The 115,343-nt window shown below is 33.3% G+C and carries 111 protein-coding genes and 1 tRNA gene (1 of these 112 running past the window's edge); 49 read left to right on the top strand and 63 right to left on the bottom strand.

What is annotated here, in order from left to right; genetic code table 11:
- Positions 1-349: the start of a S41 family peptidase gene (locus TD18_RS13480; RefSeq protein WP_040253557.1), read on the bottom strand. Its footprint begins 1,094 nt before the window's first position; 349 of the gene's 1,443 nt are visible here — the first part of the coding sequence; it begins with the start codon at positions 347-349; its stop codon lies off the left edge, out of view.
- Positions 350-661: 312 nt separating this feature from the next.
- Between TD18_RS13480 and TD18_RS13485 the strand changes: the two genes are divergently transcribed.
- Genes TD18_RS13485 through TD18_RS13500 form a run of 4 tightly spaced genes read left to right on the top strand, consistent with a single transcriptional unit; the run spans position 662 to position 2,859 of the window.
- Positions 662-1,171, top strand: coding sequence for an RNA polymerase sigma factor (locus tag TD18_RS13485; protein ID WP_040253559.1), 510 nt, complete (start codon positions 662-664; stop codon positions 1,169-1,171).
- Positions 1,158-1,712, top strand: a complete 555-nt coding sequence (locus tag TD18_RS13490; RefSeq protein ID WP_052461186.1) for a hypothetical protein — start codon at positions 1,158-1,160, stop codon at positions 1,710-1,712. The genes TD18_RS13485 and TD18_RS13490 overlap by 14 nt, the downstream gene beginning before the upstream one ends.
- 21 nt (positions 1,713-1,733) lie before the next feature.
- Positions 1,734-2,300: a DUF4252 domain-containing protein gene (locus TD18_RS13495; RefSeq protein WP_040253562.1), complete on the top strand. Its 567-nt coding sequence runs from the start codon at positions 1,734-1,736 to the stop codon at positions 2,298-2,300.
- Between the two features lie 13 nt (positions 2,301-2,313).
- Positions 2,314-2,859, top strand: a complete 546-nt coding sequence (locus TD18_RS13500; RefSeq protein WP_040253564.1) for a DUF4252 domain-containing protein — start codon at positions 2,314-2,316, stop codon at positions 2,857-2,859.
- A 60-nt stretch (positions 2,860-2,919) separates the two neighbouring features.
- On the opposite strand, the gene TD18_RS13505 is transcribed toward TD18_RS13500, so the two are convergent.
- Positions 2,920-3,108 carry a hypothetical protein gene (locus tag TD18_RS13505; RefSeq protein ID WP_040253566.1) on the bottom strand — a complete coding sequence of 63 codons (189 nt, stop codon included), beginning with the start codon at positions 3,106-3,108 and terminating at the stop codon, positions 2,920-2,922.
- Positions 3,109-3,110: 2 nt separating this feature from the next.
- Positions 3,111-4,454, bottom strand: a complete 1,344-nt coding sequence (purB, locus tag TD18_RS13510; protein ID WP_040253568.1) for an adenylosuccinate lyase — start codon at positions 4,452-4,454, stop codon at positions 3,111-3,113.
- A gap of 182 nt (positions 4,455-4,636) precedes the next feature.
- Here purB and TD18_RS13515 point away from each other — a divergent pair, with 182 nt between their 5' ends.
- Both TD18_RS13515 and TD18_RS13520 read left to right on the top strand, forming a co-directional pair.
- Positions 4,637-5,557 carry a YihY/virulence factor BrkB family protein gene (locus TD18_RS13515; protein WP_040253570.1) on the top strand — a complete coding sequence of 307 codons (921 nt, stop codon included), beginning with the start codon at positions 4,637-4,639 and terminating at the stop codon, positions 5,555-5,557.
- Position 5,558: 1 nt separating this feature from the next.
- Positions 5,559-5,984 carry a DUF2147 domain-containing protein gene (locus tag TD18_RS13520; RefSeq protein WP_052461187.1) on the top strand — a complete coding sequence of 142 codons (426 nt, stop codon included), beginning with the start codon at positions 5,559-5,561 and terminating at the stop codon, positions 5,982-5,984.
- Here TD18_RS13520 and TD18_RS13525 read toward each other — a convergent pair whose 3' ends face one another.
- Both TD18_RS13525 and TD18_RS13530 read right to left on the bottom strand, forming a co-directional pair.
- The gene (locus TD18_RS13525) at positions 5,985-6,722 is read right to left on the bottom strand and encodes a LytR/AlgR family response regulator transcription factor (protein WP_040253571.1); all 738 of its coding nucleotides are present in this window, start codon (positions 6,720-6,722) and stop codon (positions 5,985-5,987) included.
- A 1-nt stretch (position 6,723) separates the two neighbouring features.
- Positions 6,724-8,514, bottom strand: a complete 1,791-nt coding sequence (locus TD18_RS13530) for a tetratricopeptide repeat protein (RefSeq protein WP_040253573.1) — start codon at positions 8,512-8,514, stop codon at positions 6,724-6,726.
- Positions 8,515-8,689: 175 nt separating this feature from the next.
- Here TD18_RS13530 and TD18_RS13535 point away from each other — a divergent pair, with 175 nt between their 5' ends.
- From TD18_RS13535 to priA, 6 genes are all read left to right on the top strand, one after another.
- Positions 8,690-9,232 (top strand): hypothetical protein, encoded by a 543-nt coding sequence (locus TD18_RS13535; protein ID WP_040253575.1) that lies wholly within the window; start codon positions 8,690-8,692, stop codon positions 9,230-9,232.
- Between the two features lie 127 nt (positions 9,233-9,359).
- Complete coding sequence (locus TD18_RS13540) at positions 9,360-10,676, top strand: T9SS type A sorting domain-containing protein (protein WP_040253576.1); 1,317 nt, start codon at positions 9,360-9,362, stop codon at positions 10,674-10,676.
- Between the two features lie 12 nt (positions 10,677-10,688).
- Positions 10,689-11,228, top strand: a complete 540-nt coding sequence (locus TD18_RS13545) for a hypothetical protein (protein ID WP_152611383.1) — start codon at positions 10,689-10,691, stop codon at positions 11,226-11,228.
- Between the two features lie 88 nt (positions 11,229-11,316).
- On the top strand, positions 11,317-12,942 hold the full coding sequence (locus TD18_RS13550) for a hypothetical protein (RefSeq protein WP_152611384.1): 1,626 nt from the start codon (positions 11,317-11,319) through the stop codon (positions 12,940-12,942).
- Positions 12,943-12,986: 44 nt separating this feature from the next.
- Positions 12,987-13,532: a hypothetical protein gene (locus tag TD18_RS13555; RefSeq protein ID WP_040253584.1), complete on the top strand. Its 546-nt coding sequence runs from the start codon at positions 12,987-12,989 to the stop codon at positions 13,530-13,532.
- A gap of 75 nt (positions 13,533-13,607) precedes the next feature.
- Complete coding sequence (gene priA, locus TD18_RS13560; protein ID WP_040253586.1) at positions 13,608-16,061, top strand: replication restart helicase PriA; 2,454 nt, start codon at positions 13,608-13,610, stop codon at positions 16,059-16,061.
- Between the two features lie 46 nt (positions 16,062-16,107).
- Here priA and TD18_RS13565 read toward each other — a convergent pair whose 3' ends face one another.
- Positions 16,108-16,803 (bottom strand): LytR/AlgR family response regulator transcription factor, encoded by a 696-nt coding sequence (locus TD18_RS13565; protein ID WP_040254020.1) that lies wholly within the window; start codon positions 16,801-16,803, stop codon positions 16,108-16,110.
- Positions 16,804-17,000: 197 nt separating this feature from the next.
- Here TD18_RS13565 and rpsF point away from each other — a divergent pair, with 197 nt between their 5' ends.
- The 4 genes from rpsF (at position 17,001) to TD18_RS13585 (ending at position 18,720) form a co-directional block, all read left to right on the top strand.
- Positions 17,001-17,339, top strand: coding sequence for a 30S ribosomal protein S6 (gene rpsF, locus TD18_RS13570; protein ID WP_040253588.1), 339 nt, complete (start codon positions 17,001-17,003; stop codon positions 17,337-17,339).
- A gap of 2 nt (positions 17,340-17,341) precedes the next feature.
- Complete coding sequence (gene rpsR / locus TD18_RS13575) at positions 17,342-17,638, top strand: 30S ribosomal protein S18 (protein ID WP_033961670.1); 297 nt, start codon at positions 17,342-17,344, stop codon at positions 17,636-17,638.
- 13 nt (positions 17,639-17,651) lie between these two features.
- A complete protein-coding gene (rplI, locus tag TD18_RS13580; protein WP_040253591.1) occupies positions 17,652-18,113 on the top strand; it encodes a 50S ribosomal protein L9 in 462 nt (153 codons plus the stop codon).
- 133 nt (positions 18,114-18,246) lie between these two features.
- Positions 18,247-18,720 (top strand): DUF6495 family protein, encoded by a 474-nt coding sequence (locus tag TD18_RS13585; protein WP_040253594.1) that lies wholly within the window; start codon positions 18,247-18,249, stop codon positions 18,718-18,720.
- 125 nt (positions 18,721-18,845) lie between these two features.
- Here the strand turns inward: TD18_RS13585 and TD18_RS13590 are convergent, their stop codons facing one another.
- Positions 18,846-20,084 (bottom strand): ABC transporter permease, encoded by a 1,239-nt coding sequence (locus TD18_RS13590; RefSeq protein ID WP_040253596.1) that lies wholly within the window; start codon positions 20,082-20,084, stop codon positions 18,846-18,848.
- 238 nt (positions 20,085-20,322) lie between these two features.
- Between TD18_RS13590 and hisS the strand changes: the two genes are divergently transcribed.
- Positions 20,323-21,693, top strand: a complete 1,371-nt coding sequence (hisS, locus tag TD18_RS13595; RefSeq protein WP_040253598.1) for a histidine--tRNA ligase — start codon at positions 20,323-20,325, stop codon at positions 21,691-21,693.
- Positions 21,694-21,788: 95 nt separating this feature from the next.
- On the opposite strand, the gene TD18_RS16800 is transcribed toward hisS, so the two are convergent.
- From TD18_RS16800 to TD18_RS13610, 3 genes are all read right to left on the bottom strand, one after another.
- On the bottom strand, positions 21,789-28,817 hold the full coding sequence (locus TD18_RS16800) for a choice-of-anchor D domain-containing protein (protein WP_084205923.1): 7,029 nt from the start codon (positions 28,815-28,817) through the stop codon (positions 21,789-21,791).
- 175 nt (positions 28,818-28,992) lie between these two features.
- On the bottom strand, positions 28,993-31,389 hold the full coding sequence (locus TD18_RS16805; protein ID WP_084205924.1) for a M14 family zinc carboxypeptidase: 2,397 nt from the start codon (positions 31,387-31,389) through the stop codon (positions 28,993-28,995).
- Positions 31,390-31,760: 371 nt separating this feature from the next.
- Positions 31,761-31,834: transfer RNA gene (locus TD18_RS13610), tRNA-Met, on the bottom strand.
- 130 nt (positions 31,835-31,964) lie between these two features.
- Between TD18_RS13610 and TD18_RS13615 the strand changes: the two genes are divergently transcribed.
- Entirely contained in the window at positions 31,965-32,357 is a 393-nt protein-coding gene (locus TD18_RS13615; RefSeq protein WP_040253601.1) for an START-like domain-containing protein, read from the top strand.
- Between the two features lie 56 nt (positions 32,358-32,413).
- Positions 32,414-33,259 (top strand): aminotransferase class IV, encoded by an 846-nt coding sequence (locus TD18_RS13620; protein ID WP_040253603.1) that lies wholly within the window; start codon positions 32,414-32,416, stop codon positions 33,257-33,259.
- Here TD18_RS13620 and TD18_RS13625 read toward each other — a convergent pair.
- The 5 genes from TD18_RS13625 to TD18_RS13645 form a co-directional block, all read right to left on the bottom strand.
- Positions 33,256-33,816 carry a YqgE/AlgH family protein gene (locus TD18_RS13625; RefSeq protein ID WP_040253605.1) on the bottom strand — a complete coding sequence of 187 codons (561 nt, stop codon included), beginning with the start codon at positions 33,814-33,816 and terminating at the stop codon, positions 33,256-33,258. The genes TD18_RS13620 and TD18_RS13625 overlap by 4 nt on opposite strands.
- Positions 33,817-33,985: 169 nt before the next feature.
- The gene (locus tag TD18_RS13630) at positions 33,986-34,258 is read right to left on the bottom strand and encodes an HU family DNA-binding protein (protein WP_040253608.1); all 273 of its coding nucleotides are present in this window, start codon (positions 34,256-34,258) and stop codon (positions 33,986-33,988) included.
- Positions 34,259-34,453: 195 nt separating this feature from the next.
- A complete protein-coding gene (gene fmt / locus TD18_RS13635; protein WP_040253610.1) occupies positions 34,454-35,407 on the bottom strand; it encodes a methionyl-tRNA formyltransferase in 954 nt (317 codons plus the stop codon).
- Positions 35,404-37,308 carry a RecQ family ATP-dependent DNA helicase gene (locus tag TD18_RS13640; RefSeq protein WP_040253612.1) on the bottom strand — a complete coding sequence of 635 codons (1,905 nt, stop codon included), beginning with the start codon at positions 37,306-37,308 and terminating at the stop codon, positions 35,404-35,406. The genes fmt and TD18_RS13640 overlap by 4 nt, the downstream gene beginning before the upstream one ends.
- Before the next feature lie 2 nt (positions 37,309-37,310).
- Positions 37,311-37,850, bottom strand: a complete 540-nt coding sequence (locus tag TD18_RS13645; RefSeq protein WP_040253614.1) for an AAA family ATPase — start codon at positions 37,848-37,850, stop codon at positions 37,311-37,313.
- 90 nt (positions 37,851-37,940) lie between these two features.
- On the opposite strand from TD18_RS13645, the gene TD18_RS13650 reads away from it, so the two are divergent.
- From TD18_RS13650 to murA, 3 genes are all read left to right on the top strand, one after another.
- Complete coding sequence (locus tag TD18_RS13650) at positions 37,941-38,234, top strand: YbeD family protein (protein WP_040254026.1); 294 nt, start codon at positions 37,941-37,943, stop codon at positions 38,232-38,234.
- An 88-nt stretch (positions 38,235-38,322) separates the two neighbouring features.
- Complete coding sequence (locus tag TD18_RS13655; RefSeq protein ID WP_040253616.1) at positions 38,323-38,973, top strand: DUF4290 domain-containing protein; 651 nt, start codon at positions 38,323-38,325, stop codon at positions 38,971-38,973.
- Between the two features lie 10 nt (positions 38,974-38,983).
- Complete coding sequence (gene murA / locus TD18_RS13660; RefSeq protein WP_040253626.1) at positions 38,984-40,300, top strand: UDP-N-acetylglucosamine 1-carboxyvinyltransferase; 1,317 nt, start codon at positions 38,984-38,986, stop codon at positions 40,298-40,300.
- A 65-nt stretch (positions 40,301-40,365) separates the two neighbouring features.
- On the opposite strand, the gene TD18_RS13665 is transcribed toward murA, so the two are convergent.
- The 19 genes from TD18_RS13665 to TD18_RS13750 all read right to left on the bottom strand — a co-directional run bounded on the left by TD18_RS13665 (position 40,366) and on the right by TD18_RS13750 (position 54,855).
- On the bottom strand, positions 40,366-40,728 hold the full coding sequence (locus tag TD18_RS13665) for a SnoaL-like domain-containing protein (protein WP_040253628.1): 363 nt from the start codon (positions 40,726-40,728) through the stop codon (positions 40,366-40,368).
- Positions 40,729-40,805: 77 nt separating this feature from the next.
- On the bottom strand, positions 40,806-42,110 hold the full coding sequence (locus tag TD18_RS13670) for a cryptochrome/photolyase family protein (protein ID WP_040253630.1): 1,305 nt from the start codon (positions 42,108-42,110) through the stop codon (positions 40,806-40,808).
- Between the two features lie 15 nt (positions 42,111-42,125).
- Positions 42,126-42,593 carry an SRPBCC family protein gene (locus tag TD18_RS13675; RefSeq protein ID WP_040253633.1) on the bottom strand — a complete coding sequence of 156 codons (468 nt, stop codon included), beginning with the start codon at positions 42,591-42,593 and terminating at the stop codon, positions 42,126-42,128.
- Between the two features lie 59 nt (positions 42,594-42,652).
- On the bottom strand, positions 42,653-43,114 hold the full coding sequence (locus tag TD18_RS13680; RefSeq protein ID WP_040253635.1) for a TspO/MBR family protein: 462 nt from the start codon (positions 43,112-43,114) through the stop codon (positions 42,653-42,655).
- Positions 43,115-43,119: 5 nt separating this feature from the next.
- The gene (locus TD18_RS17130) at positions 43,120-43,287 is read right to left on the bottom strand and encodes a Lacal_2735 family protein (protein ID WP_040253636.1); all 168 of its coding nucleotides are present in this window, start codon (positions 43,285-43,287) and stop codon (positions 43,120-43,122) included.
- Positions 43,288-43,293: 6 nt separating this feature from the next.
- Positions 43,294-43,827 (bottom strand): glutathione peroxidase, encoded by a 534-nt coding sequence (locus tag TD18_RS13690; protein WP_084205925.1) that lies wholly within the window; start codon positions 43,825-43,827, stop codon positions 43,294-43,296.
- Between the two features lies 1 nt (position 43,828).
- Positions 43,829-44,512: an SDR family NAD(P)-dependent oxidoreductase gene (locus TD18_RS13695; protein ID WP_040253639.1), complete on the bottom strand. Its 684-nt coding sequence runs from the start codon at positions 44,510-44,512 to the stop codon at positions 43,829-43,831.
- A gap of 82 nt (positions 44,513-44,594) precedes the next feature.
- The gene (locus tag TD18_RS13700) at positions 44,595-44,819 is read right to left on the bottom strand and encodes a hypothetical protein (RefSeq protein ID WP_040253641.1); all 225 of its coding nucleotides are present in this window, start codon (positions 44,817-44,819) and stop codon (positions 44,595-44,597) included.
- Between the two features lie 4 nt (positions 44,820-44,823).
- The gene (folE, locus tag TD18_RS13705) at positions 44,824-45,519 is read right to left on the bottom strand and encodes a GTP cyclohydrolase I FolE (protein ID WP_040253645.1); all 696 of its coding nucleotides are present in this window, start codon (positions 45,517-45,519) and stop codon (positions 44,824-44,826) included.
- 55 nt (positions 45,520-45,574) lie between these two features.
- Positions 45,575-45,874 (bottom strand): TIGR03643 family protein, encoded by a 300-nt coding sequence (locus tag TD18_RS13710; protein ID WP_241480680.1) that lies wholly within the window; start codon positions 45,872-45,874, stop codon positions 45,575-45,577.
- Positions 45,849-46,274 carry a hypothetical protein gene (locus TD18_RS13715; RefSeq protein WP_040253647.1) on the bottom strand — a complete coding sequence of 142 codons (426 nt, stop codon included), beginning with the start codon at positions 46,272-46,274 and terminating at the stop codon, positions 45,849-45,851. The genes TD18_RS13710 and TD18_RS13715 overlap by 26 nt, the downstream gene beginning before the upstream one ends.
- A gap of 126 nt (positions 46,275-46,400) precedes the next feature.
- Positions 46,401-47,885, bottom strand: coding sequence for a cryptochrome/deoxyribodipyrimidine photo-lyase family protein (locus tag TD18_RS13720; RefSeq protein WP_040253649.1), 1,485 nt, complete (start codon positions 47,883-47,885; stop codon positions 46,401-46,403).
- The gene (locus TD18_RS13725; RefSeq protein ID WP_040253651.1) at positions 47,875-49,407 is read right to left on the bottom strand and encodes a cryptochrome/photolyase family protein; all 1,533 of its coding nucleotides are present in this window, start codon (positions 49,405-49,407) and stop codon (positions 47,875-47,877) included. Before TD18_RS13725 ends, TD18_RS13720 begins: the two co-directional genes overlap by 11 nt.
- On the bottom strand, positions 49,408-50,718 hold the full coding sequence (locus TD18_RS13730) for a DASH family cryptochrome (RefSeq protein WP_040253654.1): 1,311 nt from the start codon (positions 50,716-50,718) through the stop codon (positions 49,408-49,410).
- Positions 50,694-50,837 (bottom strand): DUF2256 domain-containing protein, encoded by a 144-nt coding sequence (locus TD18_RS17055; protein WP_084205926.1) that lies wholly within the window; start codon positions 50,835-50,837, stop codon positions 50,694-50,696. Before TD18_RS17055 ends, TD18_RS13730 begins: the two co-directional genes overlap by 25 nt.
- Positions 50,830-52,254, bottom strand: a complete 1,425-nt coding sequence (locus TD18_RS13735; protein ID WP_040253657.1) for an SDR family oxidoreductase — start codon at positions 52,252-52,254, stop codon at positions 50,830-50,832. Before TD18_RS13735 ends, TD18_RS17055 begins: the two co-directional genes overlap by 8 nt.
- A gap of 9 nt (positions 52,255-52,263) precedes the next feature.
- Positions 52,264-52,878 (bottom strand): flavin reductase family protein, encoded by a 615-nt coding sequence (locus tag TD18_RS13740; RefSeq protein WP_040253659.1) that lies wholly within the window; start codon positions 52,876-52,878, stop codon positions 52,264-52,266.
- On the bottom strand, positions 52,878-54,188 hold the full coding sequence (locus TD18_RS13745; protein ID WP_040253661.1) for an ABC1 kinase family protein: 1,311 nt from the start codon (positions 54,186-54,188) through the stop codon (positions 52,878-52,880). Before TD18_RS13745 ends, TD18_RS13740 begins: the two co-directional genes overlap by 1 nt.
- Positions 54,189-54,198: 10 nt before the next feature.
- The gene (locus TD18_RS13750) at positions 54,199-54,855 is read right to left on the bottom strand and encodes a TetR family transcriptional regulator C-terminal domain-containing protein (RefSeq protein ID WP_040253664.1); all 657 of its coding nucleotides are present in this window, start codon (positions 54,853-54,855) and stop codon (positions 54,199-54,201) included.
- Positions 54,856-55,125: 270 nt separating this feature from the next.
- Between TD18_RS13750 and TD18_RS13755 the strand changes: the two genes are divergently transcribed.
- Positions 55,126-55,974, top strand: coding sequence for a DUF2911 domain-containing protein (locus TD18_RS13755; protein ID WP_040253665.1), 849 nt, complete (start codon positions 55,126-55,128; stop codon positions 55,972-55,974).
- A 93-nt stretch (positions 55,975-56,067) separates the two neighbouring features.
- Here TD18_RS13755 and TD18_RS13760 read toward each other — a convergent pair whose 3' ends face one another.
- From TD18_RS13760 to dnaA, 6 genes are all read right to left on the bottom strand, one after another.
- Positions 56,068-57,771, bottom strand: coding sequence for a sodium:solute symporter (locus tag TD18_RS13760; protein ID WP_040253667.1), 1,704 nt, complete (start codon positions 57,769-57,771; stop codon positions 56,068-56,070).
- A gap of 111 nt (positions 57,772-57,882) precedes the next feature.
- Positions 57,883-60,387: a PIG-L family deacetylase gene (locus TD18_RS13765; protein WP_040253669.1), complete on the bottom strand. Its 2,505-nt coding sequence runs from the start codon at positions 60,385-60,387 to the stop codon at positions 57,883-57,885.
- 84 nt (positions 60,388-60,471) lie between these two features.
- Positions 60,472-61,188 carry an SAM-dependent methyltransferase gene (locus TD18_RS13770; protein WP_040253671.1) on the bottom strand — a complete coding sequence of 239 codons (717 nt, stop codon included), beginning with the start codon at positions 61,186-61,188 and terminating at the stop codon, positions 60,472-60,474.
- 6 nt (positions 61,189-61,194) lie between these two features.
- A complete protein-coding gene (locus TD18_RS13775) occupies positions 61,195-62,565 on the bottom strand; it encodes a PQQ-dependent sugar dehydrogenase (protein ID WP_040253673.1) in 1,371 nt (456 codons plus the stop codon).
- Positions 62,566-62,635: 70 nt separating this feature from the next.
- Positions 62,636-63,100, bottom strand: coding sequence for a low molecular weight protein-tyrosine-phosphatase (locus tag TD18_RS13780; protein ID WP_040253676.1), 465 nt, complete (start codon positions 63,098-63,100; stop codon positions 62,636-62,638).
- Between the two features lie 9 nt (positions 63,101-63,109).
- Positions 63,110-64,537, bottom strand: a complete 1,428-nt coding sequence (gene dnaA, locus TD18_RS13785; protein ID WP_040253678.1) for a chromosomal replication initiator protein DnaA — start codon at positions 64,535-64,537, stop codon at positions 63,110-63,112.
- Between the two features lie 191 nt (positions 64,538-64,728).
- On the opposite strand from dnaA, the gene TD18_RS13790 reads away from it, so the two are divergent.
- Entirely contained in the window at positions 64,729-65,139 is a 411-nt protein-coding gene (locus tag TD18_RS13790; RefSeq protein ID WP_052461190.1) for an acyl-CoA thioesterase, read from the top strand.
- On the opposite strand, the gene TD18_RS13795 is transcribed toward TD18_RS13790, so the two are convergent.
- The 5 genes from TD18_RS13795 to TD18_RS13815 form a co-directional block, all read right to left on the bottom strand.
- Positions 65,136-65,756 (bottom strand): IMPACT family protein, encoded by a 621-nt coding sequence (locus TD18_RS13795; RefSeq protein WP_040253680.1) that lies wholly within the window; start codon positions 65,754-65,756, stop codon positions 65,136-65,138. The two genes, TD18_RS13790 and TD18_RS13795, sit on opposite strands and share 4 nt — an antisense overlap.
- Complete coding sequence (locus tag TD18_RS13800; RefSeq protein WP_040253683.1) at positions 65,757-66,620, bottom strand: DMT family transporter; 864 nt, start codon at positions 66,618-66,620, stop codon at positions 65,757-65,759. It abuts the gene before it with no gap.
- On the bottom strand, positions 66,617-67,231 hold the full coding sequence (locus TD18_RS13805; protein ID WP_040253685.1) for an HAD family hydrolase: 615 nt from the start codon (positions 67,229-67,231) through the stop codon (positions 66,617-66,619). The genes TD18_RS13800 and TD18_RS13805 overlap by 4 nt, the downstream gene beginning before the upstream one ends.
- An 83-nt stretch (positions 67,232-67,314) precedes the next feature.
- Entirely contained in the window at positions 67,315-68,286 is a 972-nt protein-coding gene (gene ribD, locus TD18_RS13810; RefSeq protein WP_040253687.1) for a bifunctional diaminohydroxyphosphoribosylaminopyrimidine deaminase/5-amino-6-(5-phosphoribosylamino)uracil reductase RibD, read from the bottom strand.
- Positions 68,287-68,319: 33 nt separating this feature from the next.
- Positions 68,320-68,775 (bottom strand): NDR1/HIN1-like protein, encoded by a 456-nt coding sequence (locus tag TD18_RS13815; protein WP_052461191.1) that lies wholly within the window; start codon positions 68,773-68,775, stop codon positions 68,320-68,322.
- Positions 68,776-68,828: 53 nt separating this feature from the next.
- Between TD18_RS13815 and TD18_RS13820 the strand changes: the two genes are divergently transcribed.
- From TD18_RS13820 to TD18_RS13835, 4 genes are all read left to right on the top strand, one after another.
- A complete protein-coding gene (locus tag TD18_RS13820; protein WP_040253689.1) occupies positions 68,829-69,320 on the top strand; it encodes a GNAT family N-acetyltransferase in 492 nt (163 codons plus the stop codon).
- Between the two features lie 11 nt (positions 69,321-69,331).
- Positions 69,332-70,195 carry a peptide chain release factor N(5)-glutamine methyltransferase gene (gene prmC, locus TD18_RS13825; RefSeq protein ID WP_241480681.1) on the top strand — a complete coding sequence of 288 codons (864 nt, stop codon included), beginning with the start codon at positions 69,332-69,334 and terminating at the stop codon, positions 70,193-70,195.
- Between the two features lie 102 nt (positions 70,196-70,297).
- Positions 70,298-72,292, top strand: coding sequence for an NAD-dependent DNA ligase LigA (gene ligA / locus TD18_RS13830; RefSeq protein ID WP_040253694.1), 1,995 nt, complete (start codon positions 70,298-70,300; stop codon positions 72,290-72,292).
- Positions 72,293-72,390: 98 nt separating this feature from the next.
- Positions 72,391-73,140, top strand: coding sequence for a hypothetical protein (locus tag TD18_RS13835; RefSeq protein WP_040253696.1), 750 nt, complete (start codon positions 72,391-72,393; stop codon positions 73,138-73,140).
- Here the strand turns inward: TD18_RS13835 and TD18_RS13840 are convergent.
- Entirely contained in the window at positions 73,137-73,520 is a 384-nt protein-coding gene (locus tag TD18_RS13840; RefSeq protein WP_040253698.1) for a DoxX family membrane protein, read from the bottom strand. The genes TD18_RS13835 and TD18_RS13840 overlap by 4 nt on opposite strands.
- 151 nt (positions 73,521-73,671) lie before the next feature.
- On the opposite strand from TD18_RS13840, the gene TD18_RS13845 reads away from it, so the two are divergent.
- On the top strand, positions 73,672-74,457 hold the full coding sequence (locus tag TD18_RS13845) for a hypothetical protein (RefSeq protein ID WP_040253700.1): 786 nt from the start codon (positions 73,672-73,674) through the stop codon (positions 74,455-74,457).
- Positions 74,458-74,462: 5 nt separating this feature from the next.
- On the opposite strand, the gene TD18_RS13850 is transcribed toward TD18_RS13845, so the two are convergent.
- Together TD18_RS13850 and TD18_RS13855 are read right to left on the bottom strand one after the other, a co-directional pair.
- Positions 74,463-75,374: a bifunctional metallophosphatase/5'-nucleotidase gene (locus TD18_RS13850; protein ID WP_040253701.1), complete on the bottom strand. Its 912-nt coding sequence runs from the start codon at positions 75,372-75,374 to the stop codon at positions 74,463-74,465.
- Positions 75,375-75,378: 4 nt separating this feature from the next.
- The gene (locus tag TD18_RS13855) at positions 75,379-76,134 is read right to left on the bottom strand and encodes a 5'-nucleotidase C-terminal domain-containing protein (protein WP_040253704.1); all 756 of its coding nucleotides are present in this window, start codon (positions 76,132-76,134) and stop codon (positions 75,379-75,381) included.
- Between the two features lie 72 nt (positions 76,135-76,206).
- Between TD18_RS13855 and TD18_RS13860 the strand changes: the two genes are divergently transcribed.
- The 17 genes from TD18_RS13860 to TD18_RS13940 all read left to right on the top strand — a co-directional run bounded on the left by TD18_RS13860 (position 76,207) and on the right by TD18_RS13940 (position 97,224).
- Positions 76,207-76,725: a DUF6913 domain-containing protein gene (locus TD18_RS13860; protein ID WP_040253705.1), complete on the top strand. Its 519-nt coding sequence runs from the start codon at positions 76,207-76,209 to the stop codon at positions 76,723-76,725.
- On the top strand, positions 76,726-77,604 hold the full coding sequence (gene dapA / locus TD18_RS13865) for a 4-hydroxy-tetrahydrodipicolinate synthase (RefSeq protein ID WP_040253707.1): 879 nt from the start codon (positions 76,726-76,728) through the stop codon (positions 77,602-77,604).
- A 123-nt stretch (positions 77,605-77,727) separates the two neighbouring features.
- Complete coding sequence (locus TD18_RS13870; protein WP_040253709.1) at positions 77,728-78,543, top strand: outer membrane protein assembly factor BamD; 816 nt, start codon at positions 77,728-77,730, stop codon at positions 78,541-78,543.
- Between the two features lie 11 nt (positions 78,544-78,554).
- Positions 78,555-78,887, top strand: a complete 333-nt coding sequence (locus tag TD18_RS13875) for a DNA-directed RNA polymerase subunit omega (protein WP_040253711.1) — start codon at positions 78,555-78,557, stop codon at positions 78,885-78,887.
- A 5-nt stretch (positions 78,888-78,892) separates the two neighbouring features.
- On the top strand, positions 78,893-80,104 hold the full coding sequence (coaBC, locus tag TD18_RS13880; RefSeq protein WP_040253712.1) for a bifunctional phosphopantothenoylcysteine decarboxylase/phosphopantothenate--cysteine ligase CoaBC: 1,212 nt from the start codon (positions 78,893-78,895) through the stop codon (positions 80,102-80,104).
- Complete coding sequence (gene porD / locus TD18_RS13885) at positions 80,097-80,984, top strand: type IX secretion system protein PorD (protein WP_040253714.1); 888 nt, start codon at positions 80,097-80,099, stop codon at positions 80,982-80,984. Before coaBC ends, porD begins: the two co-directional genes overlap by 8 nt.
- A 93-nt stretch (positions 80,985-81,077) precedes the next feature.
- Positions 81,078-82,730 (top strand): DNA repair protein RecN, encoded by a 1,653-nt coding sequence (recN, locus tag TD18_RS13890; RefSeq protein ID WP_040253717.1) that lies wholly within the window; start codon positions 81,078-81,080, stop codon positions 82,728-82,730.
- 155 nt (positions 82,731-82,885) lie between these two features.
- On the top strand, positions 82,886-83,698 hold the full coding sequence (locus TD18_RS13895; RefSeq protein WP_040253720.1) for an enoyl-ACP reductase FabI: 813 nt from the start codon (positions 82,886-82,888) through the stop codon (positions 83,696-83,698).
- Between the two features lie 200 nt (positions 83,699-83,898).
- On the top strand, positions 83,899-86,565 hold the full coding sequence (locus TD18_RS13900; RefSeq protein ID WP_084205928.1) for a T9SS type A sorting domain-containing protein: 2,667 nt from the start codon (positions 83,899-83,901) through the stop codon (positions 86,563-86,565).
- A gap of 114 nt (positions 86,566-86,679) precedes the next feature.
- The gene (locus tag TD18_RS13905; RefSeq protein WP_084205929.1) at positions 86,680-88,401 is read left to right on the top strand and encodes an FG-GAP-like repeat-containing protein; all 1,722 of its coding nucleotides are present in this window, start codon (positions 86,680-86,682) and stop codon (positions 88,399-88,401) included.
- A 44-nt stretch (positions 88,402-88,445) separates the two neighbouring features.
- Complete coding sequence (locus TD18_RS13910; protein WP_084205930.1) at positions 88,446-90,191, top strand: FG-GAP-like repeat-containing protein; 1,746 nt, start codon at positions 88,446-88,448, stop codon at positions 90,189-90,191.
- Between the two features lie 154 nt (positions 90,192-90,345).
- Complete coding sequence (locus TD18_RS13915; RefSeq protein ID WP_040253729.1) at positions 90,346-92,235, top strand: T9SS-dependent choice-of-anchor J family protein; 1,890 nt, start codon at positions 90,346-90,348, stop codon at positions 92,233-92,235.
- Positions 92,236-92,307: 72 nt separating this feature from the next.
- On the top strand, positions 92,308-93,321 hold the full coding sequence (locus tag TD18_RS13920) for a glycosyltransferase (RefSeq protein WP_040253732.1): 1,014 nt from the start codon (positions 92,308-92,310) through the stop codon (positions 93,319-93,321).
- Entirely contained in the window at positions 93,311-94,279 is a 969-nt protein-coding gene (locus TD18_RS13925; protein ID WP_052461192.1) for a CdaR family protein, read from the top strand. The genes TD18_RS13920 and TD18_RS13925 overlap by 11 nt, the downstream gene beginning before the upstream one ends.
- Positions 94,276-94,875 (top strand): dephospho-CoA kinase, encoded by a 600-nt coding sequence (gene coaE, locus TD18_RS13930; RefSeq protein WP_040253733.1) that lies wholly within the window; start codon positions 94,276-94,278, stop codon positions 94,873-94,875. Before TD18_RS13925 ends, coaE begins: the two co-directional genes overlap by 4 nt.
- A gap of 63 nt (positions 94,876-94,938) precedes the next feature.
- Positions 94,939-96,510: a sensor histidine kinase gene (locus TD18_RS13935; RefSeq protein WP_040253736.1), complete on the top strand. Its 1,572-nt coding sequence runs from the start codon at positions 94,939-94,941 to the stop codon at positions 96,508-96,510.
- Positions 96,511-96,513: 3 nt separating this feature from the next.
- Positions 96,514-97,224, top strand: coding sequence for a response regulator transcription factor (locus TD18_RS13940; protein ID WP_040253739.1), 711 nt, complete (start codon positions 96,514-96,516; stop codon positions 97,222-97,224).
- Positions 97,225-97,330: 106 nt separating this feature from the next.
- Here the strand turns inward: TD18_RS13940 and TD18_RS13945 are convergent, their stop codons facing one another.
- The 9 genes from TD18_RS13945 to TD18_RS13985 form a co-directional block, all read right to left on the bottom strand.
- The gene (locus TD18_RS13945; RefSeq protein WP_040253741.1) at positions 97,331-97,522 is read right to left on the bottom strand and encodes a cold-shock protein; all 192 of its coding nucleotides are present in this window, start codon (positions 97,520-97,522) and stop codon (positions 97,331-97,333) included.
- A gap of 83 nt (positions 97,523-97,605) precedes the next feature.
- Positions 97,606-98,523, bottom strand: a complete 918-nt coding sequence (miaA, locus tag TD18_RS13950; protein WP_040253742.1) for a tRNA (adenosine(37)-N6)-dimethylallyltransferase MiaA — start codon at positions 98,521-98,523, stop codon at positions 97,606-97,608.
- Positions 98,516-99,391: an ion transporter gene (locus tag TD18_RS13955; RefSeq protein WP_040253745.1), complete on the bottom strand. Its 876-nt coding sequence runs from the start codon at positions 99,389-99,391 to the stop codon at positions 98,516-98,518. Before TD18_RS13955 ends, miaA begins: the two co-directional genes overlap by 8 nt.
- 22 nt (positions 99,392-99,413) lie before the next feature.
- Entirely contained in the window at positions 99,414-101,375 is a 1,962-nt protein-coding gene (locus TD18_RS13960) for a DUF3857 domain-containing protein (RefSeq protein ID WP_040253747.1), read from the bottom strand.
- Positions 101,372-102,745 (bottom strand): exonuclease domain-containing protein, encoded by a 1,374-nt coding sequence (locus tag TD18_RS13965; RefSeq protein ID WP_040253749.1) that lies wholly within the window; start codon positions 102,743-102,745, stop codon positions 101,372-101,374. The genes TD18_RS13960 and TD18_RS13965 overlap by 4 nt, the downstream gene beginning before the upstream one ends.
- An 11-nt stretch (positions 102,746-102,756) precedes the next feature.
- Positions 102,757-103,428: a YggS family pyridoxal phosphate-dependent enzyme gene (locus TD18_RS13970; RefSeq protein WP_040253751.1), complete on the bottom strand. Its 672-nt coding sequence runs from the start codon at positions 103,426-103,428 to the stop codon at positions 102,757-102,759.
- A gap of 94 nt (positions 103,429-103,522) precedes the next feature.
- Positions 103,523-104,761, bottom strand: a complete 1,239-nt coding sequence (locus tag TD18_RS13975; protein WP_040253754.1) for a DUF1015 domain-containing protein — start codon at positions 104,759-104,761, stop codon at positions 103,523-103,525.
- Between the two features lie 59 nt (positions 104,762-104,820).
- Entirely contained in the window at positions 104,821-105,711 is an 891-nt protein-coding gene (locus TD18_RS13980) for a 3-hydroxyacyl-CoA dehydrogenase family protein (RefSeq protein WP_040253755.1), read from the bottom strand.
- Positions 105,712-105,767: 56 nt separating this feature from the next.
- A complete protein-coding gene (locus TD18_RS13985; RefSeq protein WP_040253757.1) occupies positions 105,768-106,727 on the bottom strand; it encodes a Gfo/Idh/MocA family protein in 960 nt (319 codons plus the stop codon).
- A gap of 156 nt (positions 106,728-106,883) precedes the next feature.
- Here TD18_RS13985 and TD18_RS13990 point away from each other — a divergent pair, with 156 nt between their 5' ends.
- Together TD18_RS13990 and TD18_RS13995 are read left to right on the top strand one after the other, a co-directional pair.
- On the top strand, positions 106,884-107,525 hold the full coding sequence (locus TD18_RS13990; RefSeq protein ID WP_040253760.1) for a protein-L-isoaspartate(D-aspartate) O-methyltransferase: 642 nt from the start codon (positions 106,884-106,886) through the stop codon (positions 107,523-107,525).
- Positions 107,526-107,528: 3 nt separating this feature from the next.
- Positions 107,529-108,824 (top strand): T9SS type A sorting domain-containing protein, encoded by a 1,296-nt coding sequence (locus TD18_RS13995; protein WP_040253764.1) that lies wholly within the window; start codon positions 107,529-107,531, stop codon positions 108,822-108,824.
- Between the two features lie 5 nt (positions 108,825-108,829).
- Here TD18_RS13995 and TD18_RS14000 read toward each other — a convergent pair whose 3' ends face one another.
- From TD18_RS14000 to smpB, 3 genes are all read right to left on the bottom strand, one after another.
- Complete coding sequence (locus TD18_RS14000) at positions 108,830-109,273, bottom strand: cytochrome c oxidase assembly factor Coa1 family protein (protein WP_040253766.1); 444 nt, start codon at positions 109,271-109,273, stop codon at positions 108,830-108,832.
- Between the two features lie 11 nt (positions 109,274-109,284).
- The gene (locus tag TD18_RS14005; RefSeq protein ID WP_040253768.1) at positions 109,285-111,753 is read right to left on the bottom strand and encodes a DUF5686 and carboxypeptidase regulatory-like domain-containing protein; all 2,469 of its coding nucleotides are present in this window, start codon (positions 111,751-111,753) and stop codon (positions 109,285-109,287) included.
- Between the two features lie 167 nt (positions 111,754-111,920).
- Positions 111,921-112,379 carry an SsrA-binding protein SmpB gene (gene smpB, locus TD18_RS14010; protein WP_040253771.1) on the bottom strand — a complete coding sequence of 153 codons (459 nt, stop codon included), beginning with the start codon at positions 112,377-112,379 and terminating at the stop codon, positions 111,921-111,923.
- 116 nt (positions 112,380-112,495) lie between these two features.
- Between smpB and TD18_RS14015 the strand changes: the two genes are divergently transcribed.
- Positions 112,496-113,242 carry a DUF6503 family protein gene (locus TD18_RS14015; RefSeq protein WP_040253773.1) on the top strand — a complete coding sequence of 249 codons (747 nt, stop codon included), beginning with the start codon at positions 112,496-112,498 and terminating at the stop codon, positions 113,240-113,242.
- On the opposite strand, the gene TD18_RS14020 is transcribed toward TD18_RS14015, so the two are convergent.
- The 3 genes from TD18_RS14020 to deoC all read right to left on the bottom strand — a co-directional run bounded on the left by TD18_RS14020 (position 113,235) and on the right by deoC (position 115,204).
- Positions 113,235-113,741, bottom strand: coding sequence for a phosphoglycerate mutase family protein (locus TD18_RS14020; protein ID WP_040253776.1), 507 nt, complete (start codon positions 113,739-113,741; stop codon positions 113,235-113,237). The two genes, TD18_RS14015 and TD18_RS14020, sit on opposite strands and share 8 nt — an antisense overlap.
- A 73-nt stretch (positions 113,742-113,814) precedes the next feature.
- Positions 113,815-114,513 (bottom strand): purine-nucleoside phosphorylase, encoded by a 699-nt coding sequence (deoD, locus tag TD18_RS14025; RefSeq protein ID WP_040253780.1) that lies wholly within the window; start codon positions 114,511-114,513, stop codon positions 113,815-113,817.
- Between the two features lie 34 nt (positions 114,514-114,547).
- The gene (gene deoC, locus TD18_RS14030; RefSeq protein WP_040253782.1) at positions 114,548-115,204 is read right to left on the bottom strand and encodes a deoxyribose-phosphate aldolase; all 657 of its coding nucleotides are present in this window, start codon (positions 115,202-115,204) and stop codon (positions 114,548-114,550) included.
- Between the last annotated feature and the right edge of the window lie 139 nt (positions 115,205-115,343).

Raw genomic sequence — 115,343 nt, forward strand, 5'->3', positions numbered from 1 at the left:
ACTCTAGCCCATTTGATAATGTAGTTCCTTGCTGACTTTGAAGAAAGTCGATATAGTTGGGTATGATAAAACTAAAACGATCCACAACATCTCTGTCATAAATGAGGCTTTCAAAAATACTTTCAGGTGAAGAAAAGTTGTTGAGATATGCACTGTATTCTTCATCAGAATTAAAACGATTATTAGCTAAATCTGGAATTTCAGCTTTATACAGATATGATGCATTCATAGCTTTCCAAATAAAATCATTGATTTCACTGGCAGCTATGGCATTGTCATCTCTGTCTTCAAAACAACTGGTAAATGTAAGCGCTACCACAAACAGTAGGCATAGTTTTAAAAGTCTCATATATTTTTCTTTTTCAATGTGTATAGCAAACTCACTATACTATAGTCTAGTAAACTATAAATTTACTTACATTATTGTAAATTAAAAAATTTAAAGCTAACCTTATTTTTGATTGTTTGAGCACAGTTTAGTGCGATTTATAACATGACACATGCTTGGAGTAATTGCATTCAATGAAAAAAGTTTTCATTTTAATAGTACATGTTGTGAGAATAGAAATTATTTTTTTATTTGATTGTAACAAAACTTATACCTATTCGTCGTAATAATAAGAAGCAGAATAATCACCTGTTTTGAACTAACAACCAAACCATGACACAGACTGATTTTGTAAAATTAGTAATGCCTTTTAAGGATAAAGTCTTTCGCTTAGCAAAACGGCTTCTGGTTTCTAATGAAGAAGCAGAAGATGCAACGCAAGAGATTTTAATGAAACTGTGGCGAAACAAACAGAAAATTAGTAACTACAAAAACGTAGAAGCCTTTTCGATGACAATGACAAAGAATTTTTGCTTAGATCGATTAAAATCGAAACAAGCTCAGAATTTAAAAATAGTTCATAGTAATTACCAAGATAATAACACGTCTTTACAAAAAGAAGTAGAAAACAGAGATAGTGTTGATTGGGTTTCAAAAATAATTGAAGAATTACCAGAACAACAAAAAATAATATTACAGCTTAGAGATATTGAAGAATATGATTTTGATGAAATTGCGAAAGTCGTTGATATGAATCCAACAGCAATTAGAGTCGCCTTATCAAGAGCAAGAAAAACAATAAGAGAAAAATTAACTAATACACACAGTTATGGTGTTAAATAGCATAGAGAAACTATTAGAAAAGTATGATAATGGCGAGACATCGCTAAAGGAAGAGCAGCAGTTGAAAGCCTATTTTGCTCAAGATAATGTAGCGCCTCATTTGGAATCGTACAGAATAATGTTTCAACATTTTAAAACAACAAAACAAGAACTATATACCAAAGACGTTCCATTAAAACCTAAGAAAAACTTCGTATATCAATGGATTTCTGTCGCAGCAGTAGCAGTTCTAATGTTAGGAATTTTTATTCCGAAAATTGGTGAGGAAAATAGAATAACCTCTTTAGATGATTTATCTCCTGAAGAACGTAAAGTCTATTTTCAAACCAAAGAAGCGCTGGCGATGCTATCTTCAAATTTTGACAAAGGAACATCAGGTTTAAGTATGTTATCTGATAATTTTAGTCAAGGCACATCAAGCTTTAATGCCTTAAGTCTGGCATCAGAAAGTTTTAATGTTGGTGCCGAAAAAGTGAGTCATGTTAATATGCTCGGAAATACAACAAACAAATATTTAAAGAACACAAAAGAAAACAAGTAAACAATTTAAAAACAAGTAAACATGAAAAATTTAATCCTAATAGTAACACTAATGTTATCGTCAATCGTGGTAACTGCACAAAGCGTATTTGACAAGTTTGAAGATCAAGAAGATGTCACCTCTGTCATCGTTAACCAGAAAATGTTTAAAATGTTAGCGACGATGGGTATCGATGCTGATGATCCAGAAATGCAAGGCTATATTGATATGGCAGCAAGTATCACAAGTTTTAAAGTATTTACAACTGGAGATGAAAAAATTGCTGCAGATATGAATGCGACAGTAGCTAAATACCTTAAAAACTCTAAAATGGAAGAGTTAATGCGTGTAAAAGATGGTGATCAAACAGTAAACTTCTACGTTAGAGAAGGTAAAGATGAAAACCATGTTAAAGAACTTTTAATGTTCGTGAATGGTATTAAAGAAATGACTCAAGGCCAAGATATCACAATCAATGGTAAGAAAAGAGAAATTGAAACTGTATTGTTGACGTTAACTGGAGATATCGATTTAAGACAAATCTCTAAATTAACAAGTCAAATGAATATGCCAGGAGGTGAACAGCTGAAAAAAGCTGGAAAAAATTAAAAATAATCACACTATGAATTCATCAATCAAAACCATAATCATGATGTTGTTCTTGGTTGTAACCTTACAAAGTTGCAACCAGGATCCAACATTGCAAAGTTTCTACGTAGATAGTGAACTTGCGCCAGGATTTACATCTTTAGATGTGCCAATTAGCTTGCTAAAAATAGATGAAACCCAATTAGATGAAGAGCAGAAAGCTGCCTACGAGTCTGTTGATAAATTAAGTATGGTTGCTTTTGTTGCAGAAGATGGCAATAAAGAACAAATGGATATTGAATTTGCTAAAGTGAAAACCATATTGGCAAATCCGAAATACGAAGAATTGATGCGAGGTGGAAATTCTACTGACGGTAAATTCGTAGTTAAGTATGTTGGTGATGGCGAAAATGTGGATGAATTTATACTCTTAGGAAATTCTAGTGAGGCTGGTTTTGCCGTTGTTAGAATCATCGGTGACGATATGAATTTCTCAAAAATTATGAAACTGGCTTCTGTTTTAGATGAAGGCAATATTGAGGAGACTCAATTAAAAGAAATCACTAAATTTTTTCAATAACTGACTTTTATTGAGAATGTTAATGTTAATCACCTTGAGTTTTTACTTAAGGTGATTTTTTTATTTAGAACCTGTTTGATGGTCTTTAATCGCTATCCAAATTAAAATAAAGGCTAACAACGCAAATCCTGTAAACAAAAGCAGCTTTACAATAATATAATCTAGGATATCCAGAATTCCAGATATAAAAAACCCGAAGACCAAAATGCCTGTATAGATAAGTGCTAGCGTGTTTTTGCTAAAGGTCATATTCAAATTCCTGTGTAATTACTCGGACTAATAGCTTTTAATTCTGTTTTTATGGCATCAGAAACCTCTAAAGTATCAATAAAATTAGAAATGGATTGTTCATTAATCGTTTCATTGGTTCTGGTTAAGCCTTTTAAAGCTTCATACGGATTTGGATACGCTTCTCTACGTAAGATGGTTTGTATCGCCTCTGCAACCACTGCCCAATTGTTTTCAAGGTCTTCAGCAAACTTGCTTTCGTTTAATAACAATTTATTCAATCCTTTTAGAGTCGATTTAAAGCCAATAAGTGTATGACCGAAAGGAACTCCTACATTTCTCAGAACAGTACTGTCGGTTAAATCCCGTTGTAATCTTGAAATAGGAAGCTTCGCTGAGAGATGTTCGAAAATGGCATTAGCAATACCTAAATTCCCTTCAGAGTTTTCAAAATCTATCGGATTCACTTTGTGTGGCATAGCACTACTTCCAACTTCACCTTTTTTAATCTTTTGCTTAAAATAGTCCATTGAAACATAGGTCCAAACATCACGATCTAAATCTATAAGAATTGTATTGATGCGTTTTAAAGTATCAAATAAAGCAGCCATATGATCGTAATGCTCAATTTGCGTCGTGGGAAACGAATGCTGTAAACTTAATTTCTCTTGAATAAATTTAGTTCCGAAGGCTTTCCAGTCAATATCTGGATAGGCAACTTTATGCGCATTAAAGTTTCCTGTGGCACCTCCAAATTTTGCTGCACTCGGCACATCATTTAATAAGTTGAATTGTTCTTCTAAACGTACAACAAACACTTCTATTTCTTTTCCTAATCGTGTTGGAGAAGCAGGTTGACCATGAGTTCTGGCTAGCATAGGAATGTCTTTCCATTCAGAAGCAAGCGCCTTCAGTTTTTTTAAAATCTCAAAATATTCAGGCACATAAACGTCATTCATCGCATCCTTTATGCTCAAGGGAATGGCTGTGTTATTAATGTCTTGTGAGGTTAATCCGAAATGAATAAACTCTTTATATTTTCCAAGGCTTAACTTGTCAAATTGTTCCTTAATGAAATATTCAACTGCTTTTACATCGTGATTGGTAACGGCTTCAATATCTTTTATCGCTTGCGCATCTTCTGAAGTAAAACCTGTGTATATCAATCTTAAATCCTCAAAAACCGAAGAATCAACATCTGAAAGTTGTGGTAATTTCAATTCACAAAGGGCAATAAAGTACTCAATCTCTACTAAAACACGATATTTTATAAGTGCTTCTTCAGAAAAATAAGGTGCAAGTTTCTCAACTTTGTTTCTGTAACGACCATCGATTGGAGAAATGGCATTTAATGATGATATTGACATTGGTTGTATTGTTTTTTGGACTAAAACTGTAAGTTGGCAAAGATAATTGTTTTGATTGGAAGCCAAGCATAACTCCTTGTAAGTTTTTTTCCTTTTCTTAAATTTGTAGTTATAAGTTTTCTACTTTTACGAGCATTCTAATTACAACGGTACTATTTTAAAAATAATTATCTAAAACGTTTATGTCTAAATCTATTGAAGATAAATTAGAGAAAATACCAGTCATCAATCTGCTGGTAAAATTCTTCAAGAGTATCAAACTAAAAGTTTTAGAAGGTTTGTCGCTTTACGATTTACTTGAATTATATGCCACAGGCATCATCAAAGGCGCTTTGAGTACGCGAGCAAGTGCGATTGCCTACAGTTTTTTTATGGCACTATTTCCGTTTTTATTGTTTGTAATTATAGTGATTCCTTACGTGCCAATTGATGGCTTTGAAACCGAATTTTTAAATTTTCTGCAATCCTTTTTGCCACCAACAACGACCGATTTTTTCTATGAGAGTATTTTTGAAAATATAAAAGGAGGAGGACTTATTTCTTCGGTGTTTTTAGTTTCTATTTTATTGATGGCAAATGGTGTAAATGCTGTGTTTTCGGGTTTTGAAAGTTCATATCATGAGCAACTCACCCGAAATATTTTTAAACAATATATGTATGCCTTGGGTGTGGCTCTGATTTTGGCGTTTTTATTGATTCTAACCGTCGCTGTGCTTGGGTTTTTTAATATTTATGTGGTTGAAAATATTGTAGAATTTGCTCATGTTGAAAATGAAAACAGCAGTTTGTTATTAGTGCTTTCGCAATCACTTTTTTTTATCATTATGGTGTATTTGGCTACTGCAACACTGTATTATTTCGGAACTAAAGAAGGCAAGCAATTCAAGTTTTTCTCAATAGGAGCCTTGTTTACAACTCTGTTAATTATACTTACATCGTATCTATTTGGAATTTATATTGAAAATTTTGCGCAATACAATAAACTATATGGCTCAATAGGAGCGTTGTTAATACTCATGTTCTATTTTTGGCTTAATGCCAATATTTTATTATTAGGATTTGAATTAAATGTATCATTAACGAGATTAAGAAAACACAGATAATATGCGCCATTTCTTTTGGTTTATTTTTTGCTTCGGAATAACTTTTTCTGGTGTTTCACAAAGTGTTTTAGGACAGTGGAAAACGATTGATGATGTAACTGGAGTTGAAAAATCAATTGTTGAAATTTATAAAGAAGACGGAAAGATTTTCGGAAAAATCATTGAAATTTTTGATAAGTCTAAACGCGATTTACCTTGCAAATTTTGTGAAGGTGAAGATTATAATAAACCAGTTTTGGGATTGGTCATCATTAAAGATATGGAAGATAAAGGTGACGTTTATAAAAACGGAACCATTACCAATCCTGAAGATGGAAAAGTATATACTTGCAGACTAAAACTTGATGATGATAACCCAAACCAGCTTCAGGTTAGAGGATATGTAGCTTTTTTTTATAAAACTCAGTATTGGGTGAGGATCAGATAGCTATTTAAAAAGTTTTAAAAATTCTTCTTTTTTCCTTGTAGAAACATCAATTGTTGAATTATTAGACATAGTAACGTAGCCACCTTTCCCCTTTGTGTATTTTTTCACATGATTTATGTTTACTAGATGAGAGTTGTGAATTCTGAAGAAATGGGCATCCTTTAAAAGATCTTCATAAAATTTTAATCTTTTTGATACCATATGTTTTTTTTGAGTCGTAAAAATATGTGTGTAACTAGTTTCGGCTTGACAATGAATAATATCACCTATTTCAACAATTTCAAATCCATCTAAAGTTGGGATTCTAATTGTCTTTTTATGATCTTCTTTTTTCAGATTATTTAAAAGCAATTTAATTTGAGATTCAGTATCAGTGGCAGAAATTCGTTTGTTTAGCCTTTTAATAGCACCAATAAAATCATCACTATCTATCGGTTTAAGGAGGTAGTCCATAGCGCTGTATTTGAATGCTTTTATAGCATAATTGTTAAATGCTGTGGTAAAAATGAGGTTAAAATCAAATTCGCCTAATTGCTCCAAATAATCGAATCCAGTTTTATCATGTATTTCAATATCTAAAAATACAAGGTCAGGATTGAGTGCAATGGTTTTTTTTAAAGCGTCATCAACAGTTGAGGAAGTACCAACAATTTGAAGATTATCTGTATGGTTGTTAATTAGTTTTTTTACTCTATCAATGCAGTGTTGTTCGTCATCTATAATAAGGGTTTTAATCATCTTAATAAGCTAATGTTAAAGGTAGTTTTATTTCAATTTTAGTGCCATCTGTTTTATCTATAATATTTACAGATCCATTTGTGTTTCTTTTTTTATTAAGTATGTCTATACGATTTTTAGTAATTGTCATACCTAACGATTGTTTGTTATGATTTGCTTTTAATTCTGAAGATTTTTTTCTACCAATACCATTGTCTTCAACTGAGCAAATCATCATGTTTTCATTCTTTTTATAGGATATTGTTATATGACCATTTTTTTTAAAACTTCCTAAACCGTGTATGATGCTATTCTCAACAAACGGTTGAAGAATCATTGGAGGAATTAGTGTGTTTTCTGGGTTGATAGCATCATCAATAATAATGGAGTAAGTAAAGTTATTATTTGTACGTTTATTTTCAATATCCATATAGGTTTTCAGTATTTGAATATCTTCTTCTAATAAAATTTCGCTCTCTGTTGATTTTTCAAGAGTCTCTCTCATGAGTTTAGAAAACTTAGTGAGATAATTTGTGGCGCTTTCAATATCATTTTTTGAAACATATTCATTAATTGAGTTTAATGAATTGAAAATAAAGTGTGGATTCATTTGCGCTCTTAATGCTTTGAGTTCTGTGTCTGCTACCTTAGTATTAAACTGAGCTTCTTTTTTTTGTGAAATCGCATCGCGTTTTCGTCTGTATAATATAAAACTAATAATTGATGCTAATGCCAATCCGCTTCCACCAAGAAGTGAAGCATTTCTAATGAGTTTTTGACGTGATATTTCAGCATTTGCAAGCGTTTCTTGTTGTTCTATTTTAAACTGCATTTCTTTTCGAGTAAGCTCTGCAATTTTTTCTTCTGATATAACACTATCTCTTAATTTAATATGATTTTTATATGCGATTAAAGCTTCGATGTGATCATTATCATATTCATAAACTTTATTAAGTGTTTCCCAGGCATCAGCTTGCCATTCAATAGCTTCAATTTCTTGAGCCACTTTTAATCCTTTTGTACTAAATGTTTTAGCCGATTCATAATCTTCAAGAAGAATACTGATTTTTCCTAAGCTATTGAGAGCAGTTGCTTGAGTATATTTGCTTTTAATTTGATCTGAGAGTTCTAAGGCTCTTTTATAATGATTTGTTGATTTCGAATAGTCTTTTTTTGCTTTGTAAGCCATCCCAAGATTGTTTAAAATCGCTGCGATATAAAAGTCATTATTTTCTTCTGTAGCTAAAACTAATGCATTATCTAAATTCATAATGCCTTCATCAACAAGGTTTTTCTCTATTTGTACTGTGCCAATATTTACTAACGCTCTTATTTGATCTTCTTTTCTATTAGATTGTTTAGCTATAGATAAGAGTTTATTGTAATTAGTTAATGCCTTTTCAAAAAGCTTTAAATCAGCATATATGTTGCCTAAATTGTTGTACAAACTAGCGTCAAATAACTTATTATTTGGCATTGTAGAACTTGTTTTTAAAGCCTCTTGAAATGCTTCCATTGCATTAAAGTTATCCGACAAACTATAATATACGACTCCCATTTGTCGTAAACCAAAGGCTTTTCCTTTGGTCCAGTTTATTTCAGATGATATTTTTAGAGCTTCTTCAACAAGACTAAATGCATGATTTGGGTCGTTATAGGTAACGTAATTTGCAGCATTAATTAAATGTCGAACTCGTGTAGAGTCTTTAGTAACATGAGTTTCTAAGTTTTTAAAGATAGAATCCTTTACACTTTCTTGAGCATAAGTATAGCACGAAAAACTTATGGCTAAACATAGTAAGAGATGACGCATTGAATTTTAAAAACGATTAATTAATAGCTTGTTAAATTTAATTTAAATTTTAATAAACCCAATGGCATTTACGCGAAAATAAACTCAAAGCGTGCAGTTATGAATTCTTGATAGTATATATGATGTGTCTATTGTTATTTTACACTAGTTATTAATTAACGGAATCCATTAAGATATGAAACCATCAAGCAGTGTATTAAAAATCGTAATATTTACCTTACTTATAGTGAGTTGTTCTGGAAGTGACGATAGTTCTGACTCAGCAGATGATAATACTGTTATTGGTACGATTCAATTATCAGGTGATGACACTACTGAAGTTGGTAGCTCATTAACCGTTGCAAATATAGATCCTAACGGACTTAGTACCACTGGAACTTCAAGTGCAGTGGTATTGTTAGATGAAAATACAACCGTTGAAAATGGAGAATTAGTACCAACTAATTTTATGAATGCTTTCGTTATTGTTGCAGCAGAATTTGATGCAGAAGATAATGCTGCAGTCGATAAATCAATTTCAATGACTATCGTTAAAAATGGAGAAGAGTTTCGCTATGTATGCTCAACTCCTCCAACAAGTGCTGCAGATGATACCGATTGTGGTTCAGGATTTAGTGTTGATAAAGTTATTAAACAAGTTGTGTTTGATGACACTACAGTTATCAATGTTGATTCAGGTTCAATTTTAACAATGAACGGAACCATTAATTATAATTAATTTTTATACCAACTTGATTAGTAAGTTTTTAAGCTAATTTATTAGTCGTTTGTCGAATAATACAGGAATTTGCTTTTTGGGTTGTATAGTTTTATAGAATCTTCTATAAATTAAATTCTAATTAACCATGAAAACAAAATTACTTTTAATTATTACTTTTTTTTATTTTTCATCTCAAGCTCAAATTACATTAATTCCAGATTCTAATTTTGAACAGGCTTTAATTGATCAAGGTATAGATGTAGATGGAACGCTTAATGGAGAAGCGTTTATACCAGCTATTGAGTTTGTTCAGTTTTTAGATGTTTCTGATTCGAATATTTCTGACCTTTCGGGTATTGAAGATTTCGTTGGACTAATTGTACTTCAATGTAGAAATAATCAAATATCATCTCTGGATGTAAGTAACAATACACAGCTTGAATCTCTGTCATGTGACAATAATCAACTTGTTGCATTAGATTTGAGCGGAAACTTACAATTAAATAATTTAATCTGCTGGAATAATCAATTGACTACTTTAAATCTAAGCCAGAATAATTTATTAGAGACTTTGGCTTGTTCAGGCAATATGTTAACCGGTCTCAATTTAAATCCAAATGCTCCTCTAGAATTTTTGCAATGTTTTGATAATCAACTGTCATCATTAGATATAAGTAGTTACAGTACAATCACAGATTTGCAATGTGGAAATAATAATATAGTTTCTATTAATGGATTGACTAATAATATTCAATTAACTAGATTAGAAGTGAATGATAACTTACTCACAAACTTAGATGTTTCTTCTAACTTGATTTTAGAAGTTTTGAGGTGTTCTAATAATGATTTTAACACATTAAATGTATCGAACAATACTTTACTAGAAAGGATTCAATGCTCTAATAATAATAGTTTGACTAATGTTATTGGATTGAATGCTTTAAATGAATTAACTTTTTTTACTGCAAATAACACATCGCTAACTAGTCTAGATTTTTCAGATAATGAGTTATTGGAAGTGTTTCAGTGTTTTAATAGTTCTCTATCAGAACTTAATCTCAAAAATCAGAATAATTTACTAATTAATAGTGCTGCATTTGATATTTCTAGTAACCCAAACCTTTTCTGTGTTGATGTAGATGATTCAGCATATTCAACAGCTAACTGGCTAAATAAAGATGCGCAAACTGTTTATTCAGAAGATTGTGCAACCTTAAGTAATACAGAAAATGTATTAACTACTTTTAAAGTTTACCCAAATCCAACCCGAGATTACTTATCTGTTGAATTAATGGATGATTTTAATTATACTATCACTGATTTGAAAGGTAATCTTTTAATTAAAGGAGAGTTATTTAAAAGTTCTAATACTATTCAAGTTTCTGAGCTAGCACAAGGGGTTTACTTCATTAACTTGCAAAACAACAAAGCTAAATTAACAAAAAAAATTATAATTAATTAAATTTGACCAACTATGAAAAATCTAATGTATTTGTTTTGTCTTTCTCTTTTCTTTTTCAGCTGTGGTAGTGATGACGATTCAGTGATAGAAGATCCTTTGCAGAATAATTCGCCTTACTATATGACGTTTACAGAATCTGGAAATAATTATGATTCGAGAGCATCGATAGGCGTTGGAGTGGATGGAGCTATTATTGAAGATCCTAATTTTTTAGCATTAGCGTTAGGTACTGATTTTGTCACTAATAATGGTGATTTTTTGGCTGTTATTATCACTTTGGAGGGTAATTCTTCAGATGGTTTTGGTAGTGGCTTTGAGGTTAATGGCACAAACGATGATTTTGTTTTAGAGTTTATTTATAGCAAATCAAATTTATCTGGAACTGTAGATTTTAGTGGATCTGCACATGATGACTCTGTTTATTTAAAAATTTTATCCATAGATAGAGATAATAAAATCATTTCAGGTAACTTTAGCTTTACGGCAGTTTCAGATACAAGTTCACAAACTAGAACCGTTACTAATGGTTTTTTTAATATTAATTATCAATAATTTTTTTCAATCTTAAATATCTATGATGCTTAAAAATTTCAATTGCAATAAAACGATACTCCTAACTTTTATTTTTTTAAGTCCAGTTTTGTTAACATCGCAAAACTTTAAGGAAAGCATCAACGAAATAGCTGCAAATCTTGAATCTGTTGAAGCATCCAAAGTGCAATACAGTCAGGAACTAAAAGACATATCGTCTGGATATGCTGTGGCTACAATTACTGAAATAGACGACAAAGGTGATACCGAAGTAGTTAATTATGAGTTTAGTTTTTCTGATGTAGATGTCAATACCGTAAGGACCATAACAAAAAAAGACCTTATCCAAGTACAACTTTTAATCAATGGGAAACAAAAACTGATAAAGAAGAGCGAGGATGGAGGTGATAAGGTGAGTTATGTTGATGAATTGTATTTATATGCTAAAGATATTGATAATGGTCGTGCTATTGTTGATGCTGTAAAAAAAATAATTCCAATCAATATAGCTATTGAAAAAAATAAATTGTCACTTACAACCTATGAGGATCACTTACAGTGGCTTATGGAAAATGTTGCTGAAGTTGATTATTTAAAAAAACAATATGCTCAAAAGTTATCAAATGATGATAAACTAAATGGTTATGCTAAATTAGAATCTACTGAAAGTGCTAAAAGCAAGTCTGAATCTATGGCTTACGAATTTAATTTTGCAGTTCTCAATCCTAATAGCATCAATTTTAAAATTAGGAGTGACGAATTTTATATTGAAGTTGAAAACAGAAGGAGCATTAAAAGTATAAAAACCTTCGAAAATAACATTCAAGGAAATTTCACAAATAGCTTAGAGTTTTATGCTTCAAGTGTTGAAAACGGAAAGGATATTTATAAAGTTCTTAAAGCGATTATTCCATTAGCTGAAGAAGCCTTTTTAAAGAATAAACCAGATACTTCAACTAAATCAAGTGCAATAGATTATTTAAATAAAGTGATGACCAGTATTTCAACAGAAGACAAAGCAATATCACAGGTTTTTAAAAATGATTGTGTTACAGGATTTACTCAAAAAATTAAAACAAGTAAAGCTGAAGATGAAAACCTTTACACATTTAATTTTATAGACATAAATAAGGATAATATTGAATACGATTCTCAGCAAGATTTACTTTTTGTTGAATTATATACAAACCAAAAATGTAAGTACATTAAACATGTTGAAAATGGCGAATTACAAAATTATAAAGATGGTGTTAAACTATATGTAAATTCTATAGAAGAAGCCATGATTGCCAGAGAAGCAATACAAACTGTTATAGAGAGCTGTAAGTCTTCAGTAAAAGATTATTCTGGTCTTTCTGAAACACAATGTTTAAATCAACTTTCTGAGGCTATTGGGATTGTAAAAATAAATGAAGATAACTACGATCAGTCTATTGAGGTTATTGATGACTCAGCCAAAACGATAAAATTTACCAAGATTTTTTCGAATACTAAGAAGAGTGAAGAACAGATTTTCGAATTCGGAATTAAAGACATTAACTCGAAAAGTGTTGAAATGACAACATCAGGTAAAAATGTAATTGTAGAAATGAGTACCAAATATTTTGAAAAGATTGTGAAAACTTATGAAGATGGCGAAATAAAAAGTTATGGTAATAAAATCAGTATAGAAGCTTCAACTATTGAAAATGCAAGAGAAATAGTTAGTCTATTACAAATCATTACTCAAGATTAAAATTTCAAATAAGCTATTAATTTTTTTTTTAAAATAAACAACCAATGAAAAAAATCACTTATCTCTTTATTCTTTCAGTTTTATTAATAAACTGTAGTGGCAATGATGATTCTAATAACAATAACAATCAAGATCCATCTGATACTTTTGTTAGAGCCACTATTGATGGTGTTAGTTTTAATGCAACTGGAGTAAGTCTGTTTAATACAATTAATGCTCAACTCATTGAAAATGAAACTATATTTGGATTAATAATTGTTGGTCAAGTCGCTGATGAATCTCTTAATTTCAGAAGTATTAGTATTGGGATAGGTGGCACTGATTTTAATGAAGTTATTTCTGGTTTAGAGGTTCAGAGTCCTAATAATCAATTTACAGTAGAAGGAGGTTATTTTTTTGGTGACGCAAGTAGCAGTCGTAGTTCGGTATCTGATGAAGATGAATTTATTAAAATAACATTTATTGATAAAGCTAATCAAATAATTTCTGGAGAATTTAGATTCTTGGCAATAGATGACGATGATGATAGTCTCATGTATAATGTAACTGAAGGTGAATTTAGTAATGTAAGTTATACAGTAATTGACTAATCTAGTGTATAAAATTTAATGAAAACCATCTCAAATGTAGATGGTTTTTTTATGCAAACCCATTACCTTTGATGTGTGAATCATTTCATCAACGTCATATTACCAATTCCTTTAGAAAAGAGCTTTACTTATGCTATAACGCAAGCAGAAGCTGAATTTCTGAAACCAGGAATGCGTGTGTCTGTACCTTTCGGAAAGAGCAAAATTTACACTGGACTTGTTGAACGTATTCACCAGGAAGCGCCTCAGATTTACGAAGCTAAGGAAATCCATCAGATTCTTGATGAAACTCCTTTGGTAACATCTATTCAACTAAAGCATTGGCAATGGATCTCCAGTTATTATATGTGTACTGTTGGTGAAGTCATGAGAGCAGCGTTACCAAATGCTTTTATTCTGGAAAGCGAAACAGTTGTCTATAGAAATACTGAAGTTCAGATCAATGATGAAGATTTAAAAGATGATGAATTTATAGTCTATGAAGCCTTACATCATCAGTCATCGCTTAAAATTCAGGATTTGATGGCTATTCTAGATAAAAAAAATGTGCTTCCAACCATTAAGCGACTTTTAGAAAAAGATGTCATTAACGTTCAGGAGGAGATTTATGAAAAATATAAACCAAAGCTGGTTAGATATGTCAAATTAGCAACTGCTCATACGTCTGAAAAAGCACTTCAGGAATTGATGGATACCTTAAGTCGAGCGCCAAAGCAACGAGATGTGGTTATGACCTTGTTTTCGGTTTCTGCGCAAACTAAAAAGCCTGTAAAAGTTTCCGATTTAATTGATGAAAGTGATGCGTCTTCTGCAATTATAAAAACCTTAATTGATAAAGGTGTTTTAGAAGAATATCACATTCAAGCTGATAGAGTGCACTATGAAGGTGATGACAATGAGGCGTCAAAACAATTAAATGAATATCAGGAAATAGCTTTAAGTGAAGTTATTCAATCATTTAAAGATCAAAATATTACGCTTCTTTACGGAGTTACATCTTCTGGAAAAACAGAACTTTACGTTAAGCTTATTGAAACACAGTTAGCAAAGGGGAATCAAGTCTTGTATTTGCTTCCAGAAATTGCTTTAACAACACAACTGGTGGAACGGCTTCAGAATTACTTCGGAGAAAAAGTAGCTGTATTTCACAGTAAATATTCATCTCACGAACGTGTTGAAGTTTGGAATAATGTCCTGAATAACTCTCCGAAAGCACAGATTATTTTAGGAGCACGTTCTTCGGTGTTATTGCCTTTTCAAAACTTAGGATTAATCATTGTTGATGAAGAGCACGAATCGTCTTATAAACAATTTGATCCAGCACCACGATATCACGCCAGAGATACAGCTATTGTATTAGCAAGTTTGTTTGAAGCTAAAACTTTGTTAGGTTCTGCGACGCCAAGTCTTGAAAGTTATTTTAATGCGCAACAAGGTAAATATGGTTTAGTAGAACTCAAGCACAGATATAACAATGTGTTAATGCCGGACATTGAACTTATTGATATTAAAGACAAGCACAAGCGCAAACGTATGACAGGTCATTTTAGTGACCGACTTATTTTAGAGATGCAAGAGACCTTAAATGAAGGTCATCAAATTATCTTGTTTCAAAACAGACGTGGTTTCTCACCAATTGTTGAATGTAACACCTGTGGACATTCACCACAATGTCCTAATTGCGATGTGAGTTTAACATTTCATCAATATAAAAATCAGTTGCGCTGTCATTACTGTGGTTATCATTCCGTTATGCATAAAACCTGTGAAGCTTGTCATAGTGTTGAACTGGATTCTAAAGGCTTTGGAACAGAGCAGGTAGAGCAGGAGGCCAAATTGTTGTTTCCAAATCATAATATAGCGCGAATGGATTTAGATACGACGCGTGGTAAATATGGTTATGAAAAAATAATAACAGCTTTAGAGCAGCAGGAAATTGATATTCTGGTTGGAACCCAAATGCTTACTAAAGGTTTAGATTTTCGTAATGTTAAGTTAGTAGGTATTATGAATGCTGATAATATGCTGAATTTTCCAGATTTTAGAGCTCATGAGCGCAGTTATCAACTGATGGCTCAGGTGTCGGGTAGAGCAGGTCGAACCAAAGAACGAGGTAAAGTCCTGATTCAAACCTATAATCCGTTTCATCGCATTTTACAGCAAGTGTCTACAAATGAATATGAACAAATGTTTACTGAGCAAATGGATGATAGACATACCTATAAATATCCTCCAGTGTACAGAATGATAAAAATTACCCTAAAGCACAAGGATTATCAAAAAGTAAATGTAGGAGCAGAGTGGTATGCAAAATCATTACGAACGGTCTTTGATAAACATGTTTTAGGACCAGAATTTCCACCAGTAGCAAGAATTCGCAATCAGTATTTAAAACATATTCTGGTTAAAATCCCACAGAAACAATCACTATCAAAAACGAAAGAAGCTATTATTAAAATAAATAACAGCTTCTTAAGTGTAAAAGATTTTAGGGCAGTAAGAGTAATCTTAAATGTCGATAATTATTAAGTTAGGTTAACGTTATATCTTCAAACGAAATAATCTTAAATGCCTTTTAAATATTATTTAAAGCGTCAACAAGTTGGGTTTTCTTATTTCTACTAAGCGGAATCTCATAGGCGCCAACTTCAACGTTTTTGCTATTAAATCGATCAACTTTGTCAAGGTTAACGATATAGGATTTATGGATTCTTAAAAATTTACCTTCCGGTAACTCGTGTTCAAATGCTTTCATTGTAGATAAAACGACTAAGCTATTTTCTTCAGTAACTAATTTTACATAATCACCAAGAGCTTCAATCCATTTAATATCTTTAATGTACACTTTTCGTTTTTTCAGGTTACTTTTTACGAAGATGTGTTCTCCGTCAGTTTCATTGAAATCAAGCTTTAGTTTATGTTGTTCAAGCGCTTTTTCTACAGAAGTATTAAATCGTTCCCTAGTGATAGGTTTTTGTAGATAATCGGTTGCATCATAATTAAAAGCTTTAAATGCGTATTCAGTTTTACCTGTAACGAAAATAATTTGGGGTTTGTTGTTGAGTACGTCAAGCAGTTCGAAACCGTTAAGAACAGGCATTTCAATATCTAGGAAGATTAAATCTACCTTGTGAGTATTGAGTCCGTTTTTGGTCTCTAATGCACTACTGTATTCTGCAATAAGGTTAAGTGAGGAATGATTCTCAATTAACTTTACAATCGATAATCGTTGAATCGCAGAATCATCAACTACTACACAGTTTAAAGTCATAACATTATTATATTTTAGGTTAAGATATCGACAATAGTACAAAAAATTCGGATAAAAACCAAAAAACATCGGTCAAATGCGTTTTTTAACAAAATTTTAAGAAAATAATCTGACTTGAATTTAAGATACAAAAATGTTGTCAAATATAGAATAAATAGTTATTTTTGCACCCATTTTTAATTGTAAAATACATTTATATGAATCATTATGAAACTGTTTTCATCTTAAATCCCGTTTTATCTGATGACCAGATAAAGGAAACAGTACAGAAATATGAAGATTTTCTTGTTTCTAGAGGAGCGAAGATGATAGCCAAAGAAGATTGGGGCTTAAAAAAATTAGCGTACCCAATTCAAAACAAAAAAAGTGGATTCTACCACTTATTTGAGTACACTGTTGATGGAGAAGTAATAAATCCATTAGAAGTAGAGTTTAGACGTGATGAGCGTTTTATGCGTTACTTAACAGTAAAATTAGACAAGCATGCGATTGCTTGGGCAGAAAAGAGAAGAAACAGAGATAAACAAAAAGCGTAATTATGTCTTCAATTGAACAACAAGCAAAAGGAAAAAAAGATGGAGAGATCAGATATCTTACTCCATTAAATATTGATACGAGTAAAACTAAAAAGTATTGCCGTTTCAAAAAATCTGGAATCAAGTATGTTGATTACAAAGATGCAGACTGGTTACTAGGTTTTGTAAATGAGCAAGGTAAATTGTTACCAAGACGTTTAACAGGAACTTCTTTAAAATACCAAAGAAAAGTATCTGTTGCTGTAAAAAGAGCTCGTCACTTGGCATTAATGCCTTACGTAGCAGATTTATTAAAATAAAATACCAATAACTATGGAACTTATATTAAAACAAGACGTTGAAAATTTAGGATTTAAAGACGATATTGTAACAGTAAAGAACGGTTATGGTAGAAATTTTCTAATTCCTCAAGGTCAAGCTGTAATGGCAACGCCTTCTGCTAAAAAAGTATTGGCAGAAACTTTAAAGCAAAGAGCTTATAAAGAGAAAACAATTATTGCAGAAGCTGAAAAAACTGCTGAGGCAATTAAATTATTAGATATTAAATTAACTTCTAAAGCTGGAACAGGCGCAACTGCAGGAGATAAATTATTTGGTTCTATTACCAATATGGATTTAGCGAATGCACTTAAAAATGAAGGTCACGATGTAGAAAAGAAATACATTTCTATCGTTGGTGGTAACATTAAGCGTTTAGGTCAGTACGAAGCTGCAATCAGACTACATAGAGATGTGCAGGTAGATTTAACTTTTGAAGTTATAGCAGAAGCTTAATACTTAATAGTAATATATTAAAAGCCTCAACATCACGTTGAGGCTTTTTCAATTTTAAACTTTAAAAGGATTCTGTACTTAAGCTAAGAATCCGTTTGCGGAAACCATTTGTCCGCCAGAATACTTGTATCAAATGAAATATTCAAGACTTACAAAAGAGCAATTTGAAGAATTGCATCAAGAATTCATCAATTTTTTAGCAACACAATCTATTACTGCTGAAGAATGGTCAGAAATCAAAACTAACAAACCAGAAGTTGCTGAGCAGGAACTTGATGTGTTTAGCGATTTAATCTGGGAAGGTGTCTTGTCTAAAGTAGATTATTTAGAACATATTTCTCCGCAGCACATGCATTTATTCCATTGCACGCCTAAAGAAATGAGACTTATTGCACTTAAAATAAAAGCTTCAGATATAGACATTACTACGGAAGAAGGATACGATTGGTTTAGAAATAATTTATTGTCTGATGATGTTGAATTTTTCACAGCGAAAAAAGACTATTCAGAACATAAAAATCAGGATAAGTTTAAACTCATTCAGGAAGGAGCGAATATCACCAAAGGTGAATTATATCAGTATTTTGAGAATTTAGTGAGTAAATAAGCTAAGTTGTTAAGTCGTTTGTTGTTGATATGATAAGCAGTTAGAATATCATGTAATTCAAAATCAGTCTAAAATCAGTCTAAAATCTGTTATCTAAAAGCGAAGCGGTCTATTGTCTTGTTTACTTACTCATAACGCAAGGACTCAATAGGATCAAGTCTTGCAGCTTTGTTTGCTGGATATGAACCAGAAATAACAGCAACAACAAATGTAATTATAGTAGCTGCAATCATGGCTGTCCATGGAATCACAAATGTGAATTCTACAATGGCAGCAAATATAAAACCAAGGAGAATACCAAGAATTATTCCTAAAATGCCTCCTAACTGACCAATAATAATGGTTTCAATAAAAAACTGAAACGCAATGGTGCTTCGCTTCGCACCTAATGCTTTTCTTACACCAATTTCACGAGTTCGTTCAGTTACTGAAACAAGCATCATATTAAGCAAGGCAATCGTTGATCCAAAAATAGTAATGATGCTAATAATCCATGCAATGGTTTCTAAAACTCCCGTTATGGTTGCAATGCGATTGATCAAGTCATCACTTCGTTCTAATCCGAAATTGTTTTCTTCAACAGGATTTAATTTTCTAATATTTCTAAACAATAAAATGGCTTCATCCTGTGCACCAGCAAGCATATCTTTTTTATCCGTTTTAACACTCAAGCTGTAATTTATGTTAGGATTAGTAAAAATCGTACGAGCTTTTTGAAGCGGTAAAAGCACTCTGAGATCCTGGTTATTTCCAAATGTTGCACCTTTTTCTTTTAGAACGCCAACCACCTTAAATTTTGCACCTCTAATACTAATGGTTTTATTGATCGGATTGACGTTAGAAAGAAGCGCTTTTCTAAGATCACTACCAATTACACATACATTATTACTGTTCTGAACATCAAAATAATTTAAGTCTCTACCCAAATCGATTTCTAAGCCAGAATTGGTAATATAATTTTCATTAATTCCTAAAACCTGAACTTCAGGATCTGTTTTTACATTATCATATTTGATTTCTGCTAAAGTTGTACCTACAAAGGATATCGACGTTTTGGTAAATGGAAATGAATAGTTTTCCTCAAATTCTTTAACATCCCGATAACTTATAACCGGATTTACTTTTTGCTTTTCACCATTTTGGCGCTGCGTGTTAAATTCGTATTGCTGAATATTAAACGTATTTGCTCCCATAGATGAAAAATCACTTGAAATCGTATATTCTAGTGCGGAAACAGCACTCAAAATGCCAACCAAGGCTGTAATACCAATGGCTATAATTAAGACGGTAAGAATCGTACGTAGTAATTGGCTTCTGATAGAATCAAAAGCAATTCGGATATTTTCTCTAACTAATGAAAACATATTGTGTATTATATGTGGTTGCGTTTTAATGTAAGACTACAAAACACTTATAAAGTTACTATAAAATTGAAATAACTTAGGATTCCCTCTAAAAATTATAATATTTTTGTGAAGATTTGAATTGATACCCATAGGCTTGTCATTTCAAGCGCAGTCGATAAATCTTTAACTCAATATTAAAGATTGACTAATAATTATTGTTTTACTAAAAAAGATTTCCACTTTCGTGGGAAATATTATGGCACAAAAACCAAGCATACCAAAAGGTACCAGAGATTTTAATCCTGAAGAAGTCGCAAAACGCAATTATATTTTTAATACAATCAAGGCGCAATTTGAAATCTTTGGTTTTCAGCCTATCGAAACACCAAGTTTTGAAAATTCAGACACCTTGATGGGAAAATATGGTGAGGAAGGTGATCGCTTGATTTTTAAGATATTGAATAGTGGTGATTATTTGAGCAAGGTAGATGCTAACTTATATAGTTCTAAAGATTCCACAAAAATAACCTCAAGTATTTCTGAAAAAGCCCTTCGTTATGACCTTACCGTTCCGTTTGCGAGATACGTGGTGCAACACCAGAATGAAATTGACTTTCCTTTTAAGCGCTATCAAATTCAACCTGTCTGGAGAGCAGATCGACCTCAAAAAGGACGATTTAGAGAGTTTTATCAATGTGATGCCGATGTTGTTGGTAGTAATTCGCTTTGGCAGGAAGTTGAATTTGTTCAATTGTATGATGCTGTATTTTCTGCTTTAGGTTTGAATGGTGTTACTATAAAAATCAATAACCGTAAAATTCTATCAGGAATTGCTGAAGTTATTGGAGCTCAGGATAAGCTTATCGATTTTACGGTAGCTTTAGATAAACTTGATAAAATAGGAGAGGAGAAGGTGAAGGCTGAAATGTTAGAGAAAGGTATTCCAGAGGCTGGTATTGATAAATTACAACCGTTGTTTAGCTTACGAGGCGATTTTAGTTCTCAAATTAAGGAGTTGAAATCCATTCTTAATAGTTCTGAAGAAGGACAAAAGGGCATTGAAGAATTAGAGTTTATAAATCAAGGAATTGAAACGCTTGGTTTAAAAACAGCAAAACTTCAGTTAGACGTTACCTTAGCTAGAGGCTTAAATTATTATACTGGAGCCATTTTTGAAGTATCAGCTCCTGAAGGTGTAAGCATGGGATCGATTGGAGGAGGAGGCCGTTACGATGATTTAACAGGAATTTTTGGATTAAAAGATGTGAGTGGCGTAGGCATAAGTTTCGGTCTAGATCGAATTGCTTTGGTGCTTGAAGATTTGAATTTATTTCCTGAAACCATCAGTACAACTGTAAAAGTATTGTTTATCAATTTTGGAGATGCTGAAGCTATGGCAAGTATGAAAGCTATAAAGCGATTACGTGAACATGGCCTAAGTGCAGAATTATTTCCTGATCATAAAAAGACCATCAAGCAATTCAATTATGCTAATAAGCGTAACATACCTTATGTTGTACTTTTAGGTGAATCTGAAATGAAAGCCAATACCTTCACTTTAAAAAATATGAAAACAGGCGATCAGGAGTCACTGTCTTTTGATGCGATGTTGAAGTACCTGCAATAGGTTATCTCAGTTTTTAAAATATCATAAAAAAGTAAAAGCCTCAAATTTCTTTGAGGCTTTTTACATAAGTTAAGTTTAAGGTAGATTTGGGTCTATTATTTTACTAAAACTTTCTTGGATACTGAACCGCTTACAGTATTTATTTTTACAATATAAGTTCCAGAACTTAAATCCTTAACTTCATATTCAGAATAGTCCAGTTCTGAAATATCTTTTATAGTGTGAATCGATTGTCCAACAATATTGAATAATTCGATAGACTTCACTTCATTATAATTAGGGTTTAGTAACACTAAACTTTCGGTTTCGTTTGAATAGTACACTGTTATACTGCTTAATTCATTATCATCAATACTTAAGGTATCATCTGCTTCTCTGAAGGTCATTTCAAATCGGTTTAAATGCTCACCAGCAGGAAGATAAATTTCATAATCACTTTCTCTTAAATTGTGATAAATGTTATTTTCGATATCGTGAATGAAAATATCCATACTATCAGGTACATTCTCCAGAGCATTGATGCTAATAGTGTTTAATCCATCAGAATCCGTTGTAATACCTAAAGGATACGTTGTATCAATTTCAACATCATTACTACCTTGAATGATGTATTTTTCACCATCAATCATCCAATACATGTCATCCATTTGGGTTTCATTCATAATCCCATCATAACCAAGATCAACAGCTGTAGTGGCATTTGGATCGATAGTTAATAATAATTGACGTTGTATAGTATTTACAGAATAAATACCAATTCTAAATTTCATTCTTGGATCCCCTTCAGTAGATTCAGTTTGATAATCGTTAGAAGCAGCTTCACTATTTCTAATAAAGACAGAACTTCCACTTAATGAACCATCTTCTTTACGAAATATACGTTGATCATTTTCAAAAAGAATTGGACCACCAGCATCTGCCACTACGAAGAAACCTTGACTTACAGGAATAAATCTTCCAGGTGTTTTTCTTGCGCTACCAGTGTTGCTAATATAAGCCACTGGAACACCTAATGTTACTGAAGGCGTTCCTCCAGATAAATTCATTAAGGCATAACCACCTTGGTAATCTGCCAAGATATGATTTCCTCCGCCCCAATGTTCCCAGAAATATAGTGTTCCTGTTGTAGTGCCAAGGTTGTCATTAATAAATTCTACAGCATCAATAGCTGAAGCATAAGGGTTTCCAACCAGGTAGTTGTTACCTGGATTCAAGTTTAGTTCAATATCACCATTATTTGGTTTACCTCTAAAGATGTAGTTTTGATCATCAGTTAATGAACCAGAACCTGGACCCTTCATTGTAAATCCTTCACCAGCTAAAATATTACCAGTACTTCTTGTGTGTTGCCATGCTGAATAATCACCATCGGCAAGATTTGCAAACTTCCATACCCAGTAATCTGCGATACGTAAAGGAGATGCTGAACCATCATATCCACTTGTCAGGAATCCAACATTTGTTAATACATCGGTTAGATTATATCTAAACTCATTGGTTTCTAGATCGTCTATTCGTCCTACAGGAGAAGACCAGTAATTGTATGTAAAAGTATCAGCCGTACCTTGTTGATCACGCTCTAATCGTCCTGTTCCAGCAACAACCAAGTCGCTGTTTTCAGTTTGAATTAATTGTGATTCACCTTCAAGATCAATGGTTCCAGTGAGTGCTAAATAATGAGATACTGTAAGTCCGTAACCTGTATTTGTTGATGTATTCGTGATGCCACTAACCTCTAACTCATTGCTTTCCACCATTAACCCAAGAACGGTTCTGTTTCCATTATTACCAGCAGGTAAATCTGAATCATCGTCAATCGTTACATTGTGATTTGTTCTAATTATATTCCAATCAACAGTTTGATTCACATCAACTATAGATGTTGTACCTGGAATAGTTTGAATATTTCCATTTTGCCAAGTGCTTCGTGTGTCCCAGTTTCCATTTTGAGTTGAAACGTAAGGTAAAGGAGCAGTTTGTCTATCGACAGTATTTAAATTTCTTAAAGCACCTTGATTACCTTTACCTGAGGCATCCTCTGTGTTGGTATAAGTATAAACCGACATTGGATAATAACCTGCCAATTCAGACCAAGGAATGGTTTCAACATCATTTTTAGATATGTTAGTAGGTAGTACGCTACCAGTAACAAAGGTATCGTCACTTTCAATTTCCTGATTCATGATGAATCGTAATTGTTCAGGAGTTAAGGCTCTATTCCAAACTCTTACTTCATCAATATTACCTTCAAAATGGTTTACAGGTGTGCTTTTTCCAGCAGCAGCAATATAGAAAGATTCGTTAGTATCTACAGGAGGTGTTCTACTTTCAGAATTATCACCAATGCCATCAATAAATAATTTTATAAAGGTTCCATCGTAGATAGCAGCTACATGATGCCATTCATTTTCTGGTATTTCAATGGTACTAACAACAGTCTGTGTTGAACCATTTTTCCAAGACAACTCTAATCGCCTGTCACTTCTTATTTTAAAATCATATCCTTGCGTATATGCAGCATCTCGTTTTGAAATGATCGAACAATTTGTATTGTCTCTTTTAATCCAAGCTGAAATGGTAAAACCAGCAGGATCTAAATCTAAAGCGTCTTCCATGTCGACGTAGTCAACAGCTCCATCAAAATAAATTGAACGTTCAACAATAACCTGTGGTGCATATCCAAACGTGATATACGTTGTATTATCAAAATCGTAATCCGTTTCAAGGTTACCATTGCCATCAGATTTCATTACTCTATAATCAGCAGTTGGGTCAAAGACACCAGTACTTGATATGAACATGTAATAACTACCTGGAGGGTTAATATTTCTTATAGCATTTTGAGGAATTCTTACTCTAACAGAAGGAATATCTCCTCCGTTTTCAACGACTTTCCAAACACGTTGCATAGCAGTGAAACTTACATCTGTATTTAAAGCAGGCGTAATGCCAGCACTCATATTGACAGAAATTGTAGAAGAAGCAAGATTTAAATCAGCTCCATTATTTCCCCACATTAAGAACTCTTTGTCGTTAAAAGACGTTGGGTTTGATGATTGATTTAACTTGTTAGTATCGTAGATTTCTGTAAGACCAAAAGTTAAAACTCCTTCAGTTCTACCACCTCCATCAGAAGCATTATTTACACTTCTTGATTGTTTTTGATTAAGTTCTGAAGCATCATCTCTACCAATTCCGGCAATATCATAATTATATCCTGAGTTGGCTGATTGATCCCAGATAACTGTACCATCACTATCAACATAATCTTGAGAAGTGCCATTAACGCCTAATGTTATTCCATATTTAACTCCTAAATACGATTGGATTCTATTGCGTTCTTGAGTTAAATTCACGTCATCTTTTCTTGATGAGTAGGTAATAACTTCAGCAACCCTAGCATTTAATGTAGCTTCCCAGCCTTCCGAACGGCCAATCCACCATCTTGAATCATCCGTATTTAGATATTCTGCGATATCATTTTGTGTATTTCCAATATTATTAGCGTTATAAAATAATTCTTGTTGTGTGTCTGCACTATTATTTCTAGTATTTATAATTCCGACGTTGTCATAACTTGAGCCTGTTCCAATTTCTGCAACAGCATAACCGTCTGCAGGTGTTTGGCCTTGGGTGTACGAGTCATGTGCGTAACAAATAATTTCACCACTAACTCGACCAGTATAGTCACCAAAACCAATACCAGTTGCGTCTGTTGCTGCTGTATCTAAATGCGCATCACTACAAAATACATCCATGTATCCAAAAGAGTTGTTTATAGGAGTGTCATCTGGTATTAATACAATAAAGACATCTTGTGTGTAAAAACCGTAGTCGCCTGATAGGAACTCTGTAGAGGTACTATCATGAGAATAATCAGAATCTAATCCAAATGATGTAAAGGTATTGTCAAATTCTATGACAGGATTAAAGTTGATATTTTTAGTCACATTGTCAAAATACGTAGGTGCCTGACTAGCGTTAACTACTCGAGCATTACTACCTAGACCTTGATCAATCCACGACGTTACATTTTGTCCGCTAGTATAAGTTAATCCGTCATCGGCTTTCAACCAAAGTGCTAAATCAGCTGTAACACCACCTGGAGCAACTATAGGTGTGGGTTTATCTTCTACAGTAACATGATCTATAGCCATGTCACTATAAACATTACCATTAATTTCACCTTTTATTCTAATTTTAACTGTTTGTCCAACATATGGCGTTAAATCAAAAGTTACTGGAATAAATGATGAGTTAATATTATTTTGAGTTTCACCTGATTTAGTGAAAACTATATTTGGATAAGTTAAACCATTATCAGTACTTAATTCGACTGATAAATCTCCCATTCCACTGCCAAACATATGATAGAAGAACGTAATTCTTGGGTTTGTTGCGCTTGTTAAATCAAAACATGGGCTAAAAAGAATGGCATCATCATTGGTGTTACCGTTTGATTCCGTAAAGATATAGGAATTACCATCTTGAGCTTCATTAGGACCTGTAAAAGCAGTAGGAGTACTTCCACTTGTTCTTGACCAGTTAAAGTCATCTTCCAATATGTTTATACCTTGCGTCCAAAGACCAAAGCCAGATTCGAAACTTTCAGAGTAAGGGTAGGTAGATACTGTTGAAAAACAAACTCCTGCAGCAGTACCAGTACCTTCAACATTGAAGTTATATGGATTTTCGTCACTATCATCATTAACAATACTAACAGAGGCTGTTCTTGTTCCTGTACCACTTGGATCAAAAGTAATTTGAAATGTTGTTGTACCTCCAGAAGACACCGTTGCAGCTGGGCTACTAGTAACTGTAAAATCACCAGCGTTAGCACCTGAGATGGTAATACTTCCGATATTTAAAACACCTGTACCAGTATTTTCGATAGTAAATGTATTTGGATTAGTAGCTCCAACTACAGTTACTGAACCAAAATCGGTATCATCTGCGACATCTGGGGTTGTATCTCCATCTGCTATTGAAACAGCATTACCGATGACATCCATTTCTGGACTTGGTGCGATTCCATTACCTCTAATATTAAAGTTATAAGGGTTTTCGTCACTATCACCATTTACGATGCTTACTGACGCAGTTCTAAGTCCGTTAGCACTTGGATTAAATGTGATATCAAATGCAGTATTTCCTAAAGACGCTACAGATGCTGAAGGGCCAGACGTCACAGTAAAGTCACCTGCATGAGCACCAGAAATGGTAATGGCACCTACAGATAATGTTGCTGTTCCTGTATTTTGAATTGTAAATGTGTTTGTGTCTGTTCCTGAAGCTGTATCAACATCACCAAAATCAGTATCATCAGCTAAACTAGGTGTTATATCTCCATCAGAAATAGAAGTACCAAGACCAGTAATATCTATTTCAGGCACTGGTGGTCCAGTTACAGCAGTTAACTCAATATCATCAATAGCCATGTCACTTCTATAGTCACCACTAGTTTCCCCTCGGAACCTTAACATGATCGTTTGACCGACGTAAGCATTCAAATTGATATTAACGGCTTCCCAAGCGTCATAATAACTTGTTTGAACCTGACCTGATTCCGACCAAATTGGAGCAGACCAAGACCCACCATTGTCATTACTTATTTCAACAAATAAATCTCCCATAAAAAACCCATACATGTGGTAGTAGAATGTAAAATTAGCGGAAGATGCTGAGGTTAAATTGAAACATGGACTTATTAAAATAGCGGTACTATTTGCGTTTCCCGTTGCTTCTGTATATAAATAATCGACTCCTTCATTAGCAACAGAAGGTCCAGTCCAATTTGAAGGAGTAAAACCTGTATCAAAAGACCAGTCCATGTCATCAGTTGCATCCTGGGACCATAAGCCTAATCCTGATTCAAATCCTTCAGAATATGGAAAAACACTTACAGTAGAAGCGCAACTTGCTGTTCCTGAGGTTAATCCAGATAAGTCAACAATTTGAATTTCATGATTCATTGTATTACCACTTCTATGTGACCAATGTGCTGCTTCAGAAATTGAATTTAAATAGTAATTTCTCCAACCTCTAGCATATGCCGTACCACCTCCACTAGTAGTAGAACTACCAATAATTAAGGCTTCGTTTATATCAGATAATCCAGCAGATGATATGTTAATTGCTGTTTCTCCAGCCGAGTTACCAGTATCTTGATACCTTGTGACATTTAAATTTGGGTTTGATAAAACGTGCACGAATTGTCTGTTATTACCATTTGAATCATGATCCGAATGAAAAGTCCAGTCAACACGCTGGTCATTTGAACCAGGTTCAGCTAGAGGCCAGTTATCGGCAATAGCTTCATTTGTTCCATTTTGATTATTATCAGCTCTATGTTGTGTGAAAATTACGGCTTCATTCCAATCGGTAACACTAGCTGTAGTTCCAGTACCATCAGAATCATTTGTTAAAGTAATAGTCCCAGAATCTGCACTCGTATTTCCAGAGTCACCATGTAAAACTGTCCAGTTACTACCAGTAAATTCAACAACAGTAACATATACAACTACATTGTTTGCATTGGTTCCTTTTTGAACTCTCAAACTTGTAGCACTTTCTAAGTAAGCTATTGCTGTACCAGAATCTGCTCCAGCAGAAGAAGCATTGGTACTTATACCAGTTATGAAAGGAATACATTTATTAGCATTCGTTATTCCACTGAGAGTCGTTGTTGTACTATTAGTTCCTCCATTAAGTGTAACTACATATCTGCCTCTAACGATCATTTCATTATCACCAGCAGAAGGACCTACATATTCCCAGATTGAGGTGTTAAATCTCATATCGGCAGAATTAGATCCAGATTCTCTATAATATTGTAATGTGTTTGTAGTCGTCAGAGCTCTTGCACCAGCTAAATCATCGGCATTAAGTGTGCCACCTGACGAGTCTGGTCCAGCGTTAGACTTTCTATTACTGTTTGCTAAAGCCACAGCATTACTCAAAGAACTAACAGCTGTAAAACCTGTGTTGGTCCCTCCAGAGTTCCCAATATCATCTTGCAAATGTTGAACTTTGAAATCGGCAGTTTGAGCTAACATCAAACTTGATAAAAAAAGCATACCTAATAACAGGATATACTTTCTTAGCGAAAGTGTAGAAATTTTCATAAGCGGTTAAATTTTAGTTTGGGACTAATTAAATTTACGGTTCAAATATAATGCAGTACTCTATGAAATGCAAATATATTCGACGAAATGCATGTTAATATTTTAATATATTGATAATCAGTAAATTAAAAAAGCTGAAATTAATTTCAGCTTTTTTAATTGTTATACCGGATTTTTATTCCTTTATGATCTGTTTAATAGAAGAGTTACCTGATTCATTTTCAGTGATTTTTAGGAAATAAGAGCCTTTCGAAATATGTTGTGTGTTTTCTAATTTGAATTGGCTATTGTTCAACTTTACATGTGACATATTCAATATAGATCTACCACTAATATCGTATAATTCGATGTCTATACTTGAGTTACCAGATTGGTATGGTAATTTTATGGTAATAGAATTATTAAATGGATTTGGAAAAATTCTAATATCTTCTATGCTATTGTCTTCAATACTAAGAGTATCTTCAACTGTAACCACGACTTCTTTTCTTCCACTCTTAATATCTTCAAGATTCCAATCATAAAAGAAGTAGTAATAATCTAAATTGTTGATGTTATTTCCTTTAATAGTAACTGCTCCATTCGTATAAGGATAACTTGTTCCTGCACTAGTATTGTTTCTAAAAAGGGTAAATCCTGAAGACATTTCAGCACTTGCAAGCCTTAAATTATTCCCAACAGGGATTAAAAAATTCAATTCAATTTGTTGTAAGCCTGAAGATTCAACTAAAATAAGTCTTGAATCTAACATGTTACCAGAGGCGTCCTGTAATTGTACTTCCATTTCACCAGCTTGTCCAGCATTGATTGTTACTTCTTTTAACATGACTGATTCGGCTGAATCAAAAATTAAATAACGATCTGTGGCTCCACCTGCAAAGTAGCCACCATTTGAAGAGTGATTTGTTGAACCAACATTACTTTTTGTGATGACATCTTCAATAAAATATGATGTCGTTGTAGTTAAGTTAGGCGTGTTATAACTGTTGCCAGTAGCAATAGGAGACTCATCATCGATGTTTTGGTACCAGTTAATTATTCCAGAACCCGTTGCCGTTAAAACAGTACTTTCATTGGTATTAATGGTTACATCATTACTTAAAGGTTGTGCAGTAGTAGCAACCATAGTTACATTCTGAATGGTTTGAGTGTTATCAGTAATGGTCACATTAATGGTTTGTGTTGCGTAACCAGGTGCTTCATAAGTTACATTATAACTACCACCTTTAAGTAATCTATAATAATCTCCTAAATCTTCGTTTGAAAACACATGAGAATTTAAAGCATCGTGGCCAGCAATTGATATTTTCGCCACTACGGGATTTCCAGATTCATCAGAAACTATACCTTGTAAACCATAATTTACTTGTTTCATATAATCTAGTAATGCTTGTCTATTATAGGTCCAGTGATTATTAATAGCATTGCCTTGAATCCATTTTGTATCAGATAACTCTACAACGACTTCTCTTCCGCCTCTATAAAAATTCATATAGTCTTGGCGACCTCCATACACACGATACCATTCTGCACCATGTGTCACACCTGGACTTGGATATACGTCTGAATCTTCATCAACCATCATATAGCCAGATGGACTGTTGTTTTGAGCATGTGTAGCATACTCAACTGAAATATATTCGAACCAATCATGATCTGCATGCTGATCGTAAGTATTGTCATAAGGATAATTAACTAATTCTGTACCTCCATGAAAATTTGCAGATAACACAATATTATGGGCTTCTTCAAATTTCATAAATGCTAGTGTTTCAACTTCGTAAATACCACTATCGTGAAGACCAGCAACATTATCGGCATAATTTCTATTTAAATCTTGTCCGTTAGCATTTGCTCTTATCGGATTTGTAATGGTGTTGTTTCCGGCATTTCTGTAAGTTCCATCAGGATTTGCTAATGGATTGATGTAAATAACTGTATTATTTACAATGCCATTTACTTCTGCATCTGAGCCATAATTTGTTAAGAGATACTCTGCAAGTCTTATCATCAAAGGAAAACCAGCTAATTCATCACCATGCATTGATGAGGTGTACATAAATTCTGGTTCAGCCTCATTAGTAGAAACGTTATCAGATATTTTTAGCATTAATAATTCTCTTCCATTATTCGTGGTTCCTATAGATTCAAGCGAACAAAGGTTTGGATAAGTTGTAGCAAAATAATTCATTTTAGCTACATATTGAGTGTAAGTAGGATAAGCGTTCCAATCTACATCCCAAGCTTGCGTATCTTCAGTAGAATTTAAAATAGGTATAAATTCATTTTCACTTGAATTGACTTCAAACGGCAGTCCGTAAGTTAAAAATTGTTGAAATGTTTCAGCATTTGCAAAAGCTTCAACCTCTAAGGTTTCATGGTTTACATTGTGACCAATTGATAGAAATTGTGCTATTTCTTGTACTTGTTGTTCACTGTTAGCAGTAAATACAAAGCAAACTTCGCCTCTGCTTTCGATATAGCTTTGTGCTTTTTGTAAATCGGTAGTTTGAGCATGTACACTTATAAACATAAGTAGTAACAGTACATGTAAGAATGTAATTTTGCGCATTAGGTTTAGGTTTAGGTAAATTTGGATTTATTATTTGGCGCTAATATATTATTTATTTCAATAAATATCTATAAAATGCAAAAAAAACCGATGAAATACATTATATTTTATGAAACTACTTTACTTTTGTAAGTAGTGGATTACTTAACAAAACTGTATTAAGGTTAGAAGGCATAAAGCATTTCCTTGTATTTTTCAATCTAAGTAGTAATTGGTTATTCGAATTTTATAATTTAAATTTTAAGAGAAAGAAAGAAGCCCTTTACAGAAATGTAACTTTTCCAGAAGACAAAACGATACGTAATTGTTCAATTATATGAATAGTTTAAAATAAAAAAGTCTTGTACATTAGTACAAGACTTTTCTTGATGTAGCGAGAACGAGATTTGAACTCGTGACCTCTGGGTTATGAATCCAACGCTCTAACCAACTGAGCTACCTCGCCATAATTTCGGCTGCAAATATAAAAACAAATTCTATGGCAACAAACATTAAATGCTTAAAATATTTTTTTAGTGATTAGTTTTAAACTCCACAATTAATTGTATATATTGAGCCTCATAATAAAAATACAAATGGAAGATAAAGTCAAGTTCGAAATGGAGTTTCCTATACATGCTTCTCCTCAGCTTTTATATCAATATATATCTACACCTTCAGGCTTATCTGAGTGGTTTGCAGACAATGTAAACTCAAGAGGTGAATTATTTACATTTATTTGGGATGATTCTGAAGAAAGAGCCAAACTTTTGAGTAAAAAAAGTGGCGAACGTATTAAGTTTAGATGGATGGCAGATGAAGAAGAAGGTGATAATTATTATTTTGAAATCAGAATTCAGGTTGATGAAATCACCAAAGATGTTTCAATTATTGTCACCGATTTTACTGAAGAAGACGAAATTGAGGAAGCTAAAATGCTATGGGATAATCAAATCTCAGATTTAAAGCAAGTTTTAGGTTCAGCTTAAGCTTCTAACTCATATAAGTTTTATATTTGTCTCGATGTTTAATCGAGACTTTTTTTATGACAAATCTCAACGGTGAATTATTAGATTCTTCAAATTTTATCACAAGTGAAAACAGAGGTTACAAATATGGTGATGCTGTATTTGAAACCATAAAAGCTGTACATGGGAAGCTCCTGTTTTGGGAAGATCACTATTTCAGACTTATGGCCTCCATGCGAATCATGCGTATGGAAATTCCTATGAATTTTACGATGGAATTTTTAGAGTCTGAAATTTTAAAAACAATCGTCGCTAATTCACTTCTAAAATCATCAGCACGAGTGCGATTAAATGTCGATAGAGGAGATGGAGGTAAATACCTTCCGAAGCAAAAAAATATTAGCTATAATATTTCGGTTGAAGCTTTAACTTCCGATTTTTATTCCGTTTCAAAACAAGAAACATATACTGTCGATTTATACAAAGATTTTTTTGTTGCTCCAGGATTATTGTCAACACTTAAAACAAATAATAAAGCGATTAATGTTTTAGGTAGTATCTATGCGGAAGAAAATGGATGGGATAACTGTTTGCTTTTGAATACCAATAAGAATGTTGTAGAAGCTTTAAATGGAAATCTATTCGTTGTTTCAGGTGAGACCATTAAAACACCTCCATTAGAAGATGGTTGTTTAAAAGGCATTATGAGAAAACAATTAATAGAAGTCATAGTAAATTCTGGAGATTATGTGATTGAGAAAGCATCCATTTCTCCATTTGAACTTCAAAAAGCAGATGAATTATTTATAAGCAATGTGATTACAGGTATTCAACCCATACAGAAATATCGTAAAAAAGAATTTGCGACAACAATTTCTGAAGATATAATACGACGACTAAATATTAAATTAAGAATGTCTTAGTTGTAACTCGGATTTTCGGGAGCATTAGACCATAATTGATAATTGCCACCTAACTCCAGCATTTTTTCTTTCCAGAATGAGTCACAGCATTTATCCATTAGTTCTTCTTTATAGATGTTTTTAGTAACGATCCAGGAATTTGATAACAATTCGTTGTCTAATTGTTGAGAGTCCCATCCTGAATACCCCAGAAAGAAGCGTATATCAGAGCTTGATAACTTATTATCCTTAATCAATTGAAGAACCACTTCAAAGTCTCCTCCCCAAAAAATTCCGAGCGATATTTCGATACTACCTGGTATCAAATCGGGAACTTGATGAATAAAGTATAAATTGTCTTGCTCAACAGGTCCACCATTGAATACTTTAAAATCAGCTTGGATTTCAGGTATTAAATCTTGAAGTGAATATTCTAAGGGTTTGTTTAGAATAAAACCAATAGAACCATTACTGTTGTAGTCAGCAAGAAGGATAACGGATCTATTAAAAGATAAATCACCAATGATCGATGGTTCTGCAATCAATAAATCACCTTTTTTGGGCTTTATGGTAATCATGGCTAATGCTTTATGTACTAAATCTAAAACTTATTTTTTTAAAAACCAATAAATTTATAACTAAACTCTTTTGCTGATAGTGTATTTTGATTATTAAGCTGGCCTTATTCTAAACAAAAAAAGCCCACTTTTTTAAAAGTGGGCTCTTAAATCTTATTTTAAGTGATGCTTAGTTTACAGCGTTGCTTAAATCAGAACCAGCTTTAAACTTTACTACGTTTTTAGCTTTGATTTGTATAGTCTTACCAGTTTGAGGGTTTCTTCCTTCTCTTGCAGATCTTCTAGAAACTGACCAAGAACCGAATCCTACTAAAGAAACTCTTTTTCCTTTTTGTAAAGCTCCTTCGATGTCGATTAATAATGAATCTAATGCTTTCTTAGCAGCTGCTTTTGTAATTCCAGCATTTTCTGCCATTCCATTGATTAAATCTGTTTTGTTCATAAAATTAAATTTTTAATTATTAATAAAATAGTTGGGTTAAACATTTTGTTAAATCCTCTTACAAATTTATATGTAAAATCCATCTACGCAAGTAATAGCAAGGCAAATACAGTTATTTGTTGATAACTTAGCGCATTTGTTAATAAAGGATGTGCATTTTATCGGATTTTTTATAATATCAATGATAATAAGGGTTTAGAGCAGTTTTGCATTTTCTTTAAATTGATATCCATTTAATAATGATTTTGCATCCATTTTTCGTTTACCAGGAAGCTGAATTTCTTTAATATTTATAAACCCGTCAGTTACAGCAACTTTGAGTTCAACATTATTACTCACTAGCATTCCATTGTCTAAATCATGCTTTTCTGATTCTTTTTCAATCTTAAAAATCTTTACGCTCAATGTATCATCACCATTATTTAGGTAGGACCAAGCCGAAGGAAACGGATTTAAACCTCTTATTTTATTATAGATGTCTTCTAAGGGTAAATTCCAATCTATTTTACAATTGTCTTTATGTAGTTTGTAGGCTGTTTTTAAATCGTCTGTTTTCGGTTGAATTGTGGTTTTAACATCGCCTTTCTCAATCAGTTTTACTGTTTTTAATACGAGTTTACTACCAATATTCATCAATTTGTCATGAAGTGTTCCTACAGTTTCATCATCTTCTATGGCAACTTCATCCTGAAGAATCATGGCACCTGTGTCAATTTTTTCATCTATAAAAAAAGTCGTGACACCAGTTTTAGTTTCTCCATTTATGATGGCCCAATGTATTGGAGCAGCACCTCTATAGTTAGGTAAAAGTGAGGCATGAAGATTAAAAGTTCCATATTTAGGCATATTCCAAACCACTTCTGGTAACATTCTAAACGCAACAATAATTTGTAAGTTAGCTTCTAATGCTTTTAACTCTTCTAAAAATGATTCAGCTTTCAAATTGGTCGGTTGTAGAATGTTTAAGCCTTCAGATTGTGCATAGGTTTTAACAGCCGATTCATTAAGTTTTCTACCTCGTCCAGCGGGTTTATCTGGAGCAGTAATTACGCCAACGATATTATAATTAGCATCAACCAAAGCTTTTAAAGTGGCAACCGCAAAATCTGGTGTGCCCATAAATACTATTCTTAAGGTGTCTGTATTCATCGTGATTTTATTTTATAGGAATTTGATGGTGTTGTTTCAATAATTTGGTGTTCTAATAATAATTTTAGGGCGTCAAATATGTCTGTATCTTTAAATGATAATTCTTCTACAAGTTGCCGTGAATTCATGTTTTTTGTAGCTAATATTGAAATAATCTGTTCTTGAATGGTCTTAACATCTGGAACTTCTATAACTTCCGAATGTGATAAACACACCGAACATTTGCCACAATTTTTTGTTGAGTCTTCTCCAAAATAATGTAGTAATTGTACTTGTTTACAAACCGAATTATTTTCAACATATTTTAATACAGCATTGACCTGAAGCCTTTTTAATTCCTGCTGTTGTTCTACAATGGTCACAATCCTGTTGATGGTTTTATCATCTTCTCTCGGTTGAAGAAAAACGACTTCAGAATCTGTATTACTATATTTAAAATCTACGATATCATCTTTATCTAAATGTTGCAATACAGCTATAATTTGTTTTTCTGAGGTAGCGGTTTTAGTAGCAATTAGCGACAAATTAATGGCGAGTGCATGTTCGAAAATGCCTCCATAGGTTCTTAAAATAGATTTTACAATAAGTTCAACGTGCTTGTGTCGATCTAAATATGCAAATAATGAATTACTACTAATTATAAATTGTAAGGTTGTTGTATAATTAAACTGTTGCGAGAGTTTAATTATACTGTTTCTGTCTAAAATTTGAAGGGTATTGAAGGTTTGCGTTGTTTTAAAATCATAGGTTTTACAAAAGGTATTAAAGTTAAACTGATGTGATGAAAACTCCCCTTCGCCATAAGATATTTGAAAATAATTACATAGCTTTCTGTATACTTGCTTGATGAACTCTATGGAAGGTAATGTGTTTAGAAACTGACGTTTGAGTCGTTCTTCATCAGAGGTATTCGTCAATAAAAAAGCATAAGCATCCTCATTATTTCTTCCAGCTCGACCTGCTTCCTGATAGTAACTTTCGAGACTTTCGGGTAAATTAATATGAAATATAGTTTTTACATCTGGTTTATCAATTCCCATACCAAACGCAGTTGTGGCCACCATGATTTCCTTTTGATTGTTCATCCACTGATTGAGTCGTTCCTGTTTATCTTTTGTTGGAATGCCACCATGAAAAAATGTAGAACTGTATCCGAGTTTGTTTAAATGTTCGTGTATTTCTACAGACAGCTTTCGGCTTCTTACATATATAATTGAAGCACCTTTATGGATGTTTAAAAATCGCTCTAAATTGTAAAGTTTGTCTTCGCTATAAACGACATTGTAAGCAATGTTAGGTCTGCTAAAAGACGCTTTGAATTTTTTGGGTGTGATAAAATCTAATTCAGCTATTATTTCTTGAATAACTTTAGGTTTTGCAGTTGCTGTTAACGCAATCACATTAACAGTAGGATGCAATTCTCTTAAAACAGTAATGTTTTTGTAAGCAGGTCTGAAATCATTTCCCCATTGACTGATGCAATGTGCTTCATCAACAGCGATAAGGTTAACGTTCATTTGTTGAATACGATGCTGTACAATGTCTTGTTGCAATCGCTCAGGTGATAGATACAAAAATTTATAGTTGCCGTAAATGCAGTTATCTAATAAAGTGTCTAGTTCAGCATAACTAATTCCACTGGTAATAGCCATAGCCTTAATTCCTTTATCTTTAAGATGCTTTACTTGATCTTTCATTAAGGCTACAAGTGGCGATACAACAATACATATCCCTTCTTTTATTAAGGCAGGAATTTGAAAGCAAATCGATTTTCCACCACCTGTAGGTAATAACACAAAAGTGTCTTCATTATCTAAAACGGCATTGATAATCTCTTCTTGAAGTGGTCTGAAAGATGTGTGATTCCAGTAACGCTCCAGTATGTTAATAGGATGTGACATCTCTACAAATGTAAAGCATCTAAGATGAAATCTGTACGTTTTTCAATACTATCAAATGGCACATCTATGAGTTTATAACCAAATTGTTCATAGGTGTTTAGTAAGGCATCATGAATTTGAACTGCCTGGTCAAAGTTTTCATAACGTTCACTATCACTAACAAAAATCTCTTGCCAAGGCGCTAGTACAAATACGTTGTCATACTGATACGTTTTGCAGGTCTCTGTAAAATGATCAGGATATTCACTGTTTGCATACTCCATATAAGCAATCACATCTGGCAAGCCTCTATCTAAAAATACAAGATTCTTTTTTAAAGAGGTTGCTTCTATAAATTGTTTTGTTCTCGCCTCCAGAAGTAATTCACTAAAGAGTAAAGGTTTGGTTAAAAAAAGTTGTTCGATACCATCTTTTCTGGCGTCAAGAGTTACCTGTCTTGAGATTTCTTCAAAACAAGTATAGTTACGTTTAATAAGTTCATTTATGACGGAAGATTTTCCTGTTCCAGGTCCACCAGTAATGACGATTTTGCGTGTATTCAAATTGGCAAGGTTTTGGATGTAAATTTAACAATTAATTATGCAAAGCAAAAAGGAAGTAAAACGTATATTTGCTGCGGAAGAAAAATTACTATGAGTTCAGACAAAAAAACAGAAGAATTTTACAAAAAATTGCGAAGTCAGCTTTATGAAACTGCAAGCTGGCCTTCAGAATATCTTTACAAATTTATTGTACCGACAGATCAGCAAAAAATAAATCAGATTGAAGACTTGTTCAATAATCTTGGTGCCGTGATAACGACCAAAGAATCTGGCAAAGGAACCTATACTAGTGTTTCTATAAATGTTGACATGATTGATCCAGATGCTGTCATAACTAAATACAAGGAAGTCGCTGAAACCGTCGAAGGTGTTATTTCTTTATAAAAAGAACTGAAAATAACTATTTTTTTGTATTTTGCGAACACATGCAGAAGTACTTCGAGCATGATAAAATACTACACAAACTTATATTTTGATAGACGACATAGAATACAACACTGAGCGTGAACATTTGATTATTCCGGAATACGGAAGACATCTACAAAAAATGGTAAACTACGCTAAACAATTACCAACAAAAGAAGAACGCAATAAAGTGGCAAAATCCATCATTAATGTTATGGGTAATTTGCAACCGCATTTGCGTGATGTGCCAGATTTTCAGCATAAACTTTGGGATCAGCTTTTTATTATAGCTGACTTCGAATTGGATGCAGATTCTCCATATCCAGTGACTACAAAGGAAGAATTAAACGAAAAACCGGAACCTTTAAAATACCCTCAAAATCATCCTAAATATCGTTTCTACGGAAATAATATAAAAACAATGATTGATGTAGCAAATACTTGGGAAGAAGGTGAATTAAAGGAGGCACTAATTTATACTATTGCTAATCACATGAAAAAATGTTTCCTTAACTGGAACAAAGATACCGTTGAAGATGACGTGATTTTCAATCATTTATATGAGCTTTCAGATGGGAAAATTAACCTTAAAGGCAGTGATGAAGACCTTTCAGACGCTACAAGTCTACTCAAGAATAAAAAGAAATATTCAAGCAGTAGTAGTAAGAAATCACACCACAAAAAAAGTAATTCTAACCGAAGTAGAAAACGTTACTAATACCTAGTACATGTCAACATTTATTATTGAAGGAGGTCACCAACTAAAAGGTAAAATTCAGCCTCAAGGTGCAAAAAATGAAGCTTTACAAATATTATGTGCAGTTTTATTAACTGCTGAAGAAGTTAAAATCGACAATATTCCTGATATTATTGATGTTAACAAACTGATCGCCTTACTTAAAAAGTTGGGTGTAAAAATTCAGCATGTAGGAAAAGGTTCTTATACCTTCAAAGCCGATGAAGTCAATTTAGACTATTTAGAGTCTGCTGAGTTTAAAGAAGACGGAAAGGGTTTAAGAGGATCAATTATGATAGTTGGTCCGTTATTAGCTCGTTTTGGAAAAGGTTACATTCCGAAGCCTGGAGGTGATAAAATTGGTCGCCGTAGATTAGATACTCACTTCGAAGGATTCATTAATCTTGGAGCTAAATTTAGATATAATAAAGAAGATTATTTTTATGGTGTAGAAGCCGATAAATTAAAAGGCACATACATGCTTCTTGATGAAGCTTCAGTTACTGGAACTGCTAATATTGTTATGGCAGCCGTTTTAGCAGAAGGTACTACAACGATTTATAATGCAGCCTGCGAGCCTTATTTACAGCAACTATGTAAAATGCTCAACCGAATGGGAGCAAAGATAAGTGGTGTTGGTTCTAATATGTTAATTATTGAAGGTGTTGAAAAATTAGGAGGAACAACGCACAGAATGCTTCCAGATATGATTGAAATTGGTAGCTGGATTGGTTTGGCTGCAATGACAAAAAGTGAACTGACTATTACTAATGTAAGTTGGGACGATTTAGGGCAAATTCCAAATGTATTCAGAAAAATAGGAATCACTGTAGAGCGTCAAGGTGACGATATTCATATTCCAGCGCATACAAACGGATATGAAGTACAGAGTTATATTGATGGTTCAATATTAACTGTTTCTGATGCGCCATGGCCTGGATTTACACCAGATTTATTAAGTATCATTTTAGTGGTTTTAACTCAAGCCAGAGGTAGTGCATTAGTACACCAAAAAATGTTTGAAAGCCGATTGTTCTTTGTTGATAAACTCATTGATATGGGAGCAAAAATCATACTTTGTGATCCACACAGAGCTACAGTTATTGGTCACGATTTTAAGTCTAAACTTAAAGCAACAACGATGACATCACCAGATATTAGAGCAGGAGTATCATTACTCATTGCTGCCTTATCGGCAAAAGGTACGTCAACCATACACAATATAGAACAAATTGATCGTGGATACGAAAATATAGATGAACGTTTACGAGCTATTGGAGCAAAGATTACCAGAGTAGAAGGGAACTAACGTCAACTTTTAAATTATAAAAAAAAGCCTCGAATTATCGAGGCTTTTTTATGGTATTCAAAAACTTATTCCATAGAATAAAAATATTGCTCACTTGCAATTTTTCCGTCTTTTACTTCATACACACAGACCTCTTCCATTTTTTGTCTACCACGTTCTTTAAATGTGCAGTCAAATCCCATTTTTGCAGTAAACCAGTTTCCAGCAACAACAGGTTCACTAATTGAGCTGGAGTGAAAATCTTCAACGCTATCTAGCCATTCTTTACTTTTATTCCATACATTTTGTTTGCCCGAAATAACCTCTCCAGGCATGCCAGGCATTTCTTTGCTAACGACATTATCTGCATAAAGTTCATTAATACAGTCAAGGTTTTTACCTTCTCTGCACATTTTTACCCATTTTTGGGCAACGTCTTTTGTGTCCATTTTAATTGATTTTTAGATTGTTACTAAAATTAATTAAAAAAAGTAGTATGCTTATTTAAAACAATGTTAATCTTATACTAACTAACAGCTTCCTTATAGACTTTCAAACAACGTTCACGTGCTTCTTTATGATCAACTATTTTTTCAACATAGTTATCAGTGTCATATTCTGGGACATACTTTTTAATGTACTTTCTGTCTTTATCGAATTTATCAATTTGAGTGGTTGGATTAAAAATTCTGAAGTAAGGAGCTGCGTCAACACCAGAACCAGCAACCCATTGCCAGTTGCCTACATTGCTTGCCATTTCGTAATCGTGAAGTTTTTCAGCAAAATAGGCTTCGCCCCAACGCCAGTCAATTAGTAAATGTTTACATAAAAAACTGCCCACCAACATACGTACTCGGTTATGCATAAATCCAGTCTCATTTAGTTGTCGCATACCTGCATCAACCAAAGGATAGCCTGTTTGTCCGTCACACCATTTTTTAAATTCAGTTTCATTATTTCGCCATTCAATTCTGTCATATTTTGATTTGAATGCTTCTGTAGCAGTATGTGGAAAGTGCCATAGGATTTGCATGAAAAATTCTCTCCATATCAATTCCTGCCAAAAGATTTCATTAGTTTCAGCAATGGCCTTCTTTACCATTTTTCTGATACTCACGGTTCCAAAACGAAGATGTGGACCTAAGCGAGACGTTGCATCTTTTGCAGGGAAATTTCTTGTAGTTTCATAGTCCTGAATTAGTGTTGGAGTTACCGTATAGTCTGCTATATGATGATTCGATTTTGTGAAACCAATATCTGAAAGTGATACATTAGGTAATCTAGAATGCTGAACTAAATTCTTTAAATACGAATTAGTGTAAAAAATTTCTAGTTCATGAGATTTAAACGTGTCTTTCCAAACTTTCATATAAGGTGTATAGACCACATACGGATCACCATCTTTCTTTACAACTTCATCCTTTTCAAAAATAACCTGATCTTTGAAGGTTTTGAACTCTATATTGTGTTTTGATAAGAAGTCCTTAATTTCTAAATCCCGATCCTTAGCATAAGGTTCGTAATCCCGATTTGTATAAACGGAATGAATTTCAAACTCCTTAATGAGCTCCTTATAAATATCAATAGGTTTACCGTGATACATGGCAATACTGCTATCGTGTTCCTTTTGAAGTGTGTCACGCATGCTTTGAAGCGTTTGATGAATAAACGTTATGCGAGCATCATCTTTAGGAAGCTTGTCTAATATTTCAGTATCAAATATAAAAATAGGTAATACGGGAAAATCACTTTGTAACGCCTGATAAAATCCAACATTATCATCTAATCGTAAATCACGTCTAAACCAGAATATGTTTAGTGGTTGCTTCATATGAGTTTTATTGTTTTAGGCTTTGTAAGTTCCGAATAATTCTTCTAATTTTTGAGTGCGATAATTGAAAATTTCTTCCAGTTTTGGTTTAACGATGATTGGATGAACAAGTTGACCTAATATTCCGAGAGGAATTTTGTAATCGATAATGTCTTCCATTTCAACACCTCCATCAATCTCATTTATAAAGTGTTTGTGATGCCATAAGGCATAAGGACCAAAACGTTGTTCATCAACAAAATAATGCTTATCAACAATGTGTGTGATTTCAGTAACCCATTTTGTCTTTATACCTAAAACAGGAGTAACAATATACTGAATAATTTGTCCTGCATACATCGGTCTGTCTGCTCCAGATAATATATGAAATCCCATATAATCTGGTGTAATGGTTTTCAGATTTTTAGGATTTGATAAAAACTCCCACGCAGTCTCTATTGAGATAGGTAGATTTTGCTTTTTATGTAATCTGTATATTTTCATGTGTTAAAATGCTTTGTATTATTTGTTGTAAATCTGGTTATATATAGAATAAAAGCGCTTTAATTATAAATTGAAATGTAAAGGTTGAGAGACGTGGCAATACACAACCAAATAAGGTAAGGCAAAATGAATATTGATTTTATTTTCAAATCTTTAAGGTATGTGAATAGAAAAACAGCAACAATAAAGGTTAGTAAAGTAATATTAACAAGCGCTAGATCAATGTGTTTCTGATTAAAAAAGAGAAAGTTCCAACTGATGTTAAGGATAAATTGAATGAGAAACAAAATTCGAACTTTTTTTGTAAAACGCTTTAAGTACAAGGAAACCATATATATCGAAAAACAAATCATTATGCTTGTCCAAGCAACACCAAAAACCCAGCCATCTGGAGTCCAAGGTGCTTTATCTAACTGTAAATACCAGTCTCCTTGTGGGCCTTCAGCCATAAAAAAAGAACCAATGCCTAACGCACTAAAGTTTAGCAACAGGAATACAAAAAAAGGCTTTAGAAATTTCACTATAACTAAAGTTGTATGTCTTCTATTTTCTTAACGATTTCCTGAGCTTCAGCGAATTTTTTGTCGCTTTCAGATCTGTTAGTTGTTGATAACTCATGCCATTCTTTCATTAATTTTTCATATTTTTTCTGAAGTTTATCAATTTCAGATGTTTTTTTGAATAGTCCGAACATATGGATTTATTTTAAATGGGTTATAATTTTTGAGCTCGTTGGTGATGTCATCGAGTAATAATAGTTTATTAATTTACCAGAGGGATCAACCAGATATTTTTGGAAATTCCATTTCACTTTAGAATTAGATATACCATTCTTTTGTTTTTGGGTTAACCAGGTGTACAATGGATGCTGATTTGAACCTTTAACGTCAATTTTTTCAGTAATAGGAAATGTTACGCCATAATTCATTTCGCAAAAGGACTCAATATCCTGAACACTTCCTGGTTCTTGGTTTCCAAATTGATTACATGGTAAACCAACAACTACTAGCTGGTCTCTATGTGCATCGTAAAGTTTTTGTAAATCTTTATATTGAGGCGTAAAGCCACATTTTGAGGCAACATTAACAAACAATATATATTTACCTTTATAATTAGATAATGTTATGGGTTCGCCATTGAGGGCATTAATTCTGATGTCATAAATTGATGTGTTCTCAATAGGCATTGTTGATTTCGAAAAAAGAGTCGCCGTAAAAATTTTGAATGGATTCATATTATATCTTAAAGGTAACGATTCCACAATCCATCTCAAAAATTTGACCTGATATCGAATTTGATTTTTCAGATAATAAAAATTCTGCCATACCAGCTACATCTTCTGGTTGTAAAAATTTCTTCATTGGGTGACGTTCTGTAATATTTTCAATCATTTTGTCATTACGTAATAGCTTTGCTGCTAAATCAGTATTGGTTACCGTAGGTGCAATGGCATTAATTCGTAATGTGGTTGCTAATTCTGCACCTAATGATTTCACTAAACCTTCTACACCAGATTTCGCTGCTGCTACACTCGCATGGAAAGGCATTCCTAATTTAGCTGCAACAGTACTAAATAGGACTATCGATGGATTTTCACCATTTTTAATCACGTTGAGATAGTTCTGGATTGCTTTTACAGCACCAATCACATTAATTTCGTAATCTTCTCTAAACTCTTCCAGACTAAAACGTCCTATCGGTTTAAGGTTGATACTTCCTGGACAATAAACCAATCCGTCTGCTTCAGTTACATCAGGTAATTCATCTTTAAGAACATCACACGCGTAATGTGTTAAGTTTTCATGTGATATTTCTGGTGGTGTTCTACTTATGTTGACGACCTTATGGTTTTTAAGTAAGGTTTCTACAATAGCCTTTCCAATCCCACGACTACCACCTATTACAATGTATGTTTTCATTTCAATTTTTTATATTAATAGAGCGTAACAGAATTACGAAAAAACGTTTTCTACTACGCTCCAAGTACATATTTGGTTAAAATCATACGGTTAAAGGATTACCTTTAAGTCTTTTTTCAACCTTTTGTTTAATTTTAGTGAGTCGTTTCATTAAATCCATAATCGAATCGTCTTTCTTTTCTTTATAGATTTGATTTAAAGCTAAGATCAGACGTTTTGCTTCACGTGAGATTTTAACACGATCGCTTGTTGAAAGAGATTTCATTTTTCTCTGTTCAAATTCTAAGGCTCTGTTTATTACTTCCATGATATTAATTGTTTATATAATTATGTAATTCTGAAACTTTTTCGGGTTTGCTGAACTGTCCTCCGTAATAAGATGTTACCGTTGCAGAGGTATCATCTTTAATGCCTCTTGAGGATACACACAAATGTTTTGCATCAATAATAACAGCAACATCATCTGTTTCTAAAATGGACTTTAATTCTTCAGCAATTTGATTGGTAAGTCGTTCTTGAACTTGCGGTCTCTTGGCATAATATTGAACAATTCTATTGAGTTTTGACAAGCCAATCACTTTACCTGACGACATATAAGCGACATGTGCTTTTCCTATAATTGGAACAAAATGATGCTCACAGTTGGAATAAAACGTAATGTTTTTTTCAACTAACATTTGGTTATACTGATACTTATTATCAAATAAAGCCACCTTTGGTTTATTTGCAGGATTTAAGCCCGAAAATATTTCATCAATATACATTTTAGCAACGCGTTTTGGAGTGCCTTTGAGTGAATCATCTGTTAAATCTAAACCCATAACATCCATGATTTCCTCAAATAAAATAGAAATGCGCTCTTTTTTTTCATCATCGGTTAGTTTGAAGGCATCAGCTTTCATTGGTGTTTCTAAACCTGTATATAAATGATCATCGCCAATCTCAGACGTAGAGAAATCGTTTAACTTGTGACCGTTTCTTTTTAAATGTAAAGTGTTTGTGTTCATGTCTAGTCTTTTTTTTGTGCTGTCCTGAGGAACTCATCTCCTAAGTCAAAGCACGTTATCGTTTTGAAATCGAGTTATGGGTGATTTGTTTCTGTCTTGAACATTTAAATCTACCCTCTGAAAATGTTCTTAATTTTTCGTGTTTTGTTTTACGTCCTTGAACCCGTTTGCGCCACATTTTGAAACTTTTAGGCTTCATTTCTTTTCGCATCAACTCAATCACATCCTGTTCGTTTAAGCCAAATTGGAATTTAATGGCTTCAAATGTCGTCCTGTCTTCCCAGGCCATTTCAATAATTCTATCAGTCGTTCTAGTATCTAATTCCATATTAAAACTGAAAATTGAAGCGTTCATCGTAATTCACTTTTGCTGCCAAGAGCTTCTTTAAAAACGAAGTATTTTCTCTAAAGGTTGTATTATCTCTAAAATGAATAAACTTTCCTTGCGCATGAATGCTGGCGCCATTGGTTTTATAAATTACCAATTGGTAATATGGAATAATCCATGTATAGTTTTTAAGTCCTTTATTGATAAATATTAAAATACCATCTGACCTCATTTCAATATTAGCATAGCTTAGGTCTGAAACGCTATTTAAATACTGTTGCATATTCGGACTGACTTCATCTATAATCATACGTTTTGAACCGACGCCTCCCATTTTAAACGATTCTAAAAATGAAAATGGTTTACCAATTAAATCATTAATGATTTTTTTGTGTTCTTTATTCGGATGTGTAGTATCTAAAATCAACGTTGTAAATTCTTAAGTACTCAAATCTACAAAATGTTTAACGTTTTAAACATATCTTTAAACAAAAATTAACATAATACTAAATATTTGCCTAGCTTGCTGTGTACAATATTGAATATAAGACTGCTATTCCGTTAATTTTGGGCCTCTTAAGGTATGCTTTTTAAGAATTCTCAAACTCTCTTCCTTAACTTTTTTGTTTTTACGAAGATTCCACAGAATATCTGTAGCCTTTTTTCGAGTTTCATTGATTTCAACAATTGGATACGGATAGTCCTTACCAAGATGGAAATTATAAAGTTGCTGTTCCATCTCAGTCATCAAATAGGGTTCATGAGCAAATGGAATATCTAGATCTCTTAATTCTGGAACCCATTTTTTTATAAAAGAAGCATCAGGATCATGCTCTAAACTATTTTTTACAGGATTATATATTCTTAACATATTCGTTCCGGTTTCTCCAGCTTGCATTTGTAATTGCGGAAAATGAATTCCTGGTTCAAAATCTAAAAACATTTGTGATAGATGTTGCGATGCTGCTTGCCATGGTTGCCATAAATTGTGTGTAAAAAACGATACAACTAATGCACGCATTCTAAAATTTAAATATCCTGTTTCGTTCAAGCAACGCATACAAGCATCAACTAACGGAAAACCTGTTTGTCCCGTTTTCCATGCCGTCTGATAACGCTCTGAAATTTCTTTTTTCAGTTTTTGAAATCCTTTGTTGATGCTTTCTTGTTCCATAGTGTGCTCCATTTCAAACTTTTGAATAAAGTGAGCCTGCCATCTTAAGCGCGACATGAAAGCTTCTAATGATTTTTTGTTGTCGGCAGTTTTCTTTAGAAAAAAAGCCTTTCTATAAACTTCACGAATCGATAAATTTCCCCAGGCTAAATAAGGAGATATTCGGCTGCAGCCAGTTCTTGAGAGTTCTGGTTTAGAAATGTGAAACATATAATTTACATAGCGCTTATCTAGAAAGGAATCTAAATATTTCATTCCCATAGTTCGACCACCTTTTTGAAATAGGGATTCTTCCGGAGTTTCTAATGATGGAATATTGAGTAGTGCTTCCAAAGCTCCAATATCATCGATATGTAGTAATTGGTTTTTTAATGGTGCAAATGGAAGTGGTTCTGTATCAAAATATGCATTACATAATTCTGTCCATGTTTCTCGATCTTGTAAACCACGCTGAACACCATTGTTTATGGTCTCATGCCAAGTAATTAAATTGTTTTTACAAAAGCGTTTGAAGGATTTATCTCGATTAAAGGTAATTAGAATTCCCGTTTCCTGATGTGAATAGATATCTTTTATGGTAAAAAATTCCATGAGTTGATTGATTGCAGAAATGATATCAGCCTCAATGGTTAAAATTTTTGAGTGATGCGATTCTAAACGCTGATTTAAATCTTTAATAGATTCTTTAACAAAATTCCAATGACGCTCACTGTAATGATTGTCTTCCATAAGCATGGGTTCAAATGCATAGAGCAGGAGCGTACGTTCACCAGTTTCTAAAGCTTTAAAAATAGCTTCATTATCTTCTAAACGAAGATCACGCTTTAACCAAACCACATTTATTTTTGGAGCATTAGTAGTCATCTTGATGTGCTATAATATGTTGTGCTTTGTCTTTAATGTTTTGAAGTTCTTGCTTGTCCATTTTATCCAACAAACTGTACATCATTCCCATTCTGAAATTGTTGCCTAGTTGTGCTCTTTTTTCGTCAAGGAAATTCCAATACAAACTGTTAAACGGACACGCATCATCTTCAGTTCTTTTATTTTTATTGTAATGACAATCACTACAATAATTACTCATTTTGTTAATATAGGAACCAGAAGATACATAAGGTTTAGTGGCAATTTTGCCACCATCAGCAAACTGACTCATACCTCTTGTATTTGTAAGTTGAACCCATTCGATAGCATCCACGTAAACGCCTAAATACCAATCATCAACCTCATTCGGATTTGTTTGGGTTAATAAGGCATAATTACCAGTAATCATTAAGCGCTGGATATGATGCGCATAACCGTTGTCTAACGAATTGTTTATGGCATGCTTTAAACAATTCATTTTGGTGTCACCTGTCCAAAAGAAATCTGGAAGGTGGTTATGATTGTCTAATTCGTTTTTAGTTTTATAATCTGGCATAAATGCCCAATACATACCTCTCATATATTCTCTCCAGCCTATAATTTGTCTAATAAACCCTTCCACTTGAGAAATATGAATCTCATCATCATGCTTTCGGTAATAGTTCATGACAGTTTTAACAACATCTTTAGGCGAAATCAATTTCAAGTTCATTGCAAATGATAATCTCGAGTGAAACAGATAGTCTTCATCAGTATGCATGGCATCTTGGTAATCGCCAAAATGAATAAGTAAAGCTTCACAAAAATATTTGAGTTGTTCTAGGGCTTGAGTTCTGGTAATCGGATAGGAAAAGGTTTTTGTTTCGAATCGTCCGATGGTTTCAATGTTTGCTTTTATGAGATCTTCAACAATGTTAGAAACATCATTTTTGAACAACTTGTATCTCGGAATTTCAACATCGCCTTTCCATTTATTTCTGTTGCTCTTATCGTAATTCCATTTACCACCTTCAGGTTGACCAGCAATCATCAGAATATCATGATTTTTGCGCATATCTCTATAGAAGTTTTCCATGAGATATTGTTTTTTGCCCTCAAAAAATGTTTGTAAATCTTGACGCTTGGTATAAAAATGCTCTGCGGAAACAGCTTTTGTCGAAATATCTAAACCATCAGAATACATACGTAATTGTTCATCTAATCGGTATTCGTCAGGATAGATATATTCAAAATGTTCAATGGCATGCTCTTTTATAACTTCGGAAAGATTATCGGTTAGCGATTGTGTGTTTTTCTTATCATTAATTTTATAATAGGTCACCTGATGACCTTCAGATATTAAGTCTTCGGAAAATTGACGCATGGCAGCAAAAAAACCAATTACTTTTTGAACATGATGTTTGACATAATCTGTTTCTTGACGCATTTCAAATAAACAATAGGTGACATTTTCATGAGTTTCTTTAAACCATGAATGTTTACTATTGAGTTGATCACCTAATATGAGTCTTAGTGTTTTCATTTAAAATAAAGTTTCTTGTAACCATAATTTTTGAAACTTACCATTAGCATCGTATCGCTCAGCTTGTAAGTCTACATTAAACTTTCTGTCTCTTGGGTCATTGCCAACTCCAGCAACATACATCCAGTTGCCATAATTGCTATGAACATCATAGTCGATAAGCATGGCTTCAAAATAGGCAGCACCAATTCTCCAGTCTAATAGCATGTCTTTTGAAAAAAAGGAAGCGACATTTTGGCGACCTCTATTGCTCATCCATCCTGTTTTTTTTAGTTCAATCATATTGGCATTGACAAATGACGATCTGGTTTTGCCATGAATCCATTGTTGTATTCGCTGTTCATCAGATTTCCATTCATAGTCTTTGTTTAAAACACCACCAACTTTGAAAATGCTATTTTGGTGTTTTAATGAGATATATTTGAAGTAATCTCTCCAAATCAATTCAAATATGAGCCAATAAGTGGAATCGTTTTTAAAGTGTTCTTTTTCAAATTGTTTGATTTTCCAATAGATTGTTCTGGCTGAAATACTCCCATTGGCCAACCATGGAGAAAATTTTGAGCTAAAATCAGTGCCGATTAATCCGTTACGAGTTTTCTTGTAGATTCCTAATTTTTTAGTTTCAAAAAAATAATCATGGAGTCTGTTTAAAGCACTCGTTTCACCACCTTCAAAAGGAAATGCTGAATTTTGATGCGTTTCAAAATTTTCAAAACCTAAATCCTCAAGGGTAGGTATTTTGGTAGAATTGTTTAGAATATTAATTTTTTCTACGGAATGATTTTCGATTACTGGCTTAATGTCACTATATTTTTCAACCTTTTTTCTAAAATTGGTAAATACCTGAGGAATGTTTGAAATTGACATCCCAATATCATTCGGATGGTATAAAAACTGATCGAAATAGTCATTAACTTCGACTTCAGCTGGCAATGCGTTTTTAACCTTATTTAATGTGTTTACTTCCTCGCTAGTCCATTCCTTCTGAAGATAGATGGATGTGATGTTGAATGAATCGACTAAGTGTTTTATATGAGATACTGGAGACTCGGTAGAAACAAAGAGTTCAATATTTAAAGCTTTAAGATGAGTTTTTAAATCTTGAATGGTTTCAATTAAGAATTTTGCCCTGAATTTTTCAGTTTTTTTAAAGCCGTATTTAGAGGTTTCAAAATCTTTTGGATTAAAACAATAACAAGCGATCACAAATTTATGATTACGAATTGCGTGGTTCAAAATGGTGTTATCTTGAACCCTTAAATCGTTTCTAAACCATACTAATCCTATACTGTTTTGTTTCTTCTGCATTTTTCACTGCAATATTTTACATGATCCCAATTCTTTTCCCATTTCTTTCGCCAACTAAATGGCAAACCACATGTTTGACAAACTTTTTCTGGTAAAAACTGTTTTTTATGACTAGACATCAACAAGTTTGTTTATCATTCCTCTAAAAATAAAACCATGAAATGGCAACACACTATACCAATACAATCTACCCCAAAGTCCGCGTGGTCTAAATGTAGCCGTTTGTTTAAGTAAACCATTTTCAATTTTAAACTCTAACCAAGCTTCACCAGGAAGTCGCATTTCGGCATAGAGCAGAAGTTTCTGTTGTTGCTTATCGGCAAAAATAACGCGCCAGAAATCTAAGGCATCACCAACATCTAAATCAGTAGGACTCGTACGTCCTCGTCGTAAACCGATACCACCAAAAAGTTTATCGATATAGCCTCTTATTTTCCATAGAAAAGTTCCGTAATACCAGCCGTTAGTACCTCCAATGCTCCAGATTTTTTCTAATGTTTTTTCTGTATCAACGACTTTCCGTTCTTTATAATCAGTGAAACACCCAAATTTTGGCACATTAATGTATTTGTGAAGATTATTCCGTAGTCTGCCACTACTAATCATAGAGTCTTTCCAGCTGGATACGATACTGTTTTGTTCGATTTTCTCAAAAGCTAATTCAACAGCTTGTTTGTAAGTTAATGGATTTACTTTAAGTATGTTATTTATGTCGCTTGGTTTACCTATGATTTGAACTCCCATACTATCGACTAAAGACGACGCGAGTTTGTAAGATGTGGATGTCACAAAATACAACCAGTAAGAGGACAATTTTGGCGTCATTACTGGAACAGTCAGAATGTATCGCTTTAAACCTCTAACCTCTGCAAATTGTAAAAGCATTTGCTTATAGGTTAATACTTCTGGTCCGAAAACATCATAAGTTTGATTGTATAAATTTTCTTGACCTGCAGCTCTGTGTAAAAAACTCAAGACATCTCTTACCGATAAAGGCTGTGTTTTTGTATTAAGCCATTTAGGAGCAATCATAAATGGTAATTTTTCAACCAAATCTCTAATAATTTCAAAGGATGAACTTCCTGAACCTACGATAATTCCCGCTTTAAAAATGGTGAGACCGTAAGCATCAGATTCTAAGCATTCCTCGACATTTTTGCGAGATTGCAGATGTTTAGATAAATTCTCTTCATTTGTAATTCCGCTGAGATAAATAACTTGTTTTGCATTTGTAGTTTCAATGTAATTTTTAAAGTTAATAGCACAACGTTCTTCTAGCGATTCAAAATCTTTTGAAGAATTAGACATAGAATGTATGAGGTAATAGGCAATATCAATATCTTTTGGAATATTCTCAAGCGTTGCAGGTTTCAAGAAATCGGCTTCAACCACATCAATTAAATCCTCCTCAGCATAATTTTTATCAGCACGAAGTTTGTCTCTAACAGCACAAACAACATGATGTTCATCATTGGCTAATAACGGAATTAATCGTTTTCCAATATAACCTGTTGCACCTGTTACTAGAATCTTCATAGCATATAATTATTTAGGTCTTTGGTATCCAAAACGTTGATTGTTTTGAGGTACAGCATAAGCATCCAGCCCATTAATGGTCGCTATATTTGCTTTTGATAAATTGATAAAACCGTCATCTTCTAGTAGTTCCTCATTTACATGCAATCCTACAACTTTGCCAATCACTAAGATAGTGTTATTGGCTTTGATTGTATATTCTTCAACATATTCCATAGCGAGTTGCAATGGAGCGCCTTTTACAAAAGGTGCCTGAAAGTTGTTTTTATATTCTGAAATTAAACTCGTTTTATCAAATTCGGAAATTTCAGAATCGTATTTAGCTGACGTATGATGAGCATCTTCCAGAATTGATTCATGAATGTGATTAATAGTAAAGAAGCCAGTGGTTTTTAAATTCTCATAGGTGTTTCTTATGACCGTTGTAGGTCTTGTAAAAAATCCTAACATTGGTGGATTAGAGCCAATATGTGTTACTGAACTGAAGACAGCAACGTTTTCAAAACCAGCCTCAGATTTTGTTCCTAATAAATTAGCAGATTTATAACCAGAGCAACTATTAATTAAATTGATTCGGTAGATATGGTGAAAGTTGTCAATATCTTCATGGCTTATGTGAATCATTATAAGTTTTGAAAATTATTGATATTTATATCTTTTGCTTTTAAATCAAACATTAAATTATACAAGCCAAAGAATGTTCTGTTCATGTAAATAAAATGTTTCGAACCTCTATTTCCATTCATTTTCCTTAGCTCTGTATTTTTGGAATATTTTTCTCCCAGTTCAGCGATTTTTCCAAAGAATTTAGCATCCGAAAAATCAAAAACTTCAGCATGTAAAGGTTGTGTGAATAAGCTCAACATGTCGTGAAACATTTCGGTGAAAAAAGCGATTTCTTGTTTGGAATCATCTTCACGTAAGATTTCAAGTTCATAAAGCTTATTTTTAAAATAGGCTTTATTGGTGATATTTTCTTTTTCAGCAAGCTCAAAATAAGGTTTGTAGAATTCTTCTGGAATAGTTTTCATACACCCAAAATCTAAAGCGATAAGTTGCGCATCTTCAGAAATAAGAAAGTTCCCAGGATGCGGATCTGCATGTACTTTTTTAAGATTATGTATTTGGAACATGTAAAAATCCCATAAGGCTTGACCCAATTGATTAGAGATTTCCTGATTGTTGTTATGCGCTACAAATTCGGAAAGGTGTTCACCAACCATATAATCCATAGTAATGATCCTTTCATTTGAAAGCGCTTCGTAATAGTTTGGAAATTTCAGATTAGGAATATGTTTGCAAGCGTTTACGATTTCTTTGCTTTGTTTCACTTCAAGTACATAATCGGTTTCTTCAACCAATTTATTTTCAACTTCTTTAAAATATTTGTCAGATCCCTTTCCTTTAATATTGAACATACTCATCGCAATGGGTTTTACCATGGCTAGATCTGATGCGATACTTTCTGCAACGCCTGGATATTGAATTTTCACAGCAAGTTTTTTCCCATCCTTAGTTGCCACATGGACTTGTCCGATGCTGGCAGCGTTTACAGACGTTGCATTAAAAGTATCATATAACTCATTTGGGAGTTTCCCAAAGTATTTTTTAAATGTTTTCATCACCAAAGGTGGTGAGAGTGGTGGCACAGAAAATTGTGCTAAAGAAAATTTTTCTACATAAGCCTGAGGCATAATACTTTTTTCCATGCTCAACATTTGAGCTACTTTTAGAGCACTTCCCTTTAATTGTTTTAAACCGTCATAAATATCTGAAGCATTATTTTCATTTAAGCGCTCTTTAGCTTCTAATTCTGACTTTGTAATTTTATCTCCATAATATTTCAGATAATTAACACCAACTTTAGCTCCAGTTGAAACTAATTTTGAGGCACGCTGTATTTTGGAGGTTGGAATTTTATCTATGGTTTTCATTTGAGATAGTTTAGTTCATGTGGATTTTTTCTTTGTAAATAAATTTCCCAAAGTCAATCAAACTCTTAATCGGAGCGACATCAAGAACATCAAACGTGGTGTTGACAGACTTTTCGATGAATATATCTGTTTTTTCAAATCCAGAAGAGGTGTCATCCATCCAAAATTTCATTGTAAGTAATAATTGCAACCATGCTGTTTCTTTCAATCCACGACGTTGGATTCTATCAATTTGCTCCTGCTTGATTTCGATAAGATCGATACCGAGATGCGCAATGTAATTTGTGAAAGCACTTTTAAGTTCTGATAATAATCGCAACCCTTTTAAACTGTTTTTATGCTTATCTAAAGCATATATGACATAACTCCTGTTTGCGGTTAAGTTCTCAAAGAAGGTAAAGTAAAAACTTAGTAACTTATTTCGAGCGTCAAATGTATTGTAATCATCATTTTTTTCCAACGCATGGAGCGTATTGTCAAAAAAGGCTTTGAAAATATGCTTTTCTAAGGCTTCAAAAGTACCAAAAAACTCATAAAATTTTTGTTCTTCAAAGTTATTGCTTTTTGCAAAAGCATATATTGTTTTTGGTTGATGATCGTGCTCAAGCACGAAATCCATGTAGAATGTAATTATATCGTTGCTTGAAATGTTTTTCTTTTTTGCCATGACTGTAAATTATAGTGTAAATATACAAAATGTTTAACAATTCAAATTATTAGTTAAACAAAATTTAACAAGACATTATCACTTATCTCCATTTAGGTGAATGAAGAACCTGATAGCAGTATAAAAACGCAATTGTAAAGGTCAAGCTGTGCTCTGAATATGATCACTGGATACTGTAAACTAAAGTAATTTATAGTTTTATTAACAATTTAAGGCTTTGCATGTTTGTAAATTTACAAGAATTAAAAACTAATCATAAAATCTTATACAATGAAAAAATTACTACTAGTATTTGCAGTATTTACAATGGCTCTCAATGTGAATGCTCAAATTGAAACACCACAGCCTAGTCCATTTTCTAAAATGGATCAAAAGGTAGGACTGACAGATGTATCTGTAGAATATTCAAGGCCTAACATGAGAGGTCGTACTATTTTTGGAGATTTGGTTCCTTACAACAAAATGTGGCGAACAGGAGCAAATAAAAACACCATGATAACATTTAGCGATGATGTTGTCGTAGGAGGGAAGACACTAAAAGCAGGTTCTTATGCAATTTTTGTGACACCTTCAGAAAAGTCTTGGGAAGTTGCTTTTTATTCAGATACTGAAAATTGGGGAACACCTAGAAAATGGGATGAATCTAAAGTGGCAGCTAAGGTAACAGCTGATGTATATCCATTGCCAATGAAAATTGAAACATTTACTATTTCATTTGATGATTTATCTAATGATTCCGCTGTTTTAGGTATGATGTGGTCGGATGTTTATGTTGGAGTTAAGTTTGAAGTGCCAACAGACAAAACAGTTGCAGCTTCAATAGACAAAATAATGGCAGGACCTGGAGCTGAAGATTATTATGCAGCAGCACGTTATTATTTGGAGTCTGATAAAGATATCAAGCAGGCTGTTAAGTGGATTGATATGGCTATCGATATGACTAAAGATGAACCACGTTTTTGGTGGTTACGTCAACAATCTTTAATTCATGCTAAAGCAGGAAATAAAGACAAAGCAATTGCTGCTGCAAAAGCATCTATGGCAGGAGCAAAAGAAGCTAAGAATGATGATTATGTGAAAATGAACATGGATTCTCTAAAAGAATGGGGAGCTATGTAATATAAGATTTATAAAGCTTTTAGCTTTCCATATCTTAATAAAAAAAGACTGTTTGATATTCTCAAGCAGTCTTTTTTTATATGCATTTGTTACTTATGCTTCTGAAAAAGTAGTATTACCATTTATACTTTGAAATAAACAGGCTATGCCAATGACAATCACGCAGCCAACAAAGTTCAACCATAAGAATGGAAGATTGATGATATCAAATTGATTTAATAAAAACAACCCAATTACTAAAATTTGAGTGATTAAGGCAGCAGTAAATACTGCGTTACCCTTAACAAACTTAAAAAAGAATCCTAATAAAAATATACCAAGCACATTTCCGTAAAAAATAGAGCCAATAATATTTACAAGTTGAATTAAATTTTCAGCAAGATTTGCAACACAAGCGACACCAATTGCTACAATTCCCCAACCCAAAGTAAACCACCTTGAGACCTGTACCATTTCGGTTTCTGATTTTTCTGGCATATTTCTTTTATATAAATCCATGGTAGTCGTACTTGCAAGCGCATTAAGTTCACTAGATGTACTTGACATTGCGGCACTTAAAATCACTGCTAATAATAAACCTATCAAACCTCTTGGTAAGTTGTTAAGTATAAAATGTATAAACACGTAATCCTTATCGTTGCTTTCAACTTTTAAATTTTTAGCATCACCCGCTTTATCTATTAATAATCTGGCTTCAGCTCGTAGTTCATCATTAGACGTGTTCAAAGCAGCAATTTCTTTTGAAACCTCTTGGTTATTAGAATTTACAAACGCGTTAATTAACACTTGTTTTTTTTCAAATATGAGTTGTTGTTTATCCTGAATTGCTTTGTACTCTTCAGCGTATTCAGAATTTAAAACGACTTCAGTTGCCGTTGGATTAAAGTTGACAGGTGCCTGATTGAACTGATAGAACACAAAGACCATGACACCAACCATGAGGATAAAGAATTGCATCGGAACTTTTAGAAGTCCGTTAAACATCATACCAATTTGCATTTCTTTTAGTGATTTACCTGACAGATAGCGTTGCACCTGACTTTGATCTGTTCCGAAGTAAGACAGCATTAAAAATGTTCCACCAATAAGACCGCTCCAAACGGTATAACGATTATTCAGATTAAACGAAAAGTCTAAGACTTCCATTTTACCATTGGCACCAGCGATATCTAAAGCTTTTGAAAATGTGATATCGGCAGGCAGTTTATTTATGATTAAGACAAATGCAATAATCATTCCTGTAAAAATGACAATCATTTGATGCTTTTGAGTCACATTAACAGCTTTGGTTCCACCAGAAACTGTATAAATGATAACCAAGACACCAATAATAACATTGAGCATTAGTAAGTTCCATCCTAAAACGGCAGAAAGTATAATGGCAGGAGCAAAAATGGTAATACCAGCAGCTAAGCCACGCTGAATTAAAAATAAAATAGCTGTGAGCGTTCTGGTTTTAAGGTCGAATCTGTTCTCAAGAAATTCGTAGGCTGTGTAAACCTTCAATCGATGGTATAATGGAATAAACACCATACATATTACGACCATAGCAATTGGTAATCCGAAATAGAATTGGACAAATCCCATTCCGTCATTAAATGCCTGACCAGGAGTAGAGAGAAACGTTATCGCACTGGCTTGTGTTGCCATTACAGATAAACCGATCGTCCACCATTTTGAAGTGTTTCCACCTTTTAAATAATCTTTTACATTCTTGCTACCACGAGATTGATAAGTTCCATAAACAACTATGAGTAATAGTGTACTAATAAGTACAATCCAGTCTAATGTTTGCATTTTAAAAGGCTTTAGTTATAAAGTAAAATGCGATAATGTAAATAATATTAGCAACCAGTACAAGGGTGTACATTCGATTCCATTGATACTTTTCCATGGGTTGTGGTGTTTTTAGTTGATATTGTTTTTACCAATAGACAACATGTTAGCAAATAGGCGATAAGCTCCTGAAACTCCTGCTGGAAATTCTCTAAAAAAACTTAATCCGGTGTATATGTAATGTCCTTTACCATATTTAGCAACCAACAAACTACCAGTTTTAGCGGTTTCATCTTTATCGTTCATTGATAAAATAGGTATAAATTCGTCAGCCCATTCATTAGGAAAATATAGACCACGTTCTTGTGTCCAACCTTCAAAATCTTTAACAGTGATTTTATTTGGATAATTTAAAACTTCATGGTTTGAAGCCAGTAAGGTCACATCGGCAAACTCATCAGTCACTCGATCTCTTGATAATTTTAACTCATAAGGCGCTATGTTATCTACTTTCAATCGACGATTTGTATTGTATTGCACAATCATATTTCCGCCTTGAGCGACATAATCAAAAAGCAATTTCTGTTTAAACTTTAAAGTTTCGACAGTATTATAAGCCCTAATTCCTAGAACAACAGCATCAAAACCATTTAAGTTTTCTGCAGAAATATCTTCAGGATTTAAAATGGTGACATCATACCCAATCTGTCTAAGACTTTCTGGAACAACATCACCAGCACCTTCAATATAACCAATATTTTTACCACGTTTTTGAATGTCTAACCGAACAATTTTACTCTCACTTGGTAATAAAACGGTTTGAAACGGAATATGATCATAATCGATCTCAATCAGTTCTCTGGTATATATTTTTTCTCCTACGTGAACCAAAGGCGTTAAAAGTCCTTCACTTTGTTCTTTTGGAGGAATAATGGTAAAAGTTAGACGTTGTTCCTGACCACGATTAGCGATGCTTACTTTTTGTTTCTCTGGATAAACATTCCAATCATTAGGATGCGCTAATTGCACATAGCCTTCTAAATTATCTCGTCCGGCTTTTACAATCACTTCAATCTCGCGTTGAACATCAGAATCTAATATAATAACACCTTCCGAAATTTTTGCGGAAGCTTCAGGTATGATTTCAAAAGGTTTGTAAACCTCTCCTTTTACAGGATCATTTGTTTTGTAAACGATGGGTTTTGTATAAGATATATTTACATTTTCGATATTAAGATTAAAAACAACGTCCAAAGCACTTGGAGTTTCAGGCTTGCCAATTAGACTTTTGTCTGTAACAGCATACATCCCTAAACTGCCTTTTTTTCTTAGCCAGTAAGGAGTCGAAACATCTTGATTAGCATTGATTTTTATTGTTTCTTTAAAGTCGTAATCGGTATTATTATCTAATTTTAAGTTTTTATCAATTTGTATTTGGTTGGGATTAACAATACTACTTAATATAATATTTGAATCACTTCTGTTTATAACTTCGATATTTAAATTTATGGTTGAACCTGCCGCTGTATGATTCGTATCAGATGAAACTTCAAGATACAATCCAGCACAAGCAGCAATAATATCTTTAATCTCGTTGGTTTTAATGGTTTTCCAGTGCGAATCGTTTAAGTCTTGAATTGCTTTGTATGCTCTAACCAATTCTGGGATGGAAGCTGAAGGATTTTTAAAATCGTACTGATCTTGAACCGCATGTAAAATATCTCCAATAGCTTGTCCGCCTTCAATTCTATTCCAAGACGTATCAATGCCTTCAAAAATATTATCTCTATCAGAAGGTAAATTACCTTTTATTAATTCGATGTATTCAATTTGAGTACCTCGACTTCCAGTGCTACCAAATCCCTGAGACTTATGCTGACTTCTACTAAGTGCAGCAATTTCAGTATTACTTAATCCGCTACTTGGGAAATAAACGCCTGTATCAATTTCTAATAAGTTGGTTTTATCTGCTTTTTCAAAATTTTCTTCACTTCCATAAAACCACCAAGACGTATTAAAAAACAATCGTTTTGGTTGCCATGTATCGACAGAAGATAATTGATTTGGATAGGAATTTTTATCACCAACCAAATCAAAAGCTTCAATACTTAGCATCGCTGAACTCGTATGGTGACCATGAGTTGTTCCAGGATTCCTATGATTAAATCGGTTGATGATGACATCTGGTTTGAATTTTCTAATGGCTAAAACCACATCATTTAACACTTCTTCTTTGTTCCAGATGGCCAGTGTTTCATCTGGATGTTTTGAATAGCCAAAATCGTTAGCTCTAGTAAATAATTGTTCGCCACCATCAGTGCGTCTAGCTGCTAATAATTCTTGAGTTCTGATAACACCAAGTAATTCTCTAATTTCGGGACCAACGAGATTTTGTCCACCATCGCCTCTGGTTAGAGAAAGATATGCTGTTCGTGCTTTAACTTCATTAGACATGAAGGAGATGAGTCGTGTGTTTTCATCATCAGGATGAGCAGCAACGTATAAAACTGAACCTAAAAAATTTAATTTTTTTATAGATTCATAAATCTCTGATGAGGTTGGTTTTTTGGGTTGTTGCGCGAAAGAAAATAATGAGGTTAGTAGAAATACTACTATAAAATGTAAATGTCTTTGCATAATAGATTAGTTAGCTAAAACTCAAATATAGCAAAGTAATCTAGGCAAATAGTTTGTTTTAATGTTTCTTTAACTTTAAAGAATTTAGTCTTTATGAATCACAAAAATGGCAGGACGTTTATGCAAATCAATATTTACATGTTTCCATTCATTAACCGTTAGCGTTTTAATGTATTCTGTTGGTAATGTAATATCACAAGCGATACAAACTCTGGTTTGAGGATGCAGTGCATTACAAATGTCTTCAATGATTTTGTTGTTTCTGTAAGGTGTTTCAATAAAAAGTTGCGTTTGATTTTGCTCAAACGAAATGCGTTCCATCTTTTTTAGAGCCGCTTTTCGTTCGGCTTTGTCTATTGGAATGTAACCATTAAAAGCGAAACTCTGGCCATTCATTCCTGAACTCATCAAGGCCAAAATAATTGAGGATGGTCCAACGAGTGGTACAACCTGAATATTGTTTTCGTGAGCTAACTTAACGATATCTGCTCCAGGATCTGCTATTCCTGGGCAACCAGCTTCAGAGAGCAAGCCCATAGATTTTCCTTGGATACATGTGTCAAGAAAACGTTGAATTTCTTCAGGTTGGGTGTATTTATTTAAAATCTCGAATTTTAGAATCGACTGCTGTTTTCTGGAATCAACTTTTTTTATGAATCGTCTTGCAGTCTTTTCATTTTCAACAATGTAGTCGTCAACAATTTCAATAATTTTTTTTACTGAAATCGGTAACACTTCCAAAGGTGGATTGTCTCCTAGCCGCGTTGGAATAAGGTAAAGCTTTCCTTTATTAGTATGCATTAACAATTAATTTACAACCAATTTTTTAACTGTAGTTGTGTTGTTGCTAATTTCAATTTTAACAAGATATATGCCTTTACTTAAAAAAGAAATATCGATATTTTTATCAGACACAGAAATGTTTTGTTGTGAAAGCAACATACTTCCTTTCAAATCTGTTATAGATATTGAGTTAATAGTATTATTATCAGAATTAATGTTAAGATTATCTGAAGCAGGATTAGGAGTCATGGTCACTTTTTGTTCTTCAAATTCAGGAACTGATAAAATACTCCCTTGAACCCTGTGAATACTACCCGTAATATCTGCAATATACATTTCTTTGTCCATATCTTCTCCAAACGATACCCAAAACCCGTTATCAAAGTTTCCTTGATTTACTAGATTATTAGAAGAATCTACTGTGCCAAGTTCTCCATTTCCAGTGGTAGCAAAAATGTATACACCAAATATATCGCTGTAAACACTTCCTCTGTAAACTTGTCCACCTGCTACATTACAAAAGCATGGAGGAATTGGGTATTCAGCGACTGGAAATGTGAGTTCTCCAGCTGAAGGACATCCAGTGGTGTTATAGGTATTTGAGCCTTCATAGCATCTCCATCCAAAGTTGTAGCCAACCGGAGTGACAGCAACTCTGTTGATTTCTTCAGTAGTATTTTGACCAACATCTCCAATCCACATTTCGTTGGTATCTGGATCAATAGAAAATCTCCAAGGATTTCTTAAGCCATAAGCCCATATTTCATCTAAAGCATTAGGATCTCCAACAAAGGGATTGTCGGAAGGTATTGCATAGTTATTTCCGTTTTCAGCATTATCAACATCAATTCTTAATATTTTTCCTAGTAATTCCATTAAGTTCTGAGATCTGTTTCCAGGATCACCACCAGCACCACCATCACCTGTTGAGATATAAAGATAACCATCAGCAGGACCAAAATGTAAATCGCCACCATTATGATTGCTGTATGGTTGTAGTATTGTCATTAAGATAAGTTCAGATGTTGGGTCAGCAATGTTTGCCGAGCTTCTCGTAAATCGTGAAATAACGGTATCTCCAGAATTATTAGTATAATTTACATAAAAGTAACCGTTAGATGCATAATTAGGATGAAATGCTAGTGATAGTAATCCTTGTTCGCCTCCACTAGTAATCCTTGAATCGATATCTAAAAAAGGAGTAGTATTAGTAGTGCCATCTGAATTTAAAATTTTGATAACTCCATCTTGTTCTACGATAAATAATCTGTCATCGCCAGCATTTCTAATACATAAAGGGTCTGAGAAACCATCAGCAAATAATTCTAATTGAACAACCTGGGAAAAGCTAAATGCGTAAATCATACACATTAAACATAGGGTAATTTTTTTCATAACATTATAATTTTTTAGGCTCTTTTGTGCTAAAAATACAAAAAAACTAATAATTGGTTAGAGAAAATTCCTATAAACCAGACTTTTGTAATTTTTCTGAAAGGGAATGGCATGCTTTTTCTAACAGTTCAAAAACATTTTGGAAGTCTGACATATCGCCATAATAAGGATCAGGAACATAGGTATGTTTGTTGGAATGATTTCCTTCAAGAATGCATTTAACTTTAGCAATGTCGTCTGAGTTTCTAGCTAAAGCGATAACATTTTGATAATTGGAATCATCCATAGTGAAAATGTAATCAAATGTATCAAAATCAGATACATTGAATTGTCTTCCACGTTGATTAGAAATATCGATGCCATTAGATTTTGCGATTGCTATAGAGCGATGATCTGGAGCATCACCAACATGGTAATTAGCCGTTCCGGCAGAATCTACAAAAAAGGTATCAGAAGGTAATTTTGATTGTAAAATACCATGTGCTAATGGTGATCGACAAATATTGCCCAAACAAACCATTAAAATACGAGTCATAGTAAATTTTTATAAAGATAATTTCTTAGAAAGGTCTTCGACATACTTCCGAAATTGCTTGTCGGTTGATGATAGGTTATCTACAGTTTTGCAAGCATGAAGAACTGTCGCGTGATCTCGCTTTCCAATTTGAGAACCTATACTTGCTAGTGAAGCCTTAGTGTATTTTTTAGCAAAAAACATCGCTAATTGTCTTGCCTGAACAATATGACGTTTACGTGTTTTTGATTGTAATGTGCTGACATCCATTTGGAAATAATCTGAAACGACTTTTTGAATGTAATCGATAGATACTTCGCGCTTGGTGTTCTTTACAAATTTCTCAACAATTTCTTTTGCAAGATTTACCGTAATTTCTTTTTTGTTGAACGATGATTGTGCAATTAATGAGATAATAGCGCCTTCTAATTCACGCACGTTAGTTTTAATGTGCTTGGCAACATATTCAATAATGTCATCAGGCATTTCAACACCATCACGATACAATTTGTTCTTTAAAATAGAGACTCTAGTTTCAAAATCCGGACTTTGAAGCTCTGCAGAAAGTCCCCATTTGAAACGTGATAACAAACGTTGTTCAATATCCTGCATATCAACAGGAGCTTTATCACTTGTTAAAATGACTTGCTTTCCGTTTTGATGTAAATGATTAAAAATATGGAAGAATACGTCCTGAGTTCCAGATTTTCCTGATAAGAATTGAACATCATCAATAATTAAAACATCAATAATTTGGTAGAAGTGAATAAAATCATTTCTATTATTCTTTTTAACGGAATCTATATATTGTTGCGTAAATTTTTCTGCGGAAATATATAAAACGGTTTTTTCAGGATACTTATCTTTTATGTCAACTCCAATAGCATGAGCTAAATGAGTTTTACCTAAGCCGACACCTCCAAAAATCAATAACGGATTGAAAGATGTACCTCCAGGCTTATTTGCAACTGCTAATCCAGCGTTTCTCGCTAATCTATTCGAATCACCTTCTAAGAAGTTTTCAAAACTGTAGTTAGGATTCAATTGAGATTCAATCTTAACGTTACGAATGCCAGGAATTATGAACGGATTTTTTAATTCAGGATTTTTATTGTTTAGAGGAACATCAACATCTTGAGATTTCATTGCGCCTCTGTTTGAACTTGGAATTTTTTCTGTAAATGGTTGTTTGTTACCATAGGTATTTTCCATTTTAATAACATAAACCAATTTTGCGGTTTCGCCCAATTGTTTTGTAAGAGCTACTTTAAGAATCTTTACGTAATGCTCTTCAAGCCATTCATAGAAAAATTTACTTGGTACCTGAATGCTCAACGCGTTGTCAGAAAGTTTAACTGCTATTATTGGCTCAAACCATGTTTTATAGGCTTGAGGTTGAATATTGTCCTTTATAAAAGACAGGCAGTTATTCCAAACCGATTGCGCAGTTATGTCCATTCTCTAAGTGTAATTTTTTTGTTGTTAGTTAGTTAGCAAAAAAAAGAGAAATTCGAGTTTCTCTGGGTTGATTTTTACATGACAAATATGTGAACAAAATTTTTAATAAAAAAATCAAAAGGGGTTGATTTTCTAGAATTTTTTCCTCATGTTTAAATCGTGTCGAATTTACAAAAAAAATATCAATAACGATGACAAATCCTATTAAAGCTGACGAAATACAATTTAGAGTACGTTATGGTGAAACCGATCAAATGGGAGTTGTCTATCATGGCAATTATGCACAGTATTTTGAAATGGGACGAACTGAATGGTTGCGTAAAATGGGTTTTTCCTACAAACAAATGGAAGCGGAAGGAATAATGCTTCCTGTAGTTAGTTTGACTGTAAATTACAAAAAGTCAGCTTGTTATGATGATCTCATTAAAGTAAAAACTAAACTCGTAAAAAAACCCACAGCAAAAATTGAATTTGAATATGAAATTTTAAATGAGAATGATGAAATTTTAACGACCGGAAATTCTGTTTTGGTATTTATGGACATTCATAAGAATCGACCTACAAGATGTCCCGATTATATTTTAGACAAACTGCAAATTTAATCGTTCAACGTTTTGATGTCAATTTCATAAAGATGATCAAAGATTTCATAAATGGATGTGGCCTCTTTAAGTCGTACTGAAATTATAAGTTCACATCGCAATTCTAAAGTTTGATTTATGACATTTAATTTTTTTTCTTTTACAATGCGCATGACTGTATTCATGTTTTTGTAATCAAAAGTGATAACGTATTTGACATTGATTGTTCTAGTTACAATTTTTGAAGCCTCTAAAGCCATTTGTGCTCCAGTTCTATATGCATTTATCAAACCACTTACTCCTAACTTAATACCACCAAAATAACGTACCACTACGATTAATACGTTGGTGACCTCAAACGATTGTATTTGTCCGTAAATTGGCATTCCTGCACTATTATTAGGTTCGCCATCGTCATTCGCTCTAAAATTGTATTCATTTTCAGACTTCCCTAATTGATAAGCATAACACCAGTGTCGTGCTTGGTGGTGCTGCTTTTTGAGATCTTCAAGATGCGTTTTAACTTCTTCTTCAGTAGTGACTGGAAAGGCATAACCGTAAAATTTACTGTTTTTATCTTTAAAAAGAACTTCAGGAGATGCCTTTACAATAGTTTTATAAGTATCTTTTTCTATCATTTATGACAAAGTTACTAATACGATTGAAACAATGGCTAATCCAATCCCAAACCAATTTGTTTTAGATATGGTTTCTTTAAAAACCATGAGACCTACAAGTGTAGTAACCATAACTATTGCCACATTATTTACTGTAAATAAAGTCGAGCTTTCTAAACTTTCATGGTTAAGTGCTTTTAATAAATAGTAAATAGAGAAGTAATTTACAATACCTAAAATGCTTCCGGCAACAAGTGTTTTTAGGGTAAATCTAATTGGTGTTTTAATGGACTTATAAGTAAGAATACTCAATCCAATTACAAATGCAAATGCAAAAATAGATGCCGAGAATATGGGGATTCCATTTTCTGAAACATAGGAGGTTTCCAGGTATTTAATAGATGTGTCAATAATGCCTGAGCCAAAAAATAAAACGATAGGCAACCAAAGCCCTTTAGTAACATTAGTGGTAGTTTTTGCTCTTACTGAGGTTAGATACACTGCGACTAATGCTAATAAAATTCCAATAATTTTTTGAGCTCCAACACCTTCGTTATAAACATATATCCCAAAAATCACCGGAATAATAACACTCATTTTAGATGCTACAGAAGCTACTGAGAGTCCGTTGCGCTGAGCAGTAAGAGCCATAACATTAAAAATAGCTATAAAAAGAAAGCCCAAGGCAACGGCACCAAAAAGCCATTGCGAATCTGCAATCTCTTTAATGTTAAAAGGTTTATCGTAGCTCCATACACCAAACAAGCAAGCTGCAAAATAATTCACTACAATAGCTTGAAGCGTGTTAATATTATAACGATCAAGAAGTTTAAAAACGATAAATATGAGTGTAGAAGCCGTTATGCTTAATAGTAGGTATATCAAAACAGGTCTTTTTTTATAGCAAATAAATTGGTGATATCTTCTTTGGTTTCGTCAATATTCCAGACATGAATTCCCAGTTTAGAAGCTGCATCAGTATTTTCTTTGGTGTCATCTATGAACAAGCATTCTTGAGCAATTAGATCATTCTGATTTAAAACAAAATGGTAAATATCTGTATTCGGTTTTCTTAGATTGATTTCATGAGATAAATAAAATTGATCAAAACAAGCTTTAAAATCTTCATAAAACACGACATGATCCTTGACCCAATTGATATGTATGTCGTTCGTATTGCTTAATAAGATTAAGTTATACTTGTTTTCTTTTTTTAGGTTTTTAAGAAATTTTAATCGTGCTTCTGGAAAGTCTCTTAAAATGAAATTCCATGCTTCAATGATGGTTTCTTTTGAAAGTTTCGGAAAATTATCAGTATAAAATTCTATAAATTCTTCTGAAGAAATCAATCCTTGCTCATATAATGTGTTGATAGCAATGAGATCTTCAGGAAATTCATCCAATTCAAAAAGTGTGAGGGCATTTTGCATTGCACCAGCCTTGTCTAGATTGATGAAGACATCACCGAAATCGAATATAATTGTTTTAATTTTCATTTTTATTTTGTCAGATCGAGCGCAGTCGAAATCTAATTTTTAATGTCAGATTAATACCACTCGACAGCGCTCGAGGTGACATTTTAAGTGTTTTTATAATAGGTTAATGTATCATCGATAATTGATACTTCTGATAAAAGCTTACCTGTAAAATTAGGAGCCTTGATTCCTGTTGCAAATTTAGATGTTCCAGTAAAAATACGAGCTTCATCCCAAAGGTTTTCATCAATAAATGATTGAAGTGTTTTTAATCCACCTTCAACAATGACTGAAGTAATGTTCTTTGAATGTAAAAAATGACAAATTTCTTGTGCTAAAGGTTTATTGAAATTGACTTCATTTTCAGAAATAATAAGGGTTTCACTTTTATTGTCAAAGACTGAATAATTTTTGGGTAATGCATTTGTCTTATCAATCACAACTCTAATAGGATGCTTTCCAGACCAATCTCTAACGGTTAAACTTGGGTTGTCCTCTAAAACGGTATTGGTCCCAACTAAAATTGCTTGTTCTTCAGCTCTCCATTTATGAACCAGTTGTCTAGAAAAGGTATTGGTAATCCAAACAGGTTCTTTTTTGTCTTTTGTGGCTGGAGCAATAAATCCGTCACTCGTTTCAGCCCATTTTAAAATGATATAAGGACGTTTTTTGTTGTGAAACGTGAAAAAGCGTTTGTGATGTGATTTACATTCGGCTTCTAAAATACCAACAGTAACGTTGCATCCACTAGCTTTAAGTTTAGCAATACCTTTTCCGGAAACTTCAGGATTATCATCAATACAGCCAATCACGACATTCGGAATTTGATGTTTAATAATTAAATCGGAGCAAGGTGGTGTTTTTCCGAAGTGTGAACACGGTTCAAGCGTGACATAAAGTGTAGCTTGTTTTAGTAAGGCTTTGTTTTTTACTGAATGAATCGCATTTACTTCAGCATGATTACCACCATAAGCACTTGTATATCCTTCACCAATGATTTTATCATTATGCACAATTACAGCACCAACCATCGGATTTGGAGCAGTGATGCCCAAACCATTTATGGCGATATCCATACAGCGTTTTATGTAGATTTCGTGTGTTGTCAACTAAAATTTTATTTTAATATCTTCCGTTTTATCAACAGTATATGTGTGTGAGAATCCAAAGACCTTATATTTAATATCACCTTTGTATTGTACGTTTATGGTTTTGCTGAAAATACTTCCTAACAAACTGCTTAAATTTTTATCACTTAGTAAACTGTCTGTTGGCACATTTGCTGTTAAAGGAATAGAAAATTCTTTTTTTGCAGGAACCTCGAAAGATTCCGTTGATACTGAAGCCATTTCGTTACCATTGACAAACACTTTAATTTCATCCGTTTTTAGTTCGCCTCCAATATCATTGGGATTCATAAATAAAGCATCTGCAGTTAAGGTTATGGTGCTGCTTGTAGATTTTAAAACTTTAATATTTTCAACACGTAAAAATTCGGGTTTTTCTTTTACCGAACAGGATATAAGAGTAGCCAGTAGTGTTGATAAGATTATAAGCTTCTTCATACTTACTTTTTTAGATTTATACTATCTTCACAGAGCAAAAATACGACTATAAAGTGAGCAAAGATACTATTGTTATACGAGAAATTCTTCCAGAGGACAATCCGCAAATAGAGGCAGTGATTAAAGGGTGTTTTCCTGAATTTAAAATTCCATTAAAAGGAACTGCTTACGAAGATGCCGAAACCCCTTTTATGTATGAATCTTATCAAGGTGAGCGAGAGGTTTATTATGTGGTTGCCAGTGCTTCTGAAGTTTTTGGAGGAGCAGGTATTAAGCAACTCAAAGGTTACAATGGCGATGTATGTGAACTTCAGAAAATGTATTTTTCGCCAAAAATTAGAGGTAAAGGCTACGGAAAACAACTTTTTGAGATTTGTCTGAAAGCTGCTAAAGATTTCGGATTTGCATCTTGTTATCTCGAAACGGCTTCACAACTAAAAGCTGCCATTCATATTTATGAAGACTTCGGATTTGAGCATTTAACAAAACCTTTAGGAAATACAGGACATTATTCATGTGGTGTCTGGATGACCAAACAATTATGAGGTTAAAAGCAATGCTTAAACAATTTCATTCTGTATTGGATGAAAATTATGGAAAAGAGGAAGTCAATGCATTTTTCGATGTATTAATGGAGCATCATTTAAATGATAAACGAATTCAATTGGTTCTAAATCCTGATTACACGATAACCAGTGCGCAAGAGCAATTGTTTTTAAATGCTCTAAATGATTTAAATAACCATATTCCTATACAATATATAATAGGTGAAACGGAATTTTACGGATTGCCTTTTAAAGTCAGTAAGCACACCTTAATTCCGAGATCAGAAACGGAAGAGTTGGTTAGTTTTATAATTGAAGATGTCACTTCGAGCACAGTTGAGAAGTCTATAAAAATCCTTGATATAGGAACAGGAACAGGTTGTATTGCTATTTCTTTAGCGAATAATCTTCCAGAAGCAAATGTTCATGCTTTAGATGTTTCTGAAGATGCTCTACGAGTAGCGAAGCAAAATGCTAAATTGAACGAAGCAACTATTGAATTTATCCATGATGATATTTTAAATCCGAGTCATGCTGTACTTATTTCAGTATCTCACACATTTGACATAATTGTTTCCAATCCGCCTTACGTTAGAAACCTAGAAAAAGCAGAAATTAAACCGAATGTCCTCGAAAACGAGCCACATTTAGCATTGTTTGTAGATGATGAGAATCCGTTACAGTTTTATAAAGCCATTTGTGAGTTTGCTCAAATCCATCTAAAAACAGGAGGAGCCTTATATTTTGAAATCAATGAGTATTTAGGACAAGAGATGGTTCAGCTTCTTCAGGGTTTTGGTTTCAAATCCATACAATTGAAAACCGATATCTTTGGTAAAGATCGAATGATTAAAGCTGTGAAATTAGTTGAATAAAAAACTGATAAAAAGATTTAAAACTGCAATAATTTTGACGTGCGTTTTAGTAAATTAGAAGCTTTAAAACAGAGTAAATATAATTTTTTCACGACAATTTTAATGAGTATAGAAACACAAATCCAATCCCTTCGAAACGAGTTACGCGAACACAATTATAACTATTACGTATTAGATAATCCTACTATTGAAGATTTTGAGTTTGATATGAAACTCAAGCAGCTTCAGGAGTTGGAGGCTAAACATCCTGAGTTTTATGATCCTAATTCGCCGAGTTTACGTGTTGGAGGGGAAATCACCAAGAATTTTGAGACCGTTGTGCACGAACATCGTATGTATTCTTTGGATAATTCGTACTCTAAAGACGATTTATTAGATTGGGAAAAGCGTATTGAAAAGATTATCGATGGAACTGTTGAATTTGTATGCGAACTAAAATATGATGGAGCTTCAATCAGCTTAACCTATGAAAACGGAAGTTTAGTTAGAGCAGTCACCAGAGGAGATGGTACACAAGGTGATGATGTGACAGCAAATGTAAAAACGATAAAATCGGTGCCTTTGCAACTCAAAGGCGATTATCCCGATAAGTTTGATATTCGAGGTGAAATTGTGTTGCCGTTTGAAGGATTTTTTAAGATGAATGAAGAACGACTTGAAGCAGGTGAAGAGCCGTATCGAAATCCCAGAAATACGGCTTCAGGAAGTTTAAAATTGCAAGATAGTTCTGAAGTTGCCAAACGACCTTTAGATTGTTTGTTGTATAGTATTAAAGGTCGAAATTTAGGGTTTTCTACACAATTTGAAAGCTTAGAGAAAGCCAGGAAAATGGGATTTAAAGTACCTGAAGCTGCAAAATTAGCCAGATCTGTTTATGAGGTTTTAGAATTTATAGCGTATTGGGATGTGCATCGTCATAATTTACCTTATGAAACCGATGGTGTTGTGATTAAAGTGAATAGTTTGCAACAGCAAGAGGAATTAGGTTATACAGCAAAAGCACCTCGTTGGGCAATGGCTTACAAGTTTAAAGCTGAGCAGGTCTCAACTCGATTAAATGAAATTACCTATCAGGTGGGTCGAACAGGAGCTATAACTCCAGTGGCAAATTTAGAGCCTGTAGAATTAGCTGGAACAACCGTAAAACGTGCATCATTGCATAATGCAGATCAAATTGAAAAACTAGACATTAGGGAAGGCGATGAAGTGTATGTTGAAAAAGGAGGTGAGATTATTCCGAAGATTATAGCTGTAGATTTAAGTAAACGTCCATTACATTCTAAACCTACGCAATATATTTCCCATTGTCCGGAATGTCACACCGAACTAGAAAGACAAGAAGGTGATGCCAAGCATTATTGTCCGAATTACAATGGTTGTAAACCACAAATTATTGGAAGGATTCAGCATTTTATATCGAGAAAGGCAATGGATATTGAAGGTTTGGGTGGAGAAACTGTTGCATTATTAGTGAATGAAGGCTTGATTACTAATTATTCAGATTTATACGATTTAAAAAAGGAAGATGTTTTGCCACTAGAGCGTATGGCTGAAAAAAGTGCTGAAAACCTTATTAATGGGATTGAAGCTTCAAAACAAGTGCCTTTTGAACGCGTGTTATTTGCTTTAGGAATTCGATATGTTGGTGAAACAGTTGCAAAAAAACTCGCAAAACATTACAAAAGTATTGATGCGATTGCTAAGGCTTCAGTTGAAGATTTAGTAGCTGTAGATGAAATAGGAGAGCGCATTGCTCAAAGTGTTGTTGAGTTCTTTTCTACTGAAGAGAATATAAATTATTTGAATAAATTGAGAGACAACGGACTTCAGTTAGAGTTGTCAGCTGAAAAACTAGCCAATCAAACCGATAAATTGAAAGGGCTGTCTATTGTTGTTTCGGGAGTTTTTGAAACGGTATCCAGAACAGAACTCAAAAAACTAATTGAAGATAATGGAGGTAAAGTGTCCTCTGCAATATCATCTAAAACTAATTACCTTGTGGCTGGAGATAATATGGGACCAAGCAAACGAGCCAAAGCTGAAACACTAAATATCCCAATACTTACTGAGTTTGATTTTTTAAGCATGGTTAAGTAAATACTTACAAATAAATGTATTTTATCGATTAAATAAGATTTTAATCGTTTAATTATTACGATTTTTTATATTTGCTATGTTATTAATTCAACTGATATATGCAAATAGGGAAATTTTTAGGGTTAATTATATTGGTCCTTAGTTTGTTTTTTCTCGGATTACAATTTAAAGGTCTGGAAATTGAAGCCGCTGGAGTTAGGGCTTTAGCTGTGACTTTGCTTTTGTTCTTATATGTTTTAAGAATTAAAGATAAGCATCCTTTTTTTCTGTTATTTTTAATCTTCTTTGCAATTTCGGAAATTCTCAATTATGTGACATGGGTTGTAGATATAGATATTTCTTCCGAAATCGACTATTTCTATTATGTAGGTAATTCACTTTATATAATAGCTTACTTTTTCTTAATAGCTAGAATTGCTGTTGATATGAATTTCAGAAAAGCATTTTTAAAATTTCCTGTTCAAATTGGCTTGTTAGCAATTCTGGGGTTATTTTTTGTGTATTTTGTTTCAGATACGACAAGAAAAGAACTCACAATTAATGAGTATTATTTGGAACTACTTTATAATGCAGTCGTGATGTTTTTAATGGCTATTGCTCTTGTAAATTATATGTATAGAGATGATAAAAAATCTATGAATTTGTTGATTGGAACAATATGCATTATGTTTTCTGAAGTGATCCAACTGGCTTACTTTTATATAGCAGCTGACTTTAATTTGCTTAATGTGTTGTGCTCTATGTTTTTAGTGTTTGCCTTTTTATTCTTTTACTTACAATCACGATTAAAGCACAGGAAAATTATGGACTACCAACAGCAGCATCAGGATATTCATATTGAAAGTTAAAAGCGTTTACCAATTATAGGAATGTCTTTCCTGTAAATAAATGCAATACTTGCTGAAATCATAAATGTTACTATAGCTGTACCAAATAAAACTCCACCATCTCCATTAATTTCAATTCCCAATTTGGTAAGATGCATCATAATTGCACCACCAATAACACCTAATGTTAGAAGAGCTCCAGCCCAAGCAGTTTTTTTAAACAGCAATAACAGTCCTGCAAGTAGTTCAACAATCCCTATTATTATTCTGCCCATAGGTTCTAATCCCACTTTTGTAAAAATATAAACACTATCCGGATGCGATGTAAATTTAAATCGTAAGGTTTGAATTAAAATAATCGCTACTATAATTCTCAAAATTAACGGAAAATATCTTGTCATGATCTCTAGTGTGGTTTCAACTTTAGACGAAAGACGATATGAAAACTACCAAAACAGGATGAAATCATCATAATAATCGATAAAAAGTAATAAAAAACCGTTAAAGTGTAATATTTTTTATATATTTGCTTACCTACTTATTAGAATTATCATGAAAAAAGCCCACAAATTCACACCAAATTTGATTATGGTCATCGTGCTTGCAGTCATAGTTTCTTGCTCTGCAGTAGCTACGTATTTTGATTCTATCATGGTTCCTAAAACGGTTAAATTGATAACAGTTACCATTTTAATGACCTTTTACTTTTGTCAGTTGGATAAAATGGCAAATGTATTTTTGACTACATTTCTATTGTTCTTTATAGGAGATGCTTTTGCTGTGTTTAGCTTTGGTGAAATCATGCTAAAACTCTCTAAAAGCATGTATATTGGTGCATACCTTCTTTTAATTTTTGTATTGCTTGGTAAAGTGAAGAAAATTAAGTTTAATGGATTAGTATCGGTCTATTTGATTCTTGTACTCGTTCTAAATTCTTATTTTTTATATGTATTATATGAAGTTGCCAAAGATCATTTTGTTGACGAAGTAAACCTGGTACTTTATATATGTCACGGCGTTACCTTGATCGCATTAACATATTTTTCTTTTGCTGTTTATTTGAGTAAAGAAACCGGACAATCAATCACCTTTTTATTAATGGTTTTTTGTTTTGTGTTTTCTGATGTACTAGATTACATAAATACCTTATATATTTATTACTGGTTATTTGAAGCTTTTGAAAGAGCGCTTCATATTGGTGGTTTGTTTTTATTATATAAATATGTGTATGATCATCACACCTTAGCTAAAAACGAGAAGAAAATGAATTTAAGTGAATACTTTATTACGACATCCCAACAATTAAGAGATATTAAAGTAGAAGGATCATTTGAATAATATAGCTATACTATAATAGACGTTCCGTTGGCTGATTTGTTTTTATCGGAATCAAAATAAAAATCAATTTTACCCAAATTAATTCCATAACATCCAACCTGATTGACTAAAGTGTTTTTGCCTTCCAGATTTTTTACAATGGTAGGTTTGTCTAAGAATGTATGTGTGTGACCACCAATAATCAAATCAATGTCTTTAGTTGCTTCAGCGAGTTTTAAATCACTTATTTTATCTGGTAAATGCGAATAGTTATAACCTAAGTGCGACAAGCAAATGATAAGATCGCATTGTTCGTCTTCTTTCAAAATACGACTCATGTCTTGTGCAGATTCTACAGGATCATTATAAACTGTTTCCTTGTATAAGTTCTTATCCACTAATCCTTGGAGTTCAACTCCTAATCCGAAAACCCCTATTTTAATGCCATTTTTAACAATGATTTTATAAGGCTCAACATGAGAATCCATTATGGTATTTGAAAAATCATAATTGGCAGAAACGAAGTCGAAGTCTGCATGAGGTAATTGCGCGAAAAGTCCGTCAATACCATTATCAAAATCGTGATTTCCAATAGTTGCGACATCATACTTCAGCATGCTCATAAGTTTAAATTCTAACTCTCCTCCATAATAATTAAAGTATGGTGTGCCTTGAAAGATATCACCTGCATCTAGTAATAAGGTGTTAGGATTTTCTTTTCTGATAGATTCGATTAAACTTGCTCTTCTTGCCACGCCACCTTTATTTGGATTACGACCATCTTCAGGACCAAATGGATCAATGTGACTATGCACATCATTGGTATGAAGTACAGTAATCTTTTTTTGTGACGATTTAAATGAAGATAATCCAATACCTCCAAGTCCGATTAAAGCTGAAGCTGCAGCTGTTTGTTGAATAAAGTCTCTTCGTTTCATTAGGCTATTGTTTTGTCTGATAAAATCGGTCGTCAATTACTGGTGCTATCGTGTCTTTTTTAGTAAAATAATCGATTAGAACATTTCTAATCTTATAATTTAGAACATAAAGGCTATCGTTGGGCTTAAAAAAGGTCATTCGGTCGCCACCACTGTACAAATAATCATTTGTAGCAACATTGTAAGTTAAATTTGCTTCAATAGGTTTGCCATTAACTAAAGCTGATTTTAGTTGAAGTTCCTCATCTATAACAATTTGTAAACCATGAACTGGATGCGCTCGTTGTTCTCTCACCAGATAATCTACAAGTTCATTTACCTTAGAGCCTTTCATTTTAACAACAACAACTGAATTTTCAAATGGCATCACATTGTAAGCTGTTCTTGTTGTAATGTTTCCTTTAGAAATTATAGCGCGAATTCCACCATGATTGAGCAGAACAAAATCGATATCTTGACCAGTTCTCGATTTAAATACAGGATTAGATTCTTCATAAACTGCATCAGCCATCATATTACCAATGGCAGTATTTAAATAACCATCTGCTTTTGAGTACGTATTTTTGGCATAAGAGATAACGCTATCAAGGCTTTTATTAATCTGTATCCTGTAAGGTTTAATGTAATCTTCAATAGATGGTTTGGTTTCAAGACTATCAGTTATTGCTATTTGCCGACCTTCAATTTTGTAAAGGTATTTCGACTTGCATGACGTTAATAGAATGAAGGTTAAGCATGTTAAAAGAAAGATGTTTTTCATAGGTGATTTATGCAATCGTTAACAAAACATGCAGCGACTTTTTTACTACATTTGTACAAAGCATAAATATAAATGATTTTAAAGGCATTTAAGGCAAATTCTAATCAAAAATATATTAACAAATTGCTAAACGCACGTCAGGTTGCAGTTAGCAATGCGAAGATGAATTCGGTTGGTGTCATTTTGAATATGAATGAGTTTTCAGATTTTGATGCATTTAGAACTTATTTTAAAGAACTAGGTCTTTTACCATCAAAGACGAAAATAATTGCTTTTGTCGATGACGCAAAAGATGCAAATCCGCTTTGGGACACCTATTTTAATCCGAAAGATTTTGGTTGGAAAGGGAAAATAAACAACATCGATTTACAATCGTTTATTGATACAAAATTTGATGTTTTAATAAGTTATTACACAAAGGAAAGTTTAGAATTAAAACTTATAACAGCAGCATCAAAAGCCAATTTTAAAGTTGGTTTAATTCAAGATGATAAACGTGTATTTGATTTAATGATAGACGTTACTACAAAGCAAATTACACTTTTTTTGAGTGAACTAACTAAATATTTACATGTTTTAAATAAAATATAAATGACAAAATTTCAAGGCACAGGAATCGCTATAATTACACCTTTTAATGATGATTTATCAGTAGATCATTCAGCTTTAGCCAATTTGGTGAATTTTAATATTGAAAATGGTATAGATTACATTGTGATATCAGGCACTACAGGAGAGAGTGTTACCATCACTAAAAGTGAAAAGAAAGCTATTATTGATACTATAGTAAAAGCAAATAATAGCAGAGTTCCTTTAGTATTAGGCATTGGAGGTAATAACACAGCTGAGGTTATTGATGAAATTCGAACGACAGATTTAACAGAAATAGATGCTATTTTATCAGTTTCTCCGTATTACAGTAAACCAACACAAGAAGGCATTTATCAACATTTTAAGGCTATTTCTAAGGCGTGTCCAGTGGATGTTATTTTGTACAATGTTCCTGGTCGAACATCGTCAAATATGACACCAGAAACGACCTTGAGACTAGCTAAAGATTTTAGTAATATTATTGCGGTTAAGGAAGCTGGAAATAATGTACATCAGTATTTAAAGTTATTGAGAGATAAGCCTGAAGATTTTTTGATTATTTCTGGAGATGATGATTTGGTATTAGGCGTTGTTCTCGCTGGTGGAGCAGGAGTGATTTCAGTTATCGGACAAGCATTACCGAAGCAATTTTCTAAAATGATTCGTTTGGGACTAGAAGGAAAGGCAAAAGAAGCTTATGATATTCACTTTCAGTTAATGGACATGACGAGCTTGATTTTCTCAGAAAATAATCCTGCCGGAATTAAAGCTGTTTTAGAAAGTCTTAATTTAGCTAAGCCAAATGTGAGATTGCCTTTAGTTCAAGCCTCAGATTCATTGAAAAAAGCTATAAAAGACGCACTTCAGACACTCAATTGATTTTTAAAAAGTTAAATTATACTTAAACATACTGAGGCTCTCTTTTCAAGGTTTATTTTAGCACTAAATAATAGTTTTTATTATACGTTATAAATACGTACTTTTGCAACCTGTTTTTTATTTATGAAGAAAATTGTTTACATCCTTTTATTAGTTATCACAGTATCCTCTTGTAGTGAGTACCAAAAAGCCTTGAAATCTGAAGACGTAAAGACGAAATTAGATTTGGCTACCAAACTATTTGAAGAAGGTAAATACTCTAAAGCGAACAAGTTATTTACGCAGGTAATTCCTAAATATAGAGGTAAGCCACAGGCAGAACGACTTATGTTTATGAGTGCGATGAGCTCTTATCAAATGAAAGATTATTATGTGGCAGGCTATCATTTTGAGCGTTTTGAAAATAGTTATCCTAAAAGTGATAAAGCTGAAGAAGCTGCATTTTTATCGGCCAAAAGTTATTATGAATTATCTCCTGTATATTCAAAAGAACAGAAAGAAACCGTTGAAGCACTTGAGAAATTACAGTTATTTATCAATAAATATCCAAATTCTGAATTTCTTGCTGAAGCCAATATCCTGATAAAAGAATTAGATTTTAAATTAGAACGAAAAGCATTTGAAATAGCAAGGCAATATAACAAGATTGCATATTTTGAATCATCTGATTACGAAGCAGCTATCAAAGCTTTTGATAATTTTTTAGTAGATTATCCAGGAACTAGCTTTAGAGAAGAAGCGATGTTTTATCGTTTAGATTCAGCTTACAGACTAGCGATCAACAGTGTTAGAAGTAAAAAGGAAGAACGTTTAAATATAGCTAAGGGCTTTTATAATACGTTTAAAAAATATTATCCAAATTCAGAACGTACTGAAGAAGTGACCAAAATGAACGAGGAAATGGAAACACAATTAGAACAATTCAATACCAAAAGTTAATCATATACATTATGACAGATTTAAAGAAAACCAATGCTCCTGTAACAACATTAACGTATGATAGAAACGTTATTGATGCTCCTACAGATAATATCTATGAGGCAATTTCTGTAATCTCTAAAAGAGCTGAACAAATCAATACAGATATTAGAAGAGAATTAGTAGATAAGTTAGAAGAATTTGCAACTTATAACGATAGTCTTGAAGAAATCTTTGAAAACAAAGAGCAAATTGAAGTCTCTAAATTCTACGAAAAATTACCAAAACCACACGCGTTAGCAGTACAGGAATGGCTAGATGATAAAATCTACTACAGAAATACTGACGACGACGTTCAGGAATAATTAGCATGTCTATTTTAAGCGGCAAAAACATACTATTAGGCATTACTGCTGGTATTGCTGCTTATAAAACAGCTGGCCTGGTCAGGTTATTTATAAAAGCAGGTGCTAATGTAAAGGTCGTTATGACACCTGCTTCTAAAGACTTCATTACACCTTTAACACTTTCTACTTTATCTAAAAACCCTGTGCATTCATCGTTTACTAACGACGACGATGACAATGCTATGTGGAACAATCACGTTGAGCTTGGGCTTTGGGCAGATCTTTTTATAATTGCTCCTGCTACAGCAAATACCATGTCTAAAATGGCAAATGGTACATGCGATAATTTATTGTTGGCAACTTATCTGTCTGCCAAATGTCCTGTGTATTTTGCTCCAGCTATGGACTTAGACATGTACAAACATTCTTCTACCTTAGAATCTTTTAGGATTTTAAGAGCCTATGGTAATGTTATGATTCCTGCGACTTCTGGCGAATTAGCTAGTGGTTTGGTCGGAGAAGGTCGAATGGCAGAACCTGAAGATATTGTGGCATTTATTGAAAATGATATTTTAGAGCAATTGCCACTACGTGGAAAAAAAGTGCTTATTACTGCTGGTCCAACCTACGAAGCTATAGATCCTGTTCGATTTATTGGAAATCATTCCAGTGGAAAAATGGGATATGAAATCGCTAAAGCCGCTGTAAATTTAGGTGCTGAAGTTGTGCTCATTTCCGGACCAACACATCTAAGTCTTTCACACAATATGATAGAGCTTATTCCTGTCACAAGTGCTTCAGAAATGTATGATGCTACGCATTTGCATTTTAATTCGGTTGATATTGCAATTCTTTCTGCAGCTGTAGCAGATTATACACCGAAATATGTTTCAAACACAAAAATAAAAAAGGCAACAGCAACGTTTAGTATTGAGTTAGAGAAAACAAAAGACATCTTAAAATCCTTAGGAGCAATCAAAAAACATCAGTTTTTGGTTGGTTTTGCACTTGAGACAAACAATGAACTTGAAAACGCAAAAGGTAAATTACAGGCTAAAAATTTAAACCTTATCGTATTAAATTCTCTCAATGATAAAGGAGCAGGTTTTGGTGGTTCGACAAATAAAGTTACTTTTATAACAGATACAGAAGTGGTGATAGAACACCAGTTAAAATCTAAATCAGAAGTTGCTCAAGATCTAATGCAACAAATTATGACTCAACAGTATGCGTAAACTCATTTTTTTATTAATAGTAATAGTATCAATGCAATCCTATTCACAAGAGCTTAATTGTGAGGTAATTGTGAATGCGCAACTTACAGGAAATGAAAATGTACAGGTATTTAAAACACTTGAACGACAGTTAAAGGAATTTATAAATAATACAACTTGGACAGATAAAACCTTCAAGCCTCAGGAGCGCATCAATTGTAGTATGGTAATTAACGTAACAGATTATAATAACGATAATTTTCAAGCATCAATTCAGGTGCAATCGGCCAGACCAGTTTACGGATCGTCTTACAGCACACCTGTTTACAATTACAACGATAAGGATTTTAATTTTCAGTATTTAGAGTTTCAAAATATGGTGTATAATGCCAATCAGTTTGAATCTAATCTCATTTCCGTCTTGGCATTTCATGTGTACATGATTTTAGGTATGGATGCTGATACGTTTGCTCCTAAAGGTGGTGATGAATACTACGCTCAGGCTCAGGTGATTTCAAATTATTCACAGCAAGGTAATTATAGTGGTTGGAAACTTGAAGATGGTAACCAATCACGTTTTATTTTAATCGATAATGTGTTATCTGATACTTACAAAGAATTTAGAGACGTATTGTATGATTATCATAGAAAAGGACTTGACGAAATGAGCAATGATGCTAAAGAAGGTAAATTATCTGTTGCGAAAAGCCTTAATGGTTTAAAAGAAATGAACAACAGACGACCAAATTCATATTTGATGCGTGTGTTTTTCGATGCTAAAGCTGAAGAAATTGAAGATATCTTCAGTGGTGGACCAACAGTTAATATTTCAGATTTAGTGTCAATACTAACAAGAATTGCTCCAATGCATGCTTCAAAATGGCGTAATATTAATTTCTAGAGTTTACGTATTTATCCTTATTTTTACTTTAATACTAAGTCTTTACTATAAGACTTAAATTTATATATTCAAGATTGTCATTTAATTCAAAATATGCTTACCAATTTAACAATAAAAAACTACGCGCTCATTGATGAATTACACGTAAGTTTCAAAACCGGACTTACAATTATCACAGGAGAAACAGGAGCAGGAAAGTCCATACTATTAGGTGGATTATCTTTGGTTTTAGGTAAGCGAGCAGATTTGAGTAGTGTAAAAGACAATTCCAAAAAATGTGTTATTGAAGCTACTTTTGATATTGCTAAATACGATTTAAAGTCTGTTTTTAAAGCAGAAGATCTCGACTACGAATCGCAAACGATTATCAGACGGGAAATTTTGCCTTCAGGAAAGTCAAGAGCTTTCATTAACGATACGCCTGTTAATTTAGATAGTCTGCAAATTCTGGGAGAACGCTTATTAGATATTCATTCGCAACATCAAACCTTACAACTCACGAATGATAATTTTCAGTTTCAGGTCATTGATGCACTAGCTGAAAATGAGATGGCGTTATTAAACTATAGTTCTCAGCTTAGACAGTTTAAGATTTTAAAGATTGAACTTGAAGCGCTTGAAGAAAAGAAGAATACTGCCTTAAAAGAGTTAGATTACAATACATTTCTGTTAAAAGAACTTGAAGATGCAAAATTGGTGGCTGGTGAATTGGAGGTTTTAGAATCTGAATACGAAACCCTAAATAATGTTGAAGAGATTAAAGAAAAATTAGCCTTATCTCATAGTTTATTGGTTAATGAAGATATAGGAATTATAAGCAGTCTTACCGAATTGAAACATCAGTTTTCTAAGCTTTCAGGTTATTCAAATCAATACCATTCTATTTTCGAACGTATCCAAAGTAGTTTAATCGAATTGGATGATGTGTTTTCAGAAGTTGAAAATCTTCAGGAACAATTAGAAGCTGACCCAAATCGTTTAGAACAGGTGAATGCAAAACTTCAGATTATTACTAATTTATTACAAAAGCATACGGTTTCAACGGTTGAAGAATTACTTGAGATTAAAGATGATTTAAGTTCAAAAGTGATCGAAACTGAAAATTTAGACACCTTAATTTCAGATCAAGTAAATGCCATTAAATCGCTTGAATCACAACTAATGTCTAAAGCGGAAGTCATTCATAAGAATAGAACTGCCATTATTCCAACGCTAACAAGTCAGTTAGAATCGATATTAGCAACGCTAGGGATGCCAAATGCTAAGTTTCAGATTCAGTTGGAGCCTGCTGATACGTTTTTAGCTAACGGAAGAGATGAATTACAGTTTTTATTTTCAGCAAATAAAGGCGGACAATTTAACGAGCTTAAAAAATCGGCTTCTGGTGGAGAATTATCCAGAATAATGCTGGCTATAAAATCTATTTTGTCTAAATACATGCAACTGCCTACGATCATGTTTGATGAAATTGACACTGGTGTTTCTGGTGAGATTTCTAACAAAATGGCGACGATCATGCAACAAATGAGTAAAACGATGCAGGTGTTTACAATAACGCATTTGCCACAAATTGCAGCAAAAGGCGATACACATTTTAAAGTCTTTAAAGAGGATGTAAATAACATCACGCAAACACAACTCAAGCAATTAAGTCCGAACGAACGGATTGTTGAAATTGCACAAATGCTAGGTGGAACAGATACATCATCTTCAGCAATAGCACATGCTAAGGAATTACTCAATTAAAAACGAAAAGATTAAAGTCTAACATTCAAAGTTTTATTAACTTTGAGGCAAACGATAAAAAACTAATGTAATTTTTTTCTTTTTAGAAATATCGGAAGAAAAACACATAACTGAACATCATTACAACTAACAACTAACAACTAAACACTATTAGTATGTCATACAACTTATTAAAAGGAAAAAGAGGAATCATATTTGGAGCGTTAGATGAAAATTCTATTGCTTGGAAAACTGCTGAACGAGTTCACGAAGAAGGAGGGACTTTTGTATTAACAAATGCTCCAATTGCAATGCGAATGGGACAAATAAATAAGTTAGCAGAAAAAACCGGTTCTCAAATTATTCCTGCTGATGCAACATCTGAAGAAGATTTACAAAACCTTGTAGAGCAATCTATGGAAATCCTTGGTGGTAAAATAGATTTCGTTTTACATTCTATTGGAATGTCGGTAAATGTTAGAAAAGGAAGACCTTATACAGATCAAAAATACGACTGGACTCAAAAAGGAACAGACGTTTCAGCAATGTCTTTTCATAAGGTGATGCAAACCCTATACAAGGCTGATGCCATGAATGAATGGGGAAGTATTGTTGCTTTAACCTATATGGCTGCACAGCGTGTGTTTCCAGATTACAATGATATGGCAGATAATAAAGCGTATTTAGAAAGCATTGCTCGTAGTTTTGGTTATTTCTTCGGAAGAGATAAAAAGGTTCGTGTCAATACAATTTCACAGTCACCAACGCCAACAACTGCTGGTCAAGGTGTAAAAGGTTTTGACGGATTCATTTCTTATGCTGAAAAAATGTCGCCATTAGGAAATGCAACAGCTTTAGATTGTGCTAATTATACGATAACATTATTTAGTGATTTAACGAAACGAGTGACTTTACAAAACCTCTTTAATGATGGAGGTTTTAGTAACATGGGCGTTAGTGATGCAGTCATGGATAAATTTGTTGAATAAAAAGGTATTTTACATAGAAAATCAAAGCCATTTATGCATAATAAGTGGTTTTTCTTTTTTTAAGGGTTTGTTATCAAAAAAACACTTCAACTTATTTTTGTGCTTTTTATCGAATTACATCTGATATAGCATATTACATTCTAAATTATTAATACCTTAACTCTGACTTAAAACTAAATTAACAACTAAATTAATTCTTTATGAAAAAAATTACTTTATTAATGGCCTGTTTGTTTATCTACTACGCTCAAGGGCAAATTTATTTGCCTCAGGAAACGTTTGATTCAGGCCTTGGCGCATGGACTGTTTCCGATGGAGGTGCAGCAATGGGAGATGCCTGGAGTTCCGGATTAGTAGGAGGAACAGAATCTCTTAACGGTACAAATTGTGCCTTTGTTGATAGTGATGCTAATGGAAACGGAACAGCATTATTTGAAACCTTAACATCTCCAGTATTTGATAGTTCGTCTGGAACAGTTGTGCTTCTTGAATTTGAACAGTTTTACAGAGATTTAGTCGCTGGAGTCGATATTGGCTCTGTTGAAGTTTGGGATGGTGCCGCTTGGCAACAAGTGTTAGCTCTTGATGCGACTGTAGGAGCTTTTGGAGTACCAGATGAACAAAGTATTGACATCTCGGCATTTAAAAATGCAAACATGCAGGTACGTTTTGTTTATGACGATGGTAATGACTGGTCTTGGTACTGGTTGTTAGATAACATTGTAGTGAGAGAACAACCAACTTGTACTGAGGCTGTAATAACAGGAACTTCAATTGTAAATGATTGTGGGAATGATCAATTTCAAATTGATGTGAATGTAGATGTTGTAGGAGATGGTACTCTAATTAATGATGGTACAACAACTTACGCTTTAGCTGCTGGTAGTAATCTGGTCGGTCCTTACGCAAGTGGATCATCAGTAAGTTTGACTATCGAGCATAGTGATGTAAATTGTAACTTTACATTATCGGATGTGTCGTTTACATGCCCAACATTACCAACAGTAGATGCTACACTAACAATTAATGGCTGCTTAGATTCTGATACATTCAGTACTGCATTTGATGGAAGTGCACAAAGTTTTTATTGGATTCAACTGGATTATGATGGAGGTTGCTTTGAATTAACTGCTGATACTGAAGGTGGTGATTTTGATACCGAAATTGGCCTTTATGATTCTAATGGTTTTTTAATAGGTAATGATGATGATGGAGGAACAGATGCATTAAGCACATTTACTGCAGATGCGCTTCCAGCAGGAACATATTATATTGCTGCTGGTGAATTTAACATGGTTTTTGGAGCAGATAATTTTAATGTAACATTTCCTGGAGTACCAAATGATGTTGGTACACTCGTTGTAAATGTAAGTACGCCTTCGGATAATACTGTTGATTTCTGTAATTTACAATTTCCATTTGAAGGGACTATTGAATCAGGACAAGACCATTTGGTTTTTACTCAAGTGTATGAAGCTGGTGTTACTGAGCCACAGGGTGCTCAAGGTCCTGGTATTGAAGCATGGATCGGTTTTAGCGAAACAGACGCTATGTCTACAGCAGATTTTACATCTGGAGACTGGACATGGGTTGTTGCCGATTACAATACAAGTGGACCAGCAAATAATAACGATGAGTACTTCGCTGAAATCGGTTCAGCTAGAGCTATAGGTACCTATTATTATGTAAGTCGTTATTCTATTGATGGTGGACCATTTACTTATGGTGGTATAAATCCAGGTGGATCAGATGGAAATTTTTGGGATGGTACTAATTTTGTATCTGGTGTGCTAACTGTAAATGGACCAGCAAATGATGATTTTGCGAATGCTCAACCAATCGATTGTACAACTACTGGCTTAACTGGAAGCACAGCTGATGCGACTCTAGACGAAGATGATGCACCAGATGGTTTTGGAGCCGATATGGATGCACCTAACGTATGGTATAGCTACGATAGTTCTGTTGAAGGTGCTGCTGATGTTACCATTAGTTTATGTGGTTCTACCTACGACACGTCTATTTTGGTTTATACTGGAACATCGGGTAATCTTACCTTGGTTGCAGGAAATGACGATAATGCTGCAGCTTGTGGAGCTGGAAGTGTTCAGAGTGAAGGAATCTTTACAGCGAATGGTACAGATATTTATTATATCGCAGTTGAAGGATTTAATTTTGGTAGCACAGGAGCTTTTACTTTATCTATTACCTGTGAAGCTTCATGTACGCCAGCTCAAACTAATCAAGATTGCGCAAGTGCTACTCCTTTATTAGTTGATGGTTCAACGACTACTCAAGATAATACATGTGCTATTGTTAATGCTACACAACCAGATTGTGATTTATTCCAAAGTATCGCAGATTTATGGTTCACTTTCGTAGCACCTGCAAGTGGTGAAGTAGATATCGTTACTGCTTTAGGTACAGCAACGGCTTCGCATTTAGCAGTTTATGAAGGAACTTGTGGTGCTTTAACACAATTAGACTGTTCTACTGCTGCTACTTCTAGTTCTAATCTAACGGGATTAATTGGTGGAAACACATATTACGTTCAGTTATGGAACAATGGTTCAGAAGAAGGTACTATTGATATTACACTTACTGACGCATCATTGTCACTGAGTTCTTTTGAGAATGTGAATGCATTTTCATATTTCCCTAATCCAGTGAAAAACGTGTTGTCATTAAAAGCTGAAAATACAATTCAAGATATTTCAGTGTATAATATGTTAGGTCAAGAAGTTCTTAGAGCTAATCCTAACGCTTTAGAGGCAACTTTAGATATGAATATATTAAATTCGGGTGCTTATTTTGTACAAGTTACTATTAACGATATAGCTCAAACAGTTAGAGTTGTTAAACAGTAAATAGCGTTTGAAACAGACTAAAAAAGCTACCATTCTGGTAGCTTTTTTTTTGGCCATAATTTGAAAGGGACTCAATTAATTACTACATTTAGAATTAAGATTAATAACATTATTATGAGATGTAAAGCCTATGTTGTAATAACAGTATTTTTTATGTTATTCGTTTCAATTTGTGAATCACAAACAAATTTTGTTGATCAAGCAACAGTTTTGGGAATAGGTGTTTCTTGTGGTGACGTTCCTATAGGAAATGGCATAACTTTTTATGATTATAATGATGATGGTTGGGATGATATAACGTTGGCAACTCAAACTGGAGAGCCCATTCGGTTTTTTAAAAACATGAATGGAGTTTTTATTGAGGAAACACTAAATATTCCAAATAATTTGTCTCAAATGAAACAAGTGAATTGGGTAGATTATGATAACGATGGAGCGCTTGATCTATTTGTCACGAGTAATGTAAGTGGTAACAAGTTGTATAGAAATGATGGTAATTTCAATTTCTCAGATGTAACAAGTGAATCTCAGCTACCCCTTCAAAATATTAGTACGTATGGTGCATCTTGGGGAGATTATAACAACGATAGTTATTTAGATGTTTTTCTGAGTAGCAGAGATATTGCAGAAGTTATTCCAAATTATTTATATAGAAATAATGGTGATGGGACTTTTACAAATGTAAGTGAATTTGCGGGTATTTTAAATACCAGTAATTTATCATTCTGTTCAGCTTTTTTCGATTTTAATAATGACGGTTGTCAAGATATTTATGTGTCTACTGATAGAATTAACAATAAAAATGTCTTATATAAAAACAATTGTGATGGAACCTTTACAGATGTAAGTGAATCTTCAAATACTGATTTATACATTGATGCAATGTCTGTAACTATTGATGATTACAATAGTGATGGCTGGCTAGATATATATGTCACAAATACACCTAGTGGAAACGTATTATTACGAAATAATGGAGATGAAACCTTTACCAATGTTGCAATGACTACTGGAACCACATTTAATAGTATTGGTTGGGGAGCCGTTTTTTTAGATGCCGAAAATGATATGGATTTAGATTTATATGTAAGTGGATTGCTTGATGGATCCAATACAAATTTTCTCTCTGCTGCATTTTATGAAAATAATGGATTAGGTAATTTTACAATTCCTTCTACTGGTTTTTTTAATGATAATCGGGAGAGTTACTCAAATGCTATTGGTGATATAGATAATGATGGTTTTCCTGAAATAGCAGTCAGTAATGCAGATAATGAGAACATTTTTATTTGGAAAAATGAAGCACCAATAAGTAATAACTGGCTTAAAGTAAAATTAGAAGGCACACTAAGTAATAAAAGAGGTGTTGGATCTTTGATTGAAGTTTCAATTAATGGCATAAAACAATATCGATATACACTTTGTGGTGAAGGCTATTTGGCCCAAAATTCTGGTACAGAAGTTTTTGGTTTAGGCAATAACGCTACAATCGATTACATTAAAGTTAATTGGTTAAGTGGTTTGGTTGATATTATCGATAATGTTTCAGCTAATCAATTAATAACTATCGTTGAGGGATCTAATTTGCTTTCTGAAGTTGAATATAGCACTGAGATCATTAGTTTGGTTCCAAATCCAGTGAGCGACTTATTAAAAATTACATCACTAACACCAATTGAAACTCTAGAAATTTATAATAGTATTGGCCAGAAAGTAATAGAGATGAATCAAGAAAATATTGAATTTGTCGATATGTCTAAATTTGAAAGTGGTATTTATTTTTTTAAACTAATGACCAATCAACAAACAAAAACAATGAGAATACTCAAATACTAGCACATGTATTTTTACTACATTTACGGTTATATGAATCTATTACCATGAAGAAACATTCTGCGATACAATTTTGTTTTTTACTGTTCTCGTTTGCGATGTATTGCCAGATAGCTTTTGATGAATCTTCAAACATCTATGGATTAAATGCATCCTATGGAATAGGCTTTGTTGGTGGAGGTCTTTCATCTTGTGATTTTGATGGTGATGGTTGGGATGATGTTACTCTTGCAACTGAAGTTGGTGAACCAGTTAGGTACTTTAAAAATAATTCTGGAAATTTTACTGAAATATTTCTGAACCTTACCGACTTTAATTACGAATATCAGCAAGTCATTTGGATAGATTATGATAACGATGGAGATAAAGATCTATATATGGCAGCTCATAATGCATCAAGTAAATTTTATAGAAATGACGGTAATTCCAATTTTACTGATGTAACATTAAGTTCTGGAATTTTTACAGGTAACCAAAAGAATTTTGGAGCATCTTGGGGAGATTATGATAATGATGGCTTTCTAGATGTGTTCCTTACCTTTCGTTCATCAAACGAAAGTAATAGATTGTACAGAAATAATGGCAATGGTACATTTTCAAATGTTAGTGACCTAGCTGGAATTTCTAATACCGGACATTTATCTTTTTGCGCTAGTTTTTTTGATTACAACAACGATGGTTGGCAGGATATTTATATAGCTAACGATAGAATAATCACATCTAACATACTCTATCATAATAATGGAGATGGTACATTTACAGATGTTAGCTCACAATCTGGTGCTGGATTAGTTATGGATGCCATGTCTACAACTATTGGCGATTATAATAATGATGGTTGGTTTGACATCTATATTACTAACACCATGCAGGAGTATCCAGATGTGCCTGAAGCCGAAATAGGGAATGTGCTTCTGAAAAATAATGGTGACGGAACATTTACAAATGTGGCAATTACTAATGGAACAGATTTTAATAGTATTGCCTGGGGAGCTGTTTTTTTAGATGCGGATAACGACATGGATCTCGACCTATATGTAAGTGGTATGCTAAATGGTTCTATCTCATTACCTTCTGCCTTCTACGAAAATGATGGTTTTAATTATTATTCCATTCCTACTGACGCTGGTTTTCTAAACGATACTGAAGAAAGTTACTCAAATGCTATAGGCGATTTTAATAATGATGGCTATCCAGATATAATAGTCAACAATGAAGCTGCAAATATGTTTCTTTGGAAGAATAACTGTAGTGTTAATATAAATAATAACTGGCTTAAAGTTAAATTGGAAGGGACAAGTTCTAATAAAGATGGCATAGGTTCTTATATTGAAATTTCTATAAATGGAAATAAACAATTTAGATATACCGTGGCTGGTGAAGGTTATCTTTCTCAGAATTCTAATTCTGAATTTTTTGGATTAGCCGATAATAATACTATAGATTATATAAAAGTTACCTGGCTAAGTGGTGTGGTTGATGTTATCAATAATGTTTCAGCTAATCAAACATTAACTATAATTGAAGGCTCCAATGTTTTATCTACTAACGAATACTTTACTAATTCTAAAATACGCATAGTTCCAAATCCTGTAACAGATATACTATCTTTTTATTCTGATAATGTTATCGATATGGTAGAAATATACAACAGTTTAGGAAAACTGCTTATGACAAAAAAAGGTATGGAATCTTCCAGTAATATGGATGTCTCACAGTTGAATACAGATGTTTTATTTGTTAAAGTATTTACTCAACAGCACACTGAGGTATTTAAAATTCTTAAAAATTAAAACAGCTACCACAATTTCATTTCATCGATTATTTTTGTTTTTTGTCGATTAATTTGCTACTTTGGTCAATTAGAAACTTTCTGTATTTCTTATTCAATAGATAATCAATACATTTAAGCTCAAATTTTAATTTATTAACAAATACTATATCAATATGAAAAAAATTACTCTTGTTATGACCTTTTTACTACTATGGTCAATTAATTCTAATGCTCAGTATCTTACTGAAGGTTTTGAAGGTGCTACATTTCCTCCTGCGGGATGGACTGATGTTGTAGGTCCTGGTACTGATACTGGTGATCTGTGGGCAGCTTCAACGTTACGTGCTAATACTGGAACTCAATCAGCGAGATATGAGGATTTTGCAAGTGGTGCTTCGCATGACAGATGGTTAATTTCTCCAGCCTTGGATTTGTCTGTCGCAACTGCACCTGAACTTTTATATTTCGATAATGTTGACTTTTTCGATTTTGCAGACACACATGATGTTTACTATTCAACAGATTATGATGGGTTAGGCGATCCTACAACAGCGTCATGGACCTTAATTAATGGTGTTATTGGTACTGAAGATACTTGGGTTCAAAATGGACCTTATGCTTTACCAGCAGTAGCAGGTGTGTATATTGCATTTAACTACGTAGGTACATTTGCTTCTGAGTGGTACATTGATGATATATTGGTAAGAGAAAATCTTGGATGCGATATTCCAGTAGCTACTTTTGCAGCTGTTGAGAATTGTCCAGTTGATGACGGTTTTACAATTGAAGTTAATATCACCGATATTGGTGCAGCTTCAGGTGTAACGATCACTGATGATCAAGGTACCGCTGCTAGTACAGGTCTTGCTGCAGGAACTTATACTTATGGTTCATATGCCAATGCTACTGATGTAGTAATTACAGTTACAAACGATGATAGTGGTGTTTGTTTTATTACAAGTTCTACACTTACATATGATGGTATTTGTCCACCACCACCACCAGCAAATGACGATTTTGTAAACGCACAAGCAATAGATTGTACTACTACGGCCTTAACTGGAAGTACTGAGTTTGCGACTTTAGATGAAGATGATGCGCCAGATGGATTTGGAGCTGATATGGATGCACCTAATGTTTGGTTTAGTTATGACAGTGCAACTGAAGGTGCTGCGGATGTAACAGTTAGCTTATGTGGTTCAACATATGACACGTCAATTTTAGTATATACTGGTGTATCTGGAGCATTAACGCTTGTTGCTGGTAATGATGATAATGAAGCTGCTTGTGGCGCATTTAGCGTTCAAAGTGAAGGAACGTTTACAGCTAATGGAACAGATACATATTATATTGCTGTTGAAGGATTTAACTTTGCAAGTACTGGAGATTTCACGCTTAGCGTAACTTGTGAGGCTTCATGCACACCTGCTCAAGCGAATCAGGATTGTGCTAGTGCTACTGCATTATTAGTAAATGGTATTACAACTACTCAAGATAATACTTGTGCAGTTGTTAATGCTACGCAACCAAGTTGTGATTTATTCCAAAGTATTGCCGATTTATGGTTTACTTTTGATGCTCCTGCAAGTGGTGAGGTTGATATTGTAACATCATTAGGAACGGCTACAGCTTCACATTTAGCTGTATATGAAGGTACTTGTGGTGCCTTAACAGAGTTAAGTTGTAGTACAGTTGTTGCGGCTGGTGCAAGTCTAACAGGCTTAACTGGAGGAACGACTTATTATGTGCAATTATGGAATAATGGTTCTGAAGAGGGTACAATTGATATAACACTTTCTGATGCATCTCTATCTCTTAGTTCATTTGATAATGAAAATGCATTTACATACTTCCCTAATCCTGTGAAGAATGAATTGTCATTGAAAGCTCAAAATGCTATTCAAAATGTTTCTGTATTTAATATGTTAGGTCAGGAAGTTCTTAGAGCTACACCTAATACTTTAGAAAGTAACTTAGATATGAACGGATTAAGCCAAGGTGCTTACTTTGTTCAAGTAACTATCAATAATGTTACTGAAACAGTAAGAATTTTAAAGCAATAAGCTTAATAAATATTAGTTCAAAAGCCACCTTTAAGGTGGCTTTTGTATTTTGTTTATTTACCTTTGTGGTGTATGGATGCATTACATTATTCATTTATAGTGCCTGTTTTTAACAGGCCAGATGAAATCAAAGAACTTTTACAGAGTTTTTTAGGAATTGAGGGAGGTTTACCTTTTGAAATTGTAATAATAGAAGATGGATCAACAATTGATTGTAGAGCTGTTGTTAAGGATTATGAAGAGAGTTTAAATATCTCTTATTATTACAAGCCAAATTCTGGTCCTGGAGACTCCAGAAACTTTGGTATGTTAAAAGCTAAAGGCAACTATTTCATAATTTTAGATTCAGATTGTTTACTACCTCCTCAGTATTTGAACGTTGTAAATAGCGAACTTAAAAATGCTTATGTAGATTGTTTTGGTGGTCCTGATGCAGCAGATACATCTTTCACAAATTTGCAAAAGGCCATCAATTTTGCAATGACCTCATTTCTAACGACAGGAGGAATTAGGGGTTCGCAATTAAAAAATAAAAAATTCGAGCCAAGAAGTTTTAATATGGGTATTTCTAAAGCCGCATTTAAAGCTTCTGGAGGTTTTGGAAATATTCATCCAGGCGAGGATCCTGATTTATCCATAAGACTTACTCAGCTGGGTTTTAAAACCAAACTTTTTAAAGATGCGTTTGTATATCACAAACGTCGTATATCATGGTCTAAGTTTTATACGCAAGTACATAAATTTGGTATGGTTAGACCAATACTTAATTTATGGCATCCAAGTACCAATCGCTTTATTTTCTGGATGCCTACTTTATTTTGTTTAGGGTTTTTATTCGGACTTGTATGCGCTGTTTTTGGTGAATTTTTTGTGCTAATTGTTTTCGGAATATACATGGCTACAGCTTTTTTATCAGCTTTATTTCAAACCAAGAGTTTCGTCATTGCACTACAAGCAATTATTGCAATATTTGTTCAGTTTTTTGGTTATGGTTTTGGGTTTTTGAAATCTACTTTTGCTATTAAAGTTTTAAAAAAGAAACCGGAAACCTATTATCCTAATCTATTTTTTAAGAATGTTGTCTAAATTAAGATCTATATTAAATAAGTCCATAAAGAATAAAAAACTCAATGTTTTTGGTTTGTTCTTTTTGCTAGCATTTTTAATATTGGTACTTAGTAAATTGTCAAAATCCTATACGGAAGTCATTACAGTTGGTGTTAACTATGTTAATTTGCCTGATAATCGGGTATTAACTATGGATGAATCACCAGAGATTCATGTGGAGGTAACGACTTTTGGTTTCAATCTTTTAGGTTCCTATTTTTACGACAAAACTATTGCTATTGACTTATTAAATGATGCTTATATAAGTCATGATACCTACATTTGGATAGCCAATCGAGCATTGCCAAACATAGAAAAACAATTTGGTAAAAGTTTTAATATAGAATCTGTGAAGCCAGACACCTTAAAATTTCCGTTTGGGACGCTTTCTGTTAAAAAAGTACCTGTTAAACTTAATTCTAATGTTACCTATGCTTCAGGATATGATACATTAGATGGATTGGTTGTAACTCCAGATTCTATAAAAGTCATCGGTTCAGATACAGAGATTCAAAACATTAAACATATTGAAACTTCAGAATTGAATTTATTTAATATAAAGGAAAACATTGATGCGACTGTAAAGCTGAACCTTCCAGAAGTAGCGAACACCATAAAGCTATCTCAAAATGATATTTCAGTTAGAGCTGAGGTTCAAAAATTTACTGAAGGAACTCTTGAAATTCCAATCGTTATTAATAATCTTCCTTCACATACGAAAATTAATTACTTTCCAAAAACGATAAAAGTGTCATATGAAGTTAGTTTAAATGATTATAATTCAGTCAAGCCAGCAGGATTTAAGATTGAATGTGATTACTTAGAAATAGAAGCCTCTAATAAATCTTATTTTACACCTATATTTAAAAAAATACCTGCAAATGTCAAGCGTGTAAAGATGAAACAAGATAAAATTGAATACGTTATAACAGAATGATAATAGTTGGACTTACAGGAGGTATAGGAAGTGGAAAAAGCACTGTTGCTAAATTATTCGAAAGGTTAAGCATTCCAGTTTATATTGCAGATGATGAAGCAAAGCTCTTAATGAATAATTCCATCACTATCAAAGAAAAACTCTTGGCGTTATTTGGAGAAGCGGCTTATCTTGATGATAAACTTAACAGATCGTTTATTGCAGATACAATTTTCAATAATAAAACTTATTTAGATCGCATGAATGCCATTGTGCATCCAGAAGTCAAATCTCATTTTAAGAATTGGGTAAAGCTACAAGATGCGCCTTATGTCATAAAAGAAGCTGCTATTATTTTTGAACACAATCAGCAGGATCAGTATGATGTCATCATTTCGGTTGTTGCAAATAAAGACAATCGATTGAAACGTGTTATAGAAAGAGATCAAAGCACTCCCGAAAAAGTATTAGCGATCATGAAAAATCAAACAAATGATGTTGATAAAGCGAATCTTTCAGACTATGTTATTGTGAATAATGACAAAAACACATTAGAACATCAAGTACTTAAAATTCACAAGTCTATTCTAAAACGCATTGAAAATGAGGCAATATAGCTTTTGTGTTAATGTAAGGTTAAAGGGGAGTATATGTAAATGTTAAAATGTTAAATTTGAGCGATGGGCAAAAAGCTATTCATTTTGTTGGTGGTTTTAATGAGTTTATCACTCATAGGCATCATTTTCGTTCAGGCGTTTTTTATTAATAACACTTTAAAAAACGAGGAAAAAAACTTTACACTAAACGTAAAGCGTTCTTTGAGTTCGGTTTCAAAAGCAATTGAAGATAAAGAGTTTAAAGTGTATTCACAAAGACTCCAAAATCTAATCGAAAGTGGAGTAGACCCTGACTCAACAGCTATGCGACAAGTTTTCATTTTAGAACAAGATGATTTGTCAAATGAAACTAGAATTTATGGCAATGCCATCTCTGAAGAAAGTTTTAAAGTACCATCATTGTTCTTTGACATTGGTTTAGACAGTTTCAATTTAAGTCGTGTAAGAAATACGAGAATAACCGAAACCTACGATAATAGTACTATTGATGGAAACCGATCTATTAGCTTACAGAAGTCTATTAAAAACTTTAGTAATCTCACATTACTAGAAAAAGCTCAATTTGAGTCTATAACAAGAGATCAGTTTAAAAATATACCAATTTATAAACGAGTTTCTGTTGATGATGTCTCTTATCTTTTACAACAGCAACTTAATAATAATGGTATTGATACAGGTTTTGAATTTGCTATTTATGATAGAGATCTTGCAACTAAAGTACAGTCTGAAAATTTTGATTTAAATCCAGATTCAACCATCGGAATTCCTGTTTTTCTTGATAATGATAATCAAAGTGATTATATGCTTTATGTAGATTTTCCTCAGAGACGAAAGTTTTTATTATCATCTATACTGGGAATGATAGCCTTATCTATTTTGTTTACATCTATCATTGTCATTGCATATTCGAGTGCTATTTATCAATTGATAAAACAACGTCGAATTTCACAGATAAAAACAGATTTTATCAATAATATGACTCATGAATTTAAGACGCCAATTGCAACAATTAATCTGGCCTTAGATTCTATTCGAAATCCTAAAATAATAGGAGATCAAGAGAAAGTTATGCGTTATCTTAAAATGATTAAAGATGAAAACAAACGTATGAATGCTCAAGTTGAAAATGTTTTAAGAATTTCGAAATTAGAAAAAAATGAACTTAATATAAGTAAGGAACGAATCAAGTTACACGACATTATTGAAGATGCTGTGAGTCACATAGAATTGATTGTTGAAGATAGTAAGGGTTATGTTAAGGTGCATTTGGAGGCTGAAAAATCATCAGTTTTAGCAAATGAAACGCATTTTACTAATGTGATTGTTAACATATTAGATAATGCAGTGAAATACAGTCAATCGTCTCCTAAAATTGATGTCTATACAGAAAATGTAGGAAACAATATTATATTAAAAATTGCCGATCAAGGTAATGGAATGTCTAAACAAGTACAAAAAAGAGTGTTTGAAAAATTTTATCGAGAACACACAGGAAATGTACATAATGTTAAAGGTCATGGTTTAGGTTTGGCCTATGTTAAACGAATAGTAGATGATCATCAAGGTCATATATCAGTAGAAAGTGAAAAAGGAAAAGGTAGTGTATTTACAATAAAACTGCCATTAATATCATAAATTATGGAAGAACAAAACAAAAAAATACTATTAGTCGAAGATGATCCTAATTTTGGAACCGTTTTAAAAGACTATCTCAATATGAATGATTATGATGTTGTTCATGCTAAAAATGGAATGGAAGGTTTCGAAAAATTTAAGAAAGATGATTTTGATCTTTGTATCTTAGATGTCATGATGCCATATAAAGACGGATTTACATTGGCTAAAGAAATTCGTGAAAAAAATACAGATGTTCCAATCATATTCTTAACAGCAAAAGCGATGAAAGAAGATGTGTTAAAAGGCTATAAAGTAGGAGCAGACGACTATTTAAATAAACCTTTTGATAGTGAAGTTCTTTTGATGAAGATTAAAGCTATCATTCAGCGTAAAGCAACCGATACTATTGCAGATAGCAAACAGTTTGAATTTAAGATTGGAAGATTCGATTTAAATTCGAAACTTCGTTTCTTAAAATTCAACGGAAAAGATCCTATAAAATTATCTCCTAAGGAAAATGAATTACTTCGACTTCTAGCACTTCATGAAAATGATTTAATGCCAAGAGAGTTAGCACTTACTAAAATATGGAGAGATGATAATTATTTCACTTCTCGAAGTATGGATGTTTATATCGCTAAACTTAGAAAGTATTTAAAACTCGATGAAAACGTAGAAATTTTAAATATTCATGGTGAAGGATTTAGATTGGTAGTTAATCAAGATGTATAACAAACGAATTCACAATACAAAAATCCAGCAACATTGCTGGATTTTTTTGTATTAAAAAAGCCTATCAATATGATAGGCTTAAGTTTTAAAAAATCGAATTGAAATATTAGATAACTTTTACGTTAATTGCGTTTAATCCTTTTTTTCCTTCTGTTAAATCGAATTCTACTTCGTCACCTTCTCTAACCTCGTCGATTAAACCAGAAATGTGTACAAAATGTTCTTTGTTGTTGTCTTCTTCAGTGATGAATCCAAATCCTTTTGAATCGTTGAAGAATTTTACGGTACCTTTACTCATAATAAAAAATTGTATTTATTTAAGTGGCAAAAGTAGGTTTAATTAATTGAATAATAGTGTCTTTTACAATTTTATTTAAATTATTACTGCATTAGACATTTTTGCTGATCACTAATTGTTTTGATTATCGCTTCAATATCGGTGTTATAATCAAACCATATGGTCTCTGTATTTTTTTTAAACCAAGTGAGCTGGCGCTTTGCAAAACGTCTCGAGTTTTTTTTAATTTCTGAAATGGCTAAATCTAACGTCCATTCATGACTTAAAAACTTAAATAATTCTTTATAACCAACCGTATTTAATGCATTTAAATGTTGTTTTGAGCGTAAGCTGTTCACTTCATCTAATAGGCCTTCTAACATCATGAGGTCAACACGTCTATTTATTCTATCATAAATAACTTCTCGTTCTGATGTTAAGCCAATAGTTATAGTTTTAAAGGCTCTTGTTTTATTGGTTGATGTCAAAAAAGAGGAATAAGCTTGCTGACTTCCAATACAAACTTCCAAAGCTCTTATGAGTCGATGCGGATTATCAATTGCAATGGTATTGTAAGATTTTGGGTCTAAAGTTTTTAGCTGTTCTTGTAAAGACTCTATCCCTTGAGAATTTAATGTTTCATTTAATGCTAATCTTATGCTTGGATCAACACTTGGAAACTCATCCAGTCCTTTAGTAACAGCATCAACATAAAGTCCGGAACCACCTACCATGATGACACAATCTCGAGTTTTAAATAACTGGTCTAAGGTTTTAATGGCATCTTTCTCAAAATCTCCTACACTGTAATTGTCTTCAATAGATTTGTGATGAATAAAATGATGCTTTGCCGCAGCTAGTTCGGATGGAGTAGGAGCTGCTGTTCCAATGTGCATCTCTTTGTAAAATTGTCTTGAATCTGCTGAAATAATTTCAGTATCAAAATGATTTGCCAGTGTAATACCTAAGGCTGTTTTGCCAATGGCTGTTGGACCAACAATTGAAATGAGAAATTTAGTCATAATGTAATTTACAACCGCATTTATGGCAAAACTCTGCACCATCCTGATGTTTTTCTGCTAAGCAATTTATGCAACACTGAGAGTTTAGATGTACTTTTTCTAAATTTCGTCTTTCTTCATCAGAGATTTTGCTTTTTCCATCACCTGAAGCTTTTGTGTATTCAGCAGAAACAATCCCAGTAGGCACTGCAATAATACCATAACCCAAAATCATAATAATCGTAGCAATTAGTTGTCCGAGAGGTGTTTCAGGTGCAATATCCCCAAAACCAACTGTGGTAAGAGTTACAATACACCAATATACACTTTTTGGGATGTTATCAAAACCGTGATCTTCGCCTTCGACTAGGTACATAATGGTTCCAAAAATCACAGCGGCAATAAGCACTGCAAACAAAAATACAGCAATTTTAGCTCTGCTGGCTTTAATGGCATTAGCGAGTTGATTTGAAGCACCAAGGTAACGCGCTAATTTTAGAATTCTAAACACTCTAAGTAAACGCAACGCTCTCAGCGCAACTAAAGCATGAGAACCAGCTAGGAATAAAGAGATGTATTTAGGTAGTGTTGATAATAAATCAATAATTCCATAAAAACTTAAAATATACTTTAAGGGTTTTCTAACTGAAATGATACGAGCGATGTATTCAATACTAAATAAAATGGTAATAACCCATTCTGAAATATTTAAAAACGTATGGTATTTATCATCAAAACTTTTAACACTTTCCAGCATAACAAGTATTATACTAGCCAGAATTGCTATAAGTAAAATGATATCAAATAGCTTTCCGGAAGGCGTATCGGCTTCATAAATAATTTCATGAAGTTTATCTTTCCAGCTAATTTTTGTATTTTGGTCACTCATCGTATCAAAAGTAATAAAAAGATTAGTTCTTTTTGGTCAAAACGAGTATAGCGTTCTTTTGAACATCTACAACATCTTTCAACATGTCTTTAAGATAAGAATAAAAAACAGGATCATAGATGGCTTTATTGAAGTTTAATTTAAAGTAAACCAATACTGAATTCTCAGAGATACTATAATTACAGATCAATGAACCAGCATTTTCTGGAAGATTTAATTTTTTTGGTTCTGGGAGTTCTTCCACGAAATAATGTTCTCCAAGGTTTATTTTACAGGTATAGATGAAACTTTGCTCATAACCAAAATCTACAGGATAACTTCGTTCCTGAAGTTTAAATGGATTTTCGGGAAAGAATTCGATGACATACGGATTAAAATAAACTTTTTCGCCTATCAGTTCAAGAGATTTAGAAACATCAAACGACATGTGAAATGTAGAGTCAGTTTTTGTAATATTGTGATAATTAGCATTTGATAATTCAATATCACTTTTGGCATCAACTAACGTGTGTAAGGTTTTTTCAGAATCGCTAAAATATTGCTTTTTCGAGGCATATGCATTATAATCTGTACTCGTTAATTCAAATGCGCCATGTAGTTGGGTGTCTTCAAGATTTAATTGACCTCTGTAATTCATTATACTTGATTGGGACGGATTGATATCAAACCAAGAACTTCCCATTTTGGTATTAAATAAACGACCATATTGGTTAAGACATTTATAAGGAATTTGACCAAAACTCAAATAGTCATCGTTAGCATCTAACAGATAGGTCTCACCATCAATAGAGGCATGAACCAATACATAATTATAATCTGAAATTACAGGATAGATTTTAGTGATAAATCCATTTTCTCTGGTTGAAAGCAAAAGAGGTTTGACCTCAATATCATTTTCCAGGAGAAGATTATATAACAACATATTTATTTCAGTGGCTGTTCCTGTTTTTTCTTTTATCAAGTTTTTAAGTGATACATCATTGAAAAGTTTATGTTCACCATTCCAGTTATAATGATCTCTAACATAGTGGTAAATATCTTGAGTTTTTTCTAAATCATTTGTGGTGTTTATGGTGACGCCTTCTAATTCATTTCGAGCAAGATTTCCTTTCTTCATCATGCGACCAAAATCTGTTTCTCTTCTAATTTCAAGGTCTGTATCTTTCCATGATTTATTGATTTTATCGACTTTGCCGTCAAAGCCTCTAAAAACATTTAATTCATAATCTATTTTAGCCAAGTAATTTGACTCTGTCGTCATGTAATCTTCAGCAACAAAAGCTGGAATGTCCTTCATAGCATAGCGATATTCAGAACAATTTGATGATCCTCCTCCGTTAACTTCTAAACAACTGTATTTGATGTCTGCTTCATTGATGAAAAGTTTGCGTCCACCTACTAACTTAATATTATATTCCCAGTTTCCTGGAATACTCGCATTGTATTCGCTATAAAGTGTTGGAATGTCTTTTTGAAAAGCCCAACTTTTATATTTGAAAAAAAACGGAGAAATAAAAGTGTAGCTATAATTGATTACGCTTCCAGGTTGAATGTTTGGAAATGTAAATTTTACGATGGTGTAGTTATCGTTATATTTTTCTTCAATAATATCATCATCTGAAAGTTTAGTTTTTTCAATGATTCCGTTCTTTAGGTTATAAACGGTTGCTGTAATATCTTCAACAATTTCCTTTCTTCCAGAATCATTTGTGTATAATAGAATTTCTTCGGTAGCTTTATTAAAACCATCGCGATTTAAAATTTTAATTTTACGTTTTATTTCTGAGTGTAGTTTGAAGTCATCTCGGTCAATATAGCTATTGCCAATTTCATAAATTACGAGTGCATTTGCTGTGCTGTCTTTGCTAAATATATTTTGCTCTAAATCGGATTTGGTAACTAGAAGGTTTTCAGCATTGTATTCCGATTGAGAGTAGGTTACAGAACTGATAAAAACCACTAATAAGAAGGTTTTTAGTTTCATGGAGAAGGAAGTTTTACAATTTTTAAACGTTTATCGCGCCTTAAATGACTTTGAATAATATGCTGTGTGTCTCTGTTATTATCCATAGGAGTGATAATAGATTTTAAGACTTCAATATTTGTAATCTGATAATTTAAATCAAAAAAACCTAACCCTTTAAAGATGCCATTTTGAATATATAAAACACTGCGTTCATCAATATCTCGACCTTTATCAATAATTATCATGTCCTTATTGTCGTAGCTGTATTTTTCAATTAATTGAGAAACACGAGCATTGTAAGACTCAGGAGTTTCTTCTCCAATACAGGCACCAGAACATTCTTTAATCGTATAATTGAAACAACTGCTCTTGGTTGAGGATAGTCCAGTTAGTTTTTGACAAAGATTATAATCCTCAACAACTTTAAACATAAAACTTTTGGCACTTTGCCGATTGGTGAAAGTCGTTATCGGTTTTTTTTCATTATTGGCAGCATCTATATGTAATATGGTGTAACCCTTATCATCTTGATAACTATATAAAGCATGTGTAAAAATATGACGTCGTAGTGCTCTGTTGTGAATGGGTTTATTACGTTTAATTTCTTCACTTTCTTTTAATAAGGCCACGAGTTCACTACCCGTTTTTTCATAGGTCACCGAAGCGACTTGCAATTGTATTTTTTTAGATTTGGTACTAGCATCTGTTAAGTGCTGATTGACGCGATGTTTGATATTTTTGCTTTTCCCAATATAAATAATTTTACCATCAATATCATGAATATAATACACACCTGTAACCGCTGGCAAGGCGTCAATTATTGTTTTATGATTCGGATTTAAACGTCGTTCAGCAACAGCTTTTTTGACACTATTTTCAATAATGTATTTATCTAAATCTTTGTTAAGCAGCATTTTGAATAGCTTTACCGTAGCCATAGCATCACCATTAGCACGATGTCTGTCACTCACAGGAATTCCTAAAGATCTCGTTAGTTTTCCTAAACTATAGGATGGCTGACCCGGAATTAACTGTTTAGAAAGTTCAACAGTGCATAGGGTTTCGCGTTTAAAACCGAAGCCTAATCGCTTGAATTCTGTACGAAGGATGCGATAATCAAATTCTGAATTATGAGCTACAATTATGCAATCTTCTGTAATTTCTACAATGCGTTTGGCAACTTCATAAAATTTGGGCGCTGTTTTAAGCATGTTACTGTTAATACCAGTAAGATTGACGACAAAAGGTTGTATGTCTCTTTCAGGATTAACAAGGCTGATAAATTTATCTACGACTTTATGACCATCAAATTTATATATGGCTATTTCGGTGATTCCTTCTTCATTGTACTTTCCGCCAGTCGTTTCTATGTCTAATATTGCGTAAATAGGATTGTAATTTAGTTTGAATAATGTCTTGCTCCAAATATACTACTTCCAACTCTAATCATGGTACTTCCACAATCAATTGCAAGTTGATAATCACTACTCATTCCCATTGAAATTGTTTGAAGCTCACAATTTGAAGTTTGAATCGGTTTAAGGTCTTCAAATATAGTCTTAAGTCGCTTGAATTCTGCTTCAATCTGGGTTGAATCGTCAGTAAATGTAGCCATTCCCATAACTCCAGTAATACAAACATTAGTTAAGGAAGTCAGAGCTTCAGAAGTGATTAGTTTTTTTACATCTTCAGAAGACATTCCAAATTTCGTGTCTTCTTCAGCTATTTTTATTTGAAGTAAACAGTTAATAACTCTGTCGTGCTTTTTTGCTTGTTTATTGATTTCTTTCAGAAGCTTAAAACTATCCACACCATGAACTAGACTTACAAATTCGGCCATATATTTTACCTTATTTCGCTGCACATGACCAATCATATGCCATTTTATGTCTTTTGGCATTTGTTCATATTTTTCAACCATTTCCTGAATTTTATTCTCTCCAAAAATACGTTGTCCTGCATCGTAAGCTTCCATCAAATCTGATACAGGTTTTGTTTTTGAAACAGCAACTAATGTGACGTGTTCAGGTAATTGAGATTTAATATCGTTTAAATTTTGCCTTATGCTCATTTGAATAGTTTGTTGTAAAGTTGTAAAGTTGTAACGTTGTAAAGATGTTGAGTTTTTAACTTAACGACTAAATAACAATCAACTAAACTTAATTTTAAAATTCATAAACTGTAATGCCACTTCTCAGTTTTGGAAGAATATAAGTGCTTTTTGGAGGCATTTTTAAGCCTTCGTCAGCAATTTGCTTCATTTGTTCAACGGTTGTCGGACACATACCAAAGCCAACCATAAATTCACCACTATCGACGCTACTTTTAATTGTAATCATTTCGTGCCTTCCGTTTACATATTCAATTCTATTATCGTTTCGTAAATCATGAATGCCTAAAACTGGCTGTAAAATAGTTTCATATAAAAGCTGCGCATCAAGCTGGTCTAAAGCGGTATTAAATTCATAACTGGTTTTTCTTAAGTATAAAGAATAAAATTCACCGTCTAAATACATGCTGAAATGATGTGGTTTGGACGGACTGTAAGGCATAATGCCTCTGTTTTCAATTCGATATAAAGCATCCAGTTGGATTAAAAATTCCTCTTTGCTTAAACCATTTAAATCTTTTACTAATCTGTTAAATTCATGAATCACCAATTCAGATTCAGGAATGAGATATGACATAAAAAAATTATAAGCTTCAGAACCATTGTGATTTGGATTATTTGCTTTTTCATCTGCATATAACAAATACGAAGAAGCCGAGCGATGATGACCATCTGCTATGTAAATGGTATTCATTTTCTCAAATTCTTTCTGAATCACAGCAATAGTGTTTTCATCATCAAGCTTCCATAAGTAATGCGTATCTCTATAGGTCATGGTAAACTCAAATTCGGCATAACTTTTTTGAGTTTCTTTAATAATTTCAGAAATGATAGCATTATCAGGATAGGTGAGTAGAACAGGTTCTGCGTTAAAACCGACTGTTTTTAAGTAAGTTTTAAATGTTTCTTCACGTTTAGCTAACGTATCTTCATGTTTTTTGATGACATCATTTTCATAATCTTCAGCACTTGTTGCAGCAATAATGCCACTAAATTTTTGTCCGTGTCTATTGACAATCTTATAAACATAAAACGAAGGCTTTTTATCTTGAACAAAAATGCCATCCTCTTTAAATTCCAAATACCTATTCTTAACCAGTTTGTAGCGGTCTTCACCAGTAATCACTTGATCGTATTTATAACCAGGATTTACGATATGAAGAAAACTAAACGGATTATAATCCATGCGAGATTCGCGCTCATCTACAGTATAACTTTGATAAGGTCTTGCAGCAACCAAGCCTACTATAGCTCTTGTTGGCCTTACGGCTTTAAAAGGAATTACTTTTGCCATGATTTAAGTAATTATGGAATAGGAATTAGTTGTGTTCATTACTTATGCCTAATGCCATTTTACTTTTGAAATTGTTTTGACACACGTTCTGCTTTTCTACTTTCAGAGTAATCATAGAAACCTTCACCAGATTTCACGCCTAATTTACCAGCTCTCACCATATTTACTAATAGAGGACAAGGTGCGTATTTCGGATTTTTAAATCCGTCATACATCACATTCAAAATTGATAAACAAACATCAAGTCCGATAAAATCAGCTAATTGTAATGGACCCATTGGATGTGCCATTCCTAATTTCATAACGGTATCAATGTCGCTAACACCAGCAACACCATTGTAAAGTGTTTCAATAGATTCGTTTATCATTGGCATTAAAATTCGGTTTGCCACAAATCCAGGATAATCATTCACTTCTGTTGGAATTTTACCTAGTGTTTTTGATAATTCCATAATGGTTTTAGTTACCTCATCACTAGTGTTGTAACCACGAATTATTTCAACTAATTTCATGATTGGAACAGGATTCATGAAGTGCATACCAATGACCATTTCTGGTCGAGACGTTACAGCTGCAATTTGAGTAATTGAAATTGAAGACGTGTTTGTAGCTAAGATAGTGTCTTCAGGACAAGCTTCGTCTAATTGCTTGAAAATCTTTAGCTTTAAATCGATGTTCTCAGTGGCCGCTTCAACGACCAGACTTGCATATTCAACACCTTCAGTTACACTTGTGAATGTTGTAATATTATCTAGTGTTGTTTGTTTATCGGCTTCAGTAATTTTTTCTTTGGCCACCATACGATCTAAATTTTTGGCAATGGTGTCCATTCCTCGTTTTAAAGAGGCTTCACTTATGTCTATTAATTGTACTTTAAATCCAGATTGAGCAAAAGTGTGGGCAATTCCGTTTCCCATCGTTCCAGCTCCAATAACAGCTACATTTTTCATTAGTTTTGATTTGAAATTTAATATGTTTTATTCATTTTGTAGAACCTTGAGCTAATTTAAAACTGGTCTATAATCATAGTCGCAACGCGTAATGCTTCAGTACCATCATGAAGCGTAACCACTGGAGTAGTATTATTGTTTATAGCGTCTGCGAAGGTTTCTAATTCATCCAAAATAGCATTGTTATTTGCAACATCAGGATTATCAAAATAGATTTGTTTTTTGATGCCTTCAGCATTTTGTAGAATCATATCAAAATCACCAGGTTGCTCAGGTGCATCTTTCATTTTGACTACTTCACATTTCTTTTCTAGAAAATCAACAGAGATGTATGCATCTTTTTGAAAAAAGCGAGTTTTACGCATGTTTTTTAGCGAAATTCGACTTGCAGTTAAATTGGCAACACAGCCGTTTTCAAATTCAATACGAGCATTCGCAATATCTGGTGTGTCACTAATAACTGAAACACCACTTGCAGACACATTTTTCACTTTAGATTTTACAACACTTAAGATGATATCGATATCATGAATCATCAAATCTAATACCACAGGAACATCAGTACCACGAGGATTAAATTCGGCCAAGCGATGGGTTTCAATAAACATCGGATTTTTGATTTGTTCCTTAACTGCAATAAAGGCTGGATTAAATCGCTCTACATGACCAACTTGACCTCGAATATCATGCTCTGCTAATAGTTCTCTAATATGTTCGGCTTCTTCAACAGTATTCGTAATGGGTTTTTCTATAAAAATATGTTTTCCTTTGGCAATTGCCTTTTTTGCGCAGTCATAATGTGATAGCGTTGGTGTTACAATATCCACCATATCCACAGCATCAATAAGCGCTTCAATAGTATCAAAGTAAGTATACCCAAACTCTTCTACTACTTTTTTTGCATTCGTTTCGTCTGCATCATAAAAACCAACAAGGTCATATTTTTCAGATTGATTAAGAAGTCTTAAATGAATTTTACCCAGGTGACCAGCACCAAGAACACCAGCTTTTAGCATTGTTTTACGTTTTTAACAAAAATAAGATTTTTCAAAGTTTATTTATGTGAATTTTACAATAAATAATGTCACTTTTTGGCTAGTTGATAAAACTATGAGATTTAACTTTCAGTATAAAAATGTTTCAATTATTTTTACCTAGTAAACTTAACTACTTTGAAAGACACATTTAAACACAAGGGCTTACGACAACAACTTGTCGCTATTTTAGAAGCTAAAGGTATTAAAGACGAAAAGGTATTGGATGCCATCGGTAAAATTCCGAGACATCTTTTTATGGATTCTAGTTTTTTAGACCATGCCTATCAGGACAAAGCATTTCCCATTGCTGCTGATCAAACCATTTCACAACCCTATACAGTGGCTTTTCAGAGTGAATTATTACACATTAAACCTGGTCACAAGGTTTTGGAAATAGGAACAGGAAGCGGTTATCAAACAGCTGTTTTATGTTTGTTAGGTGCCAAAGTCTTTAGTATTGAGCGGCAGCATGAGCTGTATAAGAAAACCAGTAAATTTTTACCTAAATTAGGATACAGAGCTAAGAAACTCATTTTTGGTGATGGTTACATTGGTTTGGAAGAAGAAGCGCCTTTTGATAGTATTATTGTCACGGCAGGCGCACCTTTTGTTCCGAAACCTTTATTGAGTCAATTAAAAATAGGAGGACGTTTGGTTATTCCTGTTGGTGATGAGGTTCAAATAATGACTTTGTTTATTAGGAAAGGACCAAAAGAGTTTGAGCAACATGAGTTCGGAGAATTTAGATTTGTACCTTTACTAGAAGATAAAAACTAGACGATGAAAAAAATAACACTTTTATGTACATTATTGACGCAATTAGTAGTGTCTCAAAATTATACCGAGTACGCAACTGGAAGTTCTACAGATGTGGATACAAATCATGAGTTTGGTATTTGTATGATGGGAGGAGCTAGTGAAAATGATAATGCCATGATTTGGTTTTTAAATAAGGCTAATGGAGGAGATGTGGTCGTTTTAAGAGCATCTGGAAGTGATGGTTATAACGACTATTTTTATACAGATCTAGGAGTAGCGATAAACTCAGTCACTACATTTGTGATTAATAATGAAGCTGGAGCGATAGATCCATATGTGCTTGATAAAGTTGCTAATGCTGAGGCAATTTGGTTTGCAGGTGGTGATCAGTTTGATTATGTGAGTTTTTTTAAGGATAATGCCATGGAAGACACTCTAAATAGTTTCATAAACACAAAACAAGGTGTGATTGGTGGAACCAGTGCTGGAATGGCCATTTTAGGAAGCGGTTATTTCTCTGCTGAAAATGGAACAGTAACCAATGCTCAAGCCTTGTCAGATCCTTACCATAATAGGATGACTTTAGGTTATAATGACTTTTTAGAGATTCCGTTTTTAGAGCATGTGATTACAGATACACATTACGATGATCCAGATCGAAGAGGTCGTCATGCTGCTTTTTTAGCACGATATGCCACTGATAATAATACTTATGCTTTAGGAATAGCATGCAACGAATATACTGCAGTTTGTATTGATAATTTTGGTCGAGCTTATGTGTATGGAGATTATCCCAATTATCCTGAATACGCGTATTTTTTAAATTCATTTTGCACTTTTGAAAATGAACAAGATTTTTTACCTGAAAATTGTGTGCCTGGACAGCCATTAACGTGGAATATAAATGGAGAAGCTCTGCAAGTGGTTAAAATACCTGGAACACCTAATGGAGATTATTATACTTATGTTAGCGGTTTTGGTTTTGGAAATCCGTATGAAACATTTTGGGAAAATTGGTCTGTGAATAATGGTTCATTTTCTACAACTTCAACTACAAATCCATACTGTGATTTGCTAGGTGTTTCTGAATATCAGCGAGGAACAATTTCTGTGAGGCCAAATCCGTTTCAGAATGTGATCTCTATTGAATCTCAACTCGTTAATTTTGATGTGAAGCTTTATGATAGCTTCGGAAAGCAGGTTGCAAAGTTTCAAAATCAGGCGCAAATTGATACCTCAAATTTGGCTTCAGGATTGTATTTTATGAGCGTTTCTTCTGAAGGTTTACAAGAAACGTTTAAGCTGATAAAAAACTAAACAGACTAATCTTCAGAAAGAATTGTTATCGTTTGTTGTTGGTCTTTCGGTTGTTTAATTCTTACAACTATGGTTTTATAAATCCATTTTGTTTCGACTTTATTTGTAATAATATCAAGTTTTGCTTTTCCTTTAGTGCCAATAATTCGAATGGATGATTTTACCTTGGTGTTATCTTCAGAATAGTTCACCTGACCTTCTAATATCGCAAGTTGATCAATAGGTTCTATGTCGCCTAAAATCGTCTTGACCGTTTCATTTGTATTGACTTTTTCTAGAGCTTTGCTGTATAATTCAGTGTCAGAATAAGCTAAAGTTAAGTCAGAAGTCATCTTGTTTAATCCAGAAGAAAAGAATACAACCAGTAATAAAGACACTAAAATTGTTGGTACAAACCACTTCAAGTGACGTTGCATCCAGTTTCCTTGTCTTATATCATTATTGCTCAAAATTTTTGATTTTAAAAGAATTTCAATCCAAATAAAACAGCATCACTTGCAAAGCCACTTTGGTAAGATCTTACATAGTCAACTCGTAAAAAACGCCATTTTCCCCAACCAATATTGTCTAAACCAATTGTATATTCCTGATATGGTTTGAAATCTGGAGTTGCTAAAGTATGAGCACCAATGACTAAATTGAAATTAAGTTTTTTCAATAACGGAATTCTGCTCAGAATAAATCCGTTAAAATCGTGTTCAGCATGCATTTCTAAATACGAATCATTCGTACTTAAATCATAATACCCGAGATTGTTAAAGACATCCGTATAATTTCCTGATCTGCTTACATGAATTTGGTTTCCGTTGAAATGTTGGAAATCGACGAATGATATATCATCTGCATTAAAGAATTTTCCAGCTCTGATGTTATAACTGAATCGACCTTTATTAGATATATTAAACGACTGATAAAGTCTTGCTTTTACCTGATCAAAATTATAATCTTCATTGGTTGCACCTAATGCTTTTTCATAACCAACGAGTAGTGTAGGATACTTATCTTTGGTAATATTGAATTTACTATCAGGATAACTCAAGTATTCTTGTCCGAAATTAATTCGTGCAGCCACATTCAGCTTCACTAAGTTATGTGTTTCAAAAGGAGCAATGCCATAAGCCGATTCATCTAAAGGATTATTGCTGGTATAGACATCGTCGTCTTCTGGATAAAACACTTGTTCAGTAGTGTTAAATAAAGCCTTACGTCTTTCATAGCTCAAGGTTGTATACAATCGGAATCCGTTAAATAGTTCTTCGGAATAACTAGCCTGAACAAAACTACGATCATACAACTTCATATAATTGTCTTCAAAAAACAAAGATGCAACCGTGTTTTCAAATCTTGAAATAGGTTCGGTAGCATTAAATTGAGTTGCCTGGATTCCTCCGGAAAGCGTTAAAAACGGTCTACTTGTGTTATTAAATTTATAGGTCGCAGATAGTGTGCCTCTCAATCGATCGTCACTAAATCCGTAATTGATATTTCCATTTACGGTTAAGAAGCGTTTATACTCATCGAAATTTTTAGTGTAGAAACCACCAATATTTCCATTCCAGCCTTGAACAGTATTGAAACTAATGGCTTCAATTGGAGAGGTAATTCCAGCGCTCCAGTTTTCATACGTATTATTAAAGGTGTAGCCTCCAATGATATTGCTGACCTTGAATTTATTATTCACCTTATCAACAGAATCCTTATACACTTTAGAGTCTTTTACAATTTGAATGCTATCCTTTTTGATGTAGTCTGTTATCTCTTCTTCAGTCAACGGGACAGGTCTAATTGAAGTCCAGAACAACGAATCTTTTTTATTAGCTTCTTCAGCAAAAGACACAATTTCTTTAGAAAAGTCTTTACGTGTCAAACCAGGATTAATACTATAATTACTATACACAGCCGTGAATCGGCCATCACCTTTGATGCCAAACAGACCATATTTAAAATCGATGTTTTGGGACATTTTGGTCCAAATTTTATTCTGTTCAGAGTATGCATAATTCTGGGTAATGGTGATTTTATCTACTGCAGGAATTCGGGCTTGTACTCCAGTAATATCGAGTTCGGCAGCATAGATCGTCCATTGGTCTTCAACAATGTAAATAAACCCTTCAAAAACCGGATCGTTTTCACGACGAGGTATGGCTTTGATTTTATTAATGAGGTTTCCTCTGTCATCATAAAAAACACCTTCTAATGTATAGCGATAATAACCAAAGGCATTATTAGCGATTGGAGAGATGATTTGATTGCCAAGTTCGATGGTGTTATTGTATAAATCAAATTCTACGTCGATAGCATTATTAAAGCTAAATCCCTTATCATCACCACTGACTTTTGAAGCCAGTATCTTTTCTTTGAGTTTATTTGGTCTTAAAAATTCCAATTTTGAGATGGTCTCAGATAAATAAATCACACCACTTCGAGTTGAATCTAATCCACCACCAAGATCTCCAATGTCTTGTCCGAGAATCTTTTCAGGAGCATCTTTAATTCTGATCAGACCACGAGAATAGAAATCGGCTTTATAACTCTGAATTTTCTCAAGATTTTCCTTTCGCTTGGCTATGGCTTGCCTCATGATAACATTTGCAGGATTCTCACCAGTTGTGATTACCACTTCATTTAAAGAAATTTCTTCATCAGCTAAAGATGCATCAAGTTCGTAAGGAAATGATTCAATATTTACAGTTTTTTTTACGGTTTTATAGCCTAAAAATTGAAACACTACAGTATAAGTATTAGGTTCAGTGATGTTGAGTTCATAATTGCCATCTTCATTACTGGTTGTGCCTTTATAGGTGTTTTCAATAAAAATATTTACGAAAGGTAATGGCTTGTCTTTTGTATCTGTAACGGTTCCTTTAATTTGTGCATTTGAAATGCCTACAAAAAGTAATAAAAGAGTAGAGAGTAGTTTTGTCTTCATATGGTAATTGATGGTCTTTATACTATAGACACACTTTTAATGGAAAAGGTTGCCTGATGATTGTCAAACTTAGGCAATTAAATAGATGTCGATTGTTAAACAATACTAAATAAAACTAATGTAATAGTTAAATTTTATTCTACAATTAAGATGCCAAAAGAGTTCATCTATTTGTAGATTTTTTTGATACGATCTAAGTTTCGTTTATTGTCACGATCTTTGATGCTATCGCGCTTGTCGAATAATTTTTTACCTTTTCCTAAGGCAATTTCCAGTTTGGCTAAACCTTTGTCATTGATAAACAAACGTAGCGGAATAATAGCATTTCCTTTGATATTAACCTCTTTTTCAAGCTTTTTGAGTTCACGTTTATTGAGTAATAATTTTCGTTCTGCTTTTGGTTTGTGATTATAATAATTACCATACATATATTCTTGAATGGTCATGTTAATCACAAACAACTCACCTTTATCATTAAACTCGCAAAACCCTTCAGCAATAGAGGCTTTGCTATCTCGAATGGATTTGATTTCGGTACCAGTTAATACAATTCCAGCAGTGTAAGTATCGAGAATTTCGTACTCAAACTTTGCTTTCTTATTCTTAATGTTAACTGGTTTTTGCATAGACACAAAGGTAGTTTTAATAGTTAAAAGTAAAAAGTTTGTATGTTATAAGTTTTAATTTTAATGTAATTGAATGTGTAGCTTTACGACTTAAAATTATAAACTAATTTGCCATCATGAAATATATTTATTTAATATTTTTTTCTTGTATTATTCTGAATTGCAAAAAAACTGAATCTAAAAAACTATCAGCTGATGCCATTATTAATTCATCTATAAACGTATCAGGAAGTGATAAGGTTGATTCTTCAGTAATTGATTTCGATTTTAGAGATCGGTATTATTCGGCTCAGAGACATAAAGGTAAATTTTCATTAATGAGACTTACTATTGAAGCCGGTAAAGATTCAATTTTGGATGTGTTGAGTAATAAAGGATTCGATCGGTATCTAAATGGTAAGGAAGCGATTTTTGTTGAAGATTCCATGAAAGTAAAATATTCTGCCTCTGTAAATTCGGTACATTATTTTTCGGTGTTGCCTTATGGTTTAAATGATAAAGCAGTAAATAAGATTCTTTTGGGAGATACAGAGATAAAAGGTGAAAACTACTATACAATTAAAGTTACATTCGATCAAGATGGAGGAGGAGAAGACTATCAGGATGTATTTTTATACTGGATAAATAAAGAGACATTTAAAGCAGATTATTTAGCGTATTCCTATGAAGAAGAAGATGGATTTGGTATACGTTTCAGAGAAGCCTACAATGAGCGTTACGTTAAGGATATTCGATTTGTTGATTACAAAAACTATACGCCAAATGCTGTTTCTGTGGCACTTTCAGATTTACCAAAATTATTTGAAAACGGAGGATTAAAACTGTTGTCTAAAATAGAATTAGAAAATGTACAGGTTAATTGATTTTCAATACCTGATCAATCTTATTGTTGCCAGAAATTGTTACTATAAATAGGCAACTGTTGTCATTATCGTCAATGTCTTCATGTATTTGTTCGCCTAAAATAGCATTTACAAAAGCAGGCGTTGTATTACTATGACCAACAACTAAAACAGTTTTTCCATGAGTTTCGTTAGCAAATTCTTCAGAATATAAATGTCTTGGATCGTAAAATGAAATCTCAAGATTTTTAGAATTTGCTGTTGGCGTTGCAGTTTCTATTGTTCGGTGGTATTCTGTGGAAAAAACAGCATCAAAATCGATATGCTCAAAAACTTTACTCCAGTTTTCTGCTCTCTCCAACCCATCTTCATTTAAATGAGGATCACTGTTGGTTTCATCACTTCTGTCTTTTTCAGCATGCCGAATAAGGTAATAGGTTGTTGTAGAATTTAAAGATTCCTGTGCATTTACAGGAACAATAAAACTTAAGGCAAAAGCTATTATTAGAACATATTTCATTGTCGTGAGTGTTTTGCGTAAATATATAAAACACTTATAAATAGGCGCCAAAAATATAAGTTAAAATTACAACTTATGCCAATTCTAAAGCAATGTCAATCATGCTTTTAAACGTCGTTTCACGCTCTTTACTAGTTGTATGTTCTCCGGTCACTAACGAATCAGAAATGGTAAGTATGGCCAATGCTTTAACATCATGTTTAGCAGCAACCGTATACAATCCAGCAGCTTCCATTTCTACACATAATACATCGAATTTAGACCACTTTTTGTAAGAATCGCTATCGTCTTCATAAAATTCATCAGACGATAATACGTTACCAGCCTTTATAGGAATATTTTTTTGTTTTGCAATTTCAACAGCCTTTATAAATAATTCAAAGTTAGCAGTAGGCGCATAATAGGCACCATCAAATCTTGAGTTATTAATTCCAGAATTAGAAGAGGCAGCCATTGCTAAGACAATATCTCTTATTTTTACATATTTTTGATATGAGCCAGCACTACCAACTCGAATCAAGTTTTTAACACCATATTCTGTAATAAGTTCGTGTGCATAGATGGAAATACTAGGAACTCCCATTCCTGTTCCCATTACAGAAATAGGTTTACCATTGTGTGTGCCAGTATAGCCAAGCATTCCTCTAACCTTATTAAAGCACTTAGGGTTTTCAAAAAATGTTTCGGCTATCCATTTAGCTCGCAATGGATCACCAGGTAATAAAATAGTCTCTGCAATTTCGCCTTTTTTGGCCTCGATATGTACACTCATGCGTTAAAGGTAAAAAAAAATGAAGTATTTTGGTTTAGGCTTCAGACATTTGTTCAGAAACAATTGCAACACCTTTAGACGTGCCTATTCTGTCGACACCAATTTCAATATATTTTTTAGCTGTTTCAAAATCTCCAATGCCACCAGAAGCTTTTATTTTTGCACGATCTTTAACTGTCTTTTTCATGATTTTAACAGCAGTGAGCGTTGCTCCACTTTTTGAAAAACCAGTAGATGTTTTTACAAAATCGGCTTTAGCATCTAAACAAATTTCGCAAGCTTTAACAATATCGTTTTTTGACAACTCACTAATTTCAATAATAACTTTAAGAGGTATTTTTCCAATAGCAAGTTTAACATCACTTATGTCCTTAAAAACTTCAACGTAGTTTTTACTTCTTAAAAAACCAATATTTATGACCATGTCAATTTCTTGAGCGCCAGCTTCTATGGCTTGTTTAGCTTCAAAAACTTTGGTGCTTGTTGCGGTTGCTCCTAAAGGAAAACCAACAACAGTACAAATTTTTACTGTAGATCCTTTTAAAAGTTGTTTTGCCAATGGGATGTAGCTGCTATTAATGCATACTGAAAAAAACTTATGTTTTTTCGCTTCGTTACAAAGGTCTATAATATCTCGTTCTGTGGCAGTAGATTTTAGTAGTGTGTGGTCTATATATTTATTTAATTCCATGGTATTCTTTAGTAGGTATTTGAAAATGACTTAATAATTCTCTACAAGTAGAGGGATTTACTTGGACAAAATTTAATAGTTGTCTTAAGCTGTTTTGGAATTAATAGCAATTCAAAGTTAATATTTATATGCAAATACT

The sequence above is a fragment of the Psychroserpens mesophilus genome, assembly GCF_000826645.1.
GTDB lineage: Bacteria > Bacteroidota > Bacteroidia > Flavobacteriales > Flavobacteriaceae > Psychroserpens > Psychroserpens mesophilus.

Bases quoted from the DNA above. Each gene is read 5' to 3' on its own strand.
- TD18_RS13915 (WP_040253729.1), top strand. From the start codon at position 90,346: ATGAAAAAAATTACTCTTGTTATGACCTTTTTACTACTATGGTCAATT.
- TD18_RS13815 (WP_052461191.1), bottom strand. From the start codon at position 68,775: ATGAAGAAGCTTATAATCTTATCAACACTACTGGCTACTCTTATATCC.
- TD18_RS13515 (WP_040253570.1), top strand. From the start codon at position 4,637: ATGTCTAAATCTATTGAAGATAAATTAGAGAAAATACCAGTCATCAAT.
- TD18_RS13640 (WP_040253612.1), bottom strand. From the start codon at position 37,308: ATGTCACATCCTATTAACATACTGGAGCGTTACTGGAATCACACATCT.
- TD18_RS13620 (WP_040253603.1), top strand. From the start codon at position 32,414: ATGACAAATCTCAACGGTGAATTATTAGATTCTTCAAATTTTATCACA.
- TD18_RS13940 (WP_040253739.1), top strand. From the start codon at position 96,514: ATGGAAGAACAAAACAAAAAAATACTATTAGTCGAAGATGATCCTAAT.
- hisS (WP_040253598.1), top strand. From the start codon at position 20,323: ATGGCACAAAAACCAAGCATACCAAAAGGTACCAGAGATTTTAATCCT.
- TD18_RS13750 (WP_040253664.1), bottom strand. From the start codon at position 54,855: ATGGCAAAAAAGAAAAACATTTCAAGCAACGATATAATTACATTCTAC.
- TD18_RS13495 (WP_040253562.1), top strand. From the start codon at position 1,734: ATGAAAAATTTAATCCTAATAGTAACACTAATGTTATCGTCAATCGTG.
- TD18_RS13945 (WP_040253741.1), bottom strand. From the start codon at position 97,522: ATGAGTAAAGGTACCGTAAAATTCTTCAACGATTCAAAAGGATTTGGA.
- TD18_RS13760 (WP_040253667.1), bottom strand. From the start codon at position 57,771: ATGCAAACATTAGACTGGATTGTACTTATTAGTACACTATTACTCATA.
- murA (WP_040253626.1), top strand. From the start codon at position 38,984: ATGTCAACATTTATTATTGAAGGAGGTCACCAACTAAAAGGTAAAATT.
- miaA (WP_040253742.1), bottom strand. From the start codon at position 98,523: ATGACTAAATTTCTCATTTCAATTGTTGGTCCAACAGCCATTGGCAAA.
- TD18_RS17055 (WP_084205926.1), bottom strand. From the start codon at position 50,837: ATGTCTAGTCATAAAAAACAGTTTTTACCAGAAAAAGTTTGTCAAACA.
- TD18_RS13840 (WP_040253698.1), bottom strand. From the start codon at position 73,520: ATGACAAGATATTTTCCGTTAATTTTGAGAATTATAGTAGCGATTATT.
- TD18_RS13900 (WP_084205928.1), top strand. From the start codon at position 83,899: ATGAAAAAAATTACTTTATTAATGGCCTGTTTGTTTATCTACTACGCT.
- dapA (WP_040253707.1), top strand. From the start codon at position 76,726: ATGACAAAATTTCAAGGCACAGGAATCGCTATAATTACACCTTTTAAT.
- TD18_RS13745 (WP_040253661.1), bottom strand. From the start codon at position 54,188: ATGAAAACCATAGATAAAATTCCAACCTCCAAAATACAGCGTGCCTCA.
- TD18_RS13520 (WP_052461187.1), top strand. From the start codon at position 5,559: ATGCGCCATTTCTTTTGGTTTATTTTTTGCTTCGGAATAACTTTTTCT.
- fmt (WP_040253610.1), bottom strand. From the start codon at position 35,407: ATGAATACAGACACCTTAAGAATAGTATTTATGGGCACACCAGATTTT.
- TD18_RS13960 (WP_040253747.1), bottom strand. From the start codon at position 101,375: ATGAAACTAAAAACCTTCTTATTAGTGGTTTTTATCAGTTCTGTAACC.
- folE (WP_040253645.1), bottom strand. From the start codon at position 45,519: ATGAACACAAACACTTTACATTTAAAAAGAAACGGTCACAAGTTAAAC.
- TD18_RS13735 (WP_040253657.1), bottom strand. From the start codon at position 52,254: ATGAAGATTCTAGTAACAGGTGCAACAGGTTATATTGGAAAACGATTA.
- TD18_RS13665 (WP_040253628.1), bottom strand. From the start codon at position 40,728: ATGGACACAAAAGACGTTGCCCAAAAATGGGTAAAAATGTGCAGAGAA.
- TD18_RS13535 (WP_040253575.1), top strand. From the start codon at position 8,690: ATGAAACCATCAAGCAGTGTATTAAAAATCGTAATATTTACCTTACTT.
- TD18_RS13740 (WP_040253659.1), bottom strand. From the start codon at position 52,878: ATGATTCACATAAGCCATGAAGATATTGACAACTTTCACCATATCTAC.
- TD18_RS13485 (WP_040253559.1), top strand. From the start codon at position 662: ATGACACAGACTGATTTTGTAAAATTAGTAATGCCTTTTAAGGATAAA.
- TD18_RS13650 (WP_040254026.1), top strand. From the start codon at position 37,941: ATGAGTTCAGACAAAAAAACAGAAGAATTTTACAAAAAATTGCGAAGT.
- TD18_RS13905 (WP_084205929.1), top strand. From the start codon at position 86,680: ATGAGATGTAAAGCCTATGTTGTAATAACAGTATTTTTTATGTTATTC.
- TD18_RS13780 (WP_040253676.1), bottom strand. From the start codon at position 63,100: ATGACTCGTATTTTAATGGTTTGTTTGGGCAATATTTGTCGATCACCA.
- TD18_RS13630 (WP_040253608.1), bottom strand. From the start codon at position 34,258: ATGAACAAAACAGATTTAATCAATGGAATGGCAGAAAATGCTGGAATT.
- TD18_RS13690 (WP_084205925.1), bottom strand. From the start codon at position 43,827: ATGAATCCATTCAAAATTTTTACGGCGACTCTTTTTTCGAAATCAACA.
- TD18_RS13775 (WP_040253673.1), bottom strand. From the start codon at position 62,565: ATGAAAAAAATTACCCTATGTTTAATGTGTATGATTTACGCATTTAGC.
- TD18_RS13980 (WP_040253755.1), bottom strand. From the start codon at position 105,711: ATGAAAAATGTAGCTGTTATTGGAGCTGGAACGATGGGAAACGGAATT.
- TD18_RS13625 (WP_040253605.1), bottom strand. From the start codon at position 33,816: ATGATTACCATAAAGCCCAAAAAAGGTGATTTATTGATTGCAGAACCA.
- TD18_RS13695 (WP_040253639.1), bottom strand. From the start codon at position 44,512: ATGAAAACATACATTGTAATAGGTGGTAGTCGTGGGATTGGAAAGGCT.
- prmC (WP_241480681.1), top strand. From the start codon at position 69,332: ATGCTTAAACAATTTCATTCTGTATTGGATGAAAATTATGGAAAAGAG.
- ribD (WP_040253687.1), bottom strand. From the start codon at position 68,286: ATGGATATCGCCATAAATGGTTTGGGCATCACTGCTCCAAATCCGATG.
- rplI (WP_040253591.1), top strand. From the start codon at position 17,652: ATGGAACTTATATTAAAACAAGACGTTGAAAATTTAGGATTTAAAGAC.
- TD18_RS13500 (WP_040253564.1), top strand. From the start codon at position 2,314: ATGAATTCATCAATCAAAACCATAATCATGATGTTGTTCTTGGTTGTA.
- TD18_RS13525 (WP_040253571.1), bottom strand. From the start codon at position 6,722: ATGATTAAAACCCTTATTATAGATGACGAACAACACTGCATTGATAGA.
- rpsR (WP_033961670.1), top strand. From the start codon at position 17,342: ATGTCTTCAATTGAACAACAAGCAAAAGGAAAAAAAGATGGAGAGATC.
- deoC (WP_040253782.1), bottom strand. From the start codon at position 115,204: ATGGAATTAAATAAATATATAGACCACACACTACTAAAATCTACTGCC.
- TD18_RS13765 (WP_040253669.1), bottom strand. From the start codon at position 60,387: ATGCAAAGACATTTACATTTTATAGTAGTATTTCTACTAACCTCATTA.
- TD18_RS13585 (WP_040253594.1), top strand. From the start codon at position 18,247: ATGAAATATTCAAGACTTACAAAAGAGCAATTTGAAGAATTGCATCAA.
- TD18_RS13995 (WP_040253764.1), top strand. From the start codon at position 107,529: ATGAAAAAAATAACACTTTTATGTACATTATTGACGCAATTAGTAGTG.
- TD18_RS17130 (WP_040253636.1), bottom strand. From the start codon at position 43,287: ATGTTCGGACTATTCAAAAAAACATCTGAAATTGATAAACTTCAGAAA.
- TD18_RS13675 (WP_040253633.1), bottom strand. From the start codon at position 42,593: ATGAAAATATACAGATTACATAAAAAGCAAAATCTACCTATCTCAATA.
- TD18_RS14005 (WP_040253768.1), bottom strand. From the start codon at position 111,753: ATGAAGACAAAACTACTCTCTACTCTTTTATTACTTTTTGTAGGCATT.
- TD18_RS13555 (WP_040253584.1), top strand. From the start codon at position 12,987: ATGAAAAAAATCACTTATCTCTTTATTCTTTCAGTTTTATTAATAAAC.
- TD18_RS13505 (WP_040253566.1), bottom strand. From the start codon at position 3,108: ATGACCTTTAGCAAAAACACGCTAGCACTTATCTATACAGGCATTTTG.
- TD18_RS13720 (WP_040253649.1), bottom strand. From the start codon at position 47,885: ATGACTACTAATGCTCCAAAAATAAATGTGGTTTGGTTAAAGCGTGAT.
- TD18_RS13845 (WP_040253700.1), top strand. From the start codon at position 73,672: ATGAAAAAAGCCCACAAATTCACACCAAATTTGATTATGGTCATCGTG.
- deoD (WP_040253780.1), bottom strand. From the start codon at position 114,513: ATGAGTGTACATATCGAGGCCAAAAAAGGCGAAATTGCAGAGACTATT.
- TD18_RS13565 (WP_040254020.1), bottom strand. From the start codon at position 16,803: ATGACTTTAAACTGTGTAGTAGTTGATGATTCTGCGATTCAACGATTA.
- TD18_RS13970 (WP_040253751.1), bottom strand. From the start codon at position 103,428: ATGAGCATAAGGCAAAATTTAAACGATATTAAATCTCAATTACCTGAA.
- TD18_RS13870 (WP_040253709.1), top strand. From the start codon at position 77,728: ATGAAGAAAATTGTTTACATCCTTTTATTAGTTATCACAGTATCCTCT.
- TD18_RS13530 (WP_040253573.1), bottom strand. From the start codon at position 8,514: ATGCGTCATCTCTTACTATGTTTAGCCATAAGTTTTTCGTGCTATACT.
- TD18_RS13615 (WP_040253601.1), top strand. From the start codon at position 31,965: ATGGAAGATAAAGTCAAGTTCGAAATGGAGTTTCCTATACATGCTTCT.
- TD18_RS13710 (WP_241480680.1), bottom strand. From the start codon at position 45,874: ATGAACGCTTCAATTTTCAGTTTTAATATGGAATTAGATACTAGAACG.
- ligA (WP_040253694.1), top strand. From the start codon at position 70,298: ATGAGTATAGAAACACAAATCCAATCCCTTCGAAACGAGTTACGCGAA.
- TD18_RS13875 (WP_040253711.1), top strand. From the start codon at position 78,555: ATGACAGATTTAAAGAAAACCAATGCTCCTGTAACAACATTAACGTAT.
- smpB (WP_040253771.1), bottom strand. From the start codon at position 112,379: ATGCAAAAACCAGTTAACATTAAGAATAAGAAAGCAAAGTTTGAGTAC.
- TD18_RS13855 (WP_040253704.1), bottom strand. From the start codon at position 76,134: ATGAAAAACATCTTTCTTTTAACATGCTTAACCTTCATTCTATTAACG.
- TD18_RS13590 (WP_040253596.1), bottom strand. From the start codon at position 20,084: ATGTTTTCATTAGTTAGAGAAAATATCCGAATTGCTTTTGATTCTATC.
- TD18_RS13985 (WP_040253757.1), bottom strand. From the start codon at position 106,727: ATGCTAAAAGCTGGTGTTCTTGGTGCTGGTCACCTGGGTAAAATTCAT.
- TD18_RS13545 (WP_152611383.1), top strand. From the start codon at position 10,689: ATGAAAAATCTAATGTATTTGTTTTGTCTTTCTCTTTTCTTTTTCAGC.
- TD18_RS13770 (WP_040253671.1), bottom strand. From the start codon at position 61,188: ATGCATACTAATAAAGGAAAGCTTTACCTTATTCCAACGCGGCTAGGA.
- coaE (WP_040253733.1), top strand. From the start codon at position 94,276: ATGATAATAGTTGGACTTACAGGAGGTATAGGAAGTGGAAAAAGCACT.
- TD18_RS13730 (WP_040253654.1), bottom strand. From the start codon at position 50,718: ATGCAGAAGAAACAAAACAGTATAGGATTAGTATGGTTTAGAAACGAT.
- TD18_RS13795 (WP_040253680.1), bottom strand. From the start codon at position 65,756: ATGATAGAAAAAGATACTTATAAAACTATTGTAAAGGCATCTCCTGAA.
- coaBC (WP_040253712.1), top strand. From the start codon at position 78,893: ATGTCTATTTTAAGCGGCAAAAACATACTATTAGGCATTACTGCTGGT.
- recN (WP_040253717.1), top strand. From the start codon at position 81,078: ATGCTTACCAATTTAACAATAAAAAACTACGCGCTCATTGATGAATTA.
- rpsF (WP_040253588.1), top strand. From the start codon at position 17,001: ATGAATCATTATGAAACTGTTTTCATCTTAAATCCCGTTTTATCTGAT.
- TD18_RS13920 (WP_040253732.1), top strand. From the start codon at position 92,308: ATGGATGCATTACATTATTCATTTATAGTGCCTGTTTTTAACAGGCCA.
- TD18_RS13670 (WP_040253630.1), bottom strand. From the start codon at position 42,110: ATGAAGCAACCACTAAACATATTCTGGTTTAGACGTGATTTACGATTA.
- dnaA (WP_040253678.1), bottom strand. From the start codon at position 64,537: ATGGACATAACTGCGCAATCGGTTTGGAATAACTGCCTGTCTTTTATA.
- TD18_RS13540 (WP_040253576.1), top strand. From the start codon at position 9,360: ATGAAAACAAAATTACTTTTAATTATTACTTTTTTTTATTTTTCATCT.
- purB (WP_040253568.1), bottom strand. From the start codon at position 4,454: ATGTCAATATCATCATTAAATGCCATTTCTCCAATCGATGGTCGTTAC.
- TD18_RS13490 (WP_052461186.1), top strand. From the start codon at position 1,158: ATGGTGTTAAATAGCATAGAGAAACTATTAGAAAAGTATGATAATGGC.
- TD18_RS13925 (WP_052461192.1), top strand. From the start codon at position 93,311: ATGTTGTCTAAATTAAGATCTATATTAAATAAGTCCATAAAGAATAAA.
- TD18_RS14020 (WP_040253776.1), bottom strand. From the start codon at position 113,741: ATGAAATATGTTCTAATAATAGCTTTTGCCTTAAGTTTTATTGTTCCT.
- TD18_RS13910 (WP_084205930.1), top strand. From the start codon at position 88,446: ATGAAGAAACATTCTGCGATACAATTTTGTTTTTTACTGTTCTCGTTT.
- TD18_RS13805 (WP_040253685.1), bottom strand. From the start codon at position 67,231: ATGAAAATTAAAACAATTATATTCGATTTCGGTGATGTCTTCATCAAT.
- TD18_RS13835 (WP_040253696.1), top strand. From the start codon at position 72,391: ATGCAAATAGGGAAATTTTTAGGGTTAATTATATTGGTCCTTAGTTTG.
- TD18_RS13850 (WP_040253701.1), bottom strand. From the start codon at position 75,374: ATGAAACGAAGAGACTTTATTCAACAAACAGCTGCAGCTTCAGCTTTA.
- TD18_RS16805 (WP_084205924.1), bottom strand. From the start codon at position 31,389: ATGCGCAAAATTACATTCTTACATGTACTGTTACTACTTATGTTTATA.
- TD18_RS13895 (WP_040253720.1), top strand. From the start codon at position 82,886: ATGTCATACAACTTATTAAAAGGAAAAAGAGGAATCATATTTGGAGCG.
- TD18_RS13935 (WP_040253736.1), top strand. From the start codon at position 94,939: ATGGGCAAAAAGCTATTCATTTTGTTGGTGGTTTTAATGAGTTTATCA.
- TD18_RS13955 (WP_040253745.1), bottom strand. From the start codon at position 99,391: ATGAGTGACCAAAATACAAAAATTAGCTGGAAAGATAAACTTCATGAA.
- TD18_RS14015 (WP_040253773.1), top strand. From the start codon at position 112,496: ATGAAATATATTTATTTAATATTTTTTTCTTGTATTATTCTGAATTGC.
- TD18_RS13975 (WP_040253754.1), bottom strand. From the start codon at position 104,761: ATGGCAAAAGTAATTCCTTTTAAAGCCGTAAGGCCAACAAGAGCTATA.
- TD18_RS13700 (WP_040253641.1), bottom strand. From the start codon at position 44,819: ATGGAAGTAATAAACAGAGCCTTAGAATTTGAACAGAGAAAAATGAAA.
- TD18_RS16800 (WP_084205923.1), bottom strand. From the start codon at position 28,817: ATGAAAATTTCTACACTTTCGCTAAGAAAGTATATCCTGTTATTAGGT.
- TD18_RS13790 (WP_052461190.1), top strand. From the start codon at position 64,729: ATGACAAATCCTATTAAAGCTGACGAAATACAATTTAGAGTACGTTAT.
- TD18_RS13860 (WP_040253705.1), top strand. From the start codon at position 76,207: ATGATTTTAAAGGCATTTAAGGCAAATTCTAATCAAAAATATATTAAC.
- TD18_RS13755 (WP_040253665.1), top strand. From the start codon at position 55,126: ATGAAAAAATTACTACTAGTATTTGCAGTATTTACAATGGCTCTCAAT.
- TD18_RS13725 (WP_040253651.1), bottom strand. From the start codon at position 49,407: ATGAAAACACTAAGACTCATATTAGGTGATCAACTCAATAGTAAACAT.
- porD (WP_040253714.1), top strand. From the start codon at position 80,097: ATGCGTAAACTCATTTTTTTATTAATAGTAATAGTATCAATGCAATCC.